Source organism: Pseudomonas sp. Pse35 (assembly GCF_024519715.1).
Classification (GTDB): Bacteria; Pseudomonadota; Gammaproteobacteria; order Pseudomonadales; family Pseudomonadaceae; genus Aquipseudomonas; species Aquipseudomonas paracarnis.
This window is the reverse complement of record NZ_JALJRP010000006.1, coordinates 115343-230685: the sequence shown is the minus strand read 5'-3', so window position 1 is coordinate 230685 and position 115343 is coordinate 115343. Positions and strand designations below refer to the sequence as shown.

Genomic DNA, 115343 nt, shown 5'->3' with positions numbered 1-115343 from the left:
CTACCGTTGCCATTACGCCATTCCCCTTTGATCCGGGCGGCCAGCCCTCGGCCGAGCCTTGAGTGAAGCAGAAAATACCCGCCCCTTGCATAAACCACGCGCAAGAGCGACGTGACGAACGGCCTGCAAACGGCCTCGTCGGGCACTTTCCTCGAAAAACCTGTCACGCCTGCCGAATCAAACATGCAGACGCAAAAAAGCCGGGAATTTCCCGGCTGCCGCATCATACACCCGTTTTCTGAAAGGATCACCCCGCCAGGCATTTTAGCCGCCCGACGGAGTGCGCCTTACAGAATCACGGGCTGGTTACTTGGACTTTTCCAGGTAGCGGAAGAAGTCGCTGCTTGGGTCCAACACCAGTACGTCGGTTTTGTTCGCGAAGCTTTCACGGTAAGCGCGCAGGCTACGGTAGAACGCGTAGAACTCCTGGTCCTGGCCGTAGGCCTTGGCGTAGATCGCCGCGGCTTGAGCATCGCCGTCACCACGAGCCTCTTCAGACTCACGATAAGCTTCTGCCAGCAGTACACGACGCTGACGGTCGGCATCGGCACGGATACCTTCAGCCAACTCGTTACCCTTGGCGCGGTGCTCACGCGCTTCACGCTCACGCTCGGTGCTCATACGCTCGAACACGCTGCGGTTCACTTCCTTGGGCAGGTCAATGGCCTTGACGCGAACGTCGACCACTTCAATACCCAGCTCTTTTTCCGCCATGGTGTTCAGCGAACGGGTGATGTCAGCCATCAGCGCATCACGTTCACCGGATACCACCTCGTGCAGGGTGCGCTTACCAAACTGGTCACGCAGGCCCGATTCCAGACGACGGGACAAACGCTCGTCGGCAATCTGCTTGAGGCCGGAAGTCGCAGTGTAGAAGCGCTCGGCATCCTTGACGCGCCACTTGGCGTAGGCGTCAACCATCACGGCTTTCTTTTCCAGGGTCAGGAAGCGCTGTGTCGGTGCATCCAGGGTCATCAGGCGGGCGTCGAACTTGCGCACCTGGTTGACGTAGGGGACTTTCACATGCAGGCCCGGCTGGACATCCGCCTGGACCACGCGACCGAATTGCAGCAGCACCGCACGCTCGGTCTGAGCGACGATGTAGAAGCAGTTCCAGGCAGCGATGACCACGACGACGCCCACAATCAGGGCGGTCAGCGATTTATTGCTCATCAACGGCTCTCCCTGGTACGTGTTTGCTGTTGCAGCAAGTCAGCGGCCGCACGGGCGCTCGCTTCGTTGGCAGCGGCATTCGAACCGGTGGACGGTGCACTGGCGCCGCTACGACCACCTTCGATCATCTTGTCCAGCGGCAGGTACAGCAGGTTGTTCTGCCCACCTTTGCTGCCGGTCACGAGAACCTTGCTGGTGTTGCTGAAGACTTCCTGCATGGTGTCCAGGTACAGACGCTCGCGGGTCACTTCAGGAGCCTTGCGGTACTCGGCGACCAGCTTGGTGAAACGATCTGCCTCACCCTTGGCGCGGGAGACCACTTCATCGCGGTAACCGTTGGCATCTTCAAGGATGCGCTGGGCCTGACCACGGGCTTCCGGCACAACGCCGTTGGCATAGGTTTCAGCCTGGTTGCGCGAACGCTGCTCGTCTTCACGTGCACGGATCACGTCGTCAAAGGCTTCCTGCACTTCACGCGGTGCCGCTGCGCTCTGTACGTTCACCTGGGTAACGGTGATACCGGTGCGGTAAGTGTCGAGGAAGCGTTGCAGACGCTCCTTGATTTCGCTGGCCATCAACTCACGACCTTCGGTGAGCACCTGGTCCATGGCGGTGGAACCCACCACGTGGCGCAGGGCACTTTCGGTTGCGTGTTGCAGGCTGATTTCCGGCTGATCAACGTTCAGCACGAAGTCTTGCAGGTTGCTGATCTTGTACTGCACGGTCAGCGGCACTTCGACGATGTTCTCGTCTTCGGTCAGCATCTGGCCCTGCTTGGTGTACGCACGCTCACGCGTCACGTTCTCCATGTACTTCTTGTCGATCGGCGGGAAATAGATGTTCAGGCCTGGCCCGACAGTCTCGTAGTACTTGCCGAAGCGCAGCACCACGGCTTGCTCCTGCTCGTCCACCACGTAGACCGCGCTGTACAGCCATACGGCCGCGAGCACGACAAGACCCAGGCCCAGCAGGCCATAGCCACCGCCCTTGCTTGTGCGACCGCCGTCGTCACCACCACGTTTTTTTCCACCACCGAACAACCCATTCAGGCTTTCCTGCAGCTTTCGGAAGGCCTCGTCGAGATCCGGTGGCCCCTTGCGGTCGCCATTATTGCGGCGCTTACCACCCCAAGGATCCTGATTATTCGAGTTGCCACCCGGCTCATTCCAAGCCATAGCGCTCTCCATCTGATAAAGCAAAGACGCACCCACGGCGCGCCGACCAATGCTACAGAATGCCTGCTACTGCGGCACAACCGCTTTCTCAGGCTTTTATTGCAAAGTGTGTTGTTCGATGAACTCTGCCGGTACAACACCCTCTCGGCTGACCAGCCGATTGAGTTCCGAGCGTGGCAATCGAACGGCCAGCAAGCTGACACCTTCTTCGTCGTGCTCTTCTTTCTGTACCGCGCCCAACTCGAAAAACTGCGCACGCAGTCGAGCAAAACGCTGCGGCAAGCGCAAGGTGCCGACGAACAAATCGCTGCCGAGCAATTCGGCAATGGCTTGTTCCAGCAGCTCCAAACCACTGCCATCTCGCGCCGACAGCCAGACCCGCTGGGGCTTGCCGTTCTCGTCGCGCTGGATCTGTGGCTCAACGCCCTCAAGCAAATCGAGTTTGTTATAGACCTCGAGGATCGGCAAGTCCTGGGCACCAATCTCGCCCAGCACCACCATGACCTGTTCAATCTGCAACATGCGATCCGGTTCGGCCGCATCGATCACGTGCAACAGCAGGTCGGAATTGCTCGACTCTTCGAGCGTAGACCGAAATGCCTCGACGAGCTTGTGGGGTAGGTGACGAATGAAACCCACAGTATCGGCCAGCACAATCGGCCCCAGGTCGTCGATGTCCAGACGCCGCAGGGTCGGGTCGAGGGTAGCGAACAGTTGGTCGGCCGCGTACACATCCGACTTGGTCACGTTATTGAACAACGTGGACTTGCCGGCGTTGGTGTACCCCACCAGGGACACGGTCGGGATATCCGCACGGGAACGGCCACGTCGCGACTGTTCACGCTGGCTGCGCACTTTTTCGAGGCGGCCCTTGATCTGGCGCAGGCGAACCCGCAGCAGACGCCGGTCGGTTTCCAGCTGGGTTTCACCCGGGCCACGCATGCCGATACCGCCACCCTGACGCTCAAGGTGAGTCCAGCCGCGAACCAGGCGCGTGCTCATGTGGTCAAGCTGGGCCAGTTCAACCTGGAGCTTACCTTCATGGGTGCGGGCGCGCTGGGCGAAAATATCGAGAATCAGACCGGTACGGTCGATCACGCGACACTCGAAAACACGTTCGAGGTTACGTTCCTGACTGGGCGTGAGGGTGTGATTGAAGATCACCAGATCGGCTTCTTCGGCATGAACCAGGTCGCGCAGTTCCTCGACCTTGCCGCTGCCAATCAGGTATTTGGCGGTTGGCCGATGACGCGGCACGTTAAAAAACGCAACGGTCTCGGCGCCGGCCGAATTTGCCAACTCCTGAAACTCCTGCGGATCTTCGCGCGCCTCAGGGTCCTGTCCATCCAAGTGAACGAGGATTACTCGCTCACCACCACCGTGGCGCTCAAAGAACAAAGGAGACTCCTATCAGGCGTTACCTGGCTCAGCGTCACCCTGTTCGTCACCTGCTGCGCTAGGCAGACGGATTGGACGAACTGGAACGACTGTCGAGATAGCGTGCTTGTAAACCATCTGGCTGACGGTGTTTTTCAGCAGGATAACGAATTGGTCGAACGACTCGATCGTACCTTGCAGCTTGATGCCGTTGACCAGATAGATGGAAACCCCAACTTTCTCTTTACGTAAAGTATTCAAGTAAGGGTCTTGTAGCGAATGCCCTTTTGACATGTGCCGCACTCCTTTAAGGATCAATAATAAAAAATCGGAAAATAGATAGCTTATGGCCGTCACACCCCCAAGGATAGACGGCAATTGCAAGGACTCAGCTCAATATGGAGACCGTTCCCAAGTATTTCAAGGCGCGTGACAGATTGTCGCTGTCCAGGCTGTCCAACCAGTGCAAATCGCTCCAGCTGCGCAGCCAGGTGAACTGGCGCTTCGCCAATTGGCGCGTGGCAATGATGCCGCGCTCCTGCATTTCGGCGGACGTCAGCTTGCCATCCAGATGATCCCAGACTTGGCGGTAGCCTACAGCACGTATTGAAGGCAGCCCTGCATGCAGGTCGCCTCTTGAACGCAATGCTACGACCTCGTCCACAAACCCCTGTTCCAACATTATTGTGAATCTTTGTGCAATTCGTTCATGCAACACCTGGCGGTTTGCCGGAGCGATGGCCAGATTCGCCACAGTATAGGGCAATTGTGACTGTCCAGATGCGCCTGCATCAGTACTTTGCGCAGTTTGTTTCAGGCGATGTTCAGTCATGGTCTGACCACTGACACGCCATACTTCCAGGGCGCGTGTGAGCCGCTGGGGGTCATTGGGGTGAATACGTGCCGCAGAAACCGGGTCTACCGCCGCCAACTGGTCGTGAAGGGCCTGCCAGCCAAGGCGCGCAGCCTCTTCTTCAAGCTCGGCGCGCACCTGGGCATCGGCAGGCGGCATATCGGCCAGACCTTCCTGCAACGCCTTGTAATAGAGCATGGTGCCGCCCACCAGCAGCGGGATATTGCCGCGCGCGGTGATCTCGGCCATGGCCGCCAGGGCGTCGGTGCGAAAATCCGCCGCCGAATAGCTCTGCGCCGGATCGATGATGTCGATCAACTTGTGCGGATACTGGGCCAACAGCGCCTTCGACGGCTTGGCCGTACCGATATCCATGTCCCGGTAAACCAGGGCAGAGTCGACGCTGATCAACTCGCAGGGCAGCACCTTGGTCAGCTCGATGGCCAGGTCGGTCTTGCCGGCGGCCGTGGGGCCCATCAGGAAAATGGCGGGAGGCAAGGCACTCATCAGCGGCCGCGCAAGAACAGTTTGTCCAGATCATCCAGGCCCATCTGGGTCCAGGTCGGTCGGCCATGGTTGCATTGGCCGCTGCGCTCGGTGTTTTCCATGTCGCGCAGCAGGCCGTTCATTTCCGGCAGGGCCAGGCGGCGGTTGGCGCGGATGGCGCCGTGGCAGGCCATGGTGCCGAGCAATTCGTTGATATGCGCCTGGATACGGTCGCTGGTGCCGTACTCCATCAGGTCGGCCAGCACATCGGCCACCAGGCGGTTGGCCTCGGCCTGCTTGAGCAGCGCGGGAATCTGGCGGATCGCCAGGGTTTCCGGGCCCAGGCGTTGCAGCTCGAAGCCCAGCTTCTGGAACACACCGTGATGTTCTTCTGCGCAGTCGGCTTCACGCTGGCTCACCGCCAGGGATTCGGGCACCAGCAGCGGCTGGCCGCTGAGGCCTTCGCTGGCCATGGCGATCTTCAGGCGCTCGTACATGATCCGTTCATGGGCAGCGTGCATGTCCACCAGCACCAGGCCATGGGCGTTTTCGGCGAGGATATAAATGCCTTTGAGCTGCGCCAGGGCATAGCCCAGCGGCGGGATATCACCGCCGCCTTCGGGCAACGCCACAGCAGCACCCGGCTCGGCACCCGGCAACGGCGCGAAAAACTCACGGTACGCCGCCTGGGCTTCGGCCACCGGCGCCGTCGATTGCGGGCGCGGTGTGTATTGGTACTGATAACCCGCACCGGCACCCGAATTCGGCGCCGTGTAGGCTGGCTGCGCCTGGGGCGATTGCAGCAGGTTGGCCGCCAGGCTCATTTCACCTTGCGGCCCGAACTCGCCGGCCTCGGGACCGCTCGGGCGCACCACCGCGGTGACGATCGGCGCCGACAATTGATCATCCGGGCGCACATCACCCAGGGCACGGTGCAGCGTGCCATACAGGAAGTCATGCACCATGCGCCCATCACGGAAACGTACTTCGTGCTTGGTTGGGTGCACGTTGACGTCGACCACCGAAGGGTCAACCTCAAAGAACAGTACAAAGGTCGGGTGTCGCCCGTTGAACAGCACATCGCGATAAGCCTGGCGCACCGCGTGGGCCACCAGCTTGTCGCGTACCGCCCGGCCGTTCACAAAGAAATACTGCAAGTCGGCCTGGCTGCGGGAGAACGTCGGCAACCCGACCCAGCCCCACAACCTCAAGCCATTGCGCTCGATCTCAATCGGCAGCGCCTGTTCCAGGAACCCGCTGCCACACACCGCTGCCACCCGCCGAGCACGCGCGGCGTCGTCGTTGGCTTCGTGCAGGCTGAGGATGGTCTTGCCATTGTGGCGCAGGTGAAACGCCACATCGAAACGCGCCAAGGCCAGGCGCTTGATGACTTCTTGCAGGTGATCGAATTCGGTTTTCTCGGCCTTGAGGAATTTGCGCCGCGCCGGGGTATTGAAGAACAGGTCGCGCACTTCCACCGAGGTGCCCACCGGATGCGCCGCCGGCTGGACCCGAGGCGCCATGTCGCGGCCTTCGGTTTCCACCTGCCAGGCTTGCTCGGCGCTACGGGTGCGGGAGGTCAGGGTCAGGCGGGCCACGGAGCTGATGGAGGCCAGGGCCTCGCCTCGAAAGCCCAGGCTCATGACCCGCTCCAGGTCTTCCAGGTCGCGGATCTTGCTGGTGGCGTGACGGGCCAGGGCCAGGGGCAGGTCATCCGAAGAGATGCCGCTGCCATCGTCACGTACCCGCAGCAGCTTGACGCCGCCCTGCTCCACATCGACATCAATGCGTTTGGCACCGGAGTCGATGCTGTTTTCCAGCAACTCCTTGATTACCGACGCCGGGCGTTCAACCACCTCACCCGCGGCGATCTGGTTGGCAAGGCGCGGGCTGAGCAATTCAATGCGCGAGCCGCTGTTCAAGGTGGATTCGCTCATCACTGCGCCGCCAATGAAGTGCCGGGGATGGTCAACACCTGGCCGATCTTCAACTCGTCGGTTTTCAGGTTATTGGCGCTGCGCAAGGCAGCAGGCGTGACCTGGAAACGGACCGCCAGCATGGCAACGGTATCACCGGGTTGCACACGATGGTCACGCGGGCCCTGGGCGATTTTGCCGGAGTCGCGCAACCAGGCGATATAGGTGCCCGGCGGCGGGTTTTGCTGGAAAAACTGGCGCACGCCGGCGCTGATCGAGCGCGCCAGCGCTTGCTGATGACTGGCGCTGGCCAGTTTCGACGCTTCGTTGGCGTTGGAGATAAACCCGGTTTCCACCAGGATCGACGGGATGTCCGGCGACTTCAACACCATGAACCCGGCTTGTTCCACACGCTGTTTATGCAGCGACGTCACTCGACCGATATTGCTCAGCACTTTCTGCCCGACGTTAAGACTGGAAGTCAGCGAGGCCGTCATCGACAGGTCGAGCAGCACCCCGGCAAGCATCTTGTCCTTGTCATCAAGGGAAACGTTGCCGGCCCCGCCGATCAAGTCTGAACGGTTTTCACTGTCGGCCAGCCAGCGCGCAGTCTCGGAGGTGGCGCCGCGATCCGACAGGGCAAATACCGAGGCGCCAAAGGCAGCGGTTGAAGGCGCGGCGTCGGCGTGAATGGACACAAACAGATCCGCGCCCTTCTTACGGGCAATTTCAGTACGGCCACGCAGCGGAATGAAGTAGTCACCGGTACGGGTCAGCTCGGCGCGGTAGCCTTTCATGCCATTGACCTGGCGTTGCAGCTCACGAGCGATGGCCAGTACCACGTCCTTCTCGTGCTGGCCCCGTGAGCCGGAAGCCCCCGGGTCTTCGCCACCGTGGCCGGCGTCGATCACCACGATAATGTCGCGCTTGCCTGCCGGTGCAGGCGGCGGCGGTGGCAGCTTGACCTGGGGTTGCGAAGGGTTGACCGGCACCGCAGGCACCGTCGCCACGCTTGGCGTTGGCGCAGGCGGCGGTGCGGCGTCGGCGGGGTTGTCGAACAGGTCGACCACCAGGCGGTTGCCGTACTGGGCGTTGGGGGCCAGGGAGAAGCTTTTGGGGGTCACGGCCTTTTTCAGGTCAATGACCACACGCAGGTCGGTCGGCGTACGCTGGGCAGAGCGCATGGCGGTGATGGGCGTGTTGGCGGTGGAGACTTTCAGCGGCGCGGCCAGGCTGGCACCGTTGATATCGATCACCAGGCGATCAGGCGCCGTCAAGGTAAAGACGCTGTGCTGGACCGGGCCAGACAGGTCGAACACCAGTCGCGTGTTATCCGGCGCTCGCCACAGGCGAACACTTTTCACCTGTGAAGCAGCCAGAGCATTGACAGTCATTGCCGCAAGCAACACCCCCACGACAGCAACCAACGCGCGAAAGCGCATACCTAACCCCACCAATTATTTGAATTCCAATGCCAGAGCAGCACACCACGACTCAGCGCGTGGGCTCTGGGGCAACAACTTCAGCTGACGTCCGTGCTCATGCGGCGTAATGGTAATGGTCAGGTCCGGCTTTGGCAAAAAGCCTGTGCCTTTATTTGGCCACTCGATCAGGCACAGCGCATCATCGTCGAAGTAATCACGGATGCCCATGAACTCCAACTCTTCCGGATCGACCAGGCGATAGAGGTCGAAGTGGAAAGCACGCACGTCGCCGATCTCGTAGGGCTCGACCAACGTGAAGGTCGGGCTTTTTACCGCGCCGGTATGGCCAAGGCCGCGAATAATCCCTCGGGACAGTGTGGTTTTGCCTGCGCCCAGGTCACCCTCGAGAAAGATCAACCCGGCCCCTTGCGTGACCTGTGAAATACGCTGGCCCAACGCGACCATGGCCTCTTCATCTGCCAGGAAAAGAATTACTTCAGGCACGGCGACTGCTCCTCCAGCAATTGACGAATGGCGGGGATCAGGTCGCTGGCAGCCAAGCCGCGACCAAAACTACCCTGGCGGTCTCCGGCGGTCGCGTGCAACCACACGGCCAGGCAGCTCGCTTCGTACGCGGGCATCCCCTGAGCCAATAGTGCCCCGACCAGGCCGGCCAAGACATCACCGAGCCCCGCCGCCGCCATTGCCGGGTGGCCTTGATCACAACGGGCAAGCCGTCCATCCGGGCTGGCAATCAAACTGCCAGCACCCTTGAGGATAGCCACTGCATTGAATTTGTGGCTCAACGCGCGCGCCACCTTAAGGCGATCTGCCTGAACCTCGGCTGTCGATAGCCCCAACAAACGCGCAGCTTCGCCCGGATGAGGGGTAATCACACAGTTGGCCGGCAGCTCGACGCTGCCAGTGGCCAGTTGATTGAGCGCGTCGGCATCCCACACCTGCGGCACGCTGGCATTGGCCGCGACCGACAACAGACTCTTGCCCCAGGCGGCATCGCCCATGCCTGGGCCAATGACGATCACCGAGGTTTTTTCCAGCAGGCCCATCAACTGGTTGGCCGAGCTTACGCCGACGGCCATGACCTCCGGCAGCCGAGCCAGAGCGGCCGGCACGTGTTCCGGCCGCGTCGCCAGCGAGACCATGCCGGCGCCGCTGCGCAAGGCACTTTCGCTGCTCAGCAACGCCGCGCCGCCAAAGCCAAGGTCACCACCGATGACCAGCAGGTGGCCGAACTGGCCCTTATGGGCGTCCGGGGAACGCGCAGCCAGTTGCGGCAAATGGCCGGGCAACAACAGCTGCACGTCGGTAATTGGGTGTTTTGTCTGAGGCATGCGTCTTCAAGCTCCGATGTCTGGCAGAATTATACGCATCTAACCTGTGGTTTCCCGTGTCTCATGCCTGCTATTACCTCCGATCTGCCCGCTCTCGCCCAATCGATCAAAGACTGGGGTTGCGAGCTGGGCTTTCAACAAGTGGGCATCAGCGGCCTCGACCTGGCTGAGCATGAACAGCACCTTCAACGCTGGCTCGACGCGGGTTACCACGGCGAGATGGAGTACATGGGCGCCCACGGCAGCAAACGCTCCCACCCGGACGAGCTGGTGCCCGGTACCTTGCGCGTGGTGTCACTGCGCATGGACTACCTGCCCGGCGACACCCAGATGGCGCAACTGCTCGGCCAGCCGGAAAAAGCCTACATCTCGCGCTACGCCCTGGGCCGCGATTACCACAAGCTGATCCGCAAGCGCGTGCAGCAACTGGCCGACCGCATCCAGGCGCAAATCGGGCCGTTCGGCTTTCGCGCCTTCGTCGACAGCGCGCCCGTGCTGGAAAAAGCCATCGCCGAACAAGCCGGTCTGGGCTGGATCGGTAAAAACACCTTGGTACTCAACCGCAAGGCCGGCAGTTATTTCTTCCTGAGCGAACTGTTTGTCGATTTACCGTTGCCGGTAGACCCACCCCACGCCACCGAGCACTGTGGCCGCTGCACGGCGTGCCTGGACATCTGCCCCACCAACGCCTTCGTCGGCCCTTACGTGCTGGACGCGCGACGCTGCATTTCGTACCTGACCATCGAACTCAAGAGCGCTATCCCCGAAGACCTGCGCCCACTGATTGGTAACCGGGTATTTGGCTGCGATGACTGTCAGATCGTTTGCCCGTGGAATCGTTTCGCTCGACCTACCGCCGAAAGCGATTTCAAGCCACGGCACAATCTGGATAACGCAGAACTGGCCGAATTGTTTATGTGGGACGAGGATAAATTCCTCAGCAGCACCGAGGGCTCGCCCCTGCGCCGTGCCGGTTATGAGCGCTGGTTACGCAATCTGGCGGTGGGCCTGGGCAATGCGCCCTCCAGCATTCCGGTATTGGAAGCACTCAAGGCGCGGCGGGACTACCCGTCGGAGTTGGTACGCGAACACGTGGAATGGGCGCTGGAGCAACACGCGGCCCGCTAGTGCACATCGTCGTTGTAGACGAACTTGGGCATTTCCCAGTGAAACCGGATCGCCAGCAGGCGTAACAGGAAGCCACTGAACAGCGTCAGCAGAATCGCTTGCTCGCTGGGCAGCTTCAGGTACAGGCACAGCAAGTAGAACCAGGCAGCCAGGAACGACACGCTGGCATACAGCTCGCGGCGGAAGATCAGCGGGATGTCGTTACAGAAGATATCCCGCAGGATGCCGCCGAATACCCCGGTGATGACCCCGCTGACCGACGCCACCAACATGCCGTGGCCCATTTCCAGGGCGGTCATGCAGCCGATCAGGGTGAAGGCCACCAACCCCACCGCATCCAGCGCCAGGAACAGCGAGCGCAGGTGGCGCATCAAGGGCGCGATAAAGATCGTCACCAATGCTGCAACAGAGGTCAGCACCAAGTATTCCGGGTGTTTGACCCAGGTCAGCGGGTAGTGGCCGAGCAACACATCGCGCACCGAACCGCCGCCCAGGGCTGTCACGCAAGCGATCAGCACCACGCCAAACCAGTCCATGCCACGCCGACCCGCGGACAGGGCGCCAGTCATGGCTTCGGCGGTGATGGCGACGAGGTAGAGCATCAGCAACATGATGGCGATCCTGACAGAGAGGCCGGCAGTCTAATCATTTGCCGAGGGCACCAAAAGGGGGCGCTTGGCGATGAACCGCGTCGCCTGTATCGCAGGCAAGCCAGCTCCCACACTTTGAATTTGCGAATGCAGTCAAATGTGGGAGCTGGCTTGCCTGCGATAGCGCACTCACTGGCGCCGCAGAATCAAGCCTTGATGAAATGCTTGCGGTAATGCTGCAACTCGGCAATCGACTCACGAATATCGTCCAGCGCCAGGTGCGTGCTGCCTTTATGGAAGCTGTCTTTGACTTCCGGCGCCCAACGCGCAGCCAGTTCCTTCAAGGTCGACACGTCCAGGTTGCGGTAGTGGAAGTAACTTTCCAGCCCCTTCATGTGCGTATAAAGGAAGCGGCGATCCTGGCAGATGCTATTGCCGCAGATTGGCGACTTGCCCTTGGGCACCCATTTTTCCAGGAAGGCGATAGTTTCGGCCTCGGCTTCGGCCATGCTGATGCGGCTGTCGCGCACGCGCTGGGTCAGCCCGGAGTTACCGTGGGTGCGGGTGTTCCACTCGTCCATGGTGGCGAGTACGGCGTCGCTGTGGTGGATGGCGATCACCGGGCCTTCGGCCAAGGTGTTGAGGTTGCTGTCGGTGACAATGGTCGCCATCTCGATGATGACGTCGGTGTCGGGGTTCAGACCGGTCATTTCCAGATCGATCCAAATCAGGTTCTGTGGGTTTTGCATGGCTTGATTCTCTTGGCACCTTGGCGTAGCCGGGCAGTTTAGCAGGCGGGGGCGTGCTAGACTCGCGGCCGTTTTACCCAACTTTTGCATTATCGACACGGAACACCAATGGCCAAACGCCAGCTCAACCGTCGCCAAAACTGGCGCATCGAAAAGATTCAAGGTGAACGCGCCGCCCGCGCCGCCAAACGTGAATCCTCAGCCGTGGAAGCGCTCGAGGGCGGCGACCTGGGCCCCGAACAAACGGGCCTGGTGATCGCGCACTTTGGTGTGCAGGTCGAAGTCGAGGCGCTCGAAGGCGAACTCGCAGGCCAGGTGTTCCGTTGCCACCTGCGCGCCAACCTGCCCGCGCTGGTCACCGGCGACAAGGTGGTGTGGCGTGCCGGCAACCAGGGCATCGGCGTCATCGTCGCCCAGTTGCCGCGCAGCACCGAACTGCGCCGCCCCGACAGCCGTGGGCAGCTCAAGCCGGTGGCGGCCAACGTCGACATGATCGTGATCGTGTTCGCGCCACTGCCCGAGCCCCATGCCAACCTGATCGACCGTTACCTGGTCGCGGCTGAGCATGCTGGCATCCGCCCGTTGCTGCTGCTGAACAAATTCGACCTGATCGACGAGCAGAACGCCCCGGCGCTCAACGCATTGCTGGCGGTCTACCGCACCCTGGGCTACCCGGTGCTGGAAGTGTCGGCTCACCACGGCAACGGCATGGAACAGCTGCAACAGCAGTTGGACGGGCGGATCAGCGTGTTCGTCGGCCAGTCTGGCGTGGGCAAGTCGTCGCTGGTCAACAGCCTGCTGCCGGAAGTCGAAACCCGCGTGGGCCCGCTGTCGGAGCTGTCCGGCCAGGGCACCCACACCACCACCACCGCACGGCTGTTCCACTTCCCGGGCGGCGGCGAGTTGATCGACTCACCGGGTATTCGTGAGTTCGGCCTGGGCCACGTCAGCCGCAGCGATGTGGAAGCGGGCTTCATCGAGTTCAACGACCTGATCGGCACCTGCCGCTTCCGCGACTGCAAACACGACCGCGAGCCGGGCTGTGCTTTGCTCAAGGCGTTGGAGGATGGACGCGTGCAACAACAGCGGATGAACAGCTATCGGTCGATTATTGCAAGTTTGCCTGAGAGCAGTTACTAACCCGCCAGCCTCTGTAGCAGCGAGCTTGCTCGCGAAGGCCAAGCGCAACGCGGGCATCCTGGATACACGCGTTATCGTTGATGCTTTTCGCGAGCAAGCTCGCTCCTACAATGACAGCGCAGATACAACAAGGCCGCGATCATCGCGGCCTTGTTGTATCTGGAGCTTAGGACCCCGGTGCAGGCGCCGTAGGATCCTTGACGCCCCCATCATCAAACAGGTTCAGCTTCTGGCGCAGCTCATGGGCCGGCAGCGGCTCCTGCTCCGGCGGCAGCGCGTTCGGATCGGTCGGCACTTCGCCAGGTGCACCGTCGCCCTGGGTTGGTGCCGGTGGTGGCGGTTGATCGCCTTCAATCGCACGCTGGGCTTTTTTGGTCAGCACCACGATGTCGATACGGCGGTTGACCGGGTTGAACGGGTCTTTGGGATCAAACAGTTGCGAGGAGGCAAAACCCACCACCCGCGCCACTTGCGGTTCCGGGTAGCTGCCGGCCACCAGCGCACGCCGGGCAGCATTGGCGCGATTGGCCGAGAGTTCCCAGTTGCCGAAATCACCCTGGCCCGCGTAGGGCTTGGCGTCGGTATGCCCGCTGATGCTGATTTTGTTCGGCACCGCCTTGATGGTGTCAGCCATGGCCAGCAGGATGTCTTCAAAGTACGGCTTCAACCGCGCACTGCCAGAGTCGAACATCGGCCGGTTGGCCGCATCGGTAATCTGGATGCGCAGCCCCTCGGGGGTGATCTCGAAGGAAATCTGGTCCTTGAACTTCAGCAACTGTGGGTTTTCTTCAACCTTGTTCTGCAATTCCTGCAGCAACAGTTCCAGTCGCTCCTGTTCGACCTGCTCGGCCATGGATTCGACAGTGTCGCGCTCAATCGGGATTTTTTCCTGAGGCGATTCAGTTTGCACTTCCGGGTTGATGGTGCGCTCGGGCGCCAGTTCCGGCGAGCCGCCCAGGTCAATGACAAACGGCGTACCGCTTTCCGAAAAGCCAATCGGGTCCTTGAAGTAGCCGGCGATGGCGATTTTCTGTTCTGGCGTAGCGGTGGACATCAGCCACAACACCAGGAAGAACGCCATCATCGCCGTGGCAAAGTCGGCGAAGGCGATTTTCCAGGCGCCGCCATGGTGCCCCGCAGCGAAGCGCTTGACGCGCTTGATGATGATCGGCTGGTTGTTTTCCATGGCTTAGCGACCGCGAACCGCTTGTTCCAGCTCGGAGAAACTTGGGCGGTGTTTCGGGTACAACACCTTGCGCCCGAACTCCACGGCCAGCGACGGCGGCATGCCCGACGCCGATGCCACCAGGCACGCCTTGATCGCTTCGTAGAGGTTGATCTCTTCCTTGGCATCGTGGGCCAGGGAGGTGGCGAGCGGGCCGAAGAAACCATAGGCGGCGAGAATACCGAAGAAGGTGCCCACCAGCGCCGCACCTACGTGCATGCCGATGGCCGCCTGATCGCCCTCGCCCAGGGACGCCATGGTCACCACGATCCCCAGTACCGCCGCGACAATACCAAAACCGGGCATGCCGTCGGCAATGCCGGTCACGGCGTGGGAAGGATGCTCCAGCTCTTCCTTGAGGCTGAACAACTCCATGTCGAACAGGCCTTCCAGCTCGTGAGGCGCCATGTTGCCGGAGGACATGATGCGCAGGTAATCACAGATATACGCGGTCATGCGCTCGTCTTTGAGCACGGCCGGGTACTTGGCAAAAATCGGGCTGGCCGCAGCGTCTTCGATATCGCCTTCGATCGCCATCATGCCTTCACGGCGGCTTTTGTTGAGGATCTCGTAGATCAGCCCCAGCACTTCCAGATAAAACGTGTGGGAGAAGCGCGAACTGAACATGCCCAGGGACTTCTTGACCACGTGCATGGTCATATAGCCTGGGTTGGCCTGCAAAAATGCGCCGAACGCGGCACCGCCGATAATCAGCACTTCGAAAGGCTGGATCAGTGCGGCGATTTTACCGTGGGAGAGGACGTACCCTCCGAGCACACTTGCGATGACGACAATGATGCCGATAATTTTAGCCATAGGAGAGGGGTACTTGCGCCGTCGGGTTCATGGACATATGGGGTGCAGCAGAAAACTCTTGTTCTACTTATCGGCAAAACTGCGCCAGACTATAGCCCGTTAAGGCGAAAAGCCAATTCGGCCCGTTCCGGGCGTGTTGAACGCAAGTGATGATCGCGCCCCAATCATGGCAATTGAAACGACAGTCCCAACAAACCGCCCCACTACCCTCGCCGCTTGGATCAAGTGCCTGGACGACGTGCTGCTGCCCGTGCCCCAGGCCAGCCATGAACGCGTGTGCAAAGCCATTCGCGATAGCCGCAGTTCATTGCGAGATATTGCTGAGTTGATGCAAAACAGTCCGGCCCTGGTGCTGAGTGTGATGCGCGAAGCCAACAGCCAAGCCCACGGCAGCCTGGCCGAACCTGCAGAAAACCTTGAAGTCGCACTTAACCGTCTTGGCCTCAAACGTGCCGAAGAGTTGTTGGCGCGCCTGCCTTCGGTTCCCGCCCGGGAAATCCCCGTGGCCTTGCGTCAGCTGTTGCTGATCAGCCAGCACGCATCCCAGCAAGCCAACGGTTTGTTCGGCAGTCGCCTGGCGCGGCTGTGGCAGGACATCCACTGGGGCAGCCTGCTGTTTCTGTCGCCGCTGTGGCCGATGGCCGTCGCCTACCCCAAGCTCCTGGAGGAGTGGGAGTTGCGGGTGATCCATAAAGGCCAATCGGCGCGCCAGGTCGAGCAACAGCTGTTCGGCGTGCGTTTGCTTGACCTGTGCCTGGGCTTGACCGAAGCCTGGCACCTGCCGATCTGGGTTTCACAGGGCTACAAGTTGCTGTTGGCCGAGCAACGCCTGCTGGTCAAGGCGCTGCACATTGCCCGTCAAGACGATGCCCTGCGCCACCAGCAATTGCTCGATGCCGAGCCCAACCTGCGACGCTGGCTGAACCAGCCGGCCAACACCGTGTTGCTGGCCAACGGCCTGGCGATGTCGGCCCAGGAATCCTGGACCTGCCCGCACACTGAGCGCTGGCAATACCTGACGGCGCTGTACCTGCAAACGCCGTTGAGCGATGTGCAACAGCAAGCCCACCAACAAGCGGTGACCAGTGCTCGTACCACCTTGATGCCCGACCTCTGGCACCCGGCGCTGTCGCTGATCTGGCCGTGGCACGTACAGAAAGTCCATCGCGGCTTGCTGCCGGCACCACCGCCCACTGCCGAAGCCTTGGCCGTGTGGCGCACGCGTTGCACCGAGTTGCTGGTGGAGCCGAGCCGCTTTGCCAACGCCATGCACCTGACCACTTGCGCCAAGGAAGCCCTGGTCGCCAGTGGCATGCAGCGGGTACTGATATTCATGGCAGATCGCGCCTTGAGCACCTTGCGTGTACACCAGGCCGACGGCCTGCCCAAGGACGCGGCTCACCTGAGCCTGGATGTGGTCAATAGCACACTGCTGCAACGCCTGCTGGAAAAGTCCGCCCAGGTACGCCTGAACCCCGACAACCATGCGCAGTTTTCCGCATTGCTGCCACCAATCCTGCGTCGTCTATTTATTGGCGAGCACTTGCTGTTGCGCTCACTGAGCTGCAACGGTCGCGTGGTCATGCTGATCGTGGCGGACCAAGGCGGCGGGCCGTTCTCGGAAACCACCGTGCAGGCGTTCGGCAAAACCGCCCAATGCATCGAGAAAGCCCTGCACAGCTTTACCAACCGCAGCGCCTGATGCTTGCGCTACAATCACCGGCCTTTATCGCCAACATTTGTGCCCAGGAGACCTCACATGCCTGACTTCTCTGGCTTGCCGCTGGTGATCGAATCCGCCGACCTGTTGGGTCGCCTCGATTCTAAGCACTTGATACTGGTAGACCTCACCAGTGTCGCCCGCTACGCCGAAGGGCATATCCCCGGCGCGCACTTCGTTGACCCCAAGCGCACCCAACTGGGACAGCCACCGGCACCCGGCCTGCTACCAAGCAAGGCCGACCTGGAAAAACTGTTCGGCGAACTGGGCCACACCCCGGACGCCACCTATGTGGTCTATGACGACGAAGGCGGCGGTTGGGCCGGGCGTTTTATCTGGATGCTCGACGTGATCGGCCACCAGAAATATCACTACCTCGACGGTGGCCTGCTGGCTTGGCTGGAGGAAGGGCACCCGCTTTCCACCGATGCGCCCCCAGCAGCCGGCGGCCCGGTCAGCCTTACGCTGCACGACGGCCCCACAGCCACCCGCGAATACCTGCAAAGCCGCCTCGGCGCGGCCGACCTGGGGATCTGGGACGCTCGTGGCCCGCTGGAGTATTCCGGCGAGAAAGTGCTCGCAGCCAAGGGCGGCCACATTCCCGGCGCGGTGAACTTCGAATGGACCGCCGGCATGGACAAGGCGCGCAGCCTGCGTATCCGCCGTGACATGCCGCAAATCCTCGAAGACCTCGGGCTGACCAAAGACAAAGAAATCATCACCCACTGCCAGACTCACCACCGCTCTGGCTTCACCTACCTGGTGGCCAAGGCGCTCGGTTATCCGCGAGTCAAAGGTTATGCCGGTTCCTGGGGCGAATGGGGCAACCACCCCGACACCCCCGTTGAGATTTAAGGTTTAAGGACAGTTATGAAAAAGCAGTTGTTTATCCTCAGCCAGTACTTGCTGCCGCATCACTTGCTGTCGCGCCTGGCCGGCTGTATCGCCGAGTGCCGCGTGCGCTGGTTCAAGAACGCCTTCACTGCCTGGTTCGCCAAGCGCTACCAGGTGGACATGTCCCAGGCCCTGGTGGAAGACCTGACCGCCTACGAGCACTTCAACGCCTTCTTCACCCGCGCGCTGAAAGACGGCGCCCGTCCGTTAGATCCAACCCCAGGCGCAGTGCTGAGCCCTGCCGATGGCGCGGTCAGCCAGCTAGGCCCGATCGAACATGGTCGTATCTTCCAGGCCAAGGGCCACAGCTTCAGCGTGCTGGAACTGCTCGGTGGCGATGCGGCAATGGCTGCGCCGTTCATGGGCGGGGACTTCGCGACTATTTACCTGTCGCCCAAGGACTACCACCGGGTGCACATGCCACTGGCCGGTACCCTGCGCGAGATGGTGTATGTGCCAGGGCGGATTTTCTCGGTCAACCAGACCACCGCCGAAAACGTGCCGGAACTGTTCGCCCGTAACGAACGCGTTGTTTGCTTGTTCGACACCGAACGCGGCCCGATGGCCGTGGTGTTGGTAGGTGCGATGATCGTTGCGTCGATTGAAACCGTGTGGGCCGGTTTGGTGACGCCGCCGAAACGCGAGCTGAAAACCTTCCGCTACGACGAAGCGGCCCGCGCGCCGATTCATCTGGAGAAAGGTGCGGAACTGGGTCGCTTCAAACTGGGATCGACCGCCATCGTGTTGTTCGGGCCGGACCAGGTGAAGTGGGCTGAAGAACTGGCAGCGGGTACGCCGGTGCAGATGGGCCAGGGCATCGCCGCTGCTAAAGCCTGATATTGCAGTTGATCGTTCCCACGCTCCGCGTGGGAATGCAGCCCGAGGCGCTCTGCGCCCAAAGCGTGACGCAGAGCGTCACTGGAGGCGCTCCCACGCGGAGCGTGGGAACGATCAGTGACAGTGAGATCGGCTTATAGCTGACCGTCGCGGTCACGCAAGCCCAGCAGATACAACACGCCATCCAACCCCAAGGTCGAAATCGCCTGCTTGGCTGACTGCTTGACCAACGGTTTGGCGCGAAAGGCCACGCCCAACCCGGCAATCGCCAGCATCGGCAAGTCATTGGCGCCGTCGCCGACCGCAATGGTCTGCTCCAGGCGCAAGCCTTCCTTATGGGCCAATTCCTTGAGCAGGTCGGCCTTGCGCTGGGCGTCGACAATCGGCTCCACCGCGACGCCAGTCACTTTGCCATCCACCACTTCCAGCTCGTTGGCGAATACATAGTCAATGCCCAGCTTGGCCTGCAACTGCTTGGCAAAGTAAGTGAAGCCGCCGGACAGGATGGCGGTCTTGTAGCCCAGGCGCTTGAGTTCGGCGAACAGGGTTTCGGCGCCTTCAGTCAGGCGCAGCGACGCGCCGATCGAATCCAGCACGCCAACGTCCAAGCCTTTGAGCAGCGCCAGACGCTCCTTGAAGCTGGCACGAAAATCCAGCTCGCCGGCCATCGCGCGCTCGGTAATCTCCGAGACTTGCTCGCCCACACCGGCCGCCTTGGCCAGCTCGTCGATGACTTCGGCTTCGATCAAGGTGGAGTCCATGTCGAACACCGCCAAGCGGCGATTGCGACGGAACAGGGAGTCTTCCTGGAAGGCGATATCGACATTCAGTTCCTGGGCCACGCTCAGGAAATCGGCGCGTAGCGCTTGCGCGTCAGCCGGTTCACCGCGCACGGAGAACTCGATGCAGCCCTTGCCTTTGTCAGCCGGAGTGTCCAAGGGCATGCGACCCGACAGACGGTCGATATGGTCGATATTCAATCCGTATTGCGCGGTGATCGAACTGACGCGCTGCAACTGCTCAGCCGTTACCTTGCGGGTCAACAGGGTGACGATATGGCGCTTTTTACCCTGGCCTTCGACCCAGTGCTGGTAGTCAGCTTCGGACACCGGGGTGAAACGTACCTGTTGATCGAGCTTATACGCCGTAAACAGGATGTCCTTGAGTACCGAGGAGGCCTGTTCGGTGCTGGGGATCTCCACCAGGATGCCGAACGACAAGGTGTCGTGGATCACTGCCTGGCCGATGTCGAGAATGTTCACACCACCCTGGGCCAGGACGCCGGTAATGGCTGCGGTGAGACCCGGTCGGTCTTCACCCGTGATGTTGATCAGGACAATTTCGCGCAAAGCGCACCCCCAGGCTGGAAAAAAACCGCATTCTACCCACTTTCAGTGACCATCGGGCACAGCCAGCGCTTTGCCGGCCAGGGGCCTGTCGCTATACTGCGCGTCAACTTCACGGACCAAGAGCCGAGCGCAAGTGAACCGGCCCACGCCAGTAAAAACCGATAACTTCTTCCTGCTGATCTTCCGGGCACTGCGCCATCGCCGTGTACCGATTGCATTGCGCATCGCCAGCCATAACGTGATCCTGGTCGCTCTGGCCCTGGTGATCTACGCCTGCGTGATGGGTTTGCAGTTCAAGCAGGCCATGCACGAGCAAGCTGACGCCCTGGGCGCGAGCCTGACAACCCAGACTGCCACTTCGGCGACTGAGTTGTTGGTGTCCAACGACATCCTCAGCCTCAACGTGTTGCTCAACAACCTGACCAAGAACCCGCTCGTGGCCCACGCCGCTATCTATAGCGTGGACAACCGGATCATGGCCGAGGCCGGGCAACGCCCGAAAAACGGTCTGCTCGGTGAGGCCGAAGGCCTGTATCAGAGTAATATTACGTTCCAGGACGTGAAGGCCGGCCAACTGCGTATCAGCCTTGATATGCAACAGTTCCAGCAGCCGATGACCATCAGCCTGCAAAGCATGGGCATTCTGAGCGCGATCCTACTGGCCTTGGCCCTGGCCTTGAGCCTGCGCCTGGGCCGGCATATCTCCACACCGTTGATGCAACTGCGCATCTGGCTGCGGGATATCGACGAACACACCCCGGCCACCGATCGCCAGGACGAAATCGGCGACCTCGCGCGTCAGCTCCACGCCAGCTTTGCCCCGGAGCCAAAAGCGCCTGAAGTCGAGCCCGAGCCTGAGTACGACGACACCGAGGACTACAATGACGAGCCTGAGTTTGAAGTGCGCGACCTGCGCGACCCAGGCTTCGACGAAAGCGCCCCGGTGGCCGGCCTCAAGCCTGCGCCGCGCCATGTGATCAAGGCCGAGGAAGACGAGCTGGACGACGAAGACCCGTTCGCCGACCTGCGCGACACCTCGGCAGCCGCCCCAGTCGCTGCGCCCAAACCCGTTGCGGTCAAGAACGCCGAGCCACAGCACAGTGCCGTACTCGCCGTGCAACTGGGCGCCCAGGAGCAACTGCGCCGCCTGCCCCGTGCCCGCCTGACCGAACTGCTCGAACGCTACCGCGACTGCCTCGACCAGGCCGCTTCGCTCTACCAGAGCGAACTGCACACCCTGAACGATGGCAGCACGCTGATGCTGTTCCACAGCGAAGACAGCGGCGAGGACTACCTGACCAATGCCATCTGCTGCGGCGAGCTGTTGCGCGCCCTGGGCCATGCCCTGCAGATCGAAGTGGCCGACAGCGGCATTACCCTGCAACTGCAGCTGGGTCTAACCGTGGGTGACGACCTGTTTGGCATTAGCCAGATCGACCTGCTTCTGACCGAAATCGCCCAGGATGCCCTGGCCTTGTCCCAGCACAGCCGTAACCTGCTGTTGGTGGAGCGCAAGATCAGTGAGGACACGTTGATCCGCCAACGCGCACGTATCCGCCCGATTGCCAGCCCTGAAGGGGCCAGTTGTGTGGAGAGGTTGATGGAACCGTATCCGTCGATGCTGGAGCGGCAATTGGCGCGGATGCATGAGACCCGCAACAAGGGTCGACTCCAAGACTAATGCATTGATGATCACAAGCCCGCAGAGAACGAACACCTGCGGGCTTTCTAGTACTATTTGATTTTCTTGCTATCCACGACATTAATGGTTCGGCGTGGAATCCAGCCTGACCTGACCTGGTCCAAAAGCTGATACCCACTCATTTTAAAGTTGGACCCGACGGGTAGCGGCCTTTCTATCTGGACAGACCATTGTCCAAAACCATCGACAACCGCGTACCCAAGTGGAATTCCGGGCCTGTTCTCCTGATTCAACTCAACCACGGCCCCCACAACGCCAGTGCCTTTTACAAGAGGCTGGCGGCCAACGGTCTGGTTTTCGGCAGGGGTTTCGATAACCGGAGCATCGGGAACCTGCACTACCTGGAAGGTCCTATTCGCCAACCAGCGGGCGATTTTACCGTCAAGCTGCTGATAGCCCGTCATGACAAAGGAGTTTGTGACCGGCAGAGGCTGATCAACCTGCACCGACCAGCGTCCATAGCCATCGACAGTGGTGGTCGCCAAGGCGTTATACGGGTCACCCGATTTGAGCAACACGACGGTCGCGCCCGCAATACCACTACCTGACACAACTGGCCGACGTCCTGTTTTCACACCTTGTGCAGGGGTTTCGATAATCGCCAGATCGGGAGCATCGACAACCTGGATAGTTCTATTGGCCAACCAACCGGATCTTTTCCCCTCAATCGACTGATATCCAGTCATGGTAAAGGCTGGTGGGCTTATCGGCAGCGGATTATCAACCTGCGTGGCCCATCGCCCATAACCATCGACGGTAGTAGTGGCTAAAATATTTTCAGGTTTGTACGACTGCATCAACACAACAGTAGCACCTGCTACACCCGTACCTGTCACAAAAGGCCGGCGGCCCGTTCTGACGCTTTGGGCCGGCGTTTGGATAATCGCCGGGTCAGGTACATCAACAACCTTGAGTGTCCTGTTCGCCAGCCAACCCGAACGTTTTCCATCAAGGGTTTGATAGCCGGTCATGGTAAAGGCGGGTGGACTTATCGGTAGAGGGCGCTCTATGCGCACTGACCAGCGGCCATAGCCATCGACCCTAGTAGTGGCCAGCGGATTGTAAGGATCGTTGGATTTAAGCAACATCACAGTAGCACCAGGAACACCGGTACCTGACACTTGCGGCAGGCGGCCAACTTCGACATTTTGGGCGGGGGTCTCGATTATTGCCGCAGGCACGCTCAGTTCAGCCACCTTGAAGCTGCGATTGCCAGATAACACCGAGGTTCTTCCCCCAAAAGTTTGTCGGGCAGTATAAGAATAACTGCCAACATCATGCACTGACAGCGAGTACACCGACCAGTTGCCGTTGCCATCAGCAATGGCTGTGCCCACGACTTCCTCGGGCTTGGAAGCATTTACTATTTCAATACGTGCGCCAGGCCAGGCAGTGCCGGCAAATACTGGCTGTTTACCGGTGCTGGCCCCCTCGAGAGGGACCGCAATGACGGGAGCGGGGACCGTGGTTGTACAGTAAGGAAAACCCGCCCCATCAAGCGCGACCGCGACTATCGCCTCGTCCGGCCCGGCGCTGCACACAAGCACTTTAACCTTGCCGGAAGAGTCCTCAAATGTCTGCCCCGTAAGTAAGGTAGGATCGTTGGTTCTTGGCGTCTCTGGCGTGGCATCAATCTGCACATTCTGCACGCCTTGCTCCCTCGCATAACGCATCCACACGCCATTGACCCGGTTGTCATTCTCCGGAAAGTTATCAAAGACCGTAGGTTTCCTGTATTCGAGCGACAACAACGGGTAGTAGGCCCCACCGGGCGAATGGGTTTCAGGGATCTTGATCAGGTACAGCTGCGGGCCTTCGCGTCCCAACACCTTCAAACTGTAAAGGCCGGTGCGCGTGATAGTCGTCGCCTGGCCATCATCCAGCCAGCCGGCATAGCGGCGGCTGACCGCAGGATAAAGCGTGCCACCACCTGACACTGAGTCACCAGTGTCTCCATACTCAACGTAAGTGCAATCAACAGGCGCACTCACAGACGCGCCATTGCGGGGGCAGCCTATGAGGCTTCCCCCATGACGAAAGCCTAAATTATGACCAAGCTCGTGCTTGTAAACATGCGGTGAGCCTGCCTTGCCAAACACTCCAACATGCCTACCGGGGGTAAAGGCCAAGGCGCCACCGCCACAGTTAACGATGTTAATTTCATAGTCGAAATCATCGGGATTAAGGCCATTCTTTTCGGCAGTCTTGCGACCCTCCGCGATAGACGTGGACATAGAGCATCCCTCAGGCTTCGGTCCAGACGTCGCCTCCACTACCCGCCCCTCCAACTTCAGCTTTCCACCGGACGCAGCCAGAATATAAGAGCGTAATGAATTAGGATCAGTAGACAGCGTATGCAACTCCACCTGATCCCTGTCCAACACTCGCTCTCCCTGCCAATGGGTTACCGTGACCAGCATCCTCTTGGTGCCCGTCACAGGGCGGATTATCTGACTCAAGCTTGACAGTTCACCTTCGGCGGGCGGAAGTTCATCATTTTCAAGGCCGCCAAATTCACGATTAACTTCATGGCTACAGCCCATGAGAGCAACACTTAATGCACTACAAAAAAACCAAGCGAGGAAGATCGATATTTTTTTCATGAGTTCAGTACCTTAAGAGATAGGACTGAAATCACACTAGAGACCTTATGCGCAGCTGGATACTGTCAGAATTAACAGGTACGCAGAATTAGGCGCTGGCGTTTTACAGCAGGCATGAAAAAGCCCGCGGGCTTGGCGGGCTTTTTCAAAAATAAATTTCAGATCAGAACCTGAACACTTCCAGATCCGTACGAATCGGCGTGGCCATCGGCATCTTCGGCTTTTCCGGGGCCGCAGGCTTGGCCTGGGCGGGGGCCTGTTTACGCGGCTGCGCTTCGGCAATCGGCGGCTGGTTGGCCAGTGGTTTGAGCGCCACCGACAACTGCTGTGCCAAGTGCTGCAACAGCACACCCTGGGCCTGGACCTGGGACGCAGTGGTGCCGGCGTGTTCTTCCTGCAGGTGCACAATGCGGTTGTCCCGCACCTGCCCGCGACGGTCGATCAGGCGCCACTGTGCATCCAGGATCGCCGGTTGCGACTTGCCGGAATCCAGCCGCGTAATGGTCAGCAACACCTGTACATCCGGGGTGAACCCGGAGGGTCCCGGCGCCAGGACTACTCGCTGGCTGTCTAACTGGCCGGCGACCTGACGCAACATCAACTGGTTGATATCCGACGACAGGCTACCGGCCCAACGACCATCTGTGGAACCTTGCAGGCTGCCGTCGTTCTGACGTTGAAGCAGGGTTTCGCGTTGCAGGTAATCGGCAACGACTACCGGCCCCAGCAATACTGCCATGCCAGCGGTTTGGGCTGGCTGAGCCGGACTTCCGCTGTCCAGCTGGTACAGCGACACCGGTTGATGTGTGCTGCAACCCGCCAACCCCAAAAGGCCAGCGAGCATCAAAAATAGAGGAAGGCGTGGAGCAGTCATCATCCCATCCAAGTGGCTGCCACAAGGCGAACCACAATGTAATACTAAAAATAACCTGAACACGCTCGGCCACGCCGGCGCTGGAAAGGCCATATCATCCGTGAATATGCGCCATGACTCCAGCGCGAAAGCATCGATCTACGCGTTAAATCGTAGATCGAGGCCTCTAGTACCGCTTAAACCGGCGTTTCGACCAGCAAGGCATCCACTCGCTGGAAGCCTCGTGGCAGTTTGTTACCTCGCCGGCCACGCTCACCCTTGTAGTGTTCAAGGTCGTCAGGGCGCAATGACAACGTGCGCTTGCCGGCCTGGAGCACCAGGGTAGAGCCTTCCGGGACCACGGCGATGTCAGTCACATACTCCTCGCGACTGGCCACCCGGTCACCGGGAATCCCGATGATCTTGTTGCCTTTACCCTTGCCCAACTGCGGCAAGTCGCTGATCTTGAACACCAGCAAGCGCCCTTCGGTGGTCACCGACGCCAGCCAGTTGCTTTCACGATCCTCCACCGGCCTTGGCAGGATCACCTTGGCATTGTTCGGCAGGCTCAACAGCGCCTTGCCCGCCTTGTTCTTGGCCTGCAGGTCTTCACCCTTGACCACGAAACCGTAACCGGCGTCGGAGGCGATGACATACAGCGAATCATCGTCCGGCAACAGCACGCACTCGAAATTCGCCCCCGGCGGCGGCGTGAGGCGCCCGGTCAACGGCTCGCCCTGCCCCCGTGCAGACGGCAGGGTATGGGCCGGCACCGAATAACTGCGCCCGGTCGAGTCGATAAACACCGCAAACTGATTGGAACGCCCGGCGGCAGCGGTCTTGAAGCCATCACCGGCTTTGTACGAAAGGCCGGTGGCGTCAATATCATGCCCTTTGGCGGAGCGAACCCAACCCTTTTCCGACAGAACGACGGTAATTTTCTCGTTGGGCAACAGTTCGGTTTCGGTCAGGGCCTTGGCTTCAGCGCGCTCGACGATAGGCGAGCGACGGTCATCGCCATAGGTTTCGGCGTCTTTGATCAGTTCGCTACGCACCAGCTTCTTGAGCTTGGCTTCGCTGCCCAGCAGGGCTTGCAGCTTGGCTTGCTCCTTGAGCAGTGCATCCTGCTCGTCGCGCAGCTTCATTTCTTCCAGGCGTGCCAACTGGCGCAAGCGGGTGTCGAGGATGTAGTCCGCCTGGATTTCGCTCAGCTCGAAACGCGCGATCAGCTCGGCCTTCGGATGCTCGGCGGTACGGATGATATGGATCACTTCATCCAGGTTGAGGTAGGCGATCAGCAAACCGTCCAACAGATGCAAGCGGCGCTCAACCTTGTCGAGGCGGAATTGCAGGCGGCGGCGCACGGTTTGTACACGGAACTCCAGCCATTCCACCAGCAGATTGCGCAGGTTCTTCAACTGCGGCTTGCCGTCCAGGCCGATGATATTGACGTTGACCCGATAGCTGGACTCCAGGTCGGTGCTGGCAAACAAATGCTGCATCAACACTTCATGATCCACCCGGCTGTTGGTCGGGATGATCACGATACGGCACGGGTTCTCATGGTCGGACTCGTCACGCAGGTCGGCCACTTGCGGTAATTTCGACGGCTTGGCCTGCATCAACGCGGCGATCTGCTCCAGCACCTTGGCACCCGATACCTGGTGCGGAAGCGCCGTCACAATAATGTCGCCGTCCTCAATGTGGTACACGGCACGCATACGCACCGAGCCCTTGCCCGTTTCGTACATCTTCAGCAGGTCGGCGCGCGGCGTGATGATCTCTGCTTCGGTCGGGTAATCCGGGCCCTGGATATGCTCGCAGAGCTGCTCGACCGTAGCCTTGGGCTCATCGAGCAAGCGCACGCAGGCGGTGGCGACTTCGCGCAGGTTGTGCGGCGGCACGTCGGTGGCCATGCCGACCGCGATACCGGTGGTGCCATTGAGCAGGATATTCGGCAAACGCGCCGGCAACACCAGGGGTTCGTCAAGGGTGCCGTCAAAGTTCGGCCCCCAGTCGGCAGTGCCCTGGCCCAGCTCGCTGAGCAGCACTTCGGAATAACGCGACAACCGCGCCTCGGTGTAACGCATGGCGGCGAAGGATTTGGGGTCATCCGGTGCCCCCCAGTTACCCTGGCCGTCCACCAGGGTATAGCGGTAGCTGAACGGCTGGGCCATCAGCACCATCGCTTCATAGCACGCCGAATCGCCGTGGGGGTGGAACTTACCGAGCACGTCACCGACGGTACGCGCCGACTTCTTGTGCTTGGAATCGGCGTCCAGGCCCAACTCACTCATGGCGTAGATGATGCGCCGTTGCACGGGCTTCAGGCCGTCGCCGATATGCGGCAAGGCACGGTCCATGATCACGTACATGGAGTAATTGAGGTAGGCATTTTCGGTGAATTCAGCCAGCGACCGGCGTTCTACGCCATCTAAGCTGTCTGCGAGGATGTCACTCATGCGGGCCTCATCATGGGGTAAGGCGCAGCGGAACTGCCGCTGCGCTGATTCAATTCAAAAAAATCTCGACTCATGGCTGGGCACTCCAGCCGCCATCCGGAGCGGCAAAACGATAGACCATCGGACGTTTTTCACCATCGGCACGCGGGCCGAAATTGTTGTCGATCCCGACCCAGGCACCGTCGGCATCCACCAACAGGGCTTCAGCCAGGCCATACGACTGCGGGTAACGTCGCTGTGGCGTCAGGGTTTCGTCGGCAAACGACCAGCACAGCTCAACCTTGGCCGTGAGCGGGTCGCGCCGGCAGATCTGGAACGCATTGCGCTCCAGGGTAAACAGCTTGCCGTTGAACAGCGACAAGTCGGCAAAGTCCTTGGACACGGCCTTGGCGTTGGGGAACTGCGCCGGCTGCACTTCCTGGCCGGCCTCGCTCAACAATACACAACGGCCATCACAATCCCATACGCTCTGCCCACGCTTGATCGAGACCAGGCCACGGCGTTCACGCTCGGCAGCCAGCCAGATCTGATTGCCTTCAGGGTTTACCGCCAAGCCTTCGAACAAGGCATTAAAGTGCAGCAACATGCCACTGGCCCTGGCTTCACGCACCATGCCCGGCGCGATTTTCAACCACTCCGGCGCGCCCGTGGCGGGCACCTGCAACACCGCGGCATGGGCTTCGCTGACAATGTAACGGTTGCCTGCGGCATCACAGCTGATGCCTTCAAAGTCCAGGTCACCACCACGTATGAACGAAGCGGCCTTGGTGCGCGAACGCAAGCCCCAAGGCAGGCCGGACTCGGGCACGGGCGGCACGTCGATCTTCAGCGCTTGCGCGCTCCACGTCGGCGCACGGGTATCCAGGCGGTAAATCTGGTCGTCATCGCGGTCCGAAACCGTCCACAGCTCGTTGCCACACAACGCCAGGCCCGACAGGTTCCCACCGCGCATGCCGTCAACCGGGTGTTCCGAGACCAGCTTGAGCTCTGCCACGCTGGCTGCGGCCACCTGGGTGACCGCCAGCCCGCTCAACATCAGGATCGCCAGGGCGAAGCCTGTGCGCATCAGCCCAGAACCTCGGCCAGGTTGCCTTTGGATTCAAGCCAGGTCTTGCGGTCGCCAGCGCGTTTCTTAGCCAGCAGCATGTCCATCATTTCCGAGGTAGCGGCGAAGTCTTCCAGGGTCAACTGCACCAGGCGCCGGGTGTTCGGGTCCATGGTGGTTTCGCGCAGTTGCGGCGGGTTCATCTCACCCAGGCCCTTGAATCGCGTGACCTGTGGCTTGCCGCGTTTCTTCTCGGCCACCAGGCGGTCGAGGATGCCATCGCGCTCGGCTTCGTCCAGAGCGTAGAAAATCTCCTTGCCCAGGTCGATGCGGTACAGCGGCGGCATGGCGACGTAGACGTGACCGGCATCCACTAATGGGCGGAAGTGCTGCACAAACAACGCGCACAGCAAGGTAGCGATGTGCAGGCCGTCGGAGTCGGCGTCGGCGAGAATACAGATCTTGCCATAGCGCAGCTGGCTCATGTCCGCTGCACCCGGGTCGACCCCGATGGCCACGGCGATGTTGTGCACTTCCTGGCTGGCCAGCACTTCGCTGCCGTCGACTTCCCAGGTGTTGAGGATCTTGCCGCGCAACGGCAGGATCGCCTGGAACTCCTTGTCCCGCGCTTGCTTGGCGGAACCGCCGGCGGAGTCACCTTCGACCAGGAACAGCTCGGAACGCATCGGGTCTTGCCCGGCGCAATCGGCCAGTTTGCCCGGCAGTGCCGGGCCCTGGGTGATGCGCTTGCGCTCGACCTTTTTGCTGGCCTTCAAGCGCCGGCCGGCGTTGTTGATCGCCAGCTCCGCCAGGGCCAGGCCCAGCTCGGGATGCTCGTTGAGCCACAGGCTGAAGGCGTCCTTGACCACGCCAGAGACAAACGCCGCTGCCTCGCGGGACGACAGGCGCTCCTTGGTCTGCCCGGAGAATTGCGGTTCCTGCATCTTCATCGACAGCACGAACGCGATGCGCTCCCACACGTCTTCCGGCGCCAGTTTGACGCCGCGCGGCAACAGGCTGCGGTATTCGCAGAACTCACGCATGGCATCCAGCAAGCCTTGGCGCAAACCGTTGACGTGGGTGCCGCCCTGGGCCGTGGGGATCAGGTTGACGTAGCTTTCCTGCACGCTGTCGCCACCTTCGGGCAACCACAGCAGCGCCCAGTCCACCGCTTCTTTATTACCCGACAGGCTGCCGCAGAACGGCTCGTTGGGCAGGCGTTCGAAGTCGCTGACCGAGTCTTCCAGGTAGGAACGCAGGCCGTCTTCGTAGTGCCACTCGACCTTCTCGCCGGTGCCTTTGTCTTCAAAGCTGACCAGCAGCCCCGGGCACAGCACGGCCTTGGCCTTGAGCACGTGCTTGAGGCGGCTGATGGAGAATTTGGGCGAATCGAAATACTTGGGGTCCGGCGCAAAGTACACGCTGGTGCCGGTGTTGCGCTTGCCAACGGTGCCGATCACTTCCAGGTCGGTGGCTTTGTAGCCATCGGCGAAAGTCATCTGGTACTCGTTGCCATCGCGCTTGACCTTGACCCGCACCAGGGTCGACAGCGCGTTGACCACGGAAATACCCACACCGTGCAAACCGCCGGAGAACTGGTAGTTCTTGTTGGAGAACTTGCCGCCGGCATGGAGCTTGGTAAGGATCAGCTCGACGCCCGGCACACCCTCTTCGGGGTGAATGTCCACCGGCATGCCACGACCATCGTCGGACACTTCCAGGGAATGGTCGGCGTGAAGGATGACTTGCACCGACTTGGCGTGCCCGGCCAAGGCTTCGTCGACGCTGTTGTCGATGACTTCCTGGGCAAGGTGGTTCGGCCGACTGGTGTCGGTATACATGCCGGGGCGTTTGCGCACCGGGTCGAGGCCCGAGAGGACTTCGATGGCGTCGGCGTTATAAGAGCTAGCGCTGGGAGTGGCCATGGGGTCTCGTCGTGAGTCGTTCGATTAAAAAGTGACCTGCGATTTTTTACAGTGACGAAAAATCGAAGGATTGAAACTGATCTGCGCCAATGCCGGCAAAACACAACAGTGCCGGCAATTGCTGGGCGAACCCCTGGTAGCCATGGTCGCCACCGGCCTGGATGCGCAAGGCGCAGGCCCGGTAATACTGTTGGGCCAGGCGATAATCCAGGGTTTCGTCCCCGGTCTGCAACCACACCTGATAACGCGCGGCATCCTGGGGCGCCGGTACTTCCAGCTCGGCCAGGGCCGTGACGTGGTCCTGTGTCAACTCCCAGGTCTCATCGGTGTAGAGGTTCTTCTGGGTGCCCAGGTAACCGTCGAACATCCGATGGGGACTGACCGCCGGGTTGACCAGCAACGCCTTGAGACCATGGCGTTCTGCAAGATGGGTTGCATAGTAGCCGCCGAGTGAGCTGCCGACCAGCAGTGGCCGGCCCAGTTGCGCAATCGCTTGCTCCAATTGAAGAATCGCCTGACGAGGGTGGTGATGCAACGCCGGTACACGTAGCTGGTCGGACAGGCCGAGGGTGCCCATCACAGTGGTCAACTGGCTGGCCTTGTTGGAAGCCGGCGCACTGTTGAAACCGTGGATATACAGGATCGAAGCGGACATGCCGGGCTCTCCGTGCTGGGGCCAAAGAGGCGCAGTTTACAGGTAATGCAGGCAGAAGCGGACCAATGTGGGAGCTGGCTTGCCTGCGATGGCGGCGATTCAGTCAACGAGTCAGCGCCAGGTACACCGCCATCGCAGGCAAGCCAGCTCCCACCCTTTGATCAGTGTTTGCAGGTCTTAATAGCCGTTGCTGCCGTAATCGACGGTGAATGCGAAGCCCACCAAACGCTCCACCCCCGTCTCCAACCGTCCGTCGCCATGCAAACGCAACCAGCGATAACCCGGCGCCTGCTCGCTGACCTGGAAATCCTCACTTCCCGGCGCGAACTGGATACAGGTGGACGGCGAAGCCAGCAGTCGCACCCCGTTGCGCTCGCCGTCGATCTCCTGATGCACATGGCCCCAAAGCAATGCCTTGGTCTGCGGGAAGCGCTCAAGCACGGCAAACAGCGCCTCGGGGTTGCGCAGGCCGATAGGCTCCATCCACGCACAACCGATGGGCACCGGATGATGGTGAAAACAAACCAGGTGATGGCGGTCCGGCGCTTCGCTCAAGGCCTGCGCCAGCCGTTGCAGTTGCTCGTCTTGCAAGTAGCCCGGCACCGAACCGGGTACCGCCGAATCCAGCAGGGTGATACGCCAGTTGCCGATATCCACCACCGGTTCGAGCAAATCACTGTGCATGGCAGCCTGGGCCATGACCTGCGGTTCGTCGTGGTTGCCGGGAATCCAGCGCGCCGGGGCGCCAAGGGGAGCGGTCAAATCGCGAAACTGCTGATAGGACGCCAGCGTGCCGTCCTGAGACAAGTCGCCGGTCGCCAGTATCAGGTCGATGGCCGGCTGTTGCGCACGCACCAGCTCGACCACCCGCTGCAGGCTTTCACGGGTATTCATGCCCAGCAACGTGGCGTCAGCGTCGGCGAACAGGTGGCTGTCGGACAACTGCACCAGCAACACGGCATCAGGATTCACGGCGGATACGCTCGGCAAGGCGCTCTCCCTGGCAACTACAGGAATGGACATTTGGCGCGATTATGCTGGGGCAGGACACAAAGAGGAAACCCAAGGAAGCAGGCACAGTTCACATCTACCGCACCACTTCAAACTCATGGCCCAAGGCCAGGCAGTGGCTGAGCCATTCGCCGAGGAACACATTGAGCTGTGCTTTCTCATCGGGCTGGTGCATGAACACATTCGGGTAAGGATAGATGCTGCGAAAGCGTCGTGCGTGCTCGGCACTGATCACTTCGGCCATACGCGCGTCGTGGTACACCTGTACTTCCAGTTGCGGCACCGGCAACCACGGCAGGCTGTGCTCCTGGCGCACCCGCAGGGTGGTGGTGTACGGGCAGGTCAGAATGACTTCCAGGGTCAGCACACCGAGCATCTGATCGCCATGGGTGACAGCAATGCGCCGCGCCTGCGGGGCGTGGCGCATGTCCGGGAGCAGGCGCATCAGCCGCGCATAGTTGGCCTCGCAGGCCGCTTGCAGCCCGATCAGGTCAACTCGATAACGTTCCCGTGCCTTTACTGCCATAACCCCCTCACTTCCGCGCGATTAAGCGCAAGCCATTGCAGGGCGATAATGCTGGCTGCGTTGGAAATCTTGCCATCGCGCACCGCCTGCAAGGCATCTTCGAATGCCCAGACGGTTACGCGGATGTCTTCTGCTTCTTCTTCCAATCCATGGACGCCACCCGCGCCCGAGCTGTCGCATCGGCCCAGGTACAGGTGGACAAATTCAGTACTGCCGCCAGGCGACGGGAAATACTTGGTGATCGGCCACAGCGCGGAGAATGTCAGCCCAGCTTCCTCCTCGGCCTCGCGGTGTGCAACCTCCTCGGGTTGCTCATCCTTGTCAATCAGGCCGGCGACCATCTCCACCAGCCAGGGGTTGTCGGCGCGGCCCATGGCGCCGACGCGGAACTGTTCGATCAACACCACCTCATCGCGCAGCGGGTCGTAGGGCAGCACGCACACGGCGTCATGACGCACGAACACCTCGCGGTTGATCACCCGGCTCATGCCGCCGTCGAATTTTTCGTGGCGCAGTTGCACGCGATCGAGCTTGTAGAAGCCTTTATAGGCATTGTCACGCTGAACAATCTCGATCTTGTTCGGCGTCGACTTCGCGATGTCCGTCATGGTGTCCCTCGTTAAGCTCGTGCAATGGGCGCCATCCTAACGCGCCGACGCCCGTTGATGCAGCCCCTTTGCGGTTGCCGGGAGAGGCGGCGAGCGTCAAACTCGCTGCAATCAGTTTAGTGGCGAACTGGCGGCCACGTTGGCAGTCCAAGCGCTACTCTTTTCGCTTTCCATCGATTTACGAAGGACACACATGTCGCTTTTAAAAATCGCCTCCGTGGCCTGTATTGCCTTGACCCTGGGTGCTTGCCAGAGCCTGTTCCAACCGGCCTATCTCAAGCCGCTGGACGTTACCACCGACAAATCGGAGCAGATCAAGCCCGGCTGTGACAGCCCGGCCTGCCCGCTGGTGAACATCGACACCGTGCATTTCCCCACCGAGCCACAACTCGACAGCCTGGTGGAACAGCGTTTGCTGCAAATGACCCGCACCACGCCTGGCGCCAGCGTCCCGGCGAGCCTGAACGCCTACCGGAACACCTTCCTGCGTGAGTCGCCGGACCGTCATGGCATGTACTTGCAAGCCAAGGTACGTGACCAGCATGACGGACTGGTGATCGTTGAAGTGTCCAGTTACCTGGACACCGGCGTCGCCCACGGCGAGCCAGGCCGCGGGTTTATCAACTATTCACGGATTCTGCATAAGGAACTGACCCTGGCCGACATGCTGTTGCCCGGCCAGGAGCAGGCCTTCTGGAATACCGCTAAAGTTGCCCACAACAGCTGGTTGATCAGCACCAAGATGGATCGCGATCCGGAGTTCGTGAAGAGCTGGCCGTTCCAGAAAACCCCGAACGTGGCCCTGACCAGCGGCGGCGTGGTGCTCAAGTACAACGTCAGCACCATCGCCCCTTACGCACAGGGGCTGATCGAAATCACCCTGCCCTATACGCGCCTAACCGGCGTGATCAAGCCTGAGCTGGTGCCGGCACGCCGCTGATCGGTTGTTATTGCAGGGAGAGATTGGGTGTTTGTCAGATCGCTATCGCGGGCAAGCCCGACTCCCACAGGGGACCGGCTGTGAACACAAAATCTGTGTCCACTTAGGCCAACTGTGGGAGCCGGGCTTGCCCGCGATGACGGCGGTGCAGGCACCGCCGCCTATGGATCAGACCTTTTTGTAGAGCTGGCTACCTTCCTGTTTGAACCGCTCAGCCTGCTCGGCCAAGCCCTTGGCCACGTCCACATCCACCGCATCGATGCGCTGGTTGGCCGCGTACTCACGCACCTCATGGGTGACCTTCATCGAGCAGAATTTAGGCCCACACATGGAGCAGAAATGCGCGACCTTGGCCGATTCCTTGGGCAACGTCTCGTCGTGGAATGCCCGTGCGGTGTCCGGGTCCAGGCCGAGGTTGAACTGGTCTTCCCAGCGGAATTCGAAGCGCGCCTTGCTCAGGGCGTTATCGCGAATCTGCGCGCCAGGGTGGCCTTTGGCAAGGTCGGCCGCGTGGGCCGCAATCTTGTAGGTGATGATCCCGGTCTTCACGTCATCCTTGTTCGGCAGCCCCAAGTGCTCCTTGGGCGTGACGTAGCAGAGCATGGCGCAACCGAACCAGCCGATCATCGCCGCACCGATACCCGAGGTGATGTGGTCGTAGCCCGGCGCAATATCAGTGGTCAGCGGGCCGAGGGTGTAGAACGGCGCCTCGTCGCAGCACTCCAGCTGCTTGTCCATGTTCTCTTTGATCAGTTGCATCGGCACATGGCCGGGGCCTTCGATCATGGTTTGTACGTCGTGCTTCCAGGCGATCTTGGTCAGCTCGCCCAGAGTCTCCAGTTCACCGAATTGCGCAGCGTCGTTGGCATCGGCCACCGACCCCGGGCGCAGGCCATCCCCCAGGGAGAAGCTGACGTCATAGGCCTTCATGATTTCGCAGATCTCTTCGAAGTGCGTGTAGGCGAAGTTTTCCTTGTGATGGGCCAAGCACCACTTGGCCATGATCGCGCCGCCACGGCTGACAATGCCGGTGACGCGATTGGCGGTCAGCGGCACGTAGCGCAGCAGTACGCCGGCGTGAATGGTGAAGTAGTCCACGCCTTGCTCGGCCTGTTCGATCAGGGTGTCGCGGAACAGCTCCCAGGTCAGGTCTTCGGCAACGCCGTCGACTTTTTCCAGGGCCTGATAGATAGGCACGGTGCCGATCGGCACGGGCGAATTACGGATAATCCACTCGCGGGTTTCATGGATATGCTTGCCAGTGGACAGGTCCATGATGTTGTCCGAGCCCCAGCGAATGCCCCAGGTCATCTTCGCCACTTCTTCTTCAATGGACGAACCCAGGGCGCTGTTGCCGATGTTGCCGTTGATCTTCACCAGGAAGTTACGGCCGATAATCATCGGTTCCAGCTCGGTGTGGTTGATGTTGGCCGGGATGATTGCGCGGCCGCGAGCGATTTCTTCGCGCACGAACTCGGGCGTGATGATTTTCGGAATACTGGCGCCGAAGCTGTGCCCGGCATGTTGTTGCTTGAGCAGGCCGCTGGCGCGAGCTTCCTCAAGCTTCATGTTTTCGCGGATGGCCACGTATTCCATTTCTGGCGTGATGATGCCTTTGCGCGCGTAGTGCATCTGGCTGACGTTGGCGCCGGCCTTGGCCCGACGCGGGTTTTGCAGGTGGGCAAAGCGCAGGTAGGCCAGGTCGGGGTTATCCAGACGTTCCTGGCCGTAGCGTGAACTCAAGCAGGCCAGCCGCTCGGTGTCACCACGCTCTTCGATCCACGGCGAGCGCACATCGGCCAAGCCTTTGCGCACGTCGATGATGACATTGGGGTCGGTATAGGGGCCGGAGGTATCGTAGACCACTACAGGGGCGTTGATTTCGCCACCAAACTCAGTGGGGGTCACATCCAGGCTGATTTCACGCATCGGCACGCGAATATCCGGGCGGGAGCCCTGCACGTAGATTTTTTGCGAGCGGGTAAATGGCTGCACGGAGCCGGAGTCGACCTTGGCCGATTCACTCAGGTGCACGGTATTTTTTAGTTTTGTACTCATCACAGGCTCTCCAACTTATCCAGGCGGTGGATTTTTGTCGGAGCGAACCTGTGACGGACGGACGCACTGGAACCAGTGCTGTGCTTGGCGCACGAGGGCTGTTCGATTGTCGAACAACATCCCGGACGAAGCACAAGAGGACTCGCCGGGTGACGAGAAATCTTGTTCCCTACGCAGGCGCTAACCTGATCAGGTTCAACGGGATCCGGTATTTACCGATCTCAGCCTTCCAACAAGGCACCCCGACAAGAACGCGGCCAGTCTAGACCATGGCGTGGGCAAATTGCCAATAGCGGTGCATTCAGCGTGATGAATGGCGTGATCGTGGGATTGTTGTGTGACGGTACGGCCACTACACTCGGGCACGGCCTCAAGGCTTGACGCCAGGCATGGCCAGCCTTAGCCTTGGGCGCTGAATTATCACCGTAATATTCTTACTAGGGATCGCCTCATGCTGCGCAAACTCTCACTGGCTGTTGCCGTGTCTTGTGCGACCAACGGACTGGTCTGGGCAGCTGAAGCGCCCTTGTCCGCCAATACCGACCTGGTCAGCGTCTATCAGGAAGCGGCGAACAACAACGCCGACCTGGCCGCTGCCCGTGCGCAGTACGGCGCGCAAAAAGAAGTAGTGCCCCAGGCCCGCGCAGGTTTGCTGCCGAATCTGTCGGCCGGCGCCGACAGCAATAACGTACGTACCCAGATCGACCAACCGGCCGCCACGGCCAACCGTGACGCCCACTCCTGGCGGGCCACCCTGAGCCAGCCGCTGTTCCGTGCCGACCGCTGGTTCCAGCTGCAAGCCGCCCAAGCCGTTAACGAGCAAGCCTCGCTGCAACTGTCGGCCTCCGAGCAGAACCTGATTTTGCAAAGTGCCGAGAGCTACTTCGCCGTGCTGCGCGCCCAGGACAACCTGGCGTCGACCAAGGCCGAAGAAAATGCCTTCAAGCGCCAGCTCGACCAGTCCAACGAACGCTTCGATGTGGGCCTGTCGGACAAGACCGATGTGCTGCAATCCCAGGCCAGCTACGACACTGCCCGGGCCAACCGCATCCTGGCCCAGCGTCAGGTGGACGACGCTTTCGAAGCGCTGATCACCCTGACCAACCGCCAATACAACTCGATTCAGGGTATCGTCCACACGCTGCCGGTGCTGCCGCCGGCACCGAACGACGCCAAGGCCTGGGTCGAAACTGCCGGGCGTCAGAACCTTAACCTGCTCGCCAGCAATTACGCGGTAACCGCCGCTGAAGAAACCCTTCGGCAGCGCAAAGCCGGCCACTTGCCGACGCTCGATGCGGTTGCGCAATACGAAAAAGGCGACAACGACGCCCTGGGTTTCAGCAACCCGAATCAGTTGCCTATCCCGTACGGCGGCGATGTGTCGCAACGCACCGTCGGCCTGCGCTTGAACATCCCGATCTACAGCGGCGGCCTCACCAGTTCGCAAGTGCGCGAATCCTATTCGCGCCTCGACCAGACCGAGCAACAGCGCGAAGGCCTACGCCGCCAGGTAGTGGAAAACACCCGTAACCTGCACCGTGCAGTCAACACCGATGTGGAGCAGGTACAGGCACGCCGTCAGTCGATCATCTCCAACCAGAGCGCGGTGGAAGCCACGGAAATCGGCTATCAGGTGGGCACGCGCAACATCGTCGACGTACTGGATTCACAGCGCCAGTTGTACGCGTCGGTGCGCAACTACAACAACAGCCGCTACGACTACATCCTCGATAACCTGCGCTTGAAGCAGGCGGCAGGCACGCTCAACCCAGGGGATTTGCAGGATCTGGCGCGCTACCTCAAGGCCGACTACAACCCGGACAAAGACTTCCTGCCGCCGGACCTCGCCAAAGCCGCTGCCGAACAGCTCAAGGCCCGCCCCGGCTATTAAGCGCACCGCCGAACCCATGTGGGAGCTGGCTTGCCTGCGATGCAGACACCTCGGTATATCTGGTACACCGAGGTGATGCTATCGCAGGCAAGCCAGCTCCCACATTGGGTTGGTGTGGTCAGTGTTTGATCAGTTTGTCCAAGCCATCCAGTAAACGCTTTAACGCGCCCTGGTTGGCCTGCATCACCTTGAGCCCAGCCTGCGCCATCTTGCGTGCGTCCTGGGGCAACTCAAACAACTGTCGCACCGCTTCGGCCAGCCCATCGGCATCGTCCACCTCTCGCAAAGCCCCGGCGTCGCGCATCATCGCGGTGATGTCAAGGAAGTTGAAGACATGCGGGCCCATGATCAGCGGTTTACCCAGCGCCGCCGGTTCCAGCGGGTTGTGCCCGCCGGTCGGCACCAGGCTGCCACCGACAAATGCGCTGTCGGCCAGGGCGTAAAGAAACAGCAATTCGCCCATGGTGTCGCCAAGCAGCACCGCGGTTTGCTCGGTGACCGGCTCACCGCTGGAGCGACGCACGGTGGCAAACCCTTGCTGCACGCAGCGCTCAAACGTCGGGCCAAAGCGCTCCTGATGACGGGGCACCAGAATCAGCAGTGCATTGGGATAGTTCGCCAGCAACTGGCGATGAGCTGCCAGCACCACGTCGTCTTCACCTTCGTGGGTACTGGCGGCGATCCAGACCGGACGCTCGCTGGCGCCCCATTGTTCACGCAGGGCGGCGGCGCGGGCCGTCAACTGAGGGTCGATGCTCAGGTCGAACTTGATCGAGCCGGTCACTTCCACGGTTTCAGGCCGTGCGCCCAGGCCGCGAAAACGTTCGGCCTCTGTCTCGGTCTGTACCGCGAACAAGCTCATTTCTGCCAGCATCGGCGCCGTCAGCTTGGCAAATCGCGCATACCCTTTGGCCGAACGCGCGGACAGCCGCGCATTGGCCAGCGCCACCGGGATACCGCGCTGGGCGCAGGCATGGATATGGTTGGGCCACAGCTCGGTTTCCATGATCACCGCCAGCGTAGGCTGCACGCGGTCGAGAAAACGCTTGGCGGCGCAGGGCAAGTCGTACGGCAAATAGCAGTGCTGGATGCGCGGTTCGTTGGCAAATAGCGCCTGGATACGCTCGGAACCTGTGGGTGTCATGCAGGTGACAGTCATCGGCAGCTGTGGATAACGCTCCAATAAGCCGCGAATCATCGGGGCGGCGGCAATGCTTTCGCCGACCGACACCGCGTGCACCCAGATCCCACCGGGCCGCATCACCGGCAAGCCATAGGAAAACCGCTCGCCCACCCGCTTGGCATAGGCCGGCGCTTTGCGCGCACGCAACCACAAGCGTAAAGCCACCAACGGCAGCGCCAGGTAAAACAGACAGCTGTAGAGAGTTCTATTCATGGCGGCGGAGTTTATCGGCTTTTTCAGTCGATCGCCTGCAAGCACTCGGCAAAACGTTTGGCCAAGAAGCGAGCGGCGGGCCCCAGGTGCTCGTCGCGGCGCCACACCAGTTCCACCACCAGGGCGGGCGGGGTCCATTCGCTGGCCAATTCGACCATCTGTTGCTGGTAGGTCGGGTATTGCACGATATGCCGAGGCAGCCAGGCCCAGCCCAGGCCACTCATCAGCCATTCGGCCAATACGTAGAAGCTGTCGGCGCGCCACACCAGGGGGCTGGCCGCTTCGCTGCCGGGGTAGACGCTGGTCTGGGTCGACATCAGCAACTGCCGAAACTGGGCCAGGTGTTGGCACGTCACGTACTGCTCCTTGGCCAACGGGTGATTGACTCCGCACACCGTGACCATTTCCACGCTGCCCACCACCCTTCGCTCCAGGGCTTCGGGAATCTGGTCGTGATAGAACAACAGCCCCAGGTCCGCCTTGCGCTCCACCAGCTTGCGCGCCACATCGCCCTGGGCCGCGCTGGACAACTGCACCTCCAGTAGCGGGTAGTGCACGGCCAGCGCCTCCAGGCTGTCGAGCACAGGCTGGAACAACATCGCCTCATCCTGAGCCAGGCGCAGGCAGGCTTCCTCGCCGCGGGTCAACGACAACGCCCGGCCAGTGAGGCGCTCACACTGGCGCAGCACCTCACGCGCTTCCTCCAGCAACACACTGCCGGCCTCGGTCAGGCGCGGTTGCCGGCCGCTGCTACGTTCGAACAGGACAACGCCCAAGTCCGCCTCCAGCAGGGCAATGCCATTGCTGACCGCCGATTGCGCCTTGCGCTGCCCACGGGCCACGGCAGAAAACGAACGCTGCTCGGCGACGCTGACAAACAGCCGCATCTGCTCCAGATCCCAGTGCACGCTCATGGCTCAACCCATCTCAATTCCAGATAGGTAATGACTTTACCCCATCTGGCGAACCTCTAGAATGCCGACCTTATCAAATGCGCATCACGTCGAGGATTGCCCCATGAATGCCGCCTACTACTACTTGGCCATCGCCATCTGCTCGGAAGTGATCGCCACCGTTTCCATGAAAGCCATCAAAGGCTGGAGCACCCCTATTCCGTTGCTGCTGGTGATCGTCGGTTACGGCGTGGCGTTCTGGATGCTGACCCTGGTGGTGCGCACCGTGCCGGTCGGCGTGGCGTACGCGGTATGGGCCGGGATGGGCATCGTGATGGTCAGCATCGCGGCGTTGTTCATCTACGGGCAGAAGCTGGATGTGCCGGCGATGCTGGGGATGGGCCTGATTGTGCTGGGTGTGGTGGTGATTCAGCTGTTCTCCAAAACCGCCGGGCACTGACCGCCACTCAACAGCCTGTATACTGCGCCTCTTGTCTTGAACACTGAGGTCGCCGATGCCATCCGTTATTTCCACCGACGTTCTGATTGTCGGCGCCGGGGTTGCCGGCCTCTGGCTCAATGCGCGCCTGCGCGGCCAGGGGTTTTCCACGGTACTGGTGGAAAGCGCCACCCTGGGCGGCGGGCAAAGCCTGAAGTCCCAGGGGATCATTCACGGCGGTGCGAAATACGCCTTGCATGGCGCGCTCACCGGCGCCTCCGAAGCCATTGCCGATATGCCGCGCCGCTGGCGTGAAGCCCTGGCCGGCAGCGGCGAGCTGGACCTGTCCGGTGTGCGCGTGCTGTCCCAGGCGCATTACTTGTGGTCGCCCGGCACGATTGCCGGCAACCTCACCAGCTTTTTTGCCAGCAAGGCCGTGCGTGGCCGCGTCGATCAGGTCAAGGGCGACGAACTGCCCTTGGCGCTGCAGGACCGTCGCTTCAAAGGCAAGGTCTATCGCCTGGCCGAGCTGGTGGTGGACGTGCCCAGCCTGATCAACCGCCTGGCGCAATTGGCCGGTGACGGTCTGCTTGCTGGTCAGCACATCGAACCGTTGCTGGAGGGTGGCACCCTGGTGGGCTTGAAGGTCGATGGCCGTGAAATCCGCGCCCAACGCATAGTCCTGAGCGCTGGCGGCGGCACGGCAGACTTGCTCGCCGCCCTGGGCCATAGCCAGCCGGCCATGCAAAAACGCCCGCTGCACATGATCATCGCCAAAGGCCCCGGCCTCAAGCCGCTGTACGCCCACTGCCTGGGCGGCGGCACCAAGCCGCGGATCACCGTAACCACCCACCCGGCGGCCGACGGCAACTGGGTGTGGTACATGGGCGGCGATATCGCCGAGGCTGACGGTGTGGCGCGTACGCCGCAAGAACAGATCGCCACCGCGCAAAAAGAGCTGGCGCAACTGCTGCCCTGGATCGACATGAGCCAGACTCAGTGGGCCACCCTGCGGGTGGATCGCGCCGAGCCGCTGCAATCGGGGCTGAGCCGTCCCGATAACGCGTTCCTTGCCGAAGACGGCCGTCTGCTGGTGGGCTGGCCCACCAAACTGGCCCTGGCGCCGGACTTCGCCGACCGCGTACTCCACGCTCTGGAGCGCGACGGCATCCGCCCAGGCGCCAATACCCCGCTGCCCGAGCTGCCAGCACCGGCAATCGGCCAACCCGCCTGGGAGCAACTGTTGCCATGAGCCTGCCAACCCTGCACGACCTGCATCGCCCCCTGGGCAGCACCGGCCTGATGGTGTCACCCCTGGGCCTGGGCACCGTCAAGTTGGGCCGCGACCAAGGGGTGAAATACCCCAACGGCTTTCAGATCCCTGGCGACGACGAGGCCCGCATGCTGTTGCGCCAGGCCCGCGAGCTGGGCATCAACCTGATCGACACCGCACCGGCCTATGGCATGAGCGAAGAGCGCCTGGGGCCGCTGCTGCGTGACCAGCGCAAGGACTGGGTCATCGTCAGCAAGGTTGGCGAAGAGTTTGCCAATGGCGTCTCCCATCACGATTTCAGCGCGGCCCATACGCGGATGTCGATCGAACGCAGTCTGAAACGACTTGAAACGGATTTTATCGACCTGGTGCTGGTGCACTCCGACGGCAACGACTTGCATATCCTCAACGATTGCGAGGTTTACCAGACCCTGGAGCAGTTGAAGAAAGACGGCAAGATTCGCGGCTTCGGCTTCTCCGGCAAAACCGTCGAGGGCGGCGTGAAAGCGCTGGAACAGGGCGACTGCGCGATGGTCACCTACAACCTCAACGAACAGGCTGAGAAGGCCGTGATCGACTATGCGGCCGCCCACGGCAAGGGCATCCTGGTGAAAAAAGCGCTGGCCAGCGGCCACGTATGCCTGGAACCGGGAATGGATCCAATTCAGGCCAGTTTCACCTTGTTGTTCGCGCAAACGGACGTCGCCAGTGCTATTGTCGGGACCATTAATCCGCTGCACCTGGCCCATAACGTAGCAACTGCTGCCCGGGTCATTCGTCAACTCTGATGCCGCCCACGCGGCCGACCCCGTCGCAAGAAGGAGCCGACATGCCGCGTACGCTCATAAGAAAGAACCCCAGCAACTTCAAGACACTGCCGCTGCACGTCGAAGCCACCCCCGAAGGCCTGAGCTACCAGAGCGTCGGCATGCCGCTCAACTTCGCCCAGACCCTGCAACGGCGCAAGCCGGTCGAGGTACCAGATGCCGAACGCTTCGCCCTGGAACTGGCGAACCTCGGCGTCTCGGTACGCCTGACCCTGCACTGGCAAAACAAGGACTACTGGGTGCTGGTGCGCCAACGCCGCCAGGACCGTGGCGATGTGGTGCTCAAGCTGATCTCCGGCTACGTCCCGGCCCATGAACTGAACCTGCCGCTGCACACCGCCATCCAGGAAATTGCCGAAGAGTGTCTGCTCGAAACCCCAGAAGGCTGGCTCGGCGGGCGCTTCAACGACACCTGGCTGCCGGCGCCCTACTCCGCCGCCCTGCATTACCGCGAGGCCCTACCGTTTCGGCTCAGCCCCTTGTCCGGCGCCGCACGCCCGGTACGCTGCGCCACCATGCAACTGATCGAGCGCCCACGGGCCTATGTGCACCTGCCGACCGCCTCGCTGCAATTGATTTATGACCTGCGCCTGGAAGTGCCGAAGGAAGCCAAGTCCCTCAGCTTGTTTCATGTGGATGAGCGTTTGGAGGGTGACCAACTGGTGGCGCGCCTGGACCGTCAGCGCCCGGACCTGTACTTGATGCCGCTCAAAGATGGCGAGCCACTGGCAGAGTTGTACACGGTCAAGAAAGACCAACTGTACCCGGCCAGCACGCGCGGCCTCTATCTGGCGGAAAGTTTTGCCCAGCAAGAGGGATGGCTGGTGCGCGATGAGCGGATTCGCTGGAAGGATTGGCTCAGGCAGCAGGGCCTGGCAGAACCGGAAAAAGACTCCAAGCTCAAGCGCTTGACCGGCAAGGCACGGCAGATGCTGCGCAAGATCGTGCCGAAGAAAAAAGTCAGAAGCTGATGCGTTAACCCTTTCATTGAGGCGCGAGGCGGACGGTTTTGTCCACCTCGACTCATGCAGGTCCGGCAGTCAGCCGTTCAACAGCTGCTCCAGCCCCACTTTCAACGGGGTAGGCTCGGGCGGCGTGAAACTGGCCAATAACCTTTGGTTGTTCGCCCTGGAGTGCCGAATATCGCCAGAGCGCGCCAGTTCATACGTCACAGCAGGAAGCGAGCCGAGTGCCTCTTCCAACGCCCGCAGAACCTGCCTCAGGGTGGTGGTACGGTTCCAACCGACGTTAATAGCACCCAAGGGTGCATCTGGCACCTCAACGGCCTGTACCAGCAGATCAACCAAATCTCCCACATACATGAAATCGCGGGTCTGCTCACCATCGCCGAACACGGCGATAGGCAAGCCGCGCTGAGCACGCTCGCTAAAGATGCTGATCACGCCAGAGTATGGCGATGACGGATCCTGACGGGGTCCGAAAATATTGAAGAAGCGGAAAATCACCGGTTCCAGGCCATGCTGGCGACGGTAGAAATCAAAATAATATTCGCCAGCCAACTTGTCTGACGCATAGGGCGTCAATGGAGCTTTAGCCGTCTCCTCGTCAATCGAAGCACCTTCACCATTGTTGCCATATACAGCTGCACTGGAGGCATATACCACACGCTTCACGCCAGCCTTGCGCATAGCCTCGCAGAGATTCAAGGTGCCGACGAAATTGCTCTGATGAGTGCCGACGGGATCATCCACCGATGCTTGAACAGAGGCTACTGCCGCCAAGTGCACCACCGCCGTCATACCAACAACGGCTCGCGCCACCTCTTCAGCATTGGCGACGTCACCTTCAAGTAATTCGAATCGCTCGTTATCAAGCGGCAAATTGCTTCGCTTACCGGTGGAGAGGTTATCCAGCACACGGACCCAATAGCCTCCAGCAAGTAGCGCATCGACCAAATGCGAGCCGATGAACCCAGCCCCGCCAGTGATCAGAATCCATTTTTTAGTATCAATCATTATTACGGATCTTCTCCACGATTGCGGTGGTTGAACTGTTTTCCACTAGACCCAACACTTTGACCGTGCCGCCATACGCACTGACGATGTCCGCACCGACTACCTGATCGACAGTGTAGTCACCACCCTTGACCAGCACGTCGGGCTTGACCTGGGCCAACAGGTTTTCCGGGGTGCCTTCGGAGAAGCTGATCACCCAGTCCACCGCGCCCAGGCCCGCGAGTACCGCCATGCGCCGGTCAACACTGTTGATCGGGCGGCCAGGACCTTTCAAGCGGCTGACCGAAGCGTCATCGTTGACCGCAACGATCAAGCGATCGCCTTGGGCGCTTGCCTGCTCCAGGTACGTCACATGCCCGGCGTGCAGGATGTCAAAGCAGCCGTTGGTGAACACAATGCTTTCGTTGTGAGCTCGAGCATCGTCAATTGCCAGCAGCAACTGCTCCAGGCCCAGCACACCGCGCTCCGAGCCTTCGGAACGCTGGATCGCACGGCGCAACTCAGGTGCGCTGATGGCTGCAGTACCCAGCTTGCCCACCACAATGCCCGCGGCCAGGTTAGCCAAGGCCACGGCGTGGGGCAGTTCCTCGCCAGCCGCGATAGACGCAGCCAGAGTAGAGATTACCGTGTCACCGGCGCCCGTAACGTCAAACACTTCACGGGCACGCGCCGGCAGGTGCATCGCCGGGTGACCCGGACGCAACAGGGTCATACCGTGCTCGCCACGGGTCACCAGCAAGGCGCCCAAGTCGAGATCGGCCATCAGCGCCGCGCCCTTGCTCACCAGTTCGTGCTCATCAGCGCAACCGCCGACGATGGTTTCGAACTCACTGAGGTTGGGCGTGAGCAGGCTGGCGCCTCGGTAAACCGAGAAGTCCTTGCCCTTGGGATCGGCCAACACCGGAATGTTGCGAGCCTTGGCGGCCTGGATCAACACCTGGTGATTCTGCAAGGCGCCTTTGCCGTAGTCGGACAACACCAGCACCTTGATACCGTCGAGCAGCGCGTCGACCTGGTCGCCGAGGGCCAGGGCATCGGTGGCGAAGGGTTCTTCGAAATCGATACGCAGCAACTGCTGGTGACGGCTCATGACCCGCAGCTTGACGATCGTCGGCTGATGAGCGATGCGCTGGAACAACGCATGCACGCCGGCACCCTGCAGGCTGTTGGCCAGACTTTCGGCCGCTTCGTCGTCGCCGGTCACCCCCACCAGGGAGGCCGGGGCGCCGAGGGCGGCAATATTGAGCGCGACGTTGGCAGCGCCACCTGGGCGGTCTTCGATTTGCTCGACCTTGACGACCGGTACCGGAGCCTCAGGGGAAATCCGTGAGGTACCACCATGCCAGTAACGGTCGAGCATGACATCGCCGACCACCAAGACAGCGGCTTGATTGAATCGCGGCATGGACAACTTCATGGAGCAACCCACATACAAAATGAACAGGGGCGCGATATTAGCACAGGGTTTGCGATGGCTTGCGACCACCGCAGGGCAAATGTGGGAGGGGATTTGCTCTCTGTAGGAGCGAGCTTGCTCGCGAAAAACTCACAGACGCCGCGTTTATTCAGGAAGCGCGGTTTATCGTTGAGGTTTTTCGCGAGCGAGCTCGCTCCTACATTTCCTTTACACCGTGATGCCGGTTGGATCAGGTGATATCAGCCTGCACCGGTGCATCCAGACCCATGGCATGCAGGCGGGCGTAGTAACCGTTCTGCGCCAACAACTCGCCATGGGTACCACGCTCGACAATCCGCCCGTCGTCCATCACCAGGATCAGGTCAGCCTTCTCGATGGTGGACAAACGGTGCGCGATCACCAGGGTCGTGCGGCCTTGCATGACCTTATCGAGTGCCGCCTGGATATGCCGCTCGGACTCGGTATCGAGGGCCGAGGTGGCCTCGTCGAGGATCAGCAACGGCGCGTTCTTGAGCAATGCACGGGCAATCGCCAAGCGCTGGCGCTGGCCGCCGGACAACAGCACACCGTTCTCACCCACCTGGGTATCGAAGCCCTTGGGCAACTGATCGATGAAGTCCTTCGCATTGGCATCCGCTGCCGCCGCTTCCACATCGGCACGAGGTGCACCGGCCAGGTCGCCGTAGGCGATGTTGTTGGTCACAGTGTCGCTGAACAGGGTCACATGCTGGGTGACCTGGGCAATGTGTTTGCGCAGGTTGAGCAACTTGTAGTCTTCAATCTCGATGCCATCGAGCAGGATTTCACCGCTTTCATGATGGTAAAAGCGCGGGATCAGGCTGGCCAGGGTCGACTTGCCACTGCCCGAGCGCCCCACCAGCGCAATCATCTGCCCAGGCTCGGCGGTGAAGCTGATGTCCTTGAGCACATGGCGATCGGTGCCAGGGTAGGTGAAGTTCAGGTGACGAACTTCCAGGCGACCGCTGACCTTGTCGCGTTCGAGAGTGCCGTGGTCGACCTCCACGTCTTCGTCCAGCTGTTCGAAGATACTTTCGGCGCCCGCCACACCTTTCTGAATAGTCGAGCTGACCTCCGAGAGCTGGCGGATCGGCTTGGGCAACAAGCCCGCCAGAGTGATGTAGGCCACCATGTCACCCGCCGAGGCGTCGCCACGCAGGTACAGCACCAGGAACATCAGCACGGCCATGGCGGAGTAGATCACCAATTGCAGCGCCGGGGTGTAGATCGCCCCGGTGCGGGTCATGCGCAGTTGCTTGTTGGTGTTGCTCTGGCTGGCCTTGAAAAAGCGCTTCTGTTCGTAGATTTCACCGCCGAAGCTGCGCACCACGCGGTAGCCCTGGATGGTCTCCGAGGCCACATGGGTCACGTCGCCCATGGCCACCTGGATCTTCTTGCTCTGCTTACGGAATTTCTTGCTGGCGGTACTGACCATCACGGCAATCAACGGCAGGATCGCGATCATTACCAACGTGAGGCGCCAGTTCATGTACAGCAAGGAGGCGAACAGGAAGATCACCGTCATGCCTTCGCGGATCACCACCTTGATAGCATCGGTCGCGGCCCCCGTGACCATGGTCACGTTGAAGGTGATGCGGGAAATCAGATGCCCGGAGTTGTGATTATCGAAGTAGCGGTTGGGCAGCGTCAGCAGGTTGTTGAACAGTTGCACCCGCAAGTCGTGGACCAGACCCAGGGAGACCTTGGCCAACAGGTAGTTGCCCAGGAACGAGCCAAGGCCCTGCCAGGCCGCGATCAGGATGATCAGCAGCGGCACTGCCTGCAGCAATTGCAGGTCGCGCAAAAAGGGCACGGTCGGGAACAGCACAGCTTCCGGATTGGAGAGACCGTCGACAAAGTACTTGAGGATGTAACCCAGCATCGGTTGGGTCGACGCGAAAATCAGAAATCCAAGGATACTCAACGCGAACAAGCCCATATAGGGCTTAACGTAACTGAGCAGGCGGAAGTATATTTTCAAGCTCGAAGGGCTTGCGCTCGGACTGGAGTCGGTCATATCACGCGGCGTTTTGAAAAAGGAGGCTGACTTTAGCACAGCTTCTCTGTTGTACTTGCACCCGGCGTAAGCCGCGGCCCGGTTGGATCCTACCGGCGACATTACTTAGCCACTAGCTTAAGATGGTTGGCTTTCTATTTCTGGAATGGCTCTACTGTATGCACTCCAAGCGCCTTATCTATGGCTCAAATCGCGTTTTCGACTTCCTGGTCCTGTGGATTTTACCTGTTGGCTTGTTGCTGCTCCTGAGTGCACTGTTCTTCGTCGGCAATCGTAATGTACTGCATCGGATCGTATACATCCTGTTCAGCGTACCGACCTTGTTTCTGCTGCTCATGCGTCCCCGGGAACTCAAGGATCTGTTAAGAGAGCCCCTGGCTATTGCGTTTCTATCCTTCTCCGTTTGGGCTCTGACCAGCCTGCTCTGGAGCCCTGAGCCCAGTTCCGATACCGACCTGTTCAAGCGGCCGCTGAACACCTTCATGCTGTTTGGTGGCTGTGGCCTCCTGCTGCATTATCGCAATGAGCTGTTCAAGCCTATCTTCTTTAGCGCTGCTATCATTGCGCTGGTGGTGAGTCTGGGTAACGTTGTGGCGTTTGCAAAAGTCTTTCAGCCCGGCATGCGCATGATCGGTGGCCTTGGCGCCCTAGATAACCCGCTGCTCAGCTCGCACCTTTTTGGCTTTTTCACTGTGTATTGGCTGTACGTCTGCATGACCACCCAGCGCCTGAAGGTGTTGTGGTTCAGCGTACCAGCGCTGGCAATCATGACTGCGGCCGTGCTGGCAACCGGCTCACGTACGCCTTTGGTGGCGTTGACGCTGTCCATCCTGTGGATGAGTTTTGTCAGCCGCAACCGTCGCTCGGCTTTACTTCTCAGCGGCATGGTCCTGGGTGCTGCCGCGCTCCTGTTGCTATACCCCGAATCGATTACTGAACGAGGCAGCTCATTCCGCCTGGAACTGTGGAGCATGTCGTTGCGGCTTATCTCCGAACATCCGTGGATCGGTCATAGTTACGACTCCGAGCTGTTTCTGACTCTGCCAGATGGAGACCAACTGCGCGAACCTCACAGCTTTGCCCTCGGGGTGCTCTACTACGTCGGTATCATTGGTTTTATCCCGTGGATATTCATGCTCGGTTGGGGCCTGTACAAAGGCCTGCAGCAACGCGCCCAGCCGCTGTTCATCCTGGCTTCGTCACTGCTGGCCTACGGCATCGGTGCGGGCCTGACCGAAGGCGGCGGCATTCTGTCGCGCCCTAAGGAGCACTGGTTCCTGCTGTGGATTCCGTTGGCAATTATCACCGGCCTGAGCATCGCCCAGCGCCATCGCAGCCTGCTGCGCATGCCGGTGCAGAACCTCAAGCCCGCAGCGTTTGAACAACTTTGCAGCAACGCCCACGTGATTGAGGCCGATGGCCTGGGTCCCAAAGTCCTGCGCCTGGAGGACGGCAGTTTCCTCAAGCTGTTCCGCCCACGCCGCTGGTACACCTCCGGCAGCTTCAACCCGTACTCCGAGCGCTTTGCCAGCAACAGCGAGCAACTGCGCACCCTGGGCATTCCTACCCCGCACATCCTCGGGCTCTACCGCCTGAGCGACGCCAGCAGCGCGGTGCGCTACACGCCGTTGCCCGGCCTGACGTTGCGCCAAGCGCTGCAAAGCCTGGACAGCAGCCTGCGTGAATCACTGGTTGAGCGCTTTGGACGGTTCATGGCGCAACTGCACGAGCGCGGCGTGTACTTCCGTTCGCTGCACTTGGGTAACGTGTTGTTGATGGACGACGGTGAGTTCGCCCTGATCGACGTGGCTGACCTGCGCATCTACCCGTCTTCACTGCGTTACGCCTTGCGCCAACGCAACCTGCGCCACATGCAACGTTATCCTCAGGATCGCAACTGGCTGTTCGAAACGCACTTCGAACAATTGGTCAAAGGTTACGCCTCGGAGGCGAGCCCAGCGGCCACTGCGAAAATCCGCGAGCAGGTCCAGAGCCTGTAAACACCTGTAGGAGCGAGCTTGCTCGCTCCTACAGGGGGCGGCGTCGGTTCAGTTCTTGAGCGGCGCCAGATACAACCGCACTAGCCCGCGCAAGGTCTTGCGCCCCCAGAACTTCAAAGGGATCTGCTTGAGCACCTCCCGCGCCAACGGGCGGTCGCGGTCGGCGGTCTTGAGAAACATCGAGTTCAGGAAGTTGTAGCGAACCGCGTCATAGGCCGGGTGCTCGCTGAACTTGGCGTAGGTCTTGAGGATGTTCTGGATCATGTAGCGGTGGTTCTTGTACGTGTTGCTGGCGTGCTGGCGATACTTGGCCATCACCACGTCAAGGGCGTCGATGGTGTAGCCCGCCGCCGTGATCTTCAGTTGGATCAGCAAGTCTTCCAGGGGAATCTGCGGGTCGAAACCACCGACCTCCTCCAGCACTTCGCGACGAATCAGCATGGTCGGCGCCGGTGGAAACGGCTTGCGGTCCAAGAACAGGTCATCGAAGTCCAGACGTCGAAACGGCACGTCGCGACGCTGTTTCTTCTCCGGGTGCAGGTTGCCATCCCCGTCGATCAGCTCGATATTGCCAGCACACATGCCCACCTTCGGCTTGCCGTCCATATACGCCACCTGGGTGGCAATACGGTCCGGCAACATGATGTCATCCGAGCCGAACGGTGCGATCAGGCTACCCTTGGCGCGAGCGACCGCACCGTTCAAGGTCGCGCTGAGCCCTTGGTTCTGCTGCACCTGGAAATCAAAGCCGTGCTCGGCCTGCAAGCGCTGGATGCGTTCGACGCTGTCATCCTTGGAGCCGTCGTCGACTACCAACAGCTCGATATTGGGGTAGGTCTGCCCCAGCACGCTAAGAATGCTTTGCTCGATGTACTGACCATGGTTGTAGGAAGCGATGATCACCGAGACCAGGGGTTGTTGCTGATTCATGCTCTACCTACTTCACGCAAACCGGTTTCAATCAGGGTCAGGTACTTGTGCTTGAACTCGTCGAGGGTGTGGTTGGCCTCCAGATAGCGGAACACCTCCTCACCCTTGGCGCGCAATTGTTCATCGCTCATGGCCAGGTAAGTGTCCAGGGCCGCAGCCAATTGTTCGACGTTGCCCGGATCATGGGACAAGCCGCCCGCGCCATGCACCAGTGGCAGCATCGCCGGGCCGTTGGAGGCAATCACCGGCAGATGGCCGCTCATGCCTTCCAGCAAGGCCAGGCCCAGGCCTTCGAACAGCGACGGCATGGTCCAGATATCGAAGCCACGCACGTACTTCATGCCGTCTTCGCGAAAGCCCAGCAAGTGCGCACGGCCGGTCAGGCCCAGGCGCTCGATGTCGGCACGCAGGTCGGCTTCGGCACGGCCGGAACCAATAATCCCCACCTGCGCCTCAGGGTATTTGTCCTTGAGCGTGGCGAAGGCTTGCAGCAGGTGGGTATGGCCCTTGATCGGCACGAGGCGGCCCAGGGCGCCGATCATCCGTGCATCCGTTGGCAGGCCCAGGGCCTTGCGCGCGTCCTCACGAGACAGCTGCAAAGCCTCGGCCTGGGGAATGTCGATAGCGTTGGTGACGTAGGTGGTGTTCTCACGGGTGAAGCCGCAGTTGAGGTCTACCAGGTAGTCCTTGACCGCTTCGGACACCCCGACAAAGCGCCACGCCGGGCTGACCCAGCGCTGGGTCTGACGCCGACGGTAACCACGGGCGTACTCGCCAAAGCCGTGGGAGATGCCGATGCACAGCGGGATCTTCAACCAGCGGTTGAGCGACAGCATCATGTTCACCGACTTGAAGCGGTTACAGATGACCACGTCGAACTTCTGCTCGCGGCAGTACTTGTAGATCTGCCACATGGCGCCAAAGCGAATGCCCTTGAGGGACTTTTCCGGCAGCTCGAAATAATGGGAGTGCTCGGCCACGCTCAGGGGCTGGCCGGGCAGCGGGCGCCCACTGAGAAATCCGGAGGTCACCTCGAAGCGCTCGGCCGGCAGGGATTTGACGATTTGCTCACCCAAGTCCGCGAAGTCATGGGTCTTGACGTTGTAGTCCGGCTGTAACTGCAAAACCTTGAAACGAGGCTTCATAACTCTCCATGCAGCGATCTGGCTACGGGCATGCAGCCCGGTAAAAAGGGCGACAGGCGCATAACGGCCTGCCTTCAATCGGCTCTCAGTCCTGCTTCAGGACCCACAACAGCTCGTGACGGCGCACGGCCTTGCGGAAGAATTCGTTCTCGCCATAGGGCGATGGACTACGGCCCGCCAGCAGTTGCTGCAACCACCTACGCACTCGACGCTTGAACGGCGCTGGCGGCTGCAGGTCGTGCATCATGCCCAGGGCCATGGCCTTGTCCTGCTGCTGGCTCAAGGCGAGAGCGAAACTGCACGGCACCAGTTCCACAGCACCATCGAAACGTGGCGGCAGCGCCACGCCAGCGCCGGAATCGCCCATTGGCCAGCGGTCGTTATCATGCAGGTGATTGGCGTAGCCGAGCAATGTGTCGGGCTGCCACTCCAGGCCCTGCAAGGCTTCCAGCACTGCCGCGTGGGCGCAGATATGGTCGGCGTGAGGGTCAAGCAACGGCGTGGGCAAGACGATGACCTGGGGCCGCGCCTTGAGCAGCAGCGCCCGCAGGTCGGCGATCAGGTTATGCCAGGTCGGTGCACCATCAGCATCGCCAGGCAGAGCAAAACCATTGAACTGGCGGAACAGCCGCGTATCGGCCAAACCGGCTTCGCGGGAGGCTTGAGGCTGATCTGGCGCGGCCTGCATGGCTTGCAATTGCATGCAGAAGTACCCCAACTGCACGCACTGCGCCTCGGGCACGCCCGCCCAGCGGGGCACGGCGACGCTGTCCCAGGCCCGCAAACGGCCCTTGAGGCGCGCAGCTTCAGCCTTGGGCAGGCCCATGTGCTGATAATGCTCAGCTTCGATTTCACCGGCCGTCAGCGTGACGATCCAGCTTTCAGTCGCCTGGCTGTAAAGGCTGAACGCAGCCAGCTCGGCATCGTCGGCATGGGGCGCGATCACCATCACACGTTGCTGGCGATAGTCCGGCTGGCGAAAGCGCCACAGCGTCGGCTGCCCCTTTATCCGGCAAAAACGCCCGCGCAATTCGAGCTTGCCCGCGGCCAAGGCTTCGGCGGCGCCGGTCAGGTTCAGATAACGCCGCCCAGCGACGCCGCGCTCGAAGGCTTGCCGGTCCGGGCTTTGCAGGCCCAACAGGTCCACCGCAGGGTCGAAGAAACGCCCCAGCCAGGTACTTTTCAACTCAATGCCGACGATCAGGGTTTCATCCGCCGCCAACGGCGCATCCAGCAACAGCCGGCCCGCCTCCAGGCGCAAGCCGGGCTGTTCGCTGCCGGCCGGGAACGCGTACTCATAGCTGTCTTTGGGCGAGTAAAACAGGTGATCGGCAAACCAGGCTTCATGGGCGGCCCACAGCAGCACCGCAAGGATCAGCGGCAACCACCAGGCGACCAGTACGCCGGTGGCGACCAACACCAGCACGCCGATCAATAGCGCAATACGCTTGTTACGCCGATGGCGCTTGAGCAGTTGCTGTTTACGGCTCATACACTGAACACCGGCACCGGGTTGCACCAGCGCTCCTTGTATTCACGGTCGGAACGCCCGAAGGAGAAGCGCAGCGACTTGTTCGCCGCCCGCGCCTGCTCCCAGGCACTTTGGGTATTGAGAAAACTCAGCACGCTGCCGGGGCTGAATGCACGGGTTTCAGGGTCGACGCCGCCATTGACATACTCGGCACTGAACCACTCGTTGGACTGCACCTGATACACCAATTGCACTGCAATCGGCGCGTCGTTCAGAAACAGCACCGAGCCGAACAGGAATTCCTTGAGCAACTCCAGCACCTCGGCCAGACGCGCCGCGCCCGCCGCCGGGAAGCCCCAACGACGCTGGAACAGGTCGCAATAGATCGCCGCCAGTTCTACGCTGGAAAACTCACTGACCGCCCTTACCAAGCCGCCCGCCTCTTCCAACAGGCGCAGTTCACGCCGCTGGTTGTAGCGAAACTTCTTCGACAGGTCTTCGGGAGTACGCGCCATGGCCAATTGCTCGGCCTGGGGCTTGAGGGTGCTCACGCGCCCTTGATTGAGCGTCGACAGGTAGCGCGCACGATGACGCAACGGCAGCTGCGCATCGGCAGCAATCGGCAGGATGATCTCGGCGTTGCCCAGGTCAAACAGGCCTTTCTTGCCGCTGCGCTTGAGCACATCCTTGGACAGCGCCAGGTCGCGTCCCCAGGTGGCGATTGCCCCCTTGAGTTCACCACCGTGCTCCCAGCCCAGGTAGCGCACAGGTATCTGCGCCAGCCCGGCCAACCGCTCAATCACCTGGGGATGGGTCGCCACACTGCCGCCGTAACGCTGCCAGGCCTGGGCGTAAACCTCGGCCTCGACAGGCGCCCAGCCACGTTCACGCCAGCCCTGGAAGCGGTTCAGCATTTAAACCACGGCGTCATAAGGGTCCACGCCGTCCTTGACCACCAGGATGTCTTCCATGATCAGGTACTGCAGGTCCGAGCCGAAGAACATGTTCAGCGCGTCGGTCGGCGAGCAGATCATCGCTTCGCCACGACGGTTGAGCGAGGTGTTCAGGGACACGCCGTTACCGGTCAGCACTTCCAGCTCTTTCATCATGTCGTAGTAGCGCGGGTTGTATTCGCGCTTGAGCACCTGGGCGCGGGAAGTACCGTCTTCGTGCACCACTTCCGGTACACGGGTCTTCCACTCTTCGGCGACTTCAAAAGTGAAGGTCATGAACGGCGCCGGGTGATCGACCTTGATCATCTGCGGGGCCACGGTGTCGAGCATCGACGGGCAGAAAGGCCTCCAGCGCTCGCGGAACTTGATCTGGTGGTTGATGCGATCCGCCACGCCGGTCGCACTCGGGCAACCGATGATCGAACGACCGCCCAAGGCACGCGGGCCAAACTCCATGCGGCCCTGGAACCAGGCCACCGGGTTGCCGTCGACCATGATCTTGGCAATGCGCTTAGGCATGTTCTCGATCTTGCGCCAGTTCGGCTTGCTCTCGTGCTTGGCGCACGCGGCGATCACGTCTTCGTTGCTGTAGGACGGGCCGAGGTAGACGTGTTCCATCTTCTCGACCGGTACGCCACGAGCATGGGACACGTAGGCCGCCGCACCGACGGCGGTGCCGGCATCGCCGGAAGCCGGCTGTACGAACAGCTCTTTGACGTCGTCACGGGCAATGATTTTCTGGTTCAGCTTGACGTTCAGCGCACAGCCGCCGGCGAAGGCCAGCTTGCCGGTGTCCTTGAGGATGTCGCCCAGGTAGTGTTCGATCATCTGCAAGGCCAGTTTTTCGAACAGCGCCTGCATGCTGGCTGCATAGTGGATGTACGGTTCGTCGGCGATGTCGCCTTCGCGTTTCGGCCCCAACCACTCGATCAGTTTTGGCGAGAAGTAGAACCCCTTGCCCTTCTCTTTGTAGCGGCGCAGGCCGATGACGTTGGCGTAGTCGGTGTTGATCACCAGTTCGCCGTTTTCAAAGGAGGCCAGGCGCGAGAAGTCGTATTTGCTGGCATCGCCGTACGGCGCCATGCCCATGACCTTGAACTCACCATCGAGCATCTCGAAACCGAGGAACTCGGTGATTGCGCCGTACAGGCCGCCGAGGGAGTCCGGATCGTAGAATTCCTTGATCTTGTGGATCTTGCCGTTTTCGCCGTAGCCAAAGAAGGTAGTGGCGTACTCGCCCTTGCCGTCAATGCCCAGGATAGCGGTTTTTTCCTGGAAGCCCGAGCAGTGGTAGGCGCTGGATGCGTGAGCCAGGTGGTGTTCTACCGGTTCAATCTTGATTTTCTTCGGATCGAAGCCCAGTTGCTCCAGGCACCAGACGATCTTGTTGCGATAGCGCTTGTAGCGACGGTTGCCCATCAGGATCGCGTCAAGGGCGCGGTCCGGGGCGTACCAGTAACGCTTGGCGTAGTGCCAGCGCGCCTCCCCGAACAGGCTGATCGGGGCGAACGGGATCGCCACCACGTCAACGTCCGAAGGCTTGATGCCAGCCTGCTCCAGGCAGAACTTCGCCGACTCGTAGGGCATGCGGTTCTTTGCATGTTTGTCGCGTACGAAGCGCTCTTCTTCGGCGGCCGCAATCAGCTTGCCGTCGATATACAGGGCTGCGGAAGGATCATGGCTAAGGGCGCCGGACAGGCCAAGAATCGTCAATGCCACTGGGGTCTAGCCTCTTTTAGTCTGCATGCAGGCGCATCGCGCCTGAAAAAAGTGTGTTTCCCGCCGGGGCGGGAAACAGCTAAAGGGCGGGATTATAGCTTAAAAGCAGTAGGAAGCTGTTAGCGCAGCTCGATGCTGCCGTCCGCGCTTTGGCGGTAGATCGTGTAGGGCAGGACGAGCGTGTCCAGGACAGCAGAAACGGGCACATCAAGAATGCCCCAGGGAATACCATTCAGCGAGAGATCACTTGCGGAGTTCGGCGGTCCATGCAAGACACACAAGTCATAAACCACGCCGCTATAAACACGCGGAACAGAGTTGCAGTACGTTTTCTTCCTCTTGAGGTTCAGAACAGTGACGTCATCGCCACGCAGTACCGTGGTCGTAGTGCCGCAGCCGCCCATGAGCAACGATATTCCCAGCAATACCAGCAACCTCAGAATAGGAGTCCGCATAGTTGATTCTTCTTGTTTGTTAATAAAGACCGAAAACCTAACACCACAGAACCAAGGCTTCAGGCTTACGCAGTCGACGCTAAGCGTAGGAAGCATCCCATTGCGCCCAGCGGTAAGGATTTCGGCAAATCAGAGGGCGAGTCGTTAAACTTGTAACATTTTCGCCTACGCCCCTCACTTGCGCGCTACCAACCGGCCTTTTCATGACTCCTTCTGCCCCAACCTGCCTTGCCTTCCTGCTGGGCCTGTGTAACACCGCCCAGGCCGACAATACGCCCCTGATCCTGGACCCCAGCGTGGTCACCGGCTCGCGCAGCGCCAGCCCGACGTTCGATTTGCCCTATTCCGTGGACGGCATCAACCGCGAGCAGATCAGTGACGGCCAGCTCGGCATCAACGCCTCCGAGGCCCTGTCCCGCGTGCCTGGCCTGGTGGTGCAGAACCGTCAGAATTACGCGCAAGACCTGCAGATCTCGTCCCGAGGCTTCGGCGCCCGTTCAGCATTCGGCGTGCGCGGCATCAAGCTGATCGCCGACGGCATCCCCGCCAGTACCCCGGATGGCCAGGGCCAGGCCGCGACGTTCAACCTCGACACGGCCGAGCGCATCGAAGTGCTGCGCGGCCCGGCGGCGACGCTGTATGGCAGCAACGCCGGGGGCGTGATCCAGATGTTCTCCCGCGACGGCGAGGGCCCGCCGCGTATCGGCGCCGAAACCCTGGTGGGCAGCGACGGCCTGAACAAGAACCACCTCAGCGCCGAGGGCGCGGTGAATGGCGCCGGGTTTGTGCTCGATGCCTCGCGCATGGACACCAACGGCTACCGGGATCACAGCAGCGCGCGCCGCGACCAGACCTTCGCCAAGCTCAATGTCGAGCCCGATGACGACAGCAAGCTGGCATTGATCTACAGCAGCCTGGAGCAGAACGGTACGCAAGATCCACTGGGGCAAACCTGGGCAGCGTACAAGGCAGACCCGCGCTCGGTAAGCGCCAATGCGCTGAACTACAACACGCGTAAAAGTATCGATCATCAGCAATTGGGGATGAATTACGAGCGGTATTTCGGTGGCGCGACCTTGCAGGTCAATGCCTACACCGGGAGGCGCAGTGTGATTCAGTACCTGTCGATCCCCAAGGGCACGCCCGCCAACGAACGCGGCGGTGGCGTAGTGCAATTTGATCGAAAGTTCTACGGCGGCAGCGTGCGCTGGCTGCAGCCCATCGAAAGCGCGCCTGGCGAGCTGACGATCATTACCGGCCTGGACTTCGACCAAAGCGAAGACAGCCGCCATGGCTATCAGAACTACAGCGGCAATGCCCTCGGCGTGAAAGGCCAACTACGCCGCGACGAAATCGACACGGCTCGCAGCCTCGACCCGTATATCCAAGCCAACTGGGCCCTCGACCGCTGGACCCTGCAAGCCGGCGTGCGCCACAGTACGATGCAGATGGACGTTGACGATCAGTTCCTGGGCAATGGCGACGCCAGCGGCAACAAGACCTACCAGAAAAACACTCCTTCGATGAGCGTGATGTATGCGTTCACACCCGACCTGCACGGCTACATCAGCGCAGGCAAAGGCTTTGAAACCCCGACCCAGGCCGAGCTGGCCTATGCACCGGGCAACACCGAGGGCTTCAACTTCGGCTTGAAGCCGTCTGAAAGTACGCAATATGAAATGGGTGTGAAAGCGCAACTGAACAACACGCGGATCAACGCCGCCGTTTTCCAGATCACCACCGAGGACGAACTGGTGGTGCAGCAATCCATCGGAGGCCGTACCAGCTACCAGAACGCCGGTCGCACGTTGCGCCGCGGCTTCGAACTGGGTGTTGAAAGCCAGCTGAGCGACCACTGGAGCACCAGCCTCGCCTACACCCGCCTGCAGGCGACCTACGACAGCGACTTTACCAGCGGCGCCAACACCATCGACAAAGGCAACTACCTCCCCGGCGTGCCACAAACCACCCTGTTCGCCGAACTGAACTGGAAACCACGGGACTGGGTCAGCACCGCCATCGAAGGCATGTACCGCAGCAAGGTCTACGTAGAAGACACCAACCAACAACACGCCGCGCCGGCCTACAGCGTCTTCAACTGGCGCGCACGGTTTGAGCAGAAGGTAGAGCACTGGACCTTTCACCAGACCCTGCGCCTGGATAATCTGCTGGATCGTCAGTACGTGGGGTCGGTGATTGTGGGGGATGGCAATAACCGCTACTACGAAGCGGCGCCGGGGCGCTCGTGGTATGCGGGGGCTGGGGCGCAGTACCAGTTCTGAATGCAGCGCCTGGACGGGCGCCATCGCGGGCAAGCCCGCTCCCACATTTTGACCGCGTTCACAGATCAAGCGTGGGAGCGGGCTTGCCCGCGATAGGTTTAACTGCCGACACCCGCCTCTTTGGGCAAGCGCTGGTCAATCACCTGGTACAGCGCACTGCCCTGCGGCCAGTTACGCATAAACCTTGCACGGTCTTTGGCATAGGCCGGCGCAAAGCTGGCAGCGGAAGAGTGCTGGCACATCGCATCCAGATCAATCATCGCCCAGTGCCCGTCGCTCCAGAACAGGTTATGGCCTTTGAAATCCCCATGGCTGATGCGCTCGCGGATCAAGTCGGCAAACAGCTGGTCCAGCGCCTGCAACTCGCTCTCGGGCGCCTCGCCGCTCTCCACATACGGCGCAAAGCGCTCGATGATGTCCGGCCCAGGCAGGTATTCGGTGACCAGGTAGGCGCGGCTGCGCAACCACAGGAATCGTTTCTCCAGCACCGCCAGCGGCTTGGGTGTGGCGAAGCCCAGGAAGGCCAGGCGGTTACCTTCGCGCCAGGAGTGCCAGGCGCGGCTCGGGCGCCAGAAGCGCTTGAGCCAATGGGCAAAACCCTTGATGTTGTAGCGCTTGATCACCAGCGGCCGGCCGGCCACGTCGACCTTGGCCACGCTCGCCGCGCCACCGGTCTTGTACAGGTGACCCTGGTCGAGCAACGCATCGGCCTGCTCAAGCACCGGCACCATGGCGGCTTCTTCTTCGCGGCGGATCGCACGCAAGCCAAAAGCGCCGCGCACCACACTGAACAGCGTGCATTCGCGGCCGGTCTTGTCCAGGTAGTCTCTCAAGCGCCAGGCGCTGACTTTACGCACCTGTTTTTCCAGGGCTTGCATTGGCAAGGCGTGTTCGCCGTTGGCCAGCAAGTAATACACCAGCAACTCCTCGGTAAAGGGCTCGAGGTTTTTCGGCAGTTGGGCGAAGAACACACCGAGGTTCTCCAGCACTCGATTGCGCGATAGCGCCTTGCCCGCCTCTTCGACACGAATGCCGGCGCCATCGATCAGATACAGCTTGCCATCCTTGCGTAGCAAGTTGTCCAGGTGCAGGTCTTCTTGCCACAGGCCCTTGGCATGCATCTGGGCGATCGCGCCCAGCGCTTCGGCGAGCACAGCGGTTTGTTCGTCCGCCAACGGCGGCAGGTTTTCGACGGCGAGCCAAGCGTCGGACAGGCTTTGGGCCCCCTCGATAAATTCAAACAGCAGCCAACCACCCTCGCCGTCCTGCAAGCCATCGGCCAGCAGCAACGGCGTGGTCAGGCCTTGCTCAGCCAACAGACGCACACCCGTGAGCTCACGCTGAAAATGCCGCGCCGCCTTGCTGCCCACCAACAACTTGGCCAACACCGGGCGACCGCGCCACACGGCGGCACCCACGTAGCGCTGCCCCGGCAACACCCGCAGCAGGCTCAGCAATTGCAATTGCCCAGGGCCGGCGGCATCCGCCAGGTCAAGGGTCAGTGGCAGGCTGGGGGTACGCCCAGCCGATTTCAGCTCGGATAAACGCATCAGCGGTTCTCCTTGTGGCTGCGGCGCGCGGTCAGGCGCTGGTGCCAAGTGGACACCAGGGCACCGTCCTCGGGCTGCTCAAGGTACGCCGCCAGCAGTTGGCGCACCTGCGCATCCGACCATTGCGGCGCGCGGCGCAGCAAAGGTTCCAGGTCCTTGACCCGGTCACGCCAGCCAAACAACAGCGGGCGGGTTTTCTCCAGGTCGATCAACTGTGCGGCATACCCCTCACCGGCAGGCTGCAGGAAAATATGCTTGGGGTAAAAACAGCCATGCACCTGCCCGACGCTGTGCAGATGACGCGCCAGCTTGCCGCAGGCCAACAGGATCGCACTGTGCTGGGCTGCGCTTAATTGCGCCCACTGCTCCAGCAACGAATCCAGGTCATTCCAGCCATCCAGCGCACGGGTGAGCAGCATCGCCCGGCGCTCACCCTTGACCTTGCGCTCTCCGAAGAACGCCGCTTGCAGGGCCGGGATGCCGAGCTTTCGATACAGGCTGATGTTGCGAAACTCGCGGGCAAAACTCGGCTCGCCAAACGGCCGGTGCAAGGTGCGTGTGAGGTAGTTGCTCTGGCGCTTGAGGTAGTAGCCTTGCCCCTCAAGCTCCAGGCGATACACGCTGCTCCAACCGTCGCCGCTGGTGTTCGGCTCGTCCACCGCATCCAGTTGCTTGGCCCACAGGGCGTCGAAGGTCGCCAGGCCGTTGCGCTCAAGCAGAGCGCGGTCTTCAGCCGCCAGGAAGTCACTCATTCGCGTCCCTCGAAAAACTTCACCACATGGCGAATTCGCTGTTTGTCCGACGCGGTCAGGTGCGCGCGCTGGCGATATTGCAGGTAGAAACGCAGGCGCTGGGTGGCCGACAAGTGATACTTGGCGACTTTGTCCAGGCAGGCCAAGTCCTTGGTGATGCGGTACTTGAGCCAGAAGCCGCGCCAGAAATCACCGTTGGGGCAGTCGATCAGGTACAGGGTGCGCTGATCGTCCACCAGCAGGTTGCGCCACTTCAAGTCGTTATGGGTGAAGCGGTGATCGTGCATGGTGCGCGTGTATTCGGCGAGCTGGCGGCTGATGCCATCGACCCACCGGGGGTCTTTGAGGCGCTCATCGTGACGCTCGGCCAGCACCGACAGATCTTCGGTCTTGGGCAGTTCACGGGTGATCATGGCGCCACGGTTATAGGCCAGGCCCTTGCGGTCCAGGCCCCAGGCCACCACGTCGGCGGTGGGGATGCCCCACTTGGCGAAACGCTTGAGGTTCTGCCATTCGGACTTCACCCGCGGCCGACCCAGGTAACGACGCAGGCCCTTGCCGGCACCTACGTAGCGCTTGACGTAATAATTGACCCCGTCACGCTCCACCCGAATCACTTCCGACAACGGGTCGCGGGTCAGCCGCTCGCCTTGCAAGGCGAACACCGCGTCCAGGCTTCCAAAGTCATCCGCCAGGGCGGCGTAGGCAGGTTCCAGATTCCAACCCGCCATCAGATCGCATCCCCGTATCGTTGTTTACGCGCATACAGCTTTGCTGCCATGCGTTCCAGCGCAGACAACAGCGCGGTTTGCTCCGCCAGGATCTGGCGCAGCGGCTGCTGGAAATAGGCCTTGAGAAAACGCAGCTTGTCGCGCTGGGTCAAGCCGATCTCCAACGCGGAGTAATACAGGCCGGCCAAGTCTTTGTTGCGCCAGCGCACGGGGATCGTCGCACGCACCTGGGCACGGTGCAGGTCGATCACCGACAGCTTGAGGTTGTCGACACTGATGGGCCGGTCGGTGTGCAGCAGGAAATGGCAGAGGTAGCAGTCACGGTGGTTGACGCCACCGCGGTGCATCGCGCCCACGGTACGCGCCAGCTCAAGGGTCAAGGCATGCTTGATCGACGGCACGGGCGGTTGCTTGACCCAGTCGAGGGTCAGGTCTTCCAGGCTGATGATGGGGGTCAGTTCCTGGGTGATGATGAACGAGTGCTGGTCGGCCGGGTTGCTGCCTTTTTCACCGAACGCCACGGCGGTCATGGTCGGTACACCAAGCGCCTGCAAGCGCTGGATCGCCACCCACTCCTGGCCCGCGCCCAACACCGGCAATTTGGCAGTAACCAGGTTCTTGAGGATTTCGCCCCAGCCGATCCCACGGTGGATCTTCACAAAATAAGGCTGGCCCTCGACCACCGTACGCAACGTACGGCGAGCGGCCAGCTCGCGGAACACCTGGCCTTCCAGCTTCTCGACCTCGGCGAACGCATCGCGTCCGGCCCAGAGGGTCTTGAAGGGTTCGGCTAGAATCAACTTCATCGGTTTGGCTCCGCCAGAATCAGGTCCGCAGCGTACTGCGGCATGCTAAAGAGGTCGGCCGTCTCGGCGAAGGCCAGACCATTGCGACTCCAGGTCGCACGCGCTTGTGGGTCGTCGAGCATATCGACCAGATACTGGTTGAGCTGGGTTTGCTCGAACGGCTCGTCCAACACCCGGCCGCTCTGGGCCTTGTCGATGTAGAACGCGTAGCCGCACACCTGGCTCACCAGTACCGGGAGGCCGGCGACCACCGCTTCGACCAGCACCATGCCGGCCGCCTCGTTGTACGCGGGGTGAATCAACAGGTCCGCCCCCAGCAGGAAACGCGGAATATCATTGCGGCCCTTGAAGAACTGCACCTGGTCGCCCAGGCCCAGCGCCGCGCTCTGCAATTGGAATACTTTGGGGTCGTCCTGGCCGATTACAAATAGCCGGGTACGTTTCTTCAGCCGCGAAGGCAGTGCGGCCAGCGCCTTGAGGCTGCGGTCGACGCCCTTGGTCTTGAACCCCGAACCGATTTGCACCAACAGCAAATCGTCTTCGGCCAAGCCGAATTCAGCGCGGAACTCGGCGCGGATCTCGGCGGCGTTCGGCGGGGCGCGGCGGTCGCGGGCAATACCCGGTGGCAACAGGTGAAAACGCTCGGCCTGGGTGCCGTAATACTGGGTAAACAGCTGTTGCTGATGCTCGGACAACACCATGATCTGCGTCTTGGCGTTTTTATCGAACACGGCGCGCTCGTATTCGGCAAAGTGCTTGTAGCGCCCGAACCAGCGATACATCGGGTTGCGCAGTGTCTGGGCCTTGTCCTCGAACACACCGTCGGCGGCAAAATACAGGTCCAACCCCGGCATCTTGTTGAAGCCCACCACGCGGTCCACTGGGCGCTTGGCCAGGTCGGCCTGGATCCAGGCGTAGAGCTTTTCGTTGCGGCGGTGGTTGACCAAGGCCTTGACCGGCGCCACCAGCACCTCAAAGCCTGGCGGGATATCGCCTTCCCAGATCAGGGTGTACACCCGAATGCTGTGGCCGCGCTGCTGGCATTCCAGGGCGATGCGCATGAAGTCGCGCTGCAGGCCACCGAAAGGAAAGTACTTGTACAGAACAAAAGCCAGTTGCATCAGTGCTGCTCCTCGGCCAGTAACAACGTGCTCAGCCGGCTTGCGACACGCTCAGGGTTCAAGCGCGTGAAGCACAGGGGCGACTCGCGTGCGATGTCGAACCGCCGCAGGTCGTCGGCAGTGGGTTGATAAGTGCACTGTTTTTGCAGGCAAGGCGCACACGGCCAGTCGCTGGCCAAGTGAATCTGGCCCTTGCCGTAGGCACCGGTGAGGCCTGGGTTGGTGGGGCCGAACAGGGAAATGGTCGGCACGTCCAATGCCGCCGCCAAGTGGCCAAGGCCGGTGTCGACGGCCACGCAGGCACGGGCGCTCGCCAAGACACGGGCAACGCCCGCCAGGTTGAGCTTGGGCAACACTTCGGCGTTGGGCAGGCCGAGGGCCAGGCGTTCGGCCCGCGCCTTTTCGGCGGCGTTGCCCCACGGCAGCTTTACGTCCACGCCCAGGCGGCCCATGCGTTCGGCCAGCTCGCGCCAATAGGCTTCGGGCCAGTGCTTGGTGTCCCAGGTAGTACCGTGCAGCAGCAATACGAACGGTTTTTTCGGCGGCAGGCCGAGCAGCTTTTCAACGCTCAGGCCGTAGTCGCCCAGGCGTTGGGGCAGGTCGTAGCCCAGCGCGACGGCGAACAGCTGGCGCAAGCGCTCCACCGCATGCTGCCCACGGGCCACGGCCAGGCGCCGGGAGTAAAAGCGCGCAGCCAGGGGTTCACGCGCAGAATCTTTGTCGAAGCCAGCGATGGGCGCCCGCACATAGCGCGTCAGCCAGGCGCTTTTGAGCAAGCCCTGGGCGTCGATCACCAGGTCGTATTTAGTCGACTGCACCGCCTGCTTGAAGCGCCGCCATTCGCCGCTCTTGACGGTTTGCCAGAGGTTCTTGCGCCAGCGGCGAATCGCTACCGGGATGACCTTGTCGACCGCCGGGTGCCAGGTTGGGATTTCGGCAAAGCCTTCTTCCACCACCCAGTCGAACCGAATGCCGGGAATCGCCCGTGCTGCATCAGTGAGGGCCGGCAAGGCATGGATCACGTCGCCCAGGGATGAGGTCTTGATTACCAGAACCCGCAACTCAGTGAACCTCGACCACGTCGCCCTGCAAACGCTGCAAGGCATCGGTTACCGGCTGGGGCAGCAACTGGCGCAGGCAGTTGTAGTGGCCGAAGCGGCAGGTGCGGTCAAAACACGGACTGCAATCCAGACCCAGGCGCACCACTTCGACCTTGTCGGCCAACGGCGGAGTGAAGCCTGGGGATGTGGAGCCGTACACGGCCACCAGCGGACGGTTCAGCGCCGCCGCCACATGCATCAGGCCGGAATCGTTGGACACCACCGAGTCGGCGCACGACAACAGGTCGATGGCCTCAGCCAGGGACGTGTCGCCACTGAGGTTCACCGCTTCTTCACGCAGGCCGGGTATAAGGCGCTGGCGAATGTCTTCGCCCACCGAATGATCGTTCTTGGAACCGAACAACCACACCTGCCAGCCTTCGCGGATCTTGGTATCAGCGACTTTGGCGTAATGCTCCGACGGCCAGCGCTTGGACTCGCCAAACTCGGCGCCAGGGCACAAGGCCAATACGGGCCGATCCAGGGTGAGGCCGAACTTGGCCAGCGCCGCGTCGCGGGTCACCGGGTCGATCTGCAAGCTGGGGCGTGGGTACGGCTTGGGCAGTTCAGCACCCGGCTCGTAGGCCAAAGCCATAAAGCGTTCGATCATCAACGGGTAACGGGCTTTATCCAGGGTGCGCACGTCGTTGAGCAGCACATAGCGAAACTCGCCGCGCCAGCCGGTGCGCTTGGGGATACCGGCAAAGTACGGCACCAGCGCCGACTTCAGCGAGTTAGGCAGCAGTATCGCCTGGTCGTACTGGCCGGCCATGGACTTGCCGATGCGTCGGCGGGTCGCCAACTCAAGGGCGCCGTGGCCGAGCGGGAAGCTCAAGGCCTTGCGCACCTCGGGCATGCGCTCAAGGATCGGCCGGCTCCACTCAGGGGCGAGCACGTCGATCTGGCAGTCTGGATAGCGCAGGCGCAGGCACTGAAACAGTGTCTGTGCCATCACCATGTCACCGACCCAACTGGGCCCAACGATCAGAATATTCATGTAGTTTCCACAAACGATGCGGGGAGGCCTATGCCTCCCCGCCTCGATAATGACTGTAGATCGCGGTGCGCCAGGGAGCATCTTTATGTGGGAGCTGGCTTGCCTGCGATCGCATCACCTCGCTATCCCTGATAAACCGAGGCGCCTGCATCGCGGGCAAGCCCGGCTCCCACATCAATCCGCATCCCATATAAAAATTGGCGACGCCAATCAGTCGAGTTTCAATTTAAGCCCAGCGCCTGCCAGATTCGCATCACCTGTCGCCGCTCGTCGGCGAACTGGTCCCCGGCTACCGTACCGGCCTCGTTCTGCAAAGCCTGGCGGTGCGCGGCTGAGCGGTAAGCCTTGTACACTTCACGCAGCAAATGGGCATCGGCGGCGGGCATGAGCCCGACCTGCTCCAGGCCCTCCAGAATGCGGATATTGTCGGTGTAGCGCAGCAACGATGGATGTTGCGCAGACCACGCCAAAGCCGCGTATTGCACCATAAATTCAATATCGACGATACCTCCGGCGTCCTGCTTGAGGTCGAACAGCGCCGTGGCCTCGAAGGCATTGGCGCCCCTGCCGGCCGTCGTGGCCTTGGTGCCCAGGTTGTCACGCATCTTGGCACGCATCTCGCTGACCTCCTGGCGCAGCTTCTCCAAGTCCCGCTCACGCCCCAACACGTTAGCCCGTACCTGCTCGAACGCCTGGCCCACATCCTGGCTGCCCACCAGTACCCGCGCGCGGATCAGGGCCTGATGCTCCCAGGTCCAGGCTTCATTTTGTTGATACCGATCAAACGCCCCCAGGGAACTCACCAACAAGCCGGATGCGCCGGAAGGTCGCAGGCGCATGTCCACTTCATACAGCTGGCCGGAGTTGGTCTGGGTGGTCAGCAGGTGAATGATGCGCTGGCCCAGGCGTGTGAAGAATTGCGCGCCATCGATCGGCTTGGCACCGTCCGTCTCGGCCTGGGGGTCGCCGTCATGGATAAACACCAGGTCCAGGTCCGAACCATGCCCCAGTTCGATGCCGCCCACTTTTCCATAACCGACAATGATGAACCCAGGATCGCACAGGGTGCCGTCCAGTCGCTGCGGCGAGCCGTGACGGGCGACCGTCTGGCGCCAGGCCAGGGCCAGCACTTGTTCAAGAATCGCTTCGGCCAGCCAGGTGAGGTAGTCGCTGACCTTCATCAACGGCAGGCTGCCGGCGATTTCGGAAGCGGCCACCCGCAGGCGGTGCGCCAGTTTGAAATGGCGCAAGGCTTCCATTTGCTGCTCAAGGTCATCTTCGGGAATGCGCGTGAGGCGCTCGCGCAACTCAGCGGCCAGCTCCGGCGCCAGCGGCGGCTTGAACAAGCGGCCTTCGTTGAGCAATTCGTCCAGCAACAGCGGAAAACGGGTGATCTGCTCGGCGATCCACGGGCTGGCCGCGCACAATGTCAGCAGGCGACGCAGGGCGTCGGGGTTCTCAGTCAGCAACACCAGGTAGGCCGAACGCCGGGCAACGGCTTCCACCAGCGGCAACACGCGCTCCAGGACCAGGTCCGGGTTGGCATGTTCAACGGCCTGGGCCAGCAGGCGCGGGATGAACGCATCCAGGCGCTCGCGCCCCAGGCGCTGCATGGCGCGCAACTGCGGGCTGGCGCGCAGGCTGGCCAAGGCCTTGAGGGCCTTGGGGGCATCGGTGAAACCGCCTTCACTCAGTTGGCGACACGCGGCGTCGTCATCCTGGGACTCCTCCCACAGCGGCAGCCATTCACCACCGACCACCAATTCGCTTTCTTCGCCCTCTTCTTCATCAGGGTCGGCAATCACCTGGCGAAAGTGCCAATCCACACGGCCACGCCAGTACATCAGTCGCTCATGGAACGCGCCCCAGTCACTGAAGCCCAACATAAAGGCAATGCGTGCCTGGTCTTCGGGGCTGTCCGGCAGCATTTGCGTCTGGCGGTCGGCAATCGCCTGGATCGCATGCTCGGTGTAGCGCAGGAACTCGTAACCGCTGCGCAGCTCGCTGATCACCGCCGCGGGCAAATACCCCTGGCCTTCCAGCGTGCCCAGCACGTTCAACAGCGGGCGTTGCTGCAGGCTGAGGTCGCGGCCGCCATGGATCAGTTGGAATGCCTGCGCGATAAATTCCACCTCACGAATGCCGCCCGCGCCCAGCTTGATATTGTCGGCCATGCCCTTTCGCCGCACTTCCTGCTGGATCAGTTGCTTCATGGTGCGCAGCGCTTCGATGGCCGAGAAGTCCAGATAACGGCGAAAGACAAACGGGCGCAGCATGTCGAGCAGTTGCGCGCCAGCCACCTGGTCGCCGGCCACCACCCGCGCCTTGATCATGGCGTAGCGCTCCCAGTCCCGACCCTGGTCCTGGTAGTACTGCTCCAGCGCGTTGAAGCTCAGCACCAGGGCGCCGGCCGAACCGTAGGGGCGCAGGCGCATGTCGACGCGGAAGACAAAACCATCGACGGTCATCGGGTCCAGGGCCTTGATCAGTTTTTGACCCAGGCGAATAAAGAACTCCTGATTATCCAGGGCGCGCTTCACGCCCACCGTTTCACCACCTTCGGGATAAGCGAAGATCAAGTCGATATCCGACGACAGGTTCAGCTCCACTGCACCGAGCTTGCCCATGCCGAGGATGACCATGTGCTGTGCCTCGCCGCTGCGTGCGCCGGTCGGCGTGCCGAACTGGGCGCAGTGGCGCTGGTACAGCCATTGATAGGCCTGGTCGATGCAGGCGTCGGCCATGTCGGACAGATCGCGACAGGTTTGCACCAGGTCGGCCTGGCGTGTGAGGTCGCGCCAGATGATGCGCACCTGCTGGCGCGTGCGTTGGCGGCGCAGCACGCGGCCCAGTTCATCTTCTGTTTCGGCCTGTTGCACGGCACCGGCTATCTGGCTGCATAGCTCGCCGGGCGCGAAACCGCGGTCCAGCTCGCCCCAGGCCACCAGCTCCAGCAACATCAAAGGGTCACGAACACTCTGTTCAATGACGAAATCACTGGCGGCGCACACGCGGGCGAAGTCGGCCCACCGTTGCGGCGCCCACGCAGAAAGGCCATGATCGTCATCCAGCGCGGCCACCGCGTCACGAAATGACTGCTCGGCCCGGTTGGCGTAAGGCAACAGAATGGCCGGCAGTTCGGCCAGCGTTGGAAGGCTCATGGTCTATCCTTGATCGGCGTGTAAATGGCGTGTAGTTGTGAAGGCAAGAGCCATGCTCGGTGAAGGACTGTCGAACAAAGGTTAGAAATAGCTGAAATTAAATTAATCTTGGCAGGCAACATCAAAGTTTCACCTTTTCTTGTTCGCAATAGACCAACAATAACGATTATGCTCACCAGCAAGACCGAGCCATACGCTCAGTCTTGTGTAGTTTTACTACTCGTATATACATTCGAAAGGCTGAAATGGCCGACGATTTGTAGTAAAACTACAGGACGCCGAAGCAACCTTCGGCCATCCAAGAATTTATGTCGTCTGCCCACAAGGCCAGTCGCAAACTTCAGGCAACCGATTCTGGTAGCCTTTCCGCCCTGGAGCAAGCCATGCAAGACCTCGATCCCGTCGAAACCCAGGAATGGCTGGACGCCCTGGAATCGGTTCTCGACAAAGAAGGCGAAGACCGTGCTCACTACCTGATGACCCGTATGGGCGAACTCGCCACCCGCAGCGGCTCGCAACTGCCTTACGCCATCACTACGCCATACCGCAACACCATCCCCGTTACCCACGAAGCACGCATGCCTGGCGACCTGTTCATGGAACGCCGCATTCGCTCGCTGGTACGTTGGAACGCCATGGCGATGGTAATGCGCACGAACTTGAAAGATTCGGACCTGGGCGGTCACATCTCCAGCTTCGCTTCCAGCGCAACCCTGTATGACATCGGCTTCAACTACTTCTTCCAGGCCCCGACCGACGAACACGGCGGCGACCTGATCTACTTCCAGGGCCACACCTCGCCAGGCGTCTACGCCCGTGCGTTCATGGAAGGTCGCATCAGCGAAGAACAAATGAACAACTTCCGCCAGGAAGTCGACGGTCAGGGCCTGTCGTCCTACCCTCACCCTTGGCTGATGCCTGACTTCTGGCAGTTCCCGACCGTTTCCATGGGCCTTGGCCCGATCCAGGCGATCTACCAGGCACGCTTCATGAAGTACCTGGAAGCCCGTGGGTTCATCCCGGAAGGCAAGCAGAAAGTCTGGTGCTTCCTGGGCGACGGCGAGTGCGACGAACCGGAATCCCTGGGCGCCATCTCCCTGGCCGGCCGCGAGAAGCTCGACAACCTGATCTTCGTCATCAACTGCAACCTGCAGCGCCTCGACGGCCCGGTTCGCGGCAATGGCAAGATCATCCAGGAACTCGAAGGCGTGTTCCGCGGTGCTCAGTGGAACGTGACCAAAGTCATCTGGGGCCGTTTCTGGGACCCACTGCTGGCCAAGGACGTCGACGGTATCCTGCAACGTCGCATGGACGAAGTCATCGACGGCGAGTACCAGAACTACAAGGCCAAAGACGGCGCGTTCGTTCGCGAGCACTTTTTCAACACGCCTGAACTCAAGGCCATGGTTGCCGACCTGTCCGACGACGAAATCTGGAAGCTCAACCGTGGCGGCCACGACCCGTACAAGGTCTACGCGGCGTACCACGAAGCGGTCAACCACAAAGAACAACCCACCGTCATCCTGGCCAAGACCATCAAGGGTTATGGCACCGGTGCCGGCGAAGCGAAGAACACCGCGCACAACACCAAGAAAGTCGATGTCGACAGCCTGAAGTTGTTCCGCGACCGCTTCGACATCCCGGTCAAGGACGAAGAGCTGGAGAACCTGCCGTTCTTCAAGCCAGAGCCAAACAGCGCCGAAGCCCGCTACCTGAGCGAGCGTCGCAGCGCACTGGGCGGTTTCGTACCACAGCGCCGCGCCAACAGCTTCAGCGTACCGACGCCAGACCTGAGCACCCTCAAGGCTATCCTTGACGGCTCGGGCGACCGTGAAATCTCCACCACCATGGCCTTCGTGCGCATCCTGGCGCAGCTGGTCAAGGACAAGGACATCGGCCCGCGCATCGTCCCGATCATTCCGGACGAAGCCCGTACCTTCGGTATGGAAGGCATGTTCCGTCAGTTGGGCATCTACTCCTCCGTCGGCCAGCTCTACGAGCCAGTCGATAAAGACCAGGTGATGTTCTACAAGGAAGACAAGAAGGGCCAGATCCTCGAAGAAGGCATCAACGAAGCGGGCGCCATGAGCTCCTTCATCGCTGCCGGTACTTCGTACTCCAGCCACAACCAGCCAATGCTGCCGTTCTACATCTTCTACTCGATGTTCGGCTTCCAGCGTATCGGCGACCTGGCTTGGGCCGCTGGCGACAGCCGCACCCGTGGCTTCCTGATCGGCGGCACCGCCGGCCGCACCACGCTGAACGGCGAAGGCCTGCAACACGAAGACGGTCACAGCCACATCCTGGCTGCCACCATCCCGAACTGCCGCACCTTTGATCCAACCTACGGCTATGAGCTGGCGGTGATCATCCAGGACGGCATGAAGAAGATGACCGAAGAGCAGCAGGACGTTTTCTACTACATCACCGTGATGAACGAGTCCTACCAGCAGCCAGCCATGCCGGCCGGTGTGGAAGAAGGCATCATCAAGGGCATGTACCTGCTCGAAGAAGACACCAAAGAAGCGGCGCACCACGTACAGCTGATGGGCTCCGGCACTATCCTGCGTGAAGTACGTGAAGCGGCGAAGATCCTGCGCGACGAGTTCAACGTCGGTGCCGACGTATGGAGCGTCACCAGCTTCAACGAACTGCGTCGCGATGGCCTGGCCGTAGAGCGCAGCAACCGTCTGCACCCTGGCCAGAAGCCAGCCAAGAGCTACGTCGAAGAGTGCCTGGCCGGCCGTAAGGGTCCAGTCATTGCCTCTACCGACTACATGAAACTGTTTGCTGAACAAATTCGCCAGTGGGTCCCGTCCAAGGAATTCAAAGTCCTGGGCACCGATGGTTTCGGCCGCAGTGACAGCCGCAAGAAGCTGCGTCACTTCTTCGAAGTCGACCGTCACTTCGTGGTGTTGGCAGCCCTGGAAGCCTTGGCTGACCGTGGTGAGATCGAACCCAAGGTGGTGGCTGACGCCATCGTCAAGTTCGGGATCAACCCGGAAAAACGCAACCCACTGGACTGCTGAGGAGATTTTTTGTGAGCGAACTCATTCGCGTACCTGACATCGGCAGCGGTGAAGGTGAAGTAATCGAGCTGTTTGTGAAGGTCGGCGACACCGTCGAAGCCGACCAGAGCATCCTGACCCTCGAGTCGGACAAGGCGAGCATGGAAATCCCTGCTCCCAAGGCCGGCGTGGTCAAAAGCCTGAAAGTGAAGCTGGGCGACCGTCTGAAAGAAGGCGACGAACTGCTGGAGCTGGAAATCGAAGGCGCTGCTGATGCAGCCCCTGCGACCGCTGCTCCGGCCGCCGCTGCACCTGCACCTGCTGCTGAAAAGCCTGCCGCTGCCGAGGCTGCTCCAGCCCCGGCCGCTGCACCTGCCGCCGCGACCGTCCAGGACATTCACGTCCCGGACATCGGTTCGTCGGGCAAGGCCAAGATCATCGAGCTGCTGGTCAAGGTCGGCGACACCGTCGAAGCCGACCAGTCGCTGATCACCCTGGAGTCCGACAAGGCTTCCATGGAAATCCCATCGCCGGCTGCCGGCGTGGTGGAAAGCATCGCGGTCAAGCTGGAAGACGAAGTCGGCACCGGTGACTTCATCCTCAAGCTCAAAGTACAAGGTGCTGCGCCAGCCGCCGCACCAGCACCGGCTGCTGCTCCGGCTGCCAAGGCTGAAGCGGCACCTGCCGCTGCTGCCCCTGCTCCGGCCGCAAAAGCCGAAGCTGCGCCAGCCCCCGGGGCTGCTGCGCCTGCGCCAAGCGGTGCCAAGGTTCACGCCGGCCCAGCCGTGCGTCAGCTGGCCCGTGAATTTGGCGTCGAGCTGAGCGCTGTTGCAGCCAGCGGCCCTCACGGCCGTGTGCTGAAGGAAGACGTGCAGGTTTACGTCAAAGCCATGATGCAAAAAGCCAAGGAAGCTCCGGCTGCCGGCGGCGCTACCGGTGGTTCGGGCATTCCGCCGATCCGCACCGTGGATTTCAGCCGTTTCGGCGAAATCGAAGAAGTGCCGATGACCCGCCTGATGCAAATCGGCGCGGCAGGCCTGCACGCCAGCTGGCTGAACATCCCGCACGTGACTCAGTTCGACCAGGCCGATATCACCGACCTGGAAGCGTTCCGCGTTGCGCAGAAAGCCGTGGCCGAGAAGGCCGGCGTGAAGCTGACCGTGCTGCCACTGCTGCTCAAGGCCTGTGCACACCTGCTCAAGGAACTGCCGGACTTCAACAGCTCGCTGGCGCCAAGCGGCAAGGCGATCATTCGCAAGAAGTACGTGCACATCGGCTTTGCGGTCGACACCCCGGATGGCCTGCTGGTACCGGTCATCAAGAACGTCGATCAGAAGAGCCTCCTGCAACTCGCTGGCGAAGCGGCTGCGCTGGCTGCCAAGGCCCGCGACAAGAAGCTCACCCCGGACGACATGCAGGGCGCTTGCTTCACCATCTCCAGCCTCGGCCACATTGGCGGCACTGGCTTCACGCCAATCGTCAACGCGCCGGAAGTGGCGATCCTGGGTGTGTCCAAGGCCACCATCCAGCCTGTGTGGGACGGTAAAGCGTTCCAACCCAAGCTGATGCTGCCACTGTCGCTGTCCTACGATCACCGTGTGATCAACGGTGCTGCGGCTGCGCGCTTCACCCAGCGCCTGAGCCAGCTGCTGAACGACATCCGCACCATCCTGCTGTAAGTCGCAGGGCCTTCCCGTTACCTGGAAGGCCCTTGCCACACCGATTTCCGAGCGCCACGCTCGTACCTCAACCCCGCCACTTGGCGGGGCTTTTTTTGCCTGTCTTTTGTAGGAGCGAGCTTGCTGTGGCGAGGGAGCTTGCTCCCGCTGGAGTGCGAAGCGCTCCCAAGATTTTGGGGCCGCTGCGCAGCCCAGCGCAAGCAAGCTTGCTCGCCACACGCAAGCACCCTACCTGCGTCAACGCACCACCGATCACCCCAATTACAGAAATCCCTCGCGCGGCCGATAACAGGCTTATAGCACTTAGCCTTCATCCTCTCTTGTCACTGCGTCCTGCATGATGCAACCTTGCCGCAGTCGACAGTCAAGAGGGCGTGAGCCCAGCGCAGTGCGCATTTTCCCAAGCGAGTTTCCCCATGAAAAGCCAACCCGATGTCGCCCGTATGGCGGCCGAGGTAGTGACGCAATTACCGGTGCCTTCGCGCCTCGGTATGCTGCGTTTCGAGCGGCTTAATGAGGCAAGCTGGGCCCTGCTCTACCTCGATCCCAACTGCGAACGCCAGTTCGGCCTGCCGGCGGTTGAACTCTGCGCCTTGATCGGCACGCCCTACGCCAGCCTGATGGAACCCCAGGCGCGCTACCAGTTGCACGATGCGATCCAGCAGCAACTGGCCCACAGCCCCCATTATCTGGTGCGCTACAACCTGCACACCCATGACGGCCCTCTGAGCGTGCTGGAGATGGGCGAGGCCTACAAACAACATAACCGCCACCTGGTGCGCGGCTACCTGATGGTGGTCGAGGGGCTGTTCAGCGAGACCAGCGCACCCGCCCCGACGGTCGACCTGGAAAACCAGAACAGCCGCCTGCAAATCGCCCTGGAGCTCAACCAGCGAGCGCAGCAGGAGCAGTTGCAACACCTGGAGCGAGTGCGCGCCCAGCAAGAACTGATCCTGCTGCTGGCGCGCCAACGCTACACAACGCCAAATTCCCTGCAAGAAGCCGCTGAACTGATCACGCGCAGCGCCTGCGACATTTACCAGATCGACTGCGCCAGCATCTGGAACCTCGAAGGCCATCATCTGGTACCGATCTCCGCCTATCACCGCGCCGATCAACAACACCATCTGCCCGAAGCCATTGATGCCAGCGGCTTCCCGGATTATCTGGAGGCCCTGCACTCCAGCCGCGCCATCGACGCCACCCACGCCCTGCGCGACCCACGCACCCGGGAAATGGCCGAAAGCCTGCGCGCCAAGGACATCCACGCGATGCTCGACGCCAGCATCCGTGTCGACGGCCAGGTCGTCGGCGTGCTGTGCCTGGAGCAAGGTGGCAGCCCGCGCGCCTGGCAGTCCGATGAGATCGCATTCGCCGGCGAGCTGGCAGACCAGTTCGCCCAGGTCATCAACAACCACAACCGCCGCACTGCCACCAGCGCCCTGCACTTGTTCCAGCGCGCCGTGGAGCAAAGCGCCAACGCGTTTTTGCTGGTCAATTGCGACGGCGTGGTGGAGTACGTCAACCCCAGCTTCACCGCGATTACCCAATACAGCGCCGAAGAAGTCCACGGCCATCGCCTGGCCCAACTGCCAGCTCTGGAGAACCTCAGCGAATTGCTGTTCGACGCGCCTTCGGCCCTGGCCAAAAGCAACAGCTGGCAAGGCGAGTTCAAGAGCCGCCGCAAGAACCTGGAACCGTACTGGGGCCAGCTGTCGATTTCCAAGGTGTATGGCGACAACCGCGAGCTGACCCACTACATCGGCATCTACGAAGACATCACCCAGACCAAGCTGGCGCAACAGCGCATCGAACGCCTGGCCTACACCGACAACCTGACCAACCTGGGCAATCGCCCCGCGTTCATTCGCAACCTCGACGAGCGCTTTGCCCGCGACAGCGACAGCCCGATCAGCCTGCTGTTGGTGGACATCGACAACTTCAAGCGCATCAACGACAGCCTCGGCCACCAGACTGGCGACAAGTTGTTGATCAGCCTGGCGCGCCGCCTGCGCAACAGCTTGAGCAGCGGCGGCAGCCTGGCGCGTTTTGCCAGTAACGAATTCGCGGTGCTGTTGGACGATGCCGACCTTGAGACCGGCCAGCAGGTGGCCAGCCAGTTGCTGACCACCCTCGACAAGCCGATGTTCGTCGACAACCAGTTGATCAGCGTAACCGGTTCCGTGGGCCTGGCCTGCGCGCCGCTGCATGGCCGCGACCCGCAGACCCTGATGCGCAACGCCGGCCTGGCCCTGCACAAGGCCAAAGCCAACGGTAAGCACCAGGTGCAAGTGTTTACCGAAGCGCTGAATGCCGAGGCCAGCTACAAGCTGTTCGTGGAAAACAACCTGCGCCGTGCCCTGACCCAGAACGAGCTGGACGTGTTCTACCAGCCCAAGCTATGCCTGCGCAGCGGTCGCCTGCTGGGCATGGAAGCGCTGTTGCGCTGGAACCACCCGGAAAAAGGCATGATCCGCCCCGACCAGTTCATCAGCGTGGCTGAAGAAACCGGGCTGATTATCCCCATCGGCAAATGGATCGCGCGCCAGGCCTGCCGCATGAGCCGGCAATTGACGGCCGCAGGCCTGGGCAACTTGCAGGTGGCCATCAACCTGTCGCCCAAGCAATTTTCCGACCCGGACCTGGTGGCCTCGATTGCCACCATCCTCAAGGAGGAACAGCTGCCGGCCAACCTGCTGGAGCTGGAGCTGACCGAAGGCTTGCTGCTGGAAGCCACTGAAGATACGCGCCTGCAACTGGACCAGCTCAAGAGCTTTGGCCTGACCCTGGCGATGGACGACTTCGGCACCGGTTACTCGTCGCTGAGCTACTTGAAAAAATTCCCCATCGACATCATTAAGATTGATCGCAGCTTTATCCATGAAATCCCGGACAACCAGGACGACATGGAAATCACCTCGGCGGTGATCGCCATGGCCCACAACCTCAAACTCAAGGTCGTGGCCGAAGGCATCGAAACCGCTGAGCAGTTGGCGTTCCTGCGCCGGCACCGTTGCGACGTGGGCCAGGGCTACCTGTTCGACCGCCCGATCCCGGGTGCAGAGCTGATGCAGAGGCTTAAACGCTACCCGCGCGGGCCAATCGCCTGACAGCGCTGTAACACTCGGGCACACTGGCTGTCTGACAATTTACTGTTACTCAACCTGACGAGAGGACTGATCATGGTCTTGCGCTCGGAAATTCTGGTGAACAAAAACGTGCTGCCTACTCAAGAACAAGCGTTGCCTGGTCGTGAAACCCCGATGAAGTTACCGGAAACGCACTTCGTCAACGGCAACCCACTGCTGGGCCCGTTCCTGGATGACGTCGGCTTTGCGATCTTCGGCCTGGGCTGCTTCTGGGGCGCAGAACGCAAGTTCTGGCAGCGCGACGGCGTGGTCAGCACCGTGGTCGGCTACGCTGGCGGCTTTACGCCTAACCCCACTTATGAAGAAGTCTGCTCGGGCCTGACCGGCCATAGCGAAGTGGTGCTGGTGGTGTATGACCAGGCCAAGGTGAAATACGAAGACCTGCTGAAAATGTTCTGGGAACTGCACAACCCGACCCAGGGCATGCGCCAGGGCAACGACATCGGCAGCCAGTACCGTTCGGTGATCTACGCCACCACGCCTGAGCAACTGGCGGCAGCCAAGGCCAGTGCCGAGGCGTATCAGCAAGAGCTGAGCAAGGCCGGCCTGGGTGAGATCACCACGGAAATCGAAGAGGCCCCGACGGTGTACTTCGCCGAGGCGTATCACCAGCAGTACCTGGCGAAGAACCCCCAGGGCTACTGCGGGATCGGCGGCACGGGTGTGACCTGCCCGATCTGACCCTTGTGCCATGATCATTCCCACGCTCCGCGTGGGAATGCCGTACTGGACGCTCCGCGTCCGCTTTTAACATCGTGACGCGGAGCGTCACAGGCTGCGTTACCACGCGGAGCGCGGGAACGATCGGTTACTCGGCGATCAGCCAATCCATCTGCCAGCCACCCTGGGTCTGGCCCAGTTGCTTGGACAACCATGGCAGCAACTCACGCAATTCCTCTTCCAAGCCCCACGGCGGGTTGGCAATCGCCAGGCCCGAGCCGGTGAGGGTATTAGGCGTGTCCAGCGGATGCACCAGCAACTCCACACGCAGCAGCTTCGGCGCACCGGTACCGGCCAGGTCCTGGTAGAAACGGCGCAACATGCGCTGGTCTTTCACCGGGTACCAGATCGCCGCCACCGTCTGGCGCATACGGCTAACAGCCTCCTTGAGGGACGCGGCGCAACGCTGCATTTCGTCGAGTTTTTCAAACGGCGGGTCGATCAGCATCAGCGCGCGCTTTTCCGGTACCGGCAGCAAGGCCCGTGGCACGTGCCAGCCTTCGCCCAGGTGCACTTTGACGCGGCGATCACCCTTCATGTTGTCCTTGAGCAGCACGCCATCTTCAGGGTGCTTCTCGTTGAGCAACACACGGTCCTGGGGCCGCGTGAGGCGGCGCGCCAGTTCCGGCGAGCCCGGGTAGTAGCGCAACTGGCCATCTGGGTTCATATCGTGCAGCACGCGCATGTAGTCGGCGGTGAGCGGCGGCAGGTCGCTTGCGCCCCACAGGCGGGCAATGCCTTCCAGGTACTCACCGGTGCGGTTGGCCTGGTCGCCCTGCAAGTCATACAAGCCAATGCCTGCGTGAGTGTCGAGGTAGGCGAACGGCTGTTCCTTGCGCGACATCAGGGCGATGAGGCGGGTCAAGGTCAGGTGTTTGAAGACATCGGCATGGTTGCCGGCGTGAAAGGCGTGACGATAATTCATGGTTGCTCCTGCGCAGGGGGCGAAGTTTACCTTCTACCGGTGCAAAGGTGCAGGGCCGCATGGCGGGCGGCACGGAAGTGACGCTATCGCCAGGGGCTCAACTGAGCTGCGAGGCAAGGTAATCAGCCAGTGCACCATGGCTGATTTGCGGCCTGCGTGCGAAGTAGGCGACTTTATGCTGCAAGGTTGCTGGCGTAAACGCGGTATAGAGGTCAGGACGCTGCTCTTGGAGCCATTGCAGCAGGTTGTCGACCAGCACCTGCGGTGACTGCTGCGCCATATGCTTGAGCAACGATTCCGGCACCTGCCACCAGGGGCTGGCTGGGGCCGCAGTGACTGGTTTGGCCGCCACCGACAGCGGCTGGCCGTTGATCAAGTAGCGCTGGAACACTGGCAACACGCGCCCGGCCTCGTCGCCTAATGACTGCAACATCGGCAAAAGGTGCGCGCCATCCCAGAAACGCAAAAACACCGGCTGGTTTTCAGAGAGGTACACCTGGGTCAAACCCTTAAAATGCGCGATCACCACCTCCAGCGGGCTGGACGAGACCGCCAGCCAGCCCCAATCCGGCGCTTGGGTGGTGGCTATCCAATCGAGAAAGGCACTGCTCGGCTCAACGACGCCAACGTAGGGCATGACCTCATCCCAGTCAGCGTAGGCCGTGCCCGCCCAGATCGGTCGCGGCATCTTTGCAGCGGCCGTGGCTTGCCAGGCGGCGAGCGGCTTGGCGTCGCTGGCATTGCCCAGCACGGCGTACAGCTGTTCATCAGGCTGCAACGGGTATTGCGCCAGCCAGGCATTGGGCGTCAAGAGCGCGGGCATCAGGACGCACTCCGTGTATGGGCGTCGATGTCGCACTGGCCGTTCTTGCAGCGCTCGCATTCTTCGCAGAACGGCGCGCTGCGTTTGAGGCTGAACACTTGTGCACGGCTTAACGGCGCGGGAACCGCTGCCAATACAGCCTCTTTCAATCCAGGCATTAACGGCGCCGGCGTCGGGGCAGGCGCGCTGCCGAGCTGGATCGGCACACTGCTGAAAATCCCGCCCGCTGACAATGTGATCGACTGCCCACCCGCCTGGATCGTCACGCTGGCACCCGCATCAATGATGATGCTTTGCCCGGCCCCCAGCGCAATGATTTGCCCGGCACGCATGTGCTGCGAACCGCCAACCACCAGATGGTCATCCTGCTTGAGCTCGGTCAAACGGTTGCCGTGGGTGATGCGCTGCTCCTGGCCCTGCAACTCATGGCGCGACTCGCCGCCCACCTGCACGCGACGCTGGTTATCGACCTGTACCTGTTGATCATGCAGCACATGCTGGGTCCAGTCCCGCTGGGCGCGCAGGTAGATTTCTTCGGCGCCCTTGCGGTCCTCGATACGCAGTTCGTTGTAGCCACCACCGCCAGGGCTGCTCTGGCTACGCCAGAGACTACGGGTCTTGTCCGCGGGCAGGTCGAGGGGCACAGGCGTGGCGGCGTTGGGCAGGCACCCCACCACCAGCGGCATATCCATGTCGCCATTGACGAACCCCACCAGCACTTCCATGCCCACCCGGGGTATCAGCACCACGCCATAACGGTCATGGGCCCAGCCACTGGCGACCCGCAGCCAGCAACTGGAATGGTCGTTGTGCTCGCCGACACGATCCCAGGCCAGTTGCACCTTGACCCGGCCGTATTCGTCACAGTGAACCTCACTGTCAACCGGGCCGGTGACCACTGCACTTTGATATCCCGATACCGTCGGGCGCGGCTGCTCCGGCAAGGGCGGACGAAACACCGCATCCCATGGCGCGGCGACAAATGCGTTGCGATACCCTTGGCGCAGTTCCCCTCCGTCCTCCTCGGTGACCGCCTCCTCAAGCACCTGAGGCTGCTTGCCTTCATGGCGCACCTGCGTCACCAGCCACAGGTCGTTCCAGTCCTCACGGGGGTGCTCACGCAACTGCAGAAACCGGCCACTGGCCAACGCCGGCTCATCGGCCTGGCCATGGGCACTACGATAGTCGCTGCGGTACCGCTCCAGGCCACGCTGGGCGAGGCATCTGCCTTGGGCTCGGTCGGAAAAGTTGCCGGGGTAGTGCTGCGCTTCAAGCTTGGGCAATGACTTGTCGACGGCTGCGCTTTCCAGCTCGACATGGGGTTTGCGAAAGTCGTAATCGCGAAGACTCAACGCCGTGGTGCAGGTCGCCAATTGCAAGGTGAAGCGCTTGATCGCAGGGTTAGCGGCGACCATTCCCGAACCAGGCCGGTACGGCGTGGGCTGATCTGCCTGGGCAAATACGGTCTGGTCATCGCCAAACACCAGCAGATGCCCTGCGGGGGAATGCTGGAAGTGATAGTGAATACCCAGCTCGGCACACAGGCGCTGGATGAACGCCAGGTCGCTCTCGCCGAACTGCACGCAATATTCACGCTCAGGGTAATCACCGCTCAACCGGAACTCGAAGCGGTCACTGTGAATCCCCTGCCCGGCCAGCACTTGGGCAACAATCTGCGGCACCGTCTTATGCTGAAAAATGCGCTGGTGGCTGCTGTGTGCCAGGTACGCCAGATGCGGCGCAAGGCTGAGCTGGTAGCGCGTCAGGCGCCGGCCCGAGTCGCCCTGGGCAACCCGATACACCAGGCCGTGAACGCCATGCCCCTGATCGTCGAAGCCCAAGTACACCTGGCGATGCAGCAAGCCCTCCAGGTCGATATCCGGCTGCTCGCTGACCAGCTCAAGTTCAAAACGATAGGGCTGGCTGATGGCCTCGGTGCCGTCGAACGCGAACACCTCGAAATCACTCGGCGCCCCATCCAGGGCCAGGGTAAATGCAGGTTGGTTGGCAGGAGCGAACATCCGGTGTTTCTCTGCGAAGGGTGGGCGGTCGATTCTGCACCAGCCGTTCGCCTTGCCGAGCGCTGCCTCGGCAAATAAGTAAGGTCCTACGTGAGCACCGCTGGAACCCACGAGCATCGACGGCAATTGCACCAATCAGCCCACACAAAAAAAGGCCCAGTGTCCTTCGGACGTGGGCCTTTCTTGTTCGTTCAGCAGGCGTTAAACGCCCAGCGAATTACTTGTTCAAGTTGTAATCTTTTTCCGCAGCATCAAAACGCTCGACCATGCCCACCGTCGGTGCGCCCATCTTGCTCACGAAGTAGATCGCCAGGCTGGCGAAGATGAAGCCTGGGATGATTTCGTACAGGCCCAGCAATTCGAAGTGCTTCCACACGATCACGGTGATCGCGCCGACCAGGATGCCGGCCAGGGCGCCGTTGCGGGTCATGTGTTTCCAGATGACCGAGATCAGTACCACGGGGCCGAAGGCTGCACCGAAACCGGCCCAGGCGTAGCTGACCAGGCCCAGTACGCGGTTTTCCGGGTTGGCGGCCATGGCGATGGCGATCAAGGCCACTACCAGCACCATGATGCGACCGACCCATACCAGCTCAAGCTGGGAAGCGCCTTTGCGCAGGAACGCCTTGTAGAAGTCTTCCGTCAGGGCGCTGGAGCACACCAGCAGTTGGCAGCTCAGGGTGCTCATCACAGCCGCCAGAATGGCCGACAGCAACACACCGGCAACCCATGGGTTGAACAGGATTTTGGCCAGCTCGATAAACACACGCTCTGGGTTTTCAGTCACCGGGCCCGCCACTTCCGGGTGCGCCGAGAAGTAAGCGATACCGAAGAAGCCCACCGCCACGGTGCCGCCCAAGCACAGGATCATCCAGGTCATGGAGATGCGACGCGCCTTGGCGATCGACTTAACCGAGTCCGCCGCCATGAAGCGCGCGAGGATGTGCGGCTGGCCGAAGTAGCCCAGGCCCCAGCCCATCAACGAGATAACGCCGATGAAGGTGGTGTTTTTCAGCATGTCGAAGCTGGTCGGGTCCTTGGCTTCAATGGCCAGGAAGGTGGTGTCTACGCCGCCGGTGGCCAGCAGCACGATAATCGGCGTGAGGATCAGCGCGAAGATCATCAGCGTGGCTTGCACGGTGTCGGTCCAGCTGACTGCCAGGAAACCACCGATGAAGGTGTAGGCAATAGTCGCCGCAGCACCGGCCCACAGCGCGGTCTCGTAGGACATGCCGAAGGTGCTTTCGAACAGGCGGGCGCCGGCGACGATGCCGGAGGCGCAGTAGATGGTGAAGAACACCAGGATCACCACGGCGGAGATGATCCGCAGCAGGCCGCTTTTATCTTCGAAGCGGCTGGAGAAGTAATCCGGCAGGGTCAGGGCGTCGCCGTTGTGTTCGGTCTGCACGCGCAGGCGGCCGGCCACGAACAACCAGTTGAGGTAGGCACCGACGATCAGGCCGATGGCAATCCAGCTTTCCGACAGACCGGACATGTAGATCGCGCCCGGCAAGCCCATCAACAGCCAGCCGCTCATGTCGGAAGCACCGGCGGACAAGGCTGTCACCACGCTACCGAGGCTGCGACCGCCCAGGATGTAATCGGAAAGGTTGTTGGTGGAGCGATAGGCCATCAGGCCGATCAGCACCATTGCTGCGATGTAGATCACGAACGTGATCAGGGTTGGATTACTAACGCTCATAGGAGTGACGCCCTGGCTTTGTTTTTATGTAGCGACGGTCATGGGGACGGCCACCCGTGGATAACCGGATAGACGAACCTGCATGCCGCGCATTTATGACTGGCGTTTCCCCAGGAAAGCCGCCAGCCGATGAACCCACCCAGAGGGTTGGTTGCACCTTGGTGCGCGAATGCTATTCAACAAAGCAAATAAGGTGCAACCAGTTTCTGCCGATTAAGTTGCACCCAAGTGTGTTTTAGGACAAACGCGCTTTTTTTGCTCCTTTTCGGAGCAAGAACAGCCGATCTCAGAAGCAAATGCACCAGCGCGAAGCGGATTCGGTCGTGTGTTTATTTTTTTCCGATCAAGCGTCGAATATTTAACCAACAAAAGGGTTGCACCCGGTTGCACCTCAGGATGGGCAAAGCTAATCTTGCCGCCAGCAGATGCCACTCGGTAGTGGCACCCATGAGGATAAAAAAATGGCAACGACCACCCTTGGGGTCAAACTCGACGACCCGACCCGCGAACGCCTGAAGGCCGCCGCGACCTCCATTGATCGCACGCCGCACTGGCTGATCAAGCAGGCGATTTTCAATTACCTGGAGAAACTCGAGGGTGGTGCAACCCTGTCCGAGCTCAATGGCTTGAGCACCAAGGAGGCCGATGATGCCGGCGAGGTCCAGGCCGACCACGCCCACCAGTGCTTCCTTGAGTTCGCCGAGAGCATCCTGCCGCAATCGGTATTGCGTGCCGCAATCACCGCCGCTTACCGCCGCCCCGAGCCGGAAGTGGTACCGATGCTGATCGAACAGGCGCGCCTGCCGGCACCGATGGCCGAAGCCACCAACAAGCTGGCCGCGAGCATTGCCGAAAAACTGCGCAATCAGAAGAGTGCCGGCGGCCGTGCCGGTATTGTTCAGGGCCTGCTGCAAGAATTCTCCCTGTCGTCCCAGGAAGGCGTGGCGCTGATGTGCCTGGCCGAAGCGCTGCTGCGCATCCCGGACAAAGGCACCCGCGATGCACTGATCCGCGACAAGATCAGCACCGGCAACTGGCAGCCGCATTTGGGCAACAGCCCATCGCTGTTCGTCAACGCCGCTACCTGGGGCCTGCTGCTGACTGGCAAGCTGGTGTCCACCCACAACGAAGCAGGGCTGACCTCGTCCCTGAGCCGCATCATCGGCAAGAGCGGCGAGCCGATGATCCGCAAGGGCGTCGACATGGCCATGCGCCTGATGGGCGAGCAGTTCGTCACCGGCGAAACCATCGCCGAAGCCTTGGCCAATGCGAGCAAATTCGAAGCCAAGGGCTTCCGCTATTCCTACGACATGCTCGGTGAAGCCGCACTCACCGAACACGACGCCCAGAAGTACCTGGCCTCGTACGAACAAGCCATTCATTCCATCGGCAAAGCCTCCCATGGCCGTGGGATCTATGAAGGCCCGGGCATCTCCATCAAACTCTCCGCCCTGCACCCGCGCTACAGCCGTGCGCAGTACGAGCGTGTGATGGATGAGCTGTACCCGCGCCTGCTGTCGCTGACTTTGCTGGCCAAGCAGTACGACATCGGCCTGAACATCGACGCCGAAGAAGCCGACCGCCTGGAGCTGTCCCTGGACCTGCTCGAGCGCCTGTGCTTCGAGCCGCAATTGACTGGCTGGAACGGCATCGGCTTTGTGATCCAGGCGTACCAGAAGCGTTGCCCGTATGTGATCGACTACGTCATCGCCCTGGCCCGCCGCAGCCGCCATCGCCTGATGATCCGCCTGGTAAAAGGCGCGTACTGGGACAGCGAAATCAAGCGCGCCCAGGTCGAAGGCCTGGAAGGCTACCCGGTCTACACCCGCAAGGTATACACCGACGTTTCCTACATTGCCTGCGCACGCAAACTGCTGTCGGTGCCGGAAGTCATCTACCCGCAGTTCGCCACGCACAACGCCCACACCCTGTCGGCTATCTACCACATCGCCGGTCAGAACTATTACCCCGGCCAGTACGAGTTCCAGTGCCTGCACGGCATGGGTGAACCGCTGTACGAACAGGTTGTAGGCAAGGTTTCCGAAGGCAAGCTGAACCGTCCGTGCCGTGTATACGCACCGGTTGGTACCCACGAAACACTGCTGGCCTATCTGGTACGCCGCCTGCTGGAAAACGGTGCCAACACCTCGTTCGTCAACCGTATCGCTGACCAGTCCATCTCGATCCAGGAATTGGTAGCCGACCCGGTGGCCAGCATCGAGCAAATGGCAACCCAGGAAGGCGGTTTCGGCCTGCCACACCCGCGCATCCCTTTGCCGCGTGACCTGTACGGCAGCGACCGCGCCAACTCGGCCGGTATCGACCTGGCCAACGAACATCGTCTGGCCTCGCTGTCCTGCGCCCTGCTGGCCACCGCTCACAACAACTGGAAGGCCGCACCGATGCTCGGTTGCGCCGCCAGCAATGAAACGGCTCAACCGGTGCTGAACCCGTCCGACCTGCGTGATGTGGTCGGCCAGGTACAGGAAGCCACCGTCGAAGACGTCGACAACGCCATCCAGTGCGCCATCAGCGCCGCACCGATCTGGCAGGCCACCCCGCCCGCCGAACGCGCTGCCATCCTGGAACGCGCCGCCGACCTGATGGAAGGCGAGATCCAGCCGCTGATGGGCCTGCTGGCCCGTGAAGCCGGCAAGACCTTCGCCAACGCCATCGCGGAAGTGCGTGAAGCCGTGGACTTCCTGCGCTACTACGCAGTGCAGGCGCGCAACGACTTCACCAATGACGCCCACCGCCCATTGGGCCCAGTGGTGTGCATCAGCCCGTGGAACTTCCCGCTCGCCATCTTCAGCGGCCAGGTAGCTGCAGCGCTGGCTGCCGGTAACCCGGTGCTGGCCAAGCCTGCCGAGCAGACGCCGCTGGTGGCTGCCCAGGCCGTACGCATCCTGCTTGAAGCCGGCATTCCGGAAGGTGTGCTGCAATTGCTGCCAGGCCAGGGCGAAAGCGTCGGTGCCCGTCTGGTGGGTGATGATCGCGTCAAAGGCGTGATGTTCACCGGTTCCACCGAAGTGGCGCGCCTGCTGCAACGCAATGTCGCCGGTCGCCTGGATGCCCAGGGTCGCCCGATTCCGCTGATCGCCGAAACCGGTGGCCAGAACGCGATGATCGTCGATTCCTCGGCGCTGACCGAACAAGTGGTGATCGACGTCGTATCGTCGGCCTTCGACAGCGCCGGTCAACGTTGTTCGGCCCTGCGCGTACTGTGCCTGCAGGAAGATTCGGCAGACCGTGTGGTCGAAATGCTCAAGGGCGCCATGGCTGAATGCCGCCTGGGTAACCCGGAACGCCTGTCGGTCGACATCGGCCCGGTGATCGACGCCGAAGCCAAGGCCGGTATCGAGAAACACATCCAGGCCATGCGCGACAAAGGCCGCAACGTTTACCAGGTGGCGATTGCCGACGGTGAAGAGATCAAGCGCGGCACCTTCGTGATGCCGACCCTGATCGAGCTGGAAAGCTTCGACGAACTGCAACGCGAGATCTTCGGCCCGGTATTGCACGTAGTGCGCTACAAGCGCAAAGAGATCGACCAGCTCATCGGCCAGATCAACGCTTCCGGCTACGGCCTGACCCTGGGCGTGCACACCCGCATCGACGAGACCATCGCCAAGGTGATCGACAACGTCAATGCCGGTAACGTCTACGTCAACCGCAACATTGTTGGCGCCGTGGTCGGCGTGCAGCCGTTCGGCGGCGAAGGCCTGTCCGGCACTGGCCCGAAAGCCGGTGGCCCGCTGTACCTGTACCGCTTGCTGTCGACTCGTCCTACCGATGCGATCGAGCAATCCTTCGTACGGGGCGACAAGCTGGCCGCGCCGGATGTGCGCCTGCGTGATGCCATGAGCCAATCGCTGACCGCCCTGAAAACCTGGGCCGACGGCAATAAGTTCAGCGAACTGAGCGCGTTGTGCACGCAGTTCGCCGCCCAATCGCAGAGCGGTATCACCCGCCAACTGGCCGGCCCGACTGGCGAGCGCAACAGCTACGCCATCCTGCCGCGCGAGCACGTGCTGTGCCTGGCCGAAGTGGAAGGCGACCTGCTGACCCAACTGGCGGCGGTATTGGCCGTCGGTGGTTCGGCGGTATGGCCGGAAACCGAGCTGACCAAGGCCTTGTTCCCACGCCTGCCTAAAGAGATTCAGGCGAAGATCAAGCGCGTGGCCGACTGGTCCAAGGACGACGTGGTGTTTGACGCTGTGCTGCATCACGGTGATTCCGACCAACTGCGTGCGGTGTGCCAGCAAGTGGCGCAGCGCGGTGGGGCAATTGTCGGGGTGCATGGCATGTCGCAAGGCGAAACGGCGATTGCGCTGGAGCGTCTGGTGATCGAGCGTGCGTTGAGCGTTAACACTGCTGCAGCGGGTGGTAACGCCAGCCTGATGACCATCGGCTAACTGATACAACGCGGCTGATCGCGGCTGATCGTTCCCACGCTCCGCGTGGGAATGCAGCTCAAGGACGCTCTGCGTCCAGAAGCGTGACGCGGAGCGTCAAAAGAGGCGTTCCCACGCAGAGCGTGGGAACGATCTCGATGCCTCGCCAGCGTTCTGCCCTTCTATCACTTAAATCAATCTTGCTATCCCCCCTCCATTCGCGGACTTAGACTCAGGCCAATTCCTTCAAAGGTACGCCGCCATGTCCGAGACGCTGCTCAGTTCCCGCAATCTGGCTTTCGAGCTGTACGAAGTCCTCGATGCCGAGGGCCTGACCCAGCGCGAGCGGTTTGCCGAACACAACCGCGAAACCTTCGATGCCGCGATCAGCACGGCGCGCAACATCGCAGAAAAGTACTTCGCCCCTCACAACCGCAAGAACGACGAAAACGAACCGCGCTATGAAAACGGCCAGGCGATCCTGATCCCGGAGGTCAAACCCGCCGTGGACGCCTTCCTTGAAGCCGGCTTCCTCAACGCAGCACGTAGCTTTGAAGCAGGCGGCATGCAACTGCCGACCCTGTTGTCCCAGGCTTGTTTCGCGCACTTCCAATCGGCCAACGCCGCCTCGACGTCCTACCCGTTCCTGACCATGGGCGCCGCCAACCTCATTGAGAGCTTCGGCACCGAGGAGCAGAAACAACGCTTCCTGCAGCCAATGATCGACGGGCGCTTCTTCGGCACCATGGCCCTGACCGAGCCCCATGCAGGTTCCTCCCTGTCGGACATTCGGACCCGTGCAGAACCCGCGGCTGACGGCAGTTATCGGCTCAAGGGCAACAAGATCTTTATCTCCGGTGGCGACCATTCGCTGTCGGAAAACATCGTGCACATGGTGCTGGCCAAATTGCCGGACGCTCCCGCAGGCGTGAAGGGCATTTCGCTGTTTATCGTGCCCAAGTTCCTGGTCAACGATGACGGCAGCCTGGGCGCTCGCAACGATGTGCTGCTGGCGGGGCTGTTCCACAAGATGGGCTGGCGCGGCACCACGTCCACGGCGCTTAACTTTGGCGATAACGGCAACTGTGTCGGCTACCTGGTGGGCAAGCCGCACCAGGGGCTGAGCTGCATGTTCCAGATGATGAACGAGGCACGCATCGGCGTAGGCATGGGCGCGGTAATGCTCGGTTACGCCGGCTACCTTTACTCGCTGGACTACGCCCGCGAACGGCCCCAGGGGCGCCTGCCTGATAGCAAAGATCCGAGCACCGCACCGGTGGCGATCATCCAGCATGCCGACATCAAGCGCATGCTGCTGACCCAGAAAGCCTATGTGGAAGGCGCCTTTGACCTCGGCCTCTACGCGGCGCGGCTATTCGACGACACCACCACCCTGCAAACCGACACCGAACGCAAGCAAGCCCACGAATTGCTCGACCTGCTCACGCCCATCGTCAAATCCTGGCCGTCGGAGTTCTGCCTCAAGGCCAACGAGCTGGCGATCCAGATTCTCGGCGGCCACGGCTACACCCGCGAATACCCGGTGGAGCAGTACTACCGCGACAACCGCCTGAACCCCATCCATGAAGGCACCCACGGCATCCAGTCCCTGGACCTGCTCGGGCGCAAATTGGCGCAGAATGGTGGTGCCGGCTTGAAGCAATTGATTCGCCTGATCGCTGAAACCGGAGCCCGGGCGCAAAAGCACCCTTCACTCACGGCACTGCGAGAGCCTCTGGAGCAACTGGTAAACCGGCTGCAAAGCGTCACGATTGGCCTGCTGACCGATCTCGCCCAAGGCAAGGTCAACAGCAGCCTGGCGAACTCGGCGCTGTACTTGAAAGTGTTCGGGCACACGGTGATTGGCTGGCGCTGGCTGGAACAGGCGATCCGCGCCGAAGAAGGGCTGGCCAAGGGTGACGCGGCTGACGCGGCCTTTTATAAGGGCAAGCTCCAGGCCGCCCGGTACTTCCTGACCTGGGAAATACCGAGCTGCCATCATGAACTGGCGATTCTGGAAGCACGCGACGATACGTGCCTGGGCATGCAAGACGAGTGGTTCTAAGGCTGACCGATCACCTTGGAAATCACATCGACCGTGGCGCTGACTTGCTCTTGGTAACGGTCGAGTTCCTGCTGGTGCGCCTGTTGCATTTCAATCTGCTCGGCGCACAGGTTCAGCGCGGCCAGTACCAATAGTTTGTCACCGATCAGGGTCGGGTACTTTTTCTTGGTAACCGCCAGGGAGGCCTTGAGCATGGTCACGGCATGCATCAAGGTCTGATCTTCGCCGGCCGGTGCCTTGATCGAGTAATCCTCTCCGAGAATCGAAACGACCTTTATGCCCTCACTCATGCGCTGACAGGCCCTGCACTTACACGCTCAACCAGCGCCTGAATGCGGGCGGCGGTGGCGCCGTGCTTTTCTTCCTGTTCCATCAGGTTCAGTTGCAGGCTGTCGTTTTCGTCCTTGGCGCGGGCCAGCTCGGCCTTGAGGGATTCGTTGCTGCCCAGCAATTCTTGATTCTGCTGTACGAGGTCGCTGACCAGTTGTTCCAATTGGCTGAGGGATGCTTCTAACATTTTGATTTCTCGGGCTTTTAAAAAGGGCGGTGACGATAAAGAAAATTCACCTCGGATGCCAGGGTTATCCCTGGCCGCGCAGCCCGATGATGCAAGGCCGGGCCGCACTTTCGAGCCTTAGTGACTGCATTTACCCGATCTGGTTCCTGAACTCACCCAACCCCTGGTCCGATGCGACAAAAGCGCGCGCCCCCTTAAGACTTTAGTCGCATGGCCGATAAGGCGGGCACACCTCGTCTCATGGCCGCATGGATAGCGCCTCCCCCAGGACTCCAGCATGTCTCTTCGTAATATGAATATCGCCCCGAGGGCCTTCCTCGGCTTCGCGTTTATTGGCGCCTTGATGTTGTTGCTCGGTGTGTTCGCCCTGAACCAGATGAGCAAAATTCGTGCAGCCACCGAAGACATCACCTCGGCCAGCGTGCCCAGCATTCGCGCCCTGGATGAATTCACCCAACTGACCCTGCGCCTGCGCGTGCTGTCGTACCGCTTGCTGACCAACCGCGAGCCGGATGTACAGCAAAAGACCCTGGAAGCCTTCGAACTGCGCAATCAACAGATTCGCACAGCCCAGGACATCTACGAAAAACTGATCACCAGCACCGAAGAGCGCAACGTCTACAACGAGTACGTGCGCCTGCTGGGCCAGTACCGCCAGATTGAAGAGCGCATGAAGAGCCTGTCTCGCGCCAATCAGGTCAACGAGCTGCGCAGCCTGCTCAACACCGAGTTGCTGGACAACTCCGAGCAGGTCAATGCGGTCTTGACCCGCTTGCTGGATATCAATAACGACGACGCCAACGCCACCAACCAGCGCGCCAAAGACCAATACGACATGGCCTTTGACCTGGTGGTAGGCCTGCTGGTGATTGCCACGGCGCTGACCTTGCTGTTTGCCTGGTTGCTGACCCGCAGCATCACCCTGCCCATCGCCCAGGCGCTAGAAGCCGCCGAAGAAGTGGCCGAAGGCAACCTGACGCGCCCGATCAGTGTGGACGGCAACGACGAAGCCGGGCGCCTGCTCGCGGCCATGGCCAAGATGCAACACAAACTGCGCGACACCCTGCAACGTATCGCCGGCTCCGCTACCCAGCTGGCGTCTGCCGCTGAAGAGCTGAATGCGGTCACCGACGAAAGCGCCCGTGGCCTGACCCAGCAGAACAACGAAATCGAACAGGCCGCCACTGCCGTCAACGAGATGACCAGCGCGGTGGAAGAAGTCGCACGCAACGCGGTGAGCACCTCCGAAGCCTCGCGCAATGCCACCACCTCCGCCGGTGACGGTCGCGACCTGGTGCAGGAAACCGTTAGCGCTATCGAACGCATGAGTACCGACGTGCAGGCCACCGCTTCCCTGATTGGCGACCTGGCCAATGAATCGAGGGATATCGGTAAAGTGCTGGACGTGATCCGTGGCCTGGCTGACCAGACCAACCTGCTGGCCCTGAACGCCGCGATCGAAGCAGCGCGAGCCGGGGAAGCCGGGCGTGGTTTCGCCGTGGTGGCCGATGAAGTGCGGGCGCTGGCCCATCGCACCCAGCAGTCCACCAGCGAAATCGAGCGCATGATCGGCAGCATCCAGACAGGCACTGAACACGCGGTGGATTCGATGCGCAACAGCACCGAGCGCGCCGAATCGACACTCAACATCGCCCGAGGCGCGGGCCTGTCGCTGGACACTATCAACACGGCGATTGTGGAGATCAACGAGCGCAACCTGGTGATCGCCAGTGCGGCGGAAGAACAGGCTCAGGTGGCGCGGGAAGTGGACCGCAACCTGGTGAATATCCGTGACCTGTCGGTGCAATCGGCAACCGGCGCCAGCCAGACCAGCGCGGCGAGCGGTGAGTTGTCGCGCTTGGCGGTGGATCTGAATGGGATGGTCGGAAGGTTCCGCCTCTGAAATAAGCCTTTGCTCACACCGCATACCTTGTGGGAGCTGGCTTGCCTGCGATAGCAATCTGTCAGCTAACGCCCATAGCGCCTGGCACACCGCAATCGCAGGCAAGCCAGCTCCTACATTTGAGCGATGTGCAGCCACAAAAGCTTTTTGACAGCGCAGCAATTCAACAGGTTAGAATCCCTGGCACGCAGACTGCATGGTCAGTTTGCGTCCTGTCTTCCCCCTGCCCTGGAGTACTGCCTTTGAATGCGACGACCATCAACAGCCTGTTCTTGATCGGCGCGTTGCTGGTGACTGCGAGCATTCTGGTGAGTTCGCTTTCGTCACGCCTGGGTATCCCTATCCTGGTGATTATCCTGGCCGTGGGCATGACCGCCGGGGTCGATGGCGGTGGCATCATTTTCGATAACTACCCCACCGCCTATCTGGTGGGTAACCTCGCCCTCGCCGTGATCCTGCTCGACGGCGGTTTGCGCACCCGGGTGGCGAGTTTCCGCGTGGCGCTGTGGCCGGCCTTGTCCCTGGCCACGGTGGGGGTGTTGATTACCACCGGCCTCACGGGGATGGCCGCGGCCTGGCTGTTTAACCTCAATATCATTCAAGGCTTGCTGATCGGCGCCATCGTCGGCTCCACAGACGCCGCGGCGGTATTCTCGTTGCTGGGCGGCAAGGGCCTCAACGAGCGGGTCAGCGCCAGCCTGGAAATCGAATCCGGCAGCAACGACCCGATGGCGGTGTTCCTCACCGTCACCCTGATCGACATGCTCGCCAGCGGCCAGACCGGCCTGCACTGGAGCCTGCTCACGCACCTGATCCGCGAATTCGGCATCGGTGGCCTGGTAGGCCTGGGCGGCGGCTGGCTGATGTTGCAACTGGTCAACCGCATCAACCTGGCCAACGGCCTGTACCCGATCCTTGTGATCGCGGGCGGCCTATTCGTATTCGCCCTGACCAACGCCCTGCACGGCAGCGGCTTCCTCGCCGTGTACCTGTGCGGCTTGGTCATCGGCAACCGCCCGGTGCGCAGCCGGCATGGCATTTTGCATATGCTCGACGGCATGGCCTGGCTGGCGCAGATCGGGATGTTCTTGGTGCTGGGCCTGCTGGTCACGCCTCACGATTTGCTGCCCATCGCCCTGCCCGCCCTGGGCCTGGCGCTGTGGATGATCCTGTTTGCCCGGCCGCTGTCGGTGATGGTTGGCCTGCTGCCATTCAAGGCGTTCCACGGGCGCGAAAAAGCCTTTATAGCCTGGGTGGGCCTGCGCGGCGCGGTACCGATCATCCTCGCGGTGTTCCCGCTGATGGCCGGCCTGCCCCATGCGCAGCTGTACTTCAACCTGGCATTCTTTATCGTGCTGGTCTCGCTGTTGGTGCAGGGCACCAGCCTGCCGTGGGTGGCCAAGTTGCTCAAAGTCACCGTACCGCCAGACCCGGCGCCGATCTCCCGCGCGGCCCTGGAAGTGCACGTTACCAGCGAGTGGGAGCTGTTCGTCTACCGCCTGGGCGCCGAAAAATGGTGCATCGGCGCGGCCCTGCGCGAGCTGAAAATGCCCGAAGGCACGCGCATCGCCGCGCTGTTTCGTGGCCAGCAACTGCTCCATCCGTCGGGTAGTACGGTGCTGGAAGTCGGCGATTTGCTCTGTGTGATCGGCCACGAACACAACCTGCCGGCCCTGGGCAAATTGTTCAGCCAGGCGCCGCAACGGGGCCTCGATTTGCGCTTCTTCGGTGACTTCGTACTCGAAGGCGACGCCCAGCTGGGCGCGGTTTCCGCCTTGTACGGGCTCAAGCTTGAAGGTATCGACCCGGACATGCCATTGAGCCGCTTCATTACCCAGAAGGTTGGCGGTGCACCGGTAGTCGGCGACCAGGTGGAGTGGAACAACACCATCTGGACCGTCGCCGTCATGGACGGGAACAAGATTGGCAAAGTCGGCGTCAGATTCCCCGAAGGAAGTCGCCCGGGCCCCGGACTCTTCCTCTAAACTGCGGGACAACGACGCCCCGATTCTTCACTTTGCAAGACCGGTCTCTATGCCAACCCTGCGTACTTTTCTCGCCACTGCCCTGCTGGGCCTGACCCTTTGTGTTGGCAGCGTATACGCCGCCGACCCGCCCAGCGCCGAAGCCGTCCAGCAAAGCCTGGATAAACTGCCCGACCGCAAGCTGCCTGACGCCGACATGAAGGCGCTGCAGGCGACCCTGCAACAGACCCTGACCTACCTGGGCAATCAGCAGGACTACGAGCAGCGCCTGGCCGACCTCAAGCGCCAGCTGGAAGAGGCCCCGCGCCAGACCAATGAGAACCAGCGTGAGCTGGCGCGCCTCAAGGCCACCAAAATCATTCCGGTGGCCCAACGCTACGCCAGCCTGCCGGTGCCGCAGCTTGAGCAGTTATTGGTGCAACGCAGCACCCAGCAAGGCGACCTGCAAAAAGAACTGGCCGACGCCAACAGCCTGACCATCGCCGCCCAGACCCGCCCTGAGCGCGCCCAGACCGAGATCAGCAGCAGTCAGACGCGCATCCAGCAAATCAACGCGACGCTCAAGCTTGGCAAAGACAATGGCAAACCTCTCAGCGGCGACCAGCGCAACCAGCTCAACGCCGAACTGGCGGCCCTGAATGCCTTGATTCCCCTGCGCCGCCAGGAATTGGCCGGCAACAGCCAGCTGCAAGACCTGGGCAACAGCCAGCACGACCTGATTCAGGAAAAAACCGCACGCCTGGAGCAAGAAATCCAGGACCTGCAAACCCTGATCAACCAGAAACGCCTGGCCCAGTCCCAGCAGACGGTGACCCAACAGTCCATCGAAGCGCAGAAAGCCGGCGGCAGTAGCATCCTTGCCAAGGAAAGCGCAGACAACCTGAAGCTGTCCGACTACCTGCTCAAAAGCACCGACCGCCTCAACGACCTGACCCAGAAAAACCTGCAGACCAAGCAGCAACTGGACACCGTGACCCAAAGCGATTCGGCCCTGGACGAGCAGATCAACGTGCTCAAGGGCAGCCTGCTGCTGTCCAAGATTCTCTATAAACAAAAGCAGGCCCTGCCGCGTCTCACCGTGGACAAAGACCTGGCCGACGACATCGCCAACATTCGCCTGTATCAGTTCGAGGTCAACCAACAGCGTGAGCTGATCAGTTCCCCAAGCGCCTATGTGGACAACCTGCTGGCGAACCAGCCACCGGATGAGGTCACCCCGCAACTGCGCCGCACCTTGCTGGAAGTGGCGATCACCCGCAGCGACCTGCTGGAGCGTCTGAGCCGCGAGCTGAGTGCACTGCTCAACGAATCCATCACCCTGCAACTGAACCAGAAACAACTGCTCAGCACCGCCAGCACCCTGCGGGCCACGCTCGACGAGCAAATGTTCTGGATCCCCAGCAACAAGCCGCTGGACACTGAATGGCTGGAAACCGTACCGGCGCATCTGAGCAAACAGGTCACCACCCTGCCTTGGGCGTCCAGCGTCAGTGAGCTGTATGACGGCCTGACCCAACGCCCACTGCTGTTCCTGCCGTTGCTGTTGCTGATCGGCGCGCTGTTGTGGCGACGCAATGCGCTGTATGTGCGCCTGAAAAAGGTTCACCAGGACATCGGCCACTTCAAGCGCGACAGCCAGTGGCATACGCCGCAGGCCATCCTGATCAACATCCTGCTGGCGATGCCCGTGGCCCTTGGCCTGGCGCTGTGCGGCTACGCGTTGCAGATCGACGCCCGCGGGCAAAACGCCAACCTGGGCGCGGCCTTGCTGCAGATCGCCCAAGCCTGGCTGGTGTTCTACACCGCCTACCGCATCCTCGCGCCGGGCGGCGTGGCGGAGCTGCACTTTCGCTGGGAGAGGCCGCAGGTCGAATTCCTGCAAGGCTGGATACGCAAGCTCGGGCTGGTGGTACTGGCGTTGGTGGCCGTGGTCGCGATTGCCGAACATCAACCGGCGGCGCTGGCTGACGACGTGTTGGGTATCGCCGTGGTACTGACCTGCTACGGGCTGATGGCCTGGCTGCTGGGCCGCCTGCTGCTGAACAGCCCGACCCACGAAAAGGCCTCGTTGTTTCGCAAAGCTATCGGCGTGGTGTTCACCGCCCTGCCCATCGCACTGTTTATTGCCGTGTGCTTTGGCTATTACTACACCGCACTGAAACTCAGTGACCGGCTGATCAACACCCTGTACCTGCTGATGTTCTGGCTGGTGATCGAAGCCACCTTCGTGCGCGGCCTGGGTGTTGCCGCACGGCGCCTGGCCTACGCCCGCGCCCTGGCCAAACGCCAGGCAGCCAAGGAGGCCGGTGACGGCGAAGCGGTGATCGAAGAGCCGACCCTGGACATCGAGCAAGTCAACGAACAGTCCATGCGCCTGATCCGCCTGGCCCTGCTCGGCGGCTTTATCGCGGCGTTGTATTGGGTGTGGTCGGACCTGATCTCGGTATTTTCCTACCTGGACAACGTCACGCTGTACGAATACACCAGCGGTACCGGTGCGAATATCAGCATGGTGCCCATCAGCATCGGCGACCTGCTCGGTGCGTCGATCATCATCGGCATCACCTTCGCCCTGGCGCGCAACCTGCCCGGTCTGCTGGAAGTGCTGGTGCTGTCCAAGCTGGACTTGGCCCAGGGCAGCGCCTACGCCACCACCACCTTGCTGTCCTATATCATTGCCGGCGTGGGCTTTGTCACCACCCTTTCCACCCTCGGTGTGAGCTGGGACAAGCTGCAATGGCTGGTGGCCGCGCTGTCGGTGGGCCTGGGTTTCGGCATGCAGGAGATCTTCGCCAACTTCATCTCCGGCATCATGATTTTGTTCGAACGCCCGGTGCGCATCGGCGACACTATTACCATCGGCAACCTGTCGGGTACGGTGAGCAAGATCCGTATTCGTGCCACCACCATTACCGACTTCGACAATAAAGACATCATTGTCCCCAACAAGACCTTCATTACCGGGCAGTTGATCAACTGGTCGCTGACCGACACCATCACTCGGGTGACCCTCAAACTCGGCGTGGACTACGGCTCCGACCTCGACCTGGTGAAGGAACTGTTGCTGAAAGCCGCTCGGGAAAACCCTCGGGTCCTGAAAGAACCGGAACCCCATGTGTACTTCCTCAACTTCGGCGAAAGCACACTGGACCATGAGCTGCGCATGCACGTGCGCGACCTGGGCGACCGCAACCCGGTGCTCGACGAGGTCAACCGCTTTATCAACCGTGAGTTCAAGAAACAGCACATCAACATCTCGTTCCGGCAGATGGAGATCTACCTGAAAAACCTCCACGGCCAGGAATACAAACTGGTGCCGGCCGAGGATGAGCGCAAGACCATCGTGCAGCCCGTCGACCAGCCCGACGCCCCAGAGCCACCTGCGGGCAAAGTAGTGGATGCGCCGGAGCCGCCACCCAGCAAACTCGACTAAATGCCCTATCCCCAGCAGAATGCTCGGACATTCTGCTGGAGATGGCCGGTGAAAGCCCTCGACGAACTGACCTTCGACAACCGCTTCGCACGCCTGGGCGACGCATTCTCGACCCACGTACTGCCCGAGCCCCTCGACGAGCCGCGCTTGGTCGTCGCGAGCAAGGCTGCCATGGCCCTGCTCGATCTCGACCCGGCCGTGGCCGAAACCCCGGTATTTGCCGAGCTGTTCGGCGGCCACAAGCTGTGGGCCGAGGCAGAACCACGGGCGATGGTGTATTCCGGGCATCAATTCGGCGGCTACACCCCGCAGTTGGGCGATGGCCGCGGGTTATTGCTGGGCGAGGTCTATAACGAGGCCGGCGAGCATTGGGATTTACACCTCAAGGGCGCCGGGATGACGCCTTACTCGCGCATGGGCGACGGGCGTGCCGTGTTGCGCTCTTCGATTCGTGAATTCCTCGCCTCCGAGGCCCTGCATGCGCTAGGCATCCCCACCAGCCGCGCCCTGTGCGTGATCGGTTCCAGCACGCCGGTATGGCGGGAGAAACAGGAACGCGGGGCGATGGTTTTACGCCTGGCCCACAGCCATATTCGCTTCGGACACTTCGAATATTTCTACTACACCAAGAAGCCTGAGCAGCAGGCCGAACTCGCCGAGCACGTGCTGAACCTGCACTACCCCGAATGCCGCGAGCAACCCGAGCCTTACCTGGCGATGTTCCGCGAAATCGTCGAGCGCAACGCCGAAATGATCGCCAAGTGGCAGGCTTATGGTTTTTGCCACGGCGTGATGAACACCGACAACATGTCGATCCTGGGCATTACCTTCGACTTCGGACCTTTCGCGTTTCTCGACGATTTTGACGCGCACTTCATCTGCAACCATTCCGATCATGAAGGCCGCTACTCCTTCAGCAACCAGGTGCCGATCGGGCAGTGGAACCTCAGCGCCTTGGCACAGGCGCTCACGCCATTCATCAGCGTTGAGGCACTGAAGGAAGCCCTCGGCCTGTACCTGCCGCTGTATCAAGCGCACTACCTGGACCTGATGCGCCGCCGGCTGGGGCTGACCACCGCCGAAGAAGACGACCAGACGCTGGTGGAGGGTTTGCTCAAGCTGATGCAGAACAGCGGTGTGGACTACACGCTGTTCTTCCGCCGCCTGGGCGACGAATCGGCGACGTTAGCCGTGGCGCGGTTGCGTGATGACTTTGTCGACATGGCCGGGTTTGATGCCTGGGCCGAGCGGTACAAGGCCCGTGTTGCACGGGATGGGGATTACACCCAGGAACAGCGCCGTGAGCGCATGCACGCGGTCAACCCGCTATATATCCTGCGTAACTACCTGGCCCAAAACGCCATCACCGCCGCCGAATCAGGCGACTACAGCGAAGTGCGGCGGCTGCATGACGTGCTGACCAGGCCGTTTGAGGAACAAGCGGGCATGGAGCAGTACGCGCAACGGCCCCCGGATTGGGGTAAGCATTTGGAGATTAGTTGTTCGTCGTGACCCCTTAGATAAAGGTCTCCACCGACACCCCGAAACGCTCGGCCAGCCAACGAATCTGGCGCACGTTGAGCTGGCGTTTTCCGCTCAGTATCTCCGAGACAACCGATTGCGCCCCAACGCCAGGAAGGTCACTCTGGGTAAGATTGTGCTCGCGCATCATGTAGCGCAGCACATCGACCCCGCTGGCTACGGGCATTGGGCGATGCTCACGATCATAAGCTTCGATCCAGTCGCTCAGAATGTCGACCAGGCTCATCAGCGGGCTGTCCTCGTCTTCACCCACCAGACTCAATAGCTCATCCAAACCGCATACCAATGCGTCGTAGTCTGCCTCGTTTTCCGGCTTGCGCAGCACAGGCGAAACGAACTGCCAGTGCTCTGCCGCCACTCGCATAAGTGCGCTCATCTGATTTTTTCCTTCCATTTGTTTTTCTCATAATCACGGTGGTCAAGCAGGTGTTTGATGTAAACGCGCTGCATTCGATACTGCACCGACGCAATCAACCTCAGCTTGTTACCGCCAATATCAAATACATGAAATTCACCTACCTTGTCGGTGGCGGGAAACATGGCTTTCATTGCGGCAAAGTCCTTGGGGGCGTTGCGCTTGATCACGCGATACCACTGATCCAGAGCTGTTGCAGAGCGCGGCCATTTTCCTTTTGCTTCCCAGATCCTGCTTTCACTGATGACTCGCATGCAACGTCCTTATCGCATCTTGCTATGAAGGTTAAACCTGAATTCGAACTATCGCAATTTGCTATAGCCGCAAACAGACCGGTGGTGCACAACAAAAAGCCTAGCCACACCGTTCACGCTGGCGAGGACGAAAATGTGAGCGAATAAGTATCTATATCCTTGATAAACCTCTGTCTCGACACCAAATACCCAACTGGCCAAACCCCAGGAGCCTCCGATGTCCGAACCTCTTGTCATCCCCTGCCCTCATTGCAACGGCCTCAACCGCATCCCCGGCGAACGCCTGGGTGATGCGCCCAAGTGCGGGCGCTGCAAGCAGTCGGTGTTGCTGAACAAACCCTTTGATTTGAAACAGGGTGACTATGCCAACCAGATCAAGGGCGACCTGCCGCTCCTGGTCGATGTGTGGGCCGACTGGTGCGGGCCGTGCAAGTCGTTTGCGCCGGTATTCGAACAGGCCGCCGGGCAGTTGGAAGGCAAGTGCCGGCTGGCGAAGCTGGACAGCGAGGCTAACCAGCAGCTGTCGGCGCAATTGGGGATTCGCTCGATTCCCAGTTTGATTCTGTTCAAGAACGGCCGCGAAGTGGCGCGCCAGAGCGGGGCATTCCCGTTGCCGCAGTTGATGAGTTGGTTGAGCAGCCAGGGGGTGTAAACATCCCCCTCAATCAACTCGGTCAATGTGGGAGCTGGCTTGCCTGCGATGCAGTCAACTCGGTGATTCAGGCACACCGAGTCGATATCTTCGCAGGCAAGCCAGCTCCCACATTTGGATCGCGGTGCCTCATCTCGATCAGCGTGGGCTGTCAGGCCGTAACCGGCAAGCCCGGCTCCCACCGTGTTCGGTGTTGCCTGTTGGGTCAGGCGTTTTCCAGCAGGTTGTGCAGGTCTACGAACTGCTGCGTCAGCTTATGCCGTGGGTCCAGGTGGATCAGCGGCTTGCTCTCCTGGTGCGACTCGCGCATACGCACGGAGCTGGCCAGGTACACCGGCAGTACCGGCAGCCCTTCGGCAATCAATTCATCGAGAATCTGTTGCGGCAGGCTCGCCCGTGCCTGGAATTGGTTGACCACGATGCCTTCCACTTCAAGGCCTTCGTTATGGTCGTCCTTCAATTCTTCGATCTCAGCCAGCAGGCCATACAGGGCCTGGCGGGAAAAGCTGTCGCAATCGAAGGGGATCAGTACGCGATCGGCGGCAATCAGCGCCGAAACCGCGTAAAAATTCAGCGCTGGAGGCGTATCCAGGTAGATTCGGTCGTAATCTTCGCTCAGTTCATCCAGCAGCTTTCGCAGCTTGTTGATTTTGTGCTTGGCCTCAAGCTTGGGCTGCAGGTCGGCCAGTTCCGGGGTGGCGGTGATCACATGCAGATTATCGAACGGGGTTTCGTAGATATCTACCCTGTTTTTCTTCGAAAACGGCCCCGTCGACAGGGTTTGCTTGAAAAAATCCGCGATTCCCATGGGGATGTCGTCGCCCGTCAGCCCGGTGAGGTACTGGGTTGAGTTGGCCTGTGCATCGAGGTCCACCAACAGGGTTCGATAACCTTCGCTGGCGCTGACCGCCGCCAGGTTGCAGGCGATGCTGGACTTGCCCACACCGCCTTTTTGATTGAACACCACGCGCCGCATGGAAAAACCTCCGTGTATCAATGAATCTCCCGAGTGTAGAGCGCGAAAGCGCCGGTTAGCTACCTCGTTCATCCTTACGCGCTGCCTGGCTCACAAATGAATGGAAACCGCGCACCGATCGAGTCCGGCCTTCGCTCGCCGATAATCTGTAAATTCTTCCAACTTATTTGTGATCAATAGTGAACAAACTTTCACCACTATTTGCTAGAACCCCACGGCACCGGGATAATGCGCGCCATACGGCCATTGCTCCCTGTCCCGGAATCCGGGGCCATTGGCCGCACATGGAAGCCCGCAGGGGCGGGATAACTTCTCAGTGATCAACTTCAACATCGCCCAATGGCGCGCCTGGGCTCCTGGCCTTGCGAGTGCGGACGACTGGTACGCCTGGTGCCGGGACCCGGTGTTGCCGCCTGTCAGCGAAGCGTCCCCCGATGTGTCATTTTTGCCAGCCATGCAGCGCCGTCGTCTGAGCCGGCTGGCGCGCATGGCGTTCAGCGTCGGCTGGCCGCTGGCCGAGGGCCTTGAAGACCTGCCACTGGTGTTTATTTCCCGCCACGGTGAAACCCCGCGCACCTTGGACATTCTCAGCGACCTGGCCAACGAGCAGCCGCTGTCGCCGACTCAGTTCAGCCTGTCGGTGCATAACGCGGTAATTGGCCTGTGGTCGATCCTGCGCAATGAAACCAGCGAGATGACCGCCCTCGCCGCCGCCGGCGATGGCCTCGAACACGGCCTGCTCGAAGCCGCCGCGTTGCTCAACGAGGGCGCCGCCGCCGTATTGCTGGTGATCACTGAAGAACAACCGCCACACGCCTACGCCAGCTGGATTACAGATGTGCCCTTCCCCTATGCCCTCGGCCTGTTGCTCACGCCGGGCGACGAGTGGCAACTGGAACTCACCACCGGCACTGTCCAACTCACTCAAACCCAGTGGCCCCACGCCCTGAACCTGCTGCGCACCCTGCTGACCGAACAGGGCGCCTGCCAACATGCCTGGAAGAACCGAGTATGGAACTGGCAACGCAAGCCCTGACCCACAAGCCACGGCAGGCCTATTACTGGCGCCTGTTCGCCACGGCCCTCAGCTTTTGCCTGTTTGGCATCGGCGGGCTGTGCCTGCGTTTGCTGGTGTTTCCGCTGCTCAGTTGCCTGCCGGGCGATGCCAGCCAGCATCAACGGCGCGCACGCCACACCATCAGTTGCCTGTTCTGGTTTTTTATTCGCTTGATGAAGGGCCTGGGCATTCTCACCTACAGCGTCGAGGGAGCCGAAAAGCTTGGCCGCCCTGGCCAGATGATCGTCGCCAACCACCCGTCGCTGATCGACGTGGTGTTCCTGATCGGCCTGATGCGCCAGACCAACTGCGTGGTCAAGCAGAGCCTGTTCCAGAACCCGTTCACCCGCAGCCCGGTGCGCGATGCCGGCTATATCAGCAACGACGGCAGTGCCGACATGCTCGATGCCGCAGCCGACGCCCTGCGCGCCGGCCAGACGCTGATCATCTTTCCCGAAGGCACCCGCACCACGCCGGGCGCAGCGCCGGCCTTTCATCGCGGCGGTGCAGCCATTGCGCTGCGTGGTGCGACAATCATCACGCCGGTGGTGATCAAGGTCAGCCCCACCACCCTGACCAAGGCCGAACCCTGGTATCGCATCCCCCACCGTCGATTTCACTTCAGTTTGCGCGTGGGCGCCGATATAGAGCCACAAGCGTTTGCCGCAGTCGGGCCCGCGCCCCAGGCTTCACGCAAGCTCAACGATCACCTGCATCACTATTTCATTAAGGAGCTCGCCGAAGATGAGCGACCAACACCGCCTTGAGCACGACATAAAGACGCTGATCATCGAGGCCCTGGGCCTGGAAGACATCAGCCCCGACGATATTGGCAGCGACCAGACCCTGTTTGGCGAAGGCCTGGGCCTGGATTCGGTCGATGCGCTGGAATTGGGCCTGGCGATCCAGAAAAAATACGGCATCAAAATCGATGCCGACGCCAAGGACACCCGCAATCACTTCACCAACGTGGCCAGCCTTGCGGCGTTCGTCACGGCCCGACAGGCAGCTTGAGACCGTACCATGCAAACTCGTGACGATATCTTCAACACCCTGCGCGACGCCTTGGTGGAACTGTTTGAACTGCCCCCGGAACGCGTCACCCTCGACGCCAACCTGTACCAGGACCTGGAAATCGACAGCATCGACGCCGTGGACCTGATCGACCACATCAAGCGCCAGACCGGCAAGAAAATCGCCGCCGAAGAGTTCAAGGCGGTACGCACGGTGAACGACGTGGTAGAGGCGGTGTACCGTCTGGTCCAGCCCGCCGCATGAGCCGGCTGATCGGCCTTGGCCTGTTATTGGCGGGGCTGCTGTACCCCTTCGCGGTGTATTACGGCACCGAGCACTTTGCACCTTGGCAGTTCGGCTTGCTGCTGGGCAGCCTGTGGCTGTTGCGCGCGCTCACCGCTGCGCGGCGCCCGGGCAGCCGTTGGATGGCGGTGGTGGTGATCGTGTTTTGCCTGGCACTGGCATGGTTCGATAACCCCCAGTGGCTGCGTTGGTACCCGAGCCTGGTCAGCGGATTCATGCTGGCGCTGTTCGGCCTGAGCCTGAAGTACGGCCCGCCGATGGTCGAGCGCCTGGCACGCATGACCGACCCGCACCTGCCGCCCCACGCGGTGGTGTATACCCGCCGGGTCACGCTCGTGTGGAGTGTGTTTTTTCTCTGTAATGGCCTGCTCGCCGCCGCGCTCACCCTGTGGGCGCCGCTGAGCTGGTGGACGTTGTACAACGGCCTGATCGCCTACGGGTTGATGGGCTTGTTGTTTGCCGTGGAATGGCTGGTACGACAAAGGGTTCGAGGCCGCGTATGAAAGGGTTGAAACTTGAGCACTTGCTGCTTGAGCCACTGCAAGATCGCGGGGTGACCGCCGAGCCCCTCATGAATCACGCGCAACTGTGCGAGCACTCCCTGAGCCTCGCCGCAGGCCTCAAGGCCCGGGGTATCCGGCGCCTGGCCGTGCACCTGGAAGACGCCGGCCTGCTGGCGATTGCGCTGCTGGGCGCCTGGCGGGCCGGTGCGAGCGTACTGCTGCCCGCCGACCTGCAACCCAAGACGGGCCAGCGCTGGGCCGACGCCGTGGATGCCTGGCTGGTCGAAGCCAGCGACCTGGATGCGCTGTATCAAGCGCCCTTGAGTGCCGCCGCCCTCGACCTGGACAACTGCCAACTGAGCCTGTGCACCTCCGGCTCCAGCGGCGAGCCCAAGCGCATCGACAAGTCCCTGCGCCAGTTGGCCAATGAAGTAGAGGCGCTGGAAGCCCTGTGGGGCAAAGATCTCAAGGACGCCTGCATCATCGGCAGCGTCGCTACCCAGCATATCTACGGCTTGCTGTTTCGCGTGTTGTGGCCGCTGTGTGCCGGCCGCACCTTTGTACGCAAGCAACTGGCGTTCCCCGAAGACATGCAGCGCGCCAGCCGTGAGCACCCGCAATTTGCCTGGGTGGCCAGCCCGGCGCTGCTCAAGCGCATGGGCGACAACCTCGACTGGCCGGCACTGAGCCAGGTTGCAAGGGTATTTTCCTCCGGTGGCGCGTTGCCGGTTGATGCGGCCGGCAGCCTCTACGACCGTTTACAGCAATGGCCCACAGAAATCCTCGGCAGCTCGGAAACCGGCGGCATCGCCTGGCGCCAGGGTGCGCAACCCTGGCAGCCGTTTGCCGACGTGCAACTGAGCCAGGATGCCGACGGCGCTTTACGCATCGCCTCAAAGTACTTGCCCGAAGGGCATGTCGAACAGACAGCCGACGCCGTTCGCCTGCATGCCGATGGGCGCTTCGAACTGCTGGGCCGCCTGGACCGTATCGTCAAGCTGGAAGAAAAACGCATCTCCCTGCCGATGTTGGAACAAGCGCTGATCGCACATGAATGGGTGTGCGACACCCGCCTGGGCGTGGTGCAGGAAAACCGTGCGTCCCTGGGTGCCGTGGTGGTGCTCACCGACGCGGGGCTGCATGCCTTGCGCAACCAGGGACGCCGCACGCTCACCCAGACCCTGCGCCAGCACCTGAGCCAACATTGCGAAGCCCTGGCCTTGCCACGCCGCTGGCGCTTGTTGCGCCAACTGCCGCTGAACAGCCAGGGCAAATTGCCCCAGGCCGATATCGAAGCCTTGTTGCTGGCGCCTCGCCCCAAGGGGCCTGAGGTGTTGGCACAAGTCGAAACCGAAGGTGAATGGACCTTGCAACTGAGCATCCCACCGGACCTGGCCTATTTCAGCGGGCACTTCCCGGTCACCCCGGTATTGCCGGGGGTGGTGCAGGTGGAATGGGCGTTCAACCTGGGCCAACAATTGCTCGACCTGCCAACCCGGTTCGCCGGCATGGAAGTGCTCAAGTTCCAGCAACTGGTGCGCCCGGGCGATCACATCGAATTGCATCTGCGCTTTGATCGGGAGCGTAGCAAACTGTACTTCGCCTATCGCAATGGGGTTGCAGCGTGCTCAAGCGGGCGGATCGTGCTGGAGGCCGCGCATGCATAACCTGTTCTTGTGGCGAGGGAGCTTGCTCCCGCTGGAGTGCGAAGCGCTCCCAACCCAGGCATCACCCACTCCCAGGATGATCTCGGTCGCCTCCATTGGGGCTGCTTCGCAGCCCAGCGGGAGCAAGCTCCCTCGCCACGGGGTTTGCGCAGGCTTTGAATATGCATAACCCCTGCGCTTTGATCCCGGTATACAACCACGAAGCCGCCGTGCCGGCCGTGGTCCACAGTGTGCTGAAGAGCGGCCTGCCCTGCCTCTTGGTGGACGATGGCAGCAGCGCCGCGTGCGCAGCCGTGCTGGCGCAGTTGGCGACGCTGGATAACGTCACCCTGCTGACCCTGCCCAGCAACCAGGGCAAGGGCGCCGCCGTGATGGCCGGTTTTCGCGAAGCAGCACGGCAGGGCTATACCCACGCCCTGCAAGTGGACGCCGATGGCCAGCACGACCTGCGCGAAGTCCAGACCTTTATCCACACCTCACGCCAGCACCCCGAGGCCGTCATCTGCGGCTACCCCGAATACGACGACAGCGTGCCCAAGGGTCGCCTGTACGCACGTTACCTGACCCACGTGTGGGTGTGGATCAATACCCTATCGCTTGAGATTCGCGACTCGATGTGCGGCTTTCGCGTGTACCCACTGGCGCCGACCCTGGCGCTGATGGACTCGGCCTACATTGGCACGCACATGGATTTCGACTCGGACATCCTGGTACGCCTGGCCTGGCGCAACCAGCCGATGCGCTGGCTGCCCACCCAGGTGCACTACCCCACCGACGGCCTGTCGCACTTTCGCTTGTTGCGTGACAACCTGCGCATCAGCGCCATGCACACGCGGTTGTTCTTCGGCATGCTCGTGCGCGCGCCGATGATCCTGTGGCGACGGTGGCAAGCATGAACGACAGCACCAAGCATTGGGCCGACCGCGAGGAACGCGGCAGCTTCTGGCTGATGAAATTCACCGCGGTCGCGGTCAAAGTCCTCGGCCGTCGCCTATTGAGCCCGTTGCTCTACAGCATCGTCTTTTACTTCTTCCTGTTCGGCCGCACCGCACGCCACAGCGCCTGGCAATACCAGCAGCGGCTGGCGCAATGGAGCGGGCGCGATGACTTGCTGCCGAGCCACCGCACAGTCTTTGCCCAGTTCATGGCCTTCGCCGATTCGCTGCTCGACAAGCTGGACGTGTGGAACGGCAAGCTGCGCCTGGAGCAAATCGAAATCAACGACCCGGCACAGTTACGCAGCCAACTGCGTGGCGAGCGCGGGCAAATGCTGGTGGGCGCGCACCTGGGTAACCTGGAAGTGTGCCGCGCCCTCGCGGAGATTGGTGAGCAGGTCACCATGAATGTGCTGGTGCACACCAAGCACGCCGAGCGTTTCAACCGTCTGCTGGGCGAGGCCGGCGCGACCCATTTGCGCCTGATCCAGGTCAGCGAATTGGACCCGGCCACCATGCTGCTGCTCAGCCAGCGCCTGGACGATGGCGAGTGGCTGGCGATTGCCGGCGACCGCATCCCGCTGCACGGCGGGCGCACGGTGCGCGTGGACTTCCTCGGACACACGGCGGCATTTCCCCAAGGCCCATGGCTGCTGGCGGGCTTGCTCAAGTGCCCGGTCAATCTGCTGATGTGTCTCAAGCACCAGGACCGCTATCGCCTGACTATCGAGCCCTTTGCCGATTTGATCGAATGGAAGCGCAGCACCCGTGAGCAAGTCATTGCCGAATGGACCACCCGCTACGCCGCACGCCTGGGCCAGTTCTGCCTGCAAGCGCCCCAACAATGGTTCAACTTTTACCCTTTCTGGAAGACCGATGACGACGCCTCTTGAGCCCATCACCTTTGGTGAACGCCCCCTGCGCATCGAAGACGTGCTGGCCCTGGCCAACCGCCAGGTGCCCACTCGCCTGCAGGACGATGCCGCGTACCGCCAACGCATCGCCAAGGGCGCGCAGTTCCTCGACTCGCTGCTGGACAAGGAAGGCGTGATCTACGGCGTGACCACCGGCTACGGCGACTCCTGCGTAGTGGCGGTGCCGCTGGAGCACGTCGAAGCCTTGCCGCGTCATCTGTACACCTTTCACGGTTGCGGCCTGGGCAAATTGCTTGATGCCCAGGCTACTCGCGCCGTACTGGCGGCGCGTTTGCAGTCGCTGTGCCATGGCGTGTCCGGGGTGCGTGTGGAACTGCTGGAACGCCTGCATGCCTTCCTCGAAAACGATGTGTTGCCACTGATCCCGGAAGAAGGCTCGGTGGGCGCCAGTGGTGATCTGACGCCGCTGTCCTATGTGGCTGCGACCTTGTCCGGCGAACGTGAAGTGCTGTTCCGTGGCAAACGCCGCCCGGCGGCCGACGTACACCGCGAGCTGGGCTGGGAGCCGCTGGTATTGCGGCCCAAGGAAGCCCTGGCACTGATGAACGGCACCGCGGTGATGACTGGCCTGGCCTGCCTGGCCTTTGCCCGCGCCGACTACCTGTTGCAACTGGCCACGCGCATCACCGCGCTCAACGTGGTGGCGCTGCAAGGTAACCCGGAACACTTCGACGAACGCCTGTTCGCCGCCAAGCCGCACCCTGGGCAGATGCAAGTCGCCGCGTGGCTGCGCAAGGACCTGGCCATCGACGCGCCCACCGCCCCCCTGCATCGCCTGCAAGACCGTTATTCGTTGCGCTGCGCGCCCCATGTGCTCGGTGTATTGGCGGACAGCCTGAACTGGCTGCGCTCGTTCATCGAGATCGAACTGAACAGCGCCAACGACAACCCGATCATCGACGCCGAAGAAGAACGTGTGCTGCATGGCGGGCACTTCTACGGCGGGCATATCGCCTTCGCCATGGACAGCCTCAAGACCCTGGTCGCCAACGTTGCCGACCTGCTCGACCGCCAGCTCGCACTGTTGGTGGACGTGCGCTACAACCATGGCCTGCCGAGCAACCTCTCAGGCGCCCCGGCTGACCGCGCCATGATCAACCACGGCTTCAAGGCCGTGCAGATCGGCACCAGCGCCTGGACCGCCGAAGCGCTGAAAAACACCATGCCGGCCAGCGTGTTCTCGCGCTCCACCGAGTGCCATAACCAGGACAAGGTGAGCATGGGCACCATCGCTGCCCGCGATGCGATCCGCGTGCTGGAGTTGACCGAACAGGTTGCCGCCGCGACCTTGCTCGCCGCCAACCAAGGCGTGTGGCTGCGCGCCCAGGCCGAGGATGCCCGCCCACTGCCACCAGCACTGGCCGCGATGCACGCCGAACTGGCCCAGGACTTTGCGCCGGTCATCGAAGACCGCGCCCTGGAAGGCGAACTGCGCCTGTGCCTGCAACGTATCGCCGCGCAACACTGGAGGCTGCATGCGTAGCCCCGGCGTGTTGCACAGCGACACTGAAATCCTTGTGCCTTTTTTCGACATCGACACCATGAACGTGGTGTGGCACGGGCATTACGTGAAGTACCTGGAAGTGGCGCGCTGTGCGTTGCTGGACAAGATCGGCCATAACTATACGGCGATGCTCGAAGCCGGCTACGCCTGGCCGGTGATCGACATGCAGCTACGTTATGTGCGTGGCGCGACCTTCGGCCAGACCATCAATGTGCGCGCCAGCCTGGTGGAGTGGGAGAATCGTTTGAAGGTCAATTATTTGATCACCGACCTGGCCAGCGGCGAGCGCTTGACCCGCGCCAGCACCGTGCAAGTGGCGGTGCAAATCGCCAGTCGCGAAATGCAGCTTGCCTCGCCCAAAGTCTTTACCGACGCCGTAGAGAGAGCCCTGGAATGAGACCCCCTGTAGGAGCGAGCTTGCTCGCGAAGATCGCCAACGATAACGCGGGGCGCCTGACACCCCGTGGGGCCCTCAGGTTTTTCGCGAGCAAGCTCGCTCCTACGGTGGCTGCGTTGTTGCTGAGCTTCAGCGCCCAGGCTTTTGACTTGCAGCAGTTGAGCGATCAGCTTGCCAAACCCTCCGTGATCCACGGCAACTTCACCCAGGAAAAGCACCTGCGCGCCCTGCCCCAGCCATTGGTGAGCAAAGGCACCTTCGTGCTCGCCAAGGATCACGGCCTGCTGTGGCTGTTGAAAACTCCGCTGCAACAGGACTACCGCATCACCTCCCAAGGCATTGCCCGCCGTGACGCCAATGGCTGGCAACTACTGCCAAACAAGAGTGCCGGCGCCGAACAGAATCGTTTGTTCCTGGCGGTACTGCAGGGCGACAGCAGTGGCCTGCAGCGCGACTTCGACCTGCAACTGCAAGGCGAGGCCCAACAATGGAAGCTCACGCTGACCCCGCGTTCGCTGCTGCTCAAGCAAGTGTTCACCCAGATCAATATCGACGGTGGCGCACTGGTGCGCACCATTGAACTGCTGGAAACCCAAGGCGACAGCACGCTGTTGCGCATGCAGGACAGTACCGCCGACCAGCCGGTGAGCAATGCGGAGCAACACGACTTTGCCCAGTGAGCGCCTGCTGCCGCGCCTGTTCCTGACCTTGCTGGTGGCCGTGCTGGCCCTGGCAGGCTGGCAGTGGCGTGACGGCGCGCCGTTGTCGGCCAACCTGATGGAACTGGTGCCCGGCAGCACGCCGGACGCCTTGGAACTGCAAGCCGAACAGCGCATGCAAGAGCCGCTCAACCGCGAAATGCTGGTACTGGTGGGGCATGCCGACCGCCAGCAAGCGGTGGCCGTGGCGCAGCAACTGGGTGAGCGTTGGCAGGCCAGCGGCCTGTTTGAAAAGGTGCAGTGGAACCTGCAAGCCGACTTGCCAGCGTTGCGCGAACAACTGCTGCGTGGGCGTTTGTCGATGCTCTCGTCCAAGGACCGCGAACAACTGATCCAGCAGCCTGAGGCGTTCATCCAGCAACGCGTGCAATCGCTGTTCGACCCCTTCACCGGTTTCAGCCTGGTGCCAAGCCAGGACGATTGGCTCGGCCTCACCGGGCGCATCCAGAACAGCCAACCGCAACACGGTGCGGTGCAAATGGACATCGGCAGCGGCGCCTTGATCGCCGATGCCGACGGCAAAAGCTGGGTGCTGCTGCGGGCCCGCACTACCGGCAACGCCTTCGACATGAAGTTGCCGCTGCAAGTGGCGGACTTGCTGAAGGCCAGCCGCGAGCAAGCCAGCGCACACGGCGCGCAGCTGCTCGCCGCCAGCGGTTTGCTCTATGCGGCCAACGGGCAACAGCAGGCCACTCGGGAAATGACCTGGGTCGGCGGCGGCGCCACCCTGGGCATCCTGTTATTACTGCTGCTGGCGTTCCGACGCTGGCGGGTGTTGCTGGCATTCGTGCCGGTACTGGTGGGCATGCTGTTTGGCGCGGTGGCATGTGTGGCGCTGTTTGGGCATATGCATGTGATGACCCTGGTGCTGGGTTCCAGCCTGATCGGCGTGGCAGTGGATTACCCGCTGCATTACCTGTCCAAAAGCTGGAGCCTGCAGCCGTGGCGCAGTTGGCCGGCGTTGCGCCTGACCCTGCCAGGGCTAAGCCTGAGCCTGGCCACCAGCGCTATCGGCTACCTGGCGCTGGCCTGGACGCCTTTCCCGGCGCTGACCCAGATTGCGGTGTTCTCGGCTGCCGGTTTGGTCGGTGCCTATTTGTGCGCCGTGTGCCTGTTGCCCGCGCTGCTCAAGGGCGTGGAACTGCGCCCGGCGCAATGGCCGCTGCGTGTCGCCCAAAGCCTATGGCAGCTGCGCACGGCCTTGCTCAAACGCGTGCCCAGTTCGGTACTGCTGGTGGGGGTGCTGCTGTTCTGCGCGGCGGGCCTGTGGCAACTGAACACTAAAAACGATATCCGCCAATGGATCGGTGCGCCGCCGCAGTTGCTGCACGAAGCCCAGGCCGTGGCGCGCATCACCGGGTTCCAGCCCACCAGCCAGTTTTTCCTGGTGCGAGCGGACAATCAGCAGCAGTTGCTGGAGCGCCAGGCCGCCCTGGGCAAACGCTTGGACCAGTTGGTGCAGATGGACAAGCTCCAGGGCTACCTGGCGCTCAATCAACTGGTCAACCTCCCCGCCGAACAACAACAGTTGCGCGAGGCGCTGAACAACCTGGCGCCGCACTGGCAACCGCTACTGGACCTCGGCGTGCCCCTCAGCGCCCTGCAAGCCGAAGTGGCGCAGTTGCAGGCGCTGCCCACCGCAGACATCGGCGCCGCATTGCAAGGCCCGCTGGCCGAGCCGTGGCGCACGCTGTGGCTGGGCCCGGTGGACGGTGGCGTGGCGGCCATGGTCAGCCTGCAAGGCTTGAACAACCCGGCGCTGCTGCGGGTGCAGGCACTGGACTTGCCCGGCGTGCAGTTGGTGGACCGCTTGGGTGACTTGAACCGGGTGTTTGCCGACACGCAGATCAGCGCTGCCGAATTGAAGTTGCTGTCTTGCGTGCTGATCGTGCTATTGCTGATTGCGCCCTTCGGCTTTGGCGGCGCCTTACGTATCGTTGCCTTGCCGCTGCTGGCTGCGTTGTGCAGCCTGGCCAGCCTCGGTTGGCTGGGCCAGCCGCTGACTTTGTTCAGCCTGTTTGGCCTGCTGCTGGTCACGGCCATCAGCGTCGACTATGCGATTTTAATGCGCGAGCAGATCGGCGGCCCTGCCGTCAGCCTGTTGGGAACGCTGCTGGCGGCGCTGACGACCTGGTTGTCGTTCGGCCTGCTGGCCGTCTCTAGTACACCGGCCGTGAGCAATTTCGGCTTGTCTGTCAGCCTGGGCCTGGCGTTCAGCTTTATGCTGGCGCCCTGGGCCGGTCGGCAGAAACACGCCTTATGAATGTGATTAGCGCCCATGCGGCAAGGAGCCCTCGTGCCCACAGTTGAAATGGAACGTCGCCAGGTGGTGGTGATCGGTGCCGGGCCTTCCGGTGCCATCGCGGCCGCGCTGTTAAAGCGCAAAGGGCATGATGTATTGATCATCGAGCGCGAGCATTTCCCGCGTTTCTCGATTGGCGAAAGCCTGCTGTCGCACTGCATCGACTTCATCGAAGAAGCCGGCATGCTCGACGCTGTGCAAGCTGCAGGCTTCCAGGTAAAAACCGGCGCCGCATTCGCTTGGGGCGAGCGCTACAGTGCCTTTGATTTCAGCGACACCTTCAGCAACGGCAAGCCCACCACCTTCCAGGTGCAGCGCGGCGAGTTCGACAAATTGCTGGCCGACCAGGCGGCGTTGCAAGGCGTGGAAATCCGCTACGGCCAAACCATTGTCGGCGTGGATTTTTCTGCCGAGAGCCGGTATTTGCATGTACGCCGCCAGAATGGCAGCGAGTACCACCTCAAGGCCAGGTTCGTGCTCGATGCCAGCGGCTACGGCCGTGTGTTGCCACGCCTGCTGGACCTGGAAGCACCGTCGAATTTCCCGCTGCGCCAGGCCGTATTCACCCACGTCGAAGACCGTATCGAACACCCAGGCTTTGACCGCAGCAAAATCCTGGTGACCACTCACCCGACCAAGCGCGATATCTGGTTCTGGACCATCCCGTTCAGTAACGGCCGTTGCTCGGTAGGCGTGGTCGCAGCCAAAGAGCATTTCGAGGGTGCCGACAGCGACCTCGACGCCTGCCTGCGCGGCTTTGTCGAGCAAACCCCAAGCCTGTCCGCCGTGCTGCAAAACGCCGTCTGGGATACCCCGGCGCGCACCATCGGCGGCTACTCGGCCAACGTCAAAACCCTGCACGGCCCAGGCTTTGCGCTACTGGGCAATGCGGCGGAATTCCTCGACCCGGTGTTCTCTTCCGGCGTGACCATTGCCATGCGTTCGGCCAGCATGGCCGCAGGAGTACTGCACCGCCAATTGAGCGGCGAAACGGTGGACTGGCAAACCGAGTTCGCCGAACCGCTCAAGCGCGGTGTCGATACCTTCCGTTGCTACGTCGAGGGCTGGTACGCGGGCACGTTCCAGGACGTGATTTTCCATCCTGGCAGTTCACCGGAGATTCGCCGCATGATCAGCTCTATCCTGGCCGGTTACGCCTGGGATGAACGCAACCCGTTTGTCAGCGAGCCGAAACGGCGCTTGCGGATGTTGTCGGATATTTGTGCGAGTGAAGCGGTATGAGCAGCCCTGGCGTTGAAAAAAACTACCTGAGTCAAAACTACGTCGAAGAAACCAAGTTCGGCTTCTGGTTCCTGCGCAGCCATACCTGGCAGCATCACGTATTGCGCGTGGCGATCAATGACCTGCGCAGCCTGTTCAGCGAGCCGCTGCCGGTGGCGCCGGTGTTGCTGGATGCCGGTTGCGGCCAGGGCAAATCCTTCCAGTTGCTGCATCAGGTGTTCGCGCCTTCGCGCCTGATCGGCCTGGATGCCGACCCTCACAGCCTGGCACTGAGCCGTGAAGAAGCCGCGCGGCTGGGCCTGGACGTCGAGCTGATCGGCAGCGACTGCGCGACCCTCAACCTAGCGGATGCCAGCGTCGATATCCTGTTCTGCCACCAGACCTTCCATCATCTGGTGGAACAACATCGCGCACTCAAGGAGTTCTATCGGGTGCTCAAGCCGGGCGGCTATCTGCTGTTTGCCGAATCCACCGAAGCCTACATCGACACCTGGGTGATTCGCTGGCTGTTCCGCCACCCGATGCATGTGCAGAAAAGCGCCGAAGAGTACCTGGAGATGCTGCGCGAGCAGGGCTTTGAGTTCGCTGCTCAGAACATTTCGTACCCTTACTTGTGGTGGAGCCGTTCCAGTGACTTCGGCCTGCTGGAACGTTGGGGCCTGCGCAAGGCACCGCCGGTGGGTCAGCGCG

General features: G+C 61.3%; 92 protein-coding genes, 1 pseudogene and 1 riboswitch (2 of these 94 running past the window's edge). Of the genes and pseudogenes, 40 read left to right on the top strand and 53 right to left on the bottom strand.

What is annotated here, in order from left to right:
- The 10 genes from OC445_RS08185 to OC445_RS08140 all read right to left on the bottom strand — a co-directional run.
- Positions 1-13: the start of an ATP phosphoribosyltransferase regulatory subunit gene (locus OC445_RS08185; RefSeq protein WP_034125649.1), read on the bottom strand. 1175 nt of this gene lie to the left of the window's left edge; 13 of the gene's 1188 nt are visible here — the first part of the coding sequence; its start codon is at positions 11-13; its stop codon lies beyond the left edge, outside the window.
- A gap of 293 nt (positions 14-306) precedes the next feature.
- Positions 307-1173, bottom strand: coding sequence for a protease modulator HflC (gene hflC / locus OC445_RS08180; protein ID WP_003188064.1), 867 nt, complete (start codon positions 1171-1173; stop codon positions 307-309).
- On the bottom strand, positions 1173-2348 hold the full coding sequence (hflK, locus tag OC445_RS08175) for an FtsH protease activity modulator HflK (protein ID WP_003188062.1): 1176 nt from the start codon (positions 2346-2348) through the stop codon (positions 1173-1175). Before hflK ends, hflC begins: the two co-directional genes overlap by 1 nt.
- 96 nt (positions 2349-2444) lie before the next feature.
- Positions 2445-3746: a ribosome rescue GTPase HflX gene (hflX, locus tag OC445_RS08170; protein ID WP_003188061.1), complete on the bottom strand. Its 1302-nt coding sequence runs from the start codon at positions 3744-3746 to the stop codon at positions 2445-2447.
- 12 nt (positions 3747-3758) lie between these two features.
- The gene (gene hfq / locus OC445_RS08165; RefSeq protein WP_003188059.1) at positions 3759-4019 is read right to left on the bottom strand and encodes an RNA chaperone Hfq; all 261 of its coding nucleotides are present in this window, start codon (positions 4017-4019) and stop codon (positions 3759-3761) included.
- Between the two features lie 94 nt (positions 4020-4113).
- Entirely contained in the window at positions 4114-5085 is a 972-nt protein-coding gene (miaA, locus tag OC445_RS08160) for a tRNA (adenosine(37)-N6)-dimethylallyltransferase MiaA (RefSeq protein WP_054896266.1), read from the bottom strand.
- Entirely contained in the window at positions 5085-7001 is a 1917-nt protein-coding gene (mutL, locus tag OC445_RS08155) for a DNA mismatch repair endonuclease MutL (RefSeq protein ID WP_054918857.1), read from the bottom strand. Before mutL ends, miaA begins: the two co-directional genes overlap by 1 nt.
- Positions 7001-8422 (bottom strand): N-acetylmuramoyl-L-alanine amidase, encoded by a 1422-nt coding sequence (locus tag OC445_RS08150; protein ID WP_003188054.1) that lies wholly within the window; start codon positions 8420-8422, stop codon positions 7001-7003. Before OC445_RS08150 ends, mutL begins: the two co-directional genes overlap by 1 nt.
- Positions 8423-8437: 15 nt before the next feature.
- The gene (gene tsaE / locus OC445_RS08145) at positions 8438-8908 is read right to left on the bottom strand and encodes a tRNA (adenosine(37)-N6)-threonylcarbamoyltransferase complex ATPase subunit type 1 TsaE (RefSeq protein WP_014716665.1); all 471 of its coding nucleotides are present in this window, start codon (positions 8906-8908) and stop codon (positions 8438-8440) included.
- Complete coding sequence (locus OC445_RS08140) at positions 8896-9756, bottom strand: NAD(P)H-hydrate dehydratase (RefSeq protein WP_198790503.1); 861 nt, start codon at positions 9754-9756, stop codon at positions 8896-8898. The genes tsaE and OC445_RS08140 overlap by 13 nt, the downstream gene beginning before the upstream one ends.
- 63 nt (positions 9757-9819) lie before the next feature.
- Here OC445_RS08140 and queG point away from each other — a divergent pair, with 63 nt between their 5' ends.
- Entirely contained in the window at positions 9820-10884 is a 1065-nt protein-coding gene (queG, locus tag OC445_RS08135; protein ID WP_198790502.1) for a tRNA epoxyqueuosine(34) reductase QueG, read from the top strand.
- Here the strand turns inward: queG and OC445_RS08130 are convergent.
- Both OC445_RS08130 and orn read right to left on the bottom strand, forming a co-directional pair.
- Positions 10881-11498 (bottom strand): trimeric intracellular cation channel family protein, encoded by a 618-nt coding sequence (locus OC445_RS08130; protein WP_169918769.1) that lies wholly within the window; start codon positions 11496-11498, stop codon positions 10881-10883. The two genes, queG and OC445_RS08130, sit on opposite strands and share 4 nt — an antisense overlap.
- A gap of 182 nt (positions 11499-11680) precedes the next feature.
- Positions 11681-12223: an oligoribonuclease gene (gene orn / locus OC445_RS08125; RefSeq protein WP_003171343.1), complete on the bottom strand. Its 543-nt coding sequence runs from the start codon at positions 12221-12223 to the stop codon at positions 11681-11683.
- 108 nt (positions 12224-12331) lie between these two features.
- Here orn and rsgA point away from each other — a divergent pair, with 108 nt between their 5' ends.
- Complete coding sequence (rsgA, locus tag OC445_RS08120) at positions 12332-13363, top strand: small ribosomal subunit biogenesis GTPase RsgA (RefSeq protein WP_003188044.1); 1032 nt, start codon at positions 12332-12334, stop codon at positions 13361-13363.
- 166 nt (positions 13364-13529) lie between these two features.
- Here rsgA and motB read toward each other — a convergent pair whose 3' ends face one another.
- Both motB and motA read right to left on the bottom strand, forming a co-directional pair.
- Positions 13530-14549 carry a flagellar motor protein MotB gene (gene motB, locus OC445_RS08115; protein WP_198790501.1) on the bottom strand — a complete coding sequence of 340 codons (1020 nt, stop codon included), beginning with the start codon at positions 14547-14549 and terminating at the stop codon, positions 13530-13532.
- Positions 14550-14552: 3 nt separating this feature from the next.
- Positions 14553-15404 (bottom strand): flagellar motor stator protein MotA, encoded by an 852-nt coding sequence (gene motA, locus OC445_RS08110; protein WP_003188041.1) that lies wholly within the window; start codon positions 15402-15404, stop codon positions 14553-14555.
- A gap of 166 nt (positions 15405-15570) precedes the next feature.
- Here motA and OC445_RS08105 point away from each other — a divergent pair, with 166 nt between their 5' ends.
- Genes OC445_RS08105 through asd form a run of 3 tightly spaced genes read left to right on the top strand, consistent with a single transcriptional unit; the run spans position 15571 to position 18855 of the window.
- A complete protein-coding gene (locus tag OC445_RS08105; protein ID WP_038448629.1) occupies positions 15571-17106 on the top strand; it encodes an HDOD domain-containing protein in 1536 nt (511 codons plus the stop codon).
- A 57-nt stretch (positions 17107-17163) separates the two neighbouring features.
- Positions 17164-17979 carry a rhodanese-like domain-containing protein gene (locus OC445_RS08100; protein ID WP_054918863.1) on the top strand — a complete coding sequence of 272 codons (816 nt, stop codon included), beginning with the start codon at positions 17164-17166 and terminating at the stop codon, positions 17977-17979.
- Positions 17980-17994: 15 nt separating this feature from the next.
- Positions 17995-18855 carry an archaetidylserine decarboxylase gene (gene asd, locus OC445_RS08095; protein WP_054896259.1) on the top strand — a complete coding sequence of 287 codons (861 nt, stop codon included), beginning with the start codon at positions 17995-17997 and terminating at the stop codon, positions 18853-18855.
- Between the two features lie 134 nt (positions 18856-18989).
- On the opposite strand, the gene serB is transcribed toward asd, so the two are convergent.
- Positions 18990-20204, bottom strand: coding sequence for a phosphoserine phosphatase SerB (gene serB, locus OC445_RS08090; RefSeq protein WP_003188034.1), 1215 nt, complete (start codon positions 20202-20204; stop codon positions 18990-18992).
- A 133-nt stretch (positions 20205-20337) separates the two neighbouring features.
- Between serB and OC445_RS08085 the strand changes: the two genes are divergently transcribed.
- On the top strand, positions 20338-21885 hold the full coding sequence (locus OC445_RS08085) for a HAMP domain-containing protein (protein ID WP_034125640.1): 1548 nt from the start codon (positions 20338-20340) through the stop codon (positions 21883-21885).
- A gap of 53 nt (positions 21886-21938) precedes the next feature.
- Here OC445_RS08085 and OC445_RS08080 read toward each other — a convergent pair whose 3' ends face one another.
- The 9 genes from OC445_RS08080 to OC445_RS08040 all read right to left on the bottom strand — a co-directional run bounded on the left by OC445_RS08080 (position 21939) and on the right by OC445_RS08040 (position 33594).
- A complete protein-coding gene (locus tag OC445_RS08080; protein WP_198790500.1) occupies positions 21939-24509 on the bottom strand; it encodes a hypothetical protein in 2571 nt (856 codons plus the stop codon).
- Positions 24510-24672: 163 nt separating this feature from the next.
- Positions 24673-25386 (bottom strand): membrane integrity-associated transporter subunit PqiC, encoded by a 714-nt coding sequence (locus OC445_RS08075; protein ID WP_032873461.1) that lies wholly within the window; start codon positions 25384-25386, stop codon positions 24673-24675.
- Positions 25387-25559: 173 nt separating this feature from the next.
- Positions 25560-27824, bottom strand: a complete 2265-nt coding sequence (parC, locus tag OC445_RS08070; protein ID WP_020301636.1) for a DNA topoisomerase IV subunit A — start codon at positions 27822-27824, stop codon at positions 25560-25562.
- Positions 27825-27894: 70 nt separating this feature from the next.
- Entirely contained in the window at positions 27895-28890 is a 996-nt protein-coding gene (locus OC445_RS08065) for an esterase-like activity of phytase family protein (RefSeq protein ID WP_060765791.1), read from the bottom strand.
- Positions 28890-30794, bottom strand: coding sequence for a DNA topoisomerase IV subunit B (parE, locus tag OC445_RS08060; protein WP_003188026.1), 1905 nt, complete (start codon positions 30792-30794; stop codon positions 28890-28892). Before parE ends, OC445_RS08065 begins: the two co-directional genes overlap by 1 nt.
- A gap of 46 nt (positions 30795-30840) precedes the next feature.
- Complete coding sequence (locus OC445_RS08055; RefSeq protein WP_014716651.1) at positions 30841-31449, bottom strand: YqiA/YcfP family alpha/beta fold hydrolase; 609 nt, start codon at positions 31447-31449, stop codon at positions 30841-30843.
- Between the two features lie 177 nt (positions 31450-31626).
- On the bottom strand, positions 31627-32439 hold the full coding sequence (gene cpdA / locus OC445_RS08050) for a 3',5'-cyclic-AMP phosphodiesterase (RefSeq protein WP_034125637.1): 813 nt from the start codon (positions 32437-32439) through the stop codon (positions 31627-31629).
- A gap of 97 nt (positions 32440-32536) precedes the next feature.
- Complete coding sequence (locus OC445_RS08045) at positions 32537-32986, bottom strand: DUF1249 domain-containing protein (RefSeq protein WP_003188022.1); 450 nt, start codon at positions 32984-32986, stop codon at positions 32537-32539.
- The gene (locus tag OC445_RS08040) at positions 32977-33594 is read right to left on the bottom strand and encodes an NUDIX domain-containing protein (protein WP_034125636.1); all 618 of its coding nucleotides are present in this window, start codon (positions 33592-33594) and stop codon (positions 32977-32979) included. The genes OC445_RS08045 and OC445_RS08040 overlap by 10 nt, the downstream gene beginning before the upstream one ends.
- A 193-nt stretch (positions 33595-33787) precedes the next feature.
- Here OC445_RS08040 and OC445_RS08035 point away from each other — a divergent pair, with 193 nt between their 5' ends.
- Positions 33788-34534, top strand: a complete 747-nt coding sequence (locus tag OC445_RS08035) for an RsiV family protein (protein ID WP_054896254.1) — start codon at positions 33788-33790, stop codon at positions 34532-34534.
- 168 nt (positions 34535-34702) lie between these two features.
- Here the strand turns inward: OC445_RS08035 and thiC are convergent, their stop codons facing one another.
- The gene (thiC, locus tag OC445_RS08030) at positions 34703-36592 is read right to left on the bottom strand and encodes a phosphomethylpyrimidine synthase ThiC (RefSeq protein ID WP_034125634.1); all 1890 of its coding nucleotides are present in this window, start codon (positions 36590-36592) and stop codon (positions 34703-34705) included.
- 149 nt (positions 36593-36741) lie between these two features.
- Positions 36742-36847: riboswitch (TPP riboswitch) on the bottom strand.
- A gap of 196 nt (positions 36848-37043) precedes the next feature.
- Here thiC and OC445_RS08025 point away from each other — a divergent pair.
- A complete protein-coding gene (locus OC445_RS08025; protein ID WP_032893875.1) occupies positions 37044-38483 on the top strand; it encodes a TolC family outer membrane protein in 1440 nt (479 codons plus the stop codon).
- Between the two features lie 118 nt (positions 38484-38601).
- Here the strand turns inward: OC445_RS08025 and waaA are convergent, their stop codons facing one another.
- Together waaA and OC445_RS08015 are read right to left on the bottom strand one after the other, a co-directional pair.
- A complete protein-coding gene (waaA, locus tag OC445_RS08020; protein ID WP_054896253.1) occupies positions 38602-39879 on the bottom strand; it encodes a lipid IV(A) 3-deoxy-D-manno-octulosonic acid transferase in 1278 nt (425 codons plus the stop codon).
- 23 nt (positions 39880-39902) lie between these two features.
- The gene (locus OC445_RS08015) at positions 39903-40793 is read right to left on the bottom strand and encodes a LysR family transcriptional regulator (protein ID WP_197900264.1); all 891 of its coding nucleotides are present in this window, start codon (positions 40791-40793) and stop codon (positions 39903-39905) included.
- Positions 40794-40896: 103 nt separating this feature from the next.
- Between OC445_RS08015 and OC445_RS08010 the strand changes: the two genes are divergently transcribed.
- From OC445_RS08010 to OC445_RS07995, 4 genes are read left to right on the top strand one after another with little or no spacing between them, the layout of a single operon-like run.
- Entirely contained in the window at positions 40897-41232 is a 336-nt protein-coding gene (locus OC445_RS08010; RefSeq protein ID WP_003188013.1) for a DMT family transporter, read from the top strand.
- A gap of 55 nt (positions 41233-41287) precedes the next feature.
- Entirely contained in the window at positions 41288-42463 is a 1176-nt protein-coding gene (locus OC445_RS08005; protein WP_054896252.1) for an NAD(P)/FAD-dependent oxidoreductase, read from the top strand.
- Complete coding sequence (locus tag OC445_RS08000) at positions 42460-43272, top strand: aldo/keto reductase (RefSeq protein ID WP_198790498.1); 813 nt, start codon at positions 42460-42462, stop codon at positions 43270-43272. The genes OC445_RS08005 and OC445_RS08000 overlap by 4 nt, the downstream gene beginning before the upstream one ends.
- 41 nt (positions 43273-43313) lie before the next feature.
- The gene (locus OC445_RS07995) at positions 43314-44282 is read left to right on the top strand and encodes a hypothetical protein (RefSeq protein ID WP_056782735.1); all 969 of its coding nucleotides are present in this window, start codon (positions 43314-43316) and stop codon (positions 44280-44282) included.
- Positions 44283-44351: 69 nt separating this feature from the next.
- Here OC445_RS07995 and OC445_RS07990 read toward each other — a convergent pair whose 3' ends face one another.
- The 3 genes from OC445_RS07990 to msbA all read right to left on the bottom strand — a co-directional run bounded on the left by OC445_RS07990 (position 44352) and on the right by msbA (position 48739).
- Entirely contained in the window at positions 44352-45287 is a 936-nt protein-coding gene (locus tag OC445_RS07990) for an NAD-dependent epimerase/dehydratase family protein (RefSeq protein WP_054896249.1), read from the bottom strand.
- A complete protein-coding gene (gene hldE / locus OC445_RS07985; RefSeq protein ID WP_198790497.1) occupies positions 45280-46704 on the bottom strand; it encodes a bifunctional D-glycero-beta-D-manno-heptose-7-phosphate kinase/D-glycero-beta-D-manno-heptose 1-phosphate adenylyltransferase HldE in 1425 nt (474 codons plus the stop codon). The genes OC445_RS07990 and hldE overlap by 8 nt, the downstream gene beginning before the upstream one ends.
- Before the next feature lie 229 nt (positions 46705-46933).
- Complete coding sequence (gene msbA / locus OC445_RS07980; RefSeq protein ID WP_054918872.1) at positions 46934-48739, bottom strand: lipid A export permease/ATP-binding protein MsbA; 1806 nt, start codon at positions 48737-48739, stop codon at positions 46934-46936.
- Between the two features lie 158 nt (positions 48740-48897).
- On the opposite strand from msbA, the gene OC445_RS07975 reads away from it, so the two are divergent.
- Positions 48898-50739: a bifunctional O-antigen ligase/aminoglycoside phosphotransferase family protein gene (locus tag OC445_RS07975; RefSeq protein ID WP_054896248.1), complete on the top strand. Its 1842-nt coding sequence runs from the start codon at positions 48898-48900 to the stop codon at positions 50737-50739.
- A gap of 48 nt (positions 50740-50787) precedes the next feature.
- On the opposite strand, the gene OC445_RS07970 is transcribed toward OC445_RS07975, so the two are convergent.
- The 6 genes from OC445_RS07970 to OC445_RS07945 all read right to left on the bottom strand — a co-directional run bounded on the left by OC445_RS07970 (position 50788) and on the right by OC445_RS07945 (position 57412).
- Positions 50788-51669: a glycosyltransferase gene (locus tag OC445_RS07970; protein ID WP_072445868.1), complete on the bottom strand. Its 882-nt coding sequence runs from the start codon at positions 51667-51669 to the stop codon at positions 50788-50790.
- Complete coding sequence (locus tag OC445_RS07965; protein WP_054896246.1) at positions 51666-52814, bottom strand: glycosyltransferase family 4 protein; 1149 nt, start codon at positions 52812-52814, stop codon at positions 51666-51668. The genes OC445_RS07970 and OC445_RS07965 overlap by 4 nt, the downstream gene beginning before the upstream one ends.
- 85 nt (positions 52815-52899) lie before the next feature.
- Positions 52900-54306, bottom strand: a complete 1407-nt coding sequence (locus OC445_RS07960) for a PIG-L deacetylase family protein (RefSeq protein WP_072445866.1) — start codon at positions 54304-54306, stop codon at positions 52900-52902.
- Complete coding sequence (locus tag OC445_RS07955) at positions 54303-55199, bottom strand: GNAT family N-acetyltransferase (protein ID WP_072445864.1); 897 nt, start codon at positions 55197-55199, stop codon at positions 54303-54305. The genes OC445_RS07960 and OC445_RS07955 overlap by 4 nt, the downstream gene beginning before the upstream one ends.
- Entirely contained in the window at positions 55200-56957 is a 1758-nt protein-coding gene (locus tag OC445_RS07950; protein WP_072445862.1) for a carbamoyltransferase, read from the bottom strand.
- Between the two features lie 119 nt (positions 56958-57076).
- Positions 57077-57412: a YceK/YidQ family lipoprotein gene (locus tag OC445_RS07945; RefSeq protein ID WP_054896243.1), complete on the bottom strand. Its 336-nt coding sequence runs from the start codon at positions 57410-57412 to the stop codon at positions 57077-57079.
- Between the two features lie 203 nt (positions 57413-57615).
- Here OC445_RS07945 and OC445_RS07940 point away from each other — a divergent pair, with 203 nt between their 5' ends.
- Positions 57616-59694: a TonB-dependent receptor family protein gene (locus OC445_RS07940; RefSeq protein ID WP_262020052.1), complete on the top strand. Its 2079-nt coding sequence runs from the start codon at positions 57616-57618 to the stop codon at positions 59692-59694.
- 98 nt (positions 59695-59792) lie between these two features.
- On the opposite strand, the gene OC445_RS07935 is transcribed toward OC445_RS07940, so the two are convergent.
- From OC445_RS07935 to glnE, 8 genes are all read right to left on the bottom strand, one after another.
- Positions 59793-61244 carry a lipopolysaccharide kinase InaA family protein gene (locus OC445_RS07935; protein ID WP_262020051.1) on the bottom strand — a complete coding sequence of 484 codons (1452 nt, stop codon included), beginning with the start codon at positions 61242-61244 and terminating at the stop codon, positions 59793-59795.
- Entirely contained in the window at positions 61244-61996 is a 753-nt protein-coding gene (locus OC445_RS07930; RefSeq protein WP_034125618.1) for a lipopolysaccharide kinase InaA family protein, read from the bottom strand. Before OC445_RS07930 ends, OC445_RS07935 begins: the two co-directional genes overlap by 1 nt.
- Positions 61993-62727, bottom strand: a complete 735-nt coding sequence (locus OC445_RS07925; RefSeq protein ID WP_054896240.1) for a lipopolysaccharide kinase InaA family protein — start codon at positions 62725-62727, stop codon at positions 61993-61995. The genes OC445_RS07930 and OC445_RS07925 overlap by 4 nt, the downstream gene beginning before the upstream one ends.
- Positions 62727-63533 (bottom strand): lipopolysaccharide core heptose(I) kinase RfaP, encoded by an 807-nt coding sequence (gene rfaP, locus OC445_RS07920; protein WP_054896239.1) that lies wholly within the window; start codon positions 63531-63533, stop codon positions 62727-62729. The genes OC445_RS07925 and rfaP overlap by 1 nt, the downstream gene beginning before the upstream one ends.
- Entirely contained in the window at positions 63530-64654 is a 1125-nt protein-coding gene (locus OC445_RS07915; protein WP_014716627.1) for a glycosyltransferase family 4 protein, read from the bottom strand. Before OC445_RS07915 ends, rfaP begins: the two co-directional genes overlap by 4 nt.
- On the bottom strand, positions 64654-65715 hold the full coding sequence (waaC, locus tag OC445_RS07910; RefSeq protein WP_168223981.1) for a lipopolysaccharide heptosyltransferase I: 1062 nt from the start codon (positions 65713-65715) through the stop codon (positions 64654-64656). The genes OC445_RS07915 and waaC overlap by 1 nt, the downstream gene beginning before the upstream one ends.
- A gap of 1 nt (position 65716) precedes the next feature.
- The gene (waaF, locus tag OC445_RS07905; RefSeq protein ID WP_054918888.1) at positions 65717-66751 is read right to left on the bottom strand and encodes a lipopolysaccharide heptosyltransferase II; all 1035 of its coding nucleotides are present in this window, start codon (positions 66749-66751) and stop codon (positions 65717-65719) included.
- Positions 66752-66972: 221 nt separating this feature from the next.
- The gene (gene glnE / locus OC445_RS07900) at positions 66973-69912 is read right to left on the bottom strand and encodes a bifunctional [glutamate--ammonia ligase]-adenylyl-L-tyrosine phosphorylase/[glutamate--ammonia-ligase] adenylyltransferase (RefSeq protein ID WP_057975422.1); all 2940 of its coding nucleotides are present in this window, start codon (positions 69910-69912) and stop codon (positions 66973-66975) included.
- A gap of 383 nt (positions 69913-70295) precedes the next feature.
- Here glnE and aceE point away from each other — a divergent pair, with 383 nt between their 5' ends.
- The 4 genes from aceE to msrA all read left to right on the top strand — a co-directional run bounded on the left by aceE (position 70296) and on the right by msrA (position 78429).
- Complete coding sequence (gene aceE, locus OC445_RS07895) at positions 70296-72941, top strand: pyruvate dehydrogenase (acetyl-transferring), homodimeric type (RefSeq protein ID WP_003187985.1); 2646 nt, start codon at positions 70296-70298, stop codon at positions 72939-72941.
- Positions 72942-72952: 11 nt separating this feature from the next.
- The gene (gene aceF / locus OC445_RS07890) at positions 72953-74599 is read left to right on the top strand and encodes a dihydrolipoyllysine-residue acetyltransferase (RefSeq protein ID WP_262020050.1); all 1647 of its coding nucleotides are present in this window, start codon (positions 72953-72955) and stop codon (positions 74597-74599) included.
- Positions 74600-75015: 416 nt separating this feature from the next.
- Positions 75016-77709 (top strand): putative bifunctional diguanylate cyclase/phosphodiesterase, encoded by a 2694-nt coding sequence (locus OC445_RS07885; RefSeq protein WP_034125612.1) that lies wholly within the window; start codon positions 75016-75018, stop codon positions 77707-77709.
- Positions 77710-77781: 72 nt separating this feature from the next.
- Positions 77782-78429 (top strand): peptide-methionine (S)-S-oxide reductase MsrA, encoded by a 648-nt coding sequence (gene msrA, locus OC445_RS07880; RefSeq protein WP_014716620.1) that lies wholly within the window; start codon positions 77782-77784, stop codon positions 78427-78429.
- Between the two features lie 127 nt (positions 78430-78556).
- Here the strand turns inward: msrA and OC445_RS07875 are convergent, their stop codons facing one another.
- The 4 genes from OC445_RS07875 to putP all read right to left on the bottom strand — a co-directional run bounded on the left by OC445_RS07875 (position 78557) and on the right by putP (position 83939).
- Positions 78557-79393 carry a 23S rRNA (adenine(2030)-N(6))-methyltransferase RlmJ gene (locus tag OC445_RS07875; protein WP_054896234.1) on the bottom strand — a complete coding sequence of 279 codons (837 nt, stop codon included), beginning with the start codon at positions 79391-79393 and terminating at the stop codon, positions 78557-78559.
- 97 nt (positions 79394-79490) lie between these two features.
- Entirely contained in the window at positions 79491-80216 is a 726-nt protein-coding gene (locus OC445_RS07870; RefSeq protein WP_060764896.1) for a DUF4123 domain-containing protein, read from the bottom strand.
- Positions 80216-82237 carry a type VI secretion system tip protein VgrG gene (locus OC445_RS07865; protein WP_262020049.1) on the bottom strand — a complete coding sequence of 674 codons (2022 nt, stop codon included), beginning with the start codon at positions 82235-82237 and terminating at the stop codon, positions 80216-80218. Before OC445_RS07865 ends, OC445_RS07870 begins: the two co-directional genes overlap by 1 nt.
- Before the next feature lie 217 nt (positions 82238-82454).
- Positions 82455-83939, bottom strand: coding sequence for a sodium/proline symporter PutP (putP, locus tag OC445_RS07860; protein ID WP_034125609.1), 1485 nt, complete (start codon positions 83937-83939; stop codon positions 82455-82457).
- A gap of 461 nt (positions 83940-84400) precedes the next feature.
- Here putP and putA point away from each other — a divergent pair, with 461 nt between their 5' ends.
- Both putA and OC445_RS07850 read left to right on the top strand, forming a co-directional pair.
- Complete coding sequence (gene putA / locus OC445_RS07855; RefSeq protein WP_262020048.1) at positions 84401-88354, top strand: trifunctional transcriptional regulator/proline dehydrogenase/L-glutamate gamma-semialdehyde dehydrogenase; 3954 nt, start codon at positions 84401-84403, stop codon at positions 88352-88354.
- Between the two features lie 241 nt (positions 88355-88595).
- Positions 88596-90398, top strand: coding sequence for an acyl-CoA dehydrogenase (locus OC445_RS07850; RefSeq protein WP_198790491.1), 1803 nt, complete (start codon positions 88596-88598; stop codon positions 90396-90398).
- On the opposite strand, the gene OC445_RS07845 is transcribed toward OC445_RS07850, so the two are convergent.
- Together OC445_RS07845 and OC445_RS07840 are read right to left on the bottom strand one after the other, a co-directional pair.
- On the bottom strand, positions 90395-90688 hold the full coding sequence (locus tag OC445_RS07845) for a cell division protein ZapA (protein ID WP_003187971.1): 294 nt from the start codon (positions 90686-90688) through the stop codon (positions 90395-90397). The two genes, OC445_RS07850 and OC445_RS07845, sit on opposite strands and share 4 nt — an antisense overlap.
- Positions 90685-90915 (bottom strand): hypothetical protein, encoded by a 231-nt coding sequence (locus OC445_RS07840; protein ID WP_003187970.1) that lies wholly within the window; start codon positions 90913-90915, stop codon positions 90685-90687. The genes OC445_RS07845 and OC445_RS07840 overlap by 4 nt, the downstream gene beginning before the upstream one ends.
- Positions 90916-91192: 277 nt before the next feature.
- Here OC445_RS07840 and OC445_RS27095 point away from each other — a divergent pair.
- The 5 genes and pseudogenes from OC445_RS27095 to selO form a co-directional block, all read left to right on the top strand.
- Positions 91193-91915: pseudogene (locus tag OC445_RS27095) on the top strand (MCP four helix bundle domain-containing protein); the annotation flags it as partial.
- A 30-nt stretch (positions 91916-91945) separates the two neighbouring features.
- A complete protein-coding gene (locus OC445_RS27090; RefSeq protein WP_370694794.1) occupies positions 91946-92818 on the top strand; it encodes a methyl-accepting chemotaxis protein in 873 nt (290 codons plus the stop codon).
- 242 nt (positions 92819-93060) lie between these two features.
- Positions 93061-94803, top strand: coding sequence for a potassium/proton antiporter (locus OC445_RS07830; protein WP_034125605.1), 1743 nt, complete (start codon positions 93061-93063; stop codon positions 94801-94803).
- Between the two features lie 49 nt (positions 94804-94852).
- A complete protein-coding gene (gene mscK / locus OC445_RS07825) occupies positions 94853-98236 on the top strand; it encodes a mechanosensitive channel MscK (protein ID WP_262020047.1) in 3384 nt (1127 codons plus the stop codon).
- A 48-nt stretch (positions 98237-98284) separates the two neighbouring features.
- Positions 98285-99748 (top strand): protein adenylyltransferase SelO, encoded by a 1464-nt coding sequence (selO, locus tag OC445_RS07820; RefSeq protein ID WP_072445847.1) that lies wholly within the window; start codon positions 98285-98287, stop codon positions 99746-99748.
- Positions 99749-99752: 4 nt separating this feature from the next.
- Here selO and OC445_RS07815 read toward each other — a convergent pair whose 3' ends face one another.
- Both OC445_RS07815 and OC445_RS07810 read right to left on the bottom strand, forming a co-directional pair.
- Positions 99753-100154 (bottom strand): type II toxin-antitoxin system HigA family antitoxin, encoded by a 402-nt coding sequence (locus tag OC445_RS07815; protein WP_034125602.1) that lies wholly within the window; start codon positions 100152-100154, stop codon positions 99753-99755.
- Complete coding sequence (locus OC445_RS07810; protein WP_003187960.1) at positions 100151-100447, bottom strand: type II toxin-antitoxin system HigB family toxin; 297 nt, start codon at positions 100445-100447, stop codon at positions 100151-100153. Before OC445_RS07810 ends, OC445_RS07815 begins: the two co-directional genes overlap by 4 nt.
- Before the next feature lie 217 nt (positions 100448-100664).
- Here OC445_RS07810 and trxC point away from each other — a divergent pair, with 217 nt between their 5' ends.
- Positions 100665-101099, top strand: a complete 435-nt coding sequence (gene trxC / locus OC445_RS07805; protein ID WP_034125600.1) for a thioredoxin TrxC — start codon at positions 100665-100667, stop codon at positions 101097-101099.
- 205 nt (positions 101100-101304) lie between these two features.
- Here trxC and OC445_RS07800 read toward each other — a convergent pair whose 3' ends face one another.
- A complete protein-coding gene (locus tag OC445_RS07800) occupies positions 101305-102075 on the bottom strand; it encodes a ParA family protein (protein ID WP_034125599.1) in 771 nt (256 codons plus the stop codon).
- Between the two features lie 316 nt (positions 102076-102391).
- Here OC445_RS07800 and OC445_RS07795 point away from each other — a divergent pair, with 316 nt between their 5' ends.
- From OC445_RS07795 to OC445_RS07730, 14 genes are all read left to right on the top strand, one after another.
- A complete protein-coding gene (locus OC445_RS07795; RefSeq protein WP_054896224.1) occupies positions 102392-103111 on the top strand; it encodes a beta-ketoacyl synthase chain length factor in 720 nt (239 codons plus the stop codon).
- Entirely contained in the window at positions 103087-103899 is an 813-nt protein-coding gene (locus tag OC445_RS07790; RefSeq protein WP_003187953.1) for a lysophospholipid acyltransferase family protein, read from the top strand. Before OC445_RS07795 ends, OC445_RS07790 begins: the two co-directional genes overlap by 25 nt.
- Positions 103877-104146: a phosphopantetheine-binding protein gene (locus OC445_RS07785; RefSeq protein WP_034125597.1), complete on the top strand. Its 270-nt coding sequence runs from the start codon at positions 103877-103879 to the stop codon at positions 104144-104146. Before OC445_RS07790 ends, OC445_RS07785 begins: the two co-directional genes overlap by 23 nt.
- A 9-nt stretch (positions 104147-104155) precedes the next feature.
- On the top strand, positions 104156-104410 hold the full coding sequence (locus tag OC445_RS07780) for an acyl carrier protein (protein ID WP_003187949.1): 255 nt from the start codon (positions 104156-104158) through the stop codon (positions 104408-104410).
- Complete coding sequence (locus OC445_RS07775) at positions 104407-104952, top strand: membrane protein (RefSeq protein WP_014716602.1); 546 nt, start codon at positions 104407-104409, stop codon at positions 104950-104952. The genes OC445_RS07780 and OC445_RS07775 overlap by 4 nt, the downstream gene beginning before the upstream one ends.
- Complete coding sequence (locus OC445_RS07770; RefSeq protein ID WP_262020046.1) at positions 104949-106619, top strand: AMP-binding protein; 1671 nt, start codon at positions 104949-104951, stop codon at positions 106617-106619. The genes OC445_RS07775 and OC445_RS07770 overlap by 4 nt, the downstream gene beginning before the upstream one ends.
- Positions 106620-106780: 161 nt before the next feature.
- Positions 106781-107515, top strand: coding sequence for a glycosyltransferase family 2 protein (locus OC445_RS07765; protein ID WP_060764890.1), 735 nt, complete (start codon positions 106781-106783; stop codon positions 107513-107515).
- Positions 107512-108447 (top strand): glycosyl transferase, encoded by a 936-nt coding sequence (locus OC445_RS07760; protein ID WP_259284901.1) that lies wholly within the window; start codon positions 107512-107514, stop codon positions 108445-108447. The genes OC445_RS07765 and OC445_RS07760 overlap by 4 nt, the downstream gene beginning before the upstream one ends.
- Positions 108431-109972 carry a histidine ammonia-lyase gene (hutH, locus tag OC445_RS07755; RefSeq protein ID WP_060764889.1) on the top strand — a complete coding sequence of 514 codons (1542 nt, stop codon included), beginning with the start codon at positions 108431-108433 and terminating at the stop codon, positions 109970-109972. The genes OC445_RS07760 and hutH overlap by 17 nt, the downstream gene beginning before the upstream one ends.
- Positions 109965-110390 carry an acyl-CoA thioesterase gene (locus tag OC445_RS07750; protein ID WP_034125591.1) on the top strand — a complete coding sequence of 142 codons (426 nt, stop codon included), beginning with the start codon at positions 109965-109967 and terminating at the stop codon, positions 110388-110390. The genes hutH and OC445_RS07750 overlap by 8 nt, the downstream gene beginning before the upstream one ends.
- Entirely contained in the window at positions 110387-111070 is a 684-nt protein-coding gene (locus tag OC445_RS07745; RefSeq protein WP_198790487.1) for an outer membrane lipoprotein carrier protein LolA, read from the top strand. Before OC445_RS07750 ends, OC445_RS07745 begins: the two co-directional genes overlap by 4 nt.
- A complete protein-coding gene (locus OC445_RS07740) occupies positions 111042-113372 on the top strand; it encodes an MMPL family transporter (protein WP_262020045.1) in 2331 nt (776 codons plus the stop codon). The genes OC445_RS07745 and OC445_RS07740 overlap by 29 nt, the downstream gene beginning before the upstream one ends.
- A 33-nt stretch (positions 113373-113405) precedes the next feature.
- The gene (locus OC445_RS07735) at positions 113406-114653 is read left to right on the top strand and encodes an NAD(P)/FAD-dependent oxidoreductase (RefSeq protein ID WP_054896215.1); all 1248 of its coding nucleotides are present in this window, start codon (positions 113406-113408) and stop codon (positions 114651-114653) included.
- Positions 114650-115343 carry the 5' portion of a class I SAM-dependent methyltransferase gene (locus OC445_RS07730; protein WP_014716593.1) on the top strand. The gene runs 56 nt beyond the window's last position, so only the first 694 of its 750 coding nucleotides appear in the window; its start codon is at positions 114650-114652; its stop codon lies beyond the right edge, outside the window. Before OC445_RS07735 ends, OC445_RS07730 begins: the two co-directional genes overlap by 4 nt.

Bases quoted from the DNA above. Each gene is read 5' to 3' on its own strand.
- waaF (WP_054918888.1), bottom strand. From the start codon at position 66,751: ATGAATATTCTGATCGTTGGGCCCAGTTGGGTCGGTGACATGGTGATG.
- parE (WP_003188026.1), bottom strand. From the start codon at position 30,794: ATGGCCACTCCCAGCGCTAGCTCTTATAACGCCGACGCCATCGAAGTC.
- rsgA (WP_003188044.1), top strand. From the start codon at position 12,332: ATGGCCAAACGCCAGCTCAACCGTCGCCAAAACTGGCGCATCGAAAAG.
- OC445_RS07995 (WP_056782735.1), top strand. From the start codon at position 43,314: ATGCCGCGTACGCTCATAAGAAAGAACCCCAGCAACTTCAAGACACTG.
- rfaP (WP_054896239.1), bottom strand. From the start codon at position 63,533: ATGAAGTTGATTCTAGCCGAACCCTTCAAGACCCTCTGGGCCGGACGC.
- OC445_RS08010 (WP_003188013.1), top strand. From the start codon at position 40,897: ATGAATGCCGCCTACTACTACTTGGCCATCGCCATCTGCTCGGAAGTG.
- OC445_RS07815 (WP_034125602.1), bottom strand. From the start codon at position 100,154: ATGAGCGCACTTATGCGAGTGGCGGCAGAGCACTGGCAGTTCGTTTCG.
- OC445_RS08150 (WP_003188054.1), bottom strand. From the start codon at position 8,422: ATGCGCTTTCGCGCGTTGGTTGCTGTCGTGGGGGTGTTGCTTGCGGCA.
- queG (WP_198790502.1), top strand. From the start codon at position 9,820: ATGCCTGCTATTACCTCCGATCTGCCCGCTCTCGCCCAATCGATCAAA.
- OC445_RS07745 (WP_198790487.1), top strand. From the start codon at position 110,387: ATGAGACCCCCTGTAGGAGCGAGCTTGCTCGCGAAGATCGCCAACGAT.
- OC445_RS07945 (WP_054896243.1), bottom strand. From the start codon at position 57,412: ATGCGGACTCCTATTCTGAGGTTGCTGGTATTGCTGGGAATATCGTTG.
- parC (WP_020301636.1), bottom strand. From the start codon at position 27,824: ATGAGTGACATCCTCGCAGACAGCTTAGATGGCGTAGAACGCCGGTCG.
- OC445_RS07975 (WP_054896248.1), top strand. From the start codon at position 48,898: ATGCACTCCAAGCGCCTTATCTATGGCTCAAATCGCGTTTTCGACTTC.
- OC445_RS07770 (WP_262020046.1), top strand. From the start codon at position 104,949: ATGAAAGGGTTGAAACTTGAGCACTTGCTGCTTGAGCCACTGCAAGAT.
- mscK (WP_262020047.1), top strand. From the start codon at position 94,853: ATGCCAACCCTGCGTACTTTTCTCGCCACTGCCCTGCTGGGCCTGACC.
- OC445_RS07990 (WP_054896249.1), bottom strand. From the start codon at position 45,287: ATGATTGATACTAAAAAATGGATTCTGATCACTGGCGGGGCTGGGTTC.
- OC445_RS08140 (WP_198790503.1), bottom strand. From the start codon at position 9,756: ATGCCTCAGACAAAACACCCAATTACCGACGTGCAGCTGTTGTTGCCC.
- trxC (WP_034125600.1), top strand. From the start codon at position 100,665: ATGTCCGAACCTCTTGTCATCCCCTGCCCTCATTGCAACGGCCTCAAC.
- glnE (WP_057975422.1), bottom strand. From the start codon at position 69,912: ATGAGCCTTCCAACGCTGGCCGAACTGCCGGCCATTCTGTTGCCTTAC.
- msrA (WP_014716620.1), top strand. From the start codon at position 77,782: ATGGTCTTGCGCTCGGAAATTCTGGTGAACAAAAACGTGCTGCCTACT.
- OC445_RS08005 (WP_054896252.1), top strand. From the start codon at position 41,288: ATGCCATCCGTTATTTCCACCGACGTTCTGATTGTCGGCGCCGGGGTT.
- OC445_RS07885 (WP_034125612.1), top strand. From the start codon at position 75,016: ATGAAAAGCCAACCCGATGTCGCCCGTATGGCGGCCGAGGTAGTGACG.
- hflC (WP_003188064.1), bottom strand. From the start codon at position 1,173: ATGAGCAATAAATCGCTGACCGCCCTGATTGTGGGCGTCGTCGTGGTC.
- OC445_RS08100 (WP_054918863.1), top strand. From the start codon at position 17,164: ATGCCTGACTTCTCTGGCTTGCCGCTGGTGATCGAATCCGCCGACCTG.
- OC445_RS07740 (WP_262020045.1), top strand. From the start codon at position 111,042: ATGCGGAGCAACACGACTTTGCCCAGTGAGCGCCTGCTGCCGCGCCTG.
- orn (WP_003171343.1), bottom strand. From the start codon at position 12,223: ATGCAAAACCCACAGAACCTGATTTGGATCGATCTGGAAATGACCGGT.
- OC445_RS08040 (WP_034125636.1), bottom strand. From the start codon at position 33,594: ATGACGGACATCGCGAAGTCGACGCCGAACAAGATCGAGATTGTTCAG.
- asd (WP_054896259.1), top strand. From the start codon at position 17,995: ATGAAAAAGCAGTTGTTTATCCTCAGCCAGTACTTGCTGCCGCATCAC.
- miaA (WP_054896266.1), bottom strand. From the start codon at position 5,085: ATGAGTGCCTTGCCTCCCGCCATTTTCCTGATGGGCCCCACGGCCGCC.
- OC445_RS07935 (WP_262020051.1), bottom strand. From the start codon at position 61,244: ATGCGTTTATCCGAGCTGAAATCGGCTGGGCGTACCCCCAGCCTGCCA.
- OC445_RS07785 (WP_034125597.1), top strand. From the start codon at position 103,877: ATGAGCGACCAACACCGCCTTGAGCACGACATAAAGACGCTGATCATC.
- OC445_RS07960 (WP_072445866.1), bottom strand. From the start codon at position 54,306: ATGAGCCGTAAACAGCAACTGCTCAAGCGCCATCGGCGTAACAAGCGT.
- OC445_RS07765 (WP_060764890.1), top strand. From the start codon at position 106,781: ATGCATAACCCCTGCGCTTTGATCCCGGTATACAACCACGAAGCCGCC.
- OC445_RS07870 (WP_060764896.1), bottom strand. From the start codon at position 80,216: ATGCCCGCGCTCTTGACGCCCAATGCCTGGCTGGCGCAATACCCGTTG.
- OC445_RS07940 (WP_262020052.1), top strand. From the start codon at position 57,616: ATGACTCCTTCTGCCCCAACCTGCCTTGCCTTCCTGCTGGGCCTGTGT.
- OC445_RS07930 (WP_034125618.1), bottom strand. From the start codon at position 61,996: ATGAGTGACTTCCTGGCGGCTGAAGACCGCGCTCTGCTTGAGCGCAAC.
- OC445_RS08065 (WP_060765791.1), bottom strand. From the start codon at position 28,890: ATGCGCACAGGCTTCGCCCTGGCGATCCTGATGTTGAGCGGGCTGGCG.
- OC445_RS07915 (WP_014716627.1), bottom strand. From the start codon at position 64,654: ATGCAACTGGCTTTTGTTCTGTACAAGTACTTTCCTTTCGGTGGCCTG.
- OC445_RS27090 (WP_370694794.1), top strand. From the start codon at position 91,946: ATGGCCAAGATGCAACACAAACTGCGCGACACCCTGCAACGTATCGCC.
- OC445_RS07800 (WP_034125599.1), bottom strand. From the start codon at position 102,075: ATGCGGCGCGTGGTGTTCAATCAAAAAGGCGGTGTGGGCAAGTCCAGC.
- hfq (WP_003188059.1), bottom strand. From the start codon at position 4,019: ATGTCAAAAGGGCATTCGCTACAAGACCCTTACTTGAATACTTTACGT.
- OC445_RS07810 (WP_003187960.1), bottom strand. From the start codon at position 100,447: ATGCGAGTCATCAGTGAAAGCAGGATCTGGGAAGCAAAAGGAAAATGG.
- OC445_RS07845 (WP_003187971.1), bottom strand. From the start codon at position 90,688: ATGAGTGAGGGCATAAAGGTCGTTTCGATTCTCGGAGAGGATTACTCG.
- OC445_RS07865 (WP_262020049.1), bottom strand. From the start codon at position 82,237: ATGTTCGCTCCTGCCAACCAACCTGCATTTACCCTGGCCCTGGATGGG.
- hutH (WP_060764889.1), top strand. From the start codon at position 108,431: ATGACGACGCCTCTTGAGCCCATCACCTTTGGTGAACGCCCCCTGCGC.
- msbA (WP_054918872.1), bottom strand. From the start codon at position 48,739: ATGACCGACTCCAGTCCGAGCGCAAGCCCTTCGAGCTTGAAAATATAC.
- OC445_RS07750 (WP_034125591.1), top strand. From the start codon at position 109,965: ATGCGTAGCCCCGGCGTGTTGCACAGCGACACTGAAATCCTTGTGCCT.
- hldE (WP_198790497.1), bottom strand. From the start codon at position 46,704: ATGAAGTTGTCCATGCCGCGATTCAATCAAGCCGCTGTCTTGGTGGTC.
- OC445_RS07955 (WP_072445864.1), bottom strand. From the start codon at position 55,199: ATGCTGAACCGCTTCCAGGGCTGGCGTGAACGTGGCTGGGCGCCTGTC.
- OC445_RS07970 (WP_072445868.1), bottom strand. From the start codon at position 51,669: ATGAATCAGCAACAACCCCTGGTCTCGGTGATCATCGCTTCCTACAAC.
- OC445_RS07780 (WP_003187949.1), top strand. From the start codon at position 104,156: ATGCAAACTCGTGACGATATCTTCAACACCCTGCGCGACGCCTTGGTG.
- OC445_RS08015 (WP_197900264.1), bottom strand. From the start codon at position 40,793: ATGAGCGTGCACTGGGATCTGGAGCAGATGCGGCTGTTTGTCAGCGTC.
- motB (WP_198790501.1), bottom strand. From the start codon at position 14,549: ATGGAAAACAACCAGCCGATCATCATCAAGCGCGTCAAGCGCTTCGCT.
- OC445_RS08045 (WP_003188022.1), bottom strand. From the start codon at position 32,986: ATGGCAGTAAAGGCACGGGAACGTTATCGAGTTGACCTGATCGGGCTG.
- putA (WP_262020048.1), top strand. From the start codon at position 84,401: ATGGCAACGACCACCCTTGGGGTCAAACTCGACGACCCGACCCGCGAA.
- OC445_RS07840 (WP_003187970.1), bottom strand. From the start codon at position 90,915: ATGTTAGAAGCATCCCTCAGCCAATTGGAACAACTGGTCAGCGACCTC.
- OC445_RS08080 (WP_198790500.1), bottom strand. From the start codon at position 24,509: ATGAAAAAAATATCGATCTTCCTCGCTTGGTTTTTTTGTAGTGCATTA.
- waaA (WP_054896253.1), bottom strand. From the start codon at position 39,879: ATGAATAGAACTCTCTACAGCTGTCTGTTTTACCTGGCGCTGCCGTTG.
- OC445_RS08035 (WP_054896254.1), top strand. From the start codon at position 33,788: ATGTCGCTTTTAAAAATCGCCTCCGTGGCCTGTATTGCCTTGACCCTG.
- OC445_RS08055 (WP_014716651.1), bottom strand. From the start codon at position 31,449: ATGTCCGCTTCGATCCTGTATATCCACGGTTTCAACAGTGCGCCGGCT.
- OC445_RS08025 (WP_032893875.1), top strand. From the start codon at position 37,044: ATGCTGCGCAAACTCTCACTGGCTGTTGCCGTGTCTTGTGCGACCAAC.
- OC445_RS07925 (WP_054896240.1), bottom strand. From the start codon at position 62,727: ATGGCGGGTTGGAATCTGGAACCTGCCTACGCCGCCCTGGCGGATGAC.
- aceE (WP_003187985.1), top strand. From the start codon at position 70,296: ATGCAAGACCTCGATCCCGTCGAAACCCAGGAATGGCTGGACGCCCTG.
- OC445_RS07790 (WP_003187953.1), top strand. From the start codon at position 103,087: ATGGAACTGGCAACGCAAGCCCTGACCCACAAGCCACGGCAGGCCTAT.
- motA (WP_003188041.1), bottom strand. From the start codon at position 15,404: ATGGCTAAAATTATCGGCATCATTGTCGTCATCGCAAGTGTGCTCGGA.
- OC445_RS08000 (WP_198790498.1), top strand. From the start codon at position 42,460: ATGAGCCTGCCAACCCTGCACGACCTGCATCGCCCCCTGGGCAGCACC.
- OC445_RS07850 (WP_198790491.1), top strand. From the start codon at position 88,596: ATGTCCGAGACGCTGCTCAGTTCCCGCAATCTGGCTTTCGAGCTGTAC.
- OC445_RS08075 (WP_032873461.1), bottom strand. From the start codon at position 25,386: ATGATGACTGCTCCACGCCTTCCTCTATTTTTGATGCTCGCTGGCCTT.
- thiC (WP_034125634.1), bottom strand. From the start codon at position 36,592: ATGAGTACAAAACTAAAAAATACCGTGCACCTGAGTGAATCGGCCAAG.
- OC445_RS07760 (WP_259284901.1), top strand. From the start codon at position 107,512: ATGAACGACAGCACCAAGCATTGGGCCGACCGCGAGGAACGCGGCAGC.
- mutL (WP_054918857.1), bottom strand. From the start codon at position 7,001: ATGAGCGAATCCACCTTGAACAGCGGCTCGCGCATTGAATTGCTCAGC.
- hflK (WP_003188062.1), bottom strand. From the start codon at position 2,348: ATGGCTTGGAATGAGCCGGGTGGCAACTCGAATAATCAGGATCCTTGG.
- OC445_RS07965 (WP_054896246.1), bottom strand. From the start codon at position 52,814: ATGAAGCCTCGTTTCAAGGTTTTGCAGTTACAGCCGGACTACAACGTC.
- OC445_RS08105 (WP_038448629.1), top strand. From the start codon at position 15,571: ATGGCAATTGAAACGACAGTCCCAACAAACCGCCCCACTACCCTCGCC.
- putP (WP_034125609.1), bottom strand. From the start codon at position 83,939: ATGAGCGTTAGTAATCCAACCCTGATCACGTTCGTGATCTACATCGCA.
- OC445_RS07875 (WP_054896234.1), bottom strand. From the start codon at position 79,393: ATGAATTATCGTCACGCCTTTCACGCCGGCAACCATGCCGATGTCTTC.
- OC445_RS07775 (WP_014716602.1), top strand. From the start codon at position 104,407: ATGAGCCGGCTGATCGGCCTTGGCCTGTTATTGGCGGGGCTGCTGTAC.